Annotated in this window: 90 protein-coding genes, 5 tRNA genes and 3 pseudogenes (1 of these 98 cut by a window edge); 72 read left to right on the top strand and 26 right to left on the bottom strand. The window is 71.3% G+C overall.

All coding sequences use genetic code 11. The features are described 5' to 3' along the window. Positions 1-367 precede the first annotated feature (367 nt). Positions 368-1,957 carry a phosphoglycerate dehydrogenase gene (serA, locus tag ACZ4TV_RS23325; protein WP_468136670.1) on the top strand — a complete coding sequence of 530 codons (1,590 nt, stop codon included), beginning with the start codon at positions 368-370 and terminating at the stop codon, positions 1,955-1,957. A gap of 130 nt (positions 1,958-2,087) precedes the next feature. Here serA and ACZ4TV_RS23320 read toward each other — a convergent pair whose 3' ends face one another. Then, on the bottom strand, positions 2,088-3,644 hold the full coding sequence (locus tag ACZ4TV_RS23320; RefSeq protein WP_468136669.1) for an MFS transporter: 1,557 nt from the start codon (positions 3,642-3,644) through the stop codon (positions 2,088-2,090). An 89-nt stretch (positions 3,645-3,733) separates the two neighbouring features. Here ACZ4TV_RS23320 and ACZ4TV_RS23315 point away from each other — a divergent pair, with 89 nt between their 5' ends. Further along, a complete protein-coding gene (locus tag ACZ4TV_RS23315) occupies positions 3,734-4,312 on the top strand; it encodes a TetR/AcrR family transcriptional regulator (protein ID WP_468136667.1) in 579 nt (192 codons plus the stop codon). A gap of 261 nt (positions 4,313-4,573) precedes the next feature. Here ACZ4TV_RS23315 and ACZ4TV_RS23310 read toward each other — a convergent pair whose 3' ends face one another. Continuing rightward, positions 4,574-5,887 carry a PucR family transcriptional regulator gene (locus tag ACZ4TV_RS23310; protein ID WP_468136666.1) on the bottom strand — a complete coding sequence of 438 codons (1,314 nt, stop codon included), beginning with the start codon at positions 5,885-5,887 and terminating at the stop codon, positions 4,574-4,576. 160 nt (positions 5,888-6,047) lie between these two features. Here ACZ4TV_RS23310 and ACZ4TV_RS23305 point away from each other — a divergent pair, with 160 nt between their 5' ends. Continuing rightward, positions 6,048-6,974, top strand: coding sequence for a proline dehydrogenase family protein (locus tag ACZ4TV_RS23305; protein WP_468136665.1), 927 nt, complete (start codon positions 6,048-6,050; stop codon positions 6,972-6,974). A 31-nt stretch (positions 6,975-7,005) separates the two neighbouring features. After that, positions 7,006-8,637: an L-glutamate gamma-semialdehyde dehydrogenase gene (gene pruA / locus ACZ4TV_RS23300; protein WP_468136664.1), complete on the top strand. Its 1,632-nt coding sequence runs from the start codon at positions 7,006-7,008 to the stop codon at positions 8,635-8,637. Positions 8,638-8,705: 68 nt separating this feature from the next. Here the strand turns inward: pruA and ACZ4TV_RS23295 are convergent, their stop codons facing one another. Continuing rightward, a complete protein-coding gene (locus tag ACZ4TV_RS23295) occupies positions 8,706-9,407 on the bottom strand; it encodes a nitroreductase family protein (protein WP_468136663.1) in 702 nt (233 codons plus the stop codon). A gap of 41 nt (positions 9,408-9,448) precedes the next feature. On the opposite strand from ACZ4TV_RS23295, the gene ACZ4TV_RS23290 reads away from it, so the two are divergent. Further along, complete coding sequence (locus ACZ4TV_RS23290) at positions 9,449-10,030, top strand: GNAT family N-acetyltransferase (RefSeq protein ID WP_468136662.1); 582 nt, start codon at positions 9,449-9,451, stop codon at positions 10,028-10,030. Between the two features lie 6 nt (positions 10,031-10,036). Here ACZ4TV_RS23290 and ACZ4TV_RS23285 read toward each other — a convergent pair whose 3' ends face one another. Together ACZ4TV_RS23285 and ACZ4TV_RS23280 are read right to left on the bottom strand one after the other, a co-directional pair. Continuing rightward, positions 10,037-12,064: a phosphocholine-specific phospholipase C gene (locus ACZ4TV_RS23285; RefSeq protein ID WP_468136661.1), complete on the bottom strand. Its 2,028-nt coding sequence runs from the start codon at positions 12,062-12,064 to the stop codon at positions 10,037-10,039. 119 nt (positions 12,065-12,183) lie between these two features. Continuing rightward, positions 12,184-13,223 (bottom strand): annotated as a pseudogene (locus ACZ4TV_RS23280) (zinc-binding dehydrogenase). Positions 13,224-13,324: 101 nt separating this feature from the next. Between ACZ4TV_RS23280 and ACZ4TV_RS23275 the strand changes: the two are divergent. From ACZ4TV_RS23275 to ACZ4TV_RS23255, 5 genes and pseudogenes are all read left to right on the top strand, one after another. Next, positions 13,325-13,953: pseudogene (locus ACZ4TV_RS23275) on the top strand (LysR family transcriptional regulator). A 260-nt stretch (positions 13,954-14,213) separates the two neighbouring features. Next, entirely contained in the window at positions 14,214-14,342 is a 129-nt protein-coding gene (locus tag ACZ4TV_RS23270) for a hypothetical protein (protein ID WP_468136660.1), read from the top strand. Positions 14,343-14,423: 81 nt separating this feature from the next. Continuing rightward, positions 14,424-15,464, top strand: coding sequence for a 3-isopropylmalate dehydrogenase (locus ACZ4TV_RS23265; RefSeq protein WP_468136659.1), 1,041 nt, complete (start codon positions 14,424-14,426; stop codon positions 15,462-15,464). 226 nt (positions 15,465-15,690) lie between these two features. After that, positions 15,691-16,791 carry a branched-chain amino acid aminotransferase gene (locus tag ACZ4TV_RS23260; RefSeq protein ID WP_468136658.1) on the top strand — a complete coding sequence of 367 codons (1,101 nt, stop codon included), beginning with the start codon at positions 15,691-15,693 and terminating at the stop codon, positions 16,789-16,791. Between the two features lie 66 nt (positions 16,792-16,857). Continuing rightward, entirely contained in the window at positions 16,858-17,172 is a 315-nt protein-coding gene (locus tag ACZ4TV_RS23255) for an antibiotic biosynthesis monooxygenase family protein (RefSeq protein ID WP_468136657.1), read from the top strand. Positions 17,173-17,232: 60 nt separating this feature from the next. Here the strand turns inward: ACZ4TV_RS23255 and ACZ4TV_RS23250 are convergent, their stop codons facing one another. Continuing rightward, positions 17,233-18,660, bottom strand: a complete 1,428-nt coding sequence (locus ACZ4TV_RS23250; protein WP_468136656.1) for a cytosine permease — start codon at positions 18,658-18,660, stop codon at positions 17,233-17,235. Between the two features lie 155 nt (positions 18,661-18,815). On the opposite strand from ACZ4TV_RS23250, the gene ureA reads away from it, so the two are divergent. The 6 genes from ureA (at position 18,816) to ACZ4TV_RS23220 (ending at position 26,363) form a co-directional block, all read left to right on the top strand. Beyond that, positions 18,816-19,568 carry an urease subunit gamma gene (gene ureA, locus ACZ4TV_RS23245; RefSeq protein WP_468136655.1) on the top strand — a complete coding sequence of 251 codons (753 nt, stop codon included), beginning with the start codon at positions 18,816-18,818 and terminating at the stop codon, positions 19,566-19,568. After that, entirely contained in the window at positions 19,565-21,298 is a 1,734-nt protein-coding gene (locus ACZ4TV_RS23240) for an urease subunit alpha (protein WP_468136654.1), read from the top strand. The genes ureA and ACZ4TV_RS23240 overlap by 4 nt, the downstream gene beginning before the upstream one ends. An 18-nt stretch (positions 21,299-21,316) precedes the next feature. Then, positions 21,317-22,351 carry an agmatine deiminase family protein gene (locus tag ACZ4TV_RS23235; protein ID WP_468136653.1) on the top strand — a complete coding sequence of 345 codons (1,035 nt, stop codon included), beginning with the start codon at positions 21,317-21,319 and terminating at the stop codon, positions 22,349-22,351. Positions 22,352-22,380: 29 nt separating this feature from the next. Further along, positions 22,381-23,013, top strand: a complete 633-nt coding sequence (locus ACZ4TV_RS23230; RefSeq protein ID WP_468136652.1) for a TetR/AcrR family transcriptional regulator — start codon at positions 22,381-22,383, stop codon at positions 23,011-23,013. A 321-nt stretch (positions 23,014-23,334) separates the two neighbouring features. Beyond that, positions 23,335-24,963, top strand: coding sequence for a citramalate synthase (cimA, locus tag ACZ4TV_RS23225; RefSeq protein ID WP_468136651.1), 1,629 nt, complete (start codon positions 23,335-23,337; stop codon positions 24,961-24,963). A gap of 56 nt (positions 24,964-25,019) precedes the next feature. Continuing rightward, positions 25,020-26,363 (top strand): hypothetical protein, encoded by a 1,344-nt coding sequence (locus ACZ4TV_RS23220; protein ID WP_468136649.1) that lies wholly within the window; start codon positions 25,020-25,022, stop codon positions 26,361-26,363. Positions 26,364-26,424: 61 nt separating this feature from the next. Here the strand turns inward: ACZ4TV_RS23220 and ACZ4TV_RS23215 are convergent, their stop codons facing one another. Beyond that, complete coding sequence (locus tag ACZ4TV_RS23215) at positions 26,425-27,036, bottom strand: YceI family protein (protein WP_468136647.1); 612 nt, start codon at positions 27,034-27,036, stop codon at positions 26,425-26,427. Positions 27,037-27,307: 271 nt separating this feature from the next. On the opposite strand from ACZ4TV_RS23215, the gene ACZ4TV_RS23210 reads away from it, so the two are divergent. After that, positions 27,308-28,891 carry an acyl-CoA carboxylase subunit beta gene (locus tag ACZ4TV_RS23210; RefSeq protein WP_468136646.1) on the top strand — a complete coding sequence of 528 codons (1,584 nt, stop codon included), beginning with the start codon at positions 27,308-27,310 and terminating at the stop codon, positions 28,889-28,891. A gap of 23 nt (positions 28,892-28,914) precedes the next feature. Beyond that, on the top strand, positions 28,915-29,115 hold the full coding sequence (locus ACZ4TV_RS23205; RefSeq protein WP_468136645.1) for an acyl-CoA carboxylase subunit epsilon: 201 nt from the start codon (positions 28,915-28,917) through the stop codon (positions 29,113-29,115). Between the two features lie 181 nt (positions 29,116-29,296). Here ACZ4TV_RS23205 and ACZ4TV_RS23200 read toward each other — a convergent pair whose 3' ends face one another. From ACZ4TV_RS23200 to ACZ4TV_RS23165, 8 genes are all read right to left on the bottom strand, one after another. After that, the gene (locus ACZ4TV_RS23200) at positions 29,297-29,884 is read right to left on the bottom strand and encodes a GTP-binding protein (RefSeq protein WP_073911148.1); all 588 of its coding nucleotides are present in this window, start codon (positions 29,882-29,884) and stop codon (positions 29,297-29,299) included. After that, positions 29,865-30,419 carry a DUF742 domain-containing protein gene (locus tag ACZ4TV_RS23195; RefSeq protein ID WP_468136644.1) on the bottom strand — a complete coding sequence of 185 codons (555 nt, stop codon included), beginning with the start codon at positions 30,417-30,419 and terminating at the stop codon, positions 29,865-29,867. Before ACZ4TV_RS23195 ends, ACZ4TV_RS23200 begins: the two co-directional genes overlap by 20 nt. A 93-nt stretch (positions 30,420-30,512) precedes the next feature. Further along, positions 30,513-30,926 (bottom strand): roadblock/LC7 domain-containing protein, encoded by a 414-nt coding sequence (locus tag ACZ4TV_RS23190; protein ID WP_030037347.1) that lies wholly within the window; start codon positions 30,924-30,926, stop codon positions 30,513-30,515. A 10-nt stretch (positions 30,927-30,936) separates the two neighbouring features. Then, a complete protein-coding gene (locus ACZ4TV_RS23185) occupies positions 30,937-34,140 on the bottom strand; it encodes a sensor histidine kinase (RefSeq protein ID WP_468136643.1) in 3,204 nt (1,067 codons plus the stop codon). 293 nt (positions 34,141-34,433) lie between these two features. Beyond that, positions 34,434-35,018 (bottom strand): GTP-binding protein, encoded by a 585-nt coding sequence (locus ACZ4TV_RS23180; RefSeq protein WP_266605322.1) that lies wholly within the window; start codon positions 35,016-35,018, stop codon positions 34,434-34,436. Next, on the bottom strand, positions 34,999-35,391 hold the full coding sequence (locus tag ACZ4TV_RS23175) for a DUF742 domain-containing protein (protein ID WP_030037344.1): 393 nt from the start codon (positions 35,389-35,391) through the stop codon (positions 34,999-35,001). The genes ACZ4TV_RS23180 and ACZ4TV_RS23175 overlap by 20 nt, the downstream gene beginning before the upstream one ends. A 152-nt stretch (positions 35,392-35,543) precedes the next feature. After that, positions 35,544-35,957 (bottom strand): roadblock/LC7 domain-containing protein, encoded by a 414-nt coding sequence (locus ACZ4TV_RS23170; RefSeq protein ID WP_030708442.1) that lies wholly within the window; start codon positions 35,955-35,957, stop codon positions 35,544-35,546. A 9-nt stretch (positions 35,958-35,966) separates the two neighbouring features. Then, positions 35,967-39,662, bottom strand: coding sequence for a sensor histidine kinase (locus ACZ4TV_RS23165; protein WP_468136642.1), 3,696 nt, complete (start codon positions 39,660-39,662; stop codon positions 35,967-35,969). A 579-nt stretch (positions 39,663-40,241) separates the two neighbouring features. Between ACZ4TV_RS23165 and ACZ4TV_RS23160 the strand changes: the two genes are divergently transcribed. From ACZ4TV_RS23160 to ACZ4TV_RS23120, 9 genes are all read left to right on the top strand, one after another. Continuing rightward, positions 40,242-40,430, top strand: a complete 189-nt coding sequence (locus ACZ4TV_RS23160) for a hypothetical protein (protein ID WP_468136641.1) — start codon at positions 40,242-40,244, stop codon at positions 40,428-40,430. A 97-nt stretch (positions 40,431-40,527) separates the two neighbouring features. Then, the gene (locus ACZ4TV_RS23155) at positions 40,528-41,334 is read left to right on the top strand and encodes a fumarylacetoacetate hydrolase family protein (RefSeq protein WP_468136640.1); all 807 of its coding nucleotides are present in this window, start codon (positions 40,528-40,530) and stop codon (positions 41,332-41,334) included. Beyond that, positions 41,327-42,802 (top strand): glutamate--tRNA ligase, encoded by a 1,476-nt coding sequence (gltX, locus tag ACZ4TV_RS23150; protein ID WP_468136639.1) that lies wholly within the window; start codon positions 41,327-41,329, stop codon positions 42,800-42,802. The genes ACZ4TV_RS23155 and gltX overlap by 8 nt, the downstream gene beginning before the upstream one ends. A 118-nt stretch (positions 42,803-42,920) precedes the next feature. Continuing rightward, positions 42,921-43,649, top strand: a complete 729-nt coding sequence (locus tag ACZ4TV_RS23145) for an HAD family hydrolase (RefSeq protein ID WP_468136638.1) — start codon at positions 42,921-42,923, stop codon at positions 43,647-43,649. An 85-nt stretch (positions 43,650-43,734) separates the two neighbouring features. Then, positions 43,735-43,806: transfer RNA gene (locus ACZ4TV_RS23140), tRNA-Gln, on the top strand. A gap of 27 nt (positions 43,807-43,833) precedes the next feature. Continuing rightward, a tRNA-Glu gene (locus tag ACZ4TV_RS23135) sits at positions 43,834-43,906 on the top strand. 61 nt (positions 43,907-43,967) lie between these two features. After that, positions 43,968-44,040 (top strand) — tRNA-Glu (locus ACZ4TV_RS23130). Between the two features lie 21 nt (positions 44,041-44,061). Then, positions 44,062-44,133, top strand: a tRNA-Gln gene (locus tag ACZ4TV_RS23125). A 23-nt stretch (positions 44,134-44,156) separates the two neighbouring features. Continuing rightward, positions 44,157-44,229 (top strand) — tRNA-Glu (locus ACZ4TV_RS23120). A gap of 160 nt (positions 44,230-44,389) precedes the next feature. Here the strand turns inward: ACZ4TV_RS23120 and ndgR are convergent. Further along, complete coding sequence (gene ndgR / locus ACZ4TV_RS23115; protein WP_007266782.1) at positions 44,390-45,106, bottom strand: IclR family transcriptional regulator NdgR; 717 nt, start codon at positions 45,104-45,106, stop codon at positions 44,390-44,392. A gap of 184 nt (positions 45,107-45,290) precedes the next feature. Here ndgR and leuC point away from each other — a divergent pair, with 184 nt between their 5' ends. From leuC to ACZ4TV_RS23095, 4 genes are all read left to right on the top strand, one after another. Next, entirely contained in the window at positions 45,291-46,715 is a 1,425-nt protein-coding gene (gene leuC / locus ACZ4TV_RS23110) for a 3-isopropylmalate dehydratase large subunit (RefSeq protein ID WP_468136636.1), read from the top strand. Positions 46,716-46,720: 5 nt separating this feature from the next. After that, complete coding sequence (leuD, locus tag ACZ4TV_RS23105; RefSeq protein ID WP_468136634.1) at positions 46,721-47,314, top strand: 3-isopropylmalate dehydratase small subunit; 594 nt, start codon at positions 46,721-46,723, stop codon at positions 47,312-47,314. Between the two features lie 137 nt (positions 47,315-47,451). Then, positions 47,452-47,679 carry an SCO5555 family protein gene (locus ACZ4TV_RS23100; protein WP_219667952.1) on the top strand — a complete coding sequence of 76 codons (228 nt, stop codon included), beginning with the start codon at positions 47,452-47,454 and terminating at the stop codon, positions 47,677-47,679. A gap of 144 nt (positions 47,680-47,823) precedes the next feature. After that, positions 47,824-48,507 carry an HU family DNA-binding protein gene (locus tag ACZ4TV_RS23095; protein WP_468136633.1) on the top strand — a complete coding sequence of 228 codons (684 nt, stop codon included), beginning with the start codon at positions 47,824-47,826 and terminating at the stop codon, positions 48,505-48,507. Positions 48,508-48,824: 317 nt separating this feature from the next. Here ACZ4TV_RS23095 and cofC read toward each other — a convergent pair. After that, a pseudogene (cofC, locus tag ACZ4TV_RS23090) lies at positions 48,825-49,499 on the bottom strand (2-phospho-L-lactate guanylyltransferase); the annotation flags it as partial. A gap of 166 nt (positions 49,500-49,665) precedes the next feature. Here cofC and ACZ4TV_RS23085 point away from each other — a divergent pair. The 3 genes from ACZ4TV_RS23085 to ACZ4TV_RS23075 are packed head-to-tail and all read left to right on the top strand — an operon-like array spanning position 49,666 to position 52,622. Further along, positions 49,666-50,418 carry a lysophospholipid acyltransferase family protein gene (locus tag ACZ4TV_RS23085; protein ID WP_468136632.1) on the top strand — a complete coding sequence of 251 codons (753 nt, stop codon included), beginning with the start codon at positions 49,666-49,668 and terminating at the stop codon, positions 50,416-50,418. Beyond that, the gene (locus tag ACZ4TV_RS23080) at positions 50,415-51,425 is read left to right on the top strand and encodes an NAD(P)H-dependent glycerol-3-phosphate dehydrogenase (RefSeq protein ID WP_468136630.1); all 1,011 of its coding nucleotides are present in this window, start codon (positions 50,415-50,417) and stop codon (positions 51,423-51,425) included. The genes ACZ4TV_RS23085 and ACZ4TV_RS23080 overlap by 4 nt, the downstream gene beginning before the upstream one ends. A gap of 39 nt (positions 51,426-51,464) precedes the next feature. Next, a complete protein-coding gene (locus ACZ4TV_RS23075) occupies positions 51,465-52,622 on the top strand; it encodes a D-alanine--D-alanine ligase family protein (protein ID WP_468136629.1) in 1,158 nt (385 codons plus the stop codon). A 110-nt stretch (positions 52,623-52,732) separates the two neighbouring features. Here the strand turns inward: ACZ4TV_RS23075 and ACZ4TV_RS23070 are convergent, their stop codons facing one another. Together ACZ4TV_RS23070 and ACZ4TV_RS23065 are read right to left on the bottom strand one after the other, a co-directional pair. Then, positions 52,733-53,239, bottom strand: coding sequence for a DUF3515 family protein (locus ACZ4TV_RS23070; protein ID WP_468136627.1), 507 nt, complete (start codon positions 53,237-53,239; stop codon positions 52,733-52,735). 23 nt (positions 53,240-53,262) lie between these two features. Beyond that, a complete protein-coding gene (locus tag ACZ4TV_RS23065) occupies positions 53,263-53,496 on the bottom strand; it encodes an Lrp/AsnC family transcriptional regulator (protein WP_030028650.1) in 234 nt (77 codons plus the stop codon). Between the two features lie 245 nt (positions 53,497-53,741). Here ACZ4TV_RS23065 and ACZ4TV_RS23060 point away from each other — a divergent pair, with 245 nt between their 5' ends. Then, positions 53,742-54,728 (top strand): thiamine-phosphate kinase, encoded by a 987-nt coding sequence (locus ACZ4TV_RS23060; protein WP_468136626.1) that lies wholly within the window; start codon positions 53,742-53,744, stop codon positions 54,726-54,728. Continuing rightward, on the top strand, positions 54,725-55,525 hold the full coding sequence (gene thiD / locus ACZ4TV_RS23055; protein ID WP_468136625.1) for a bifunctional hydroxymethylpyrimidine kinase/phosphomethylpyrimidine kinase: 801 nt from the start codon (positions 54,725-54,727) through the stop codon (positions 55,523-55,525). The genes ACZ4TV_RS23060 and thiD overlap by 4 nt, the downstream gene beginning before the upstream one ends. Before the next feature lie 125 nt (positions 55,526-55,650). Here the strand turns inward: thiD and rpmB are convergent, their stop codons facing one another. Further along, positions 55,651-55,836: a 50S ribosomal protein L28 gene (rpmB, locus tag ACZ4TV_RS23050; RefSeq protein WP_007266795.1), complete on the bottom strand. Its 186-nt coding sequence runs from the start codon at positions 55,834-55,836 to the stop codon at positions 55,651-55,653. Between the two features lie 241 nt (positions 55,837-56,077). Between rpmB and ACZ4TV_RS23045 the strand changes: the two genes are divergently transcribed. The 9 genes from ACZ4TV_RS23045 (at position 56,078) to mutM (ending at position 65,362) form a co-directional block, all read left to right on the top strand. After that, a complete protein-coding gene (locus tag ACZ4TV_RS23045; RefSeq protein WP_468136624.1) occupies positions 56,078-57,796 on the top strand; it encodes a DAK2 domain-containing protein in 1,719 nt (572 codons plus the stop codon). A 251-nt stretch (positions 57,797-58,047) separates the two neighbouring features. After that, the gene (gene recG / locus ACZ4TV_RS23040) at positions 58,048-60,246 is read left to right on the top strand and encodes an ATP-dependent DNA helicase RecG (RefSeq protein WP_468136623.1); all 2,199 of its coding nucleotides are present in this window, start codon (positions 58,048-58,050) and stop codon (positions 60,244-60,246) included. A 73-nt stretch (positions 60,247-60,319) separates the two neighbouring features. Continuing rightward, entirely contained in the window at positions 60,320-60,898 is a 579-nt protein-coding gene (rsmD, locus tag ACZ4TV_RS23035; protein ID WP_468136621.1) for a 16S rRNA (guanine(966)-N(2))-methyltransferase RsmD, read from the top strand. 14 nt (positions 60,899-60,912) lie between these two features. Beyond that, complete coding sequence (coaD, locus tag ACZ4TV_RS23030; protein ID WP_468136677.1) at positions 60,913-61,392, top strand: pantetheine-phosphate adenylyltransferase; 480 nt, start codon at positions 60,913-60,915, stop codon at positions 61,390-61,392. Between the two features lie 103 nt (positions 61,393-61,495). Then, positions 61,496-62,509 carry an ATP synthase subunit B family protein gene (locus tag ACZ4TV_RS23025; RefSeq protein WP_468136619.1) on the top strand — a complete coding sequence of 338 codons (1,014 nt, stop codon included), beginning with the start codon at positions 61,496-61,498 and terminating at the stop codon, positions 62,507-62,509. 139 nt (positions 62,510-62,648) lie between these two features. Continuing rightward, complete coding sequence (locus ACZ4TV_RS23020; protein ID WP_468136676.1) at positions 62,649-63,299, top strand: YceD family protein; 651 nt, start codon at positions 62,649-62,651, stop codon at positions 63,297-63,299. 2 nt (positions 63,300-63,301) lie between these two features. Continuing rightward, complete coding sequence (rpmF, locus tag ACZ4TV_RS23015) at positions 63,302-63,475, top strand: 50S ribosomal protein L32 (RefSeq protein ID WP_003965982.1); 174 nt, start codon at positions 63,302-63,304, stop codon at positions 63,473-63,475. 19 nt (positions 63,476-63,494) lie between these two features. Further along, positions 63,495-64,340: a ribonuclease III gene (gene rnc / locus ACZ4TV_RS23010; protein WP_468136618.1), complete on the top strand. Its 846-nt coding sequence runs from the start codon at positions 63,495-63,497 to the stop codon at positions 64,338-64,340. A gap of 128 nt (positions 64,341-64,468) precedes the next feature. Next, on the top strand, positions 64,469-65,362 hold the full coding sequence (gene mutM, locus ACZ4TV_RS23005; RefSeq protein WP_468136617.1) for a bifunctional DNA-formamidopyrimidine glycosylase/DNA-(apurinic or apyrimidinic site) lyase: 894 nt from the start codon (positions 64,469-64,471) through the stop codon (positions 65,360-65,362). Here mutM and ACZ4TV_RS23000 read toward each other — a convergent pair. Further along, positions 65,335-65,739: a winged helix-turn-helix transcriptional regulator gene (locus ACZ4TV_RS23000; RefSeq protein ID WP_468136616.1), complete on the bottom strand. Its 405-nt coding sequence runs from the start codon at positions 65,737-65,739 to the stop codon at positions 65,335-65,337. The two genes, mutM and ACZ4TV_RS23000, sit on opposite strands and share 28 nt — an antisense overlap. Positions 65,740-65,866: 127 nt before the next feature. On the opposite strand from ACZ4TV_RS23000, the gene ACZ4TV_RS22995 reads away from it, so the two are divergent. Then, on the top strand, positions 65,867-66,478 hold the full coding sequence (locus ACZ4TV_RS22995; RefSeq protein ID WP_468136615.1) for a flavodoxin family protein: 612 nt from the start codon (positions 65,867-65,869) through the stop codon (positions 66,476-66,478). 30 nt (positions 66,479-66,508) lie between these two features. Here ACZ4TV_RS22995 and ACZ4TV_RS22990 read toward each other — a convergent pair whose 3' ends face one another. Beyond that, positions 66,509-67,411, bottom strand: a complete 903-nt coding sequence (locus tag ACZ4TV_RS22990; RefSeq protein ID WP_468136614.1) for a CAP domain-containing protein — start codon at positions 67,409-67,411, stop codon at positions 66,509-66,511. Positions 67,412-67,548: 137 nt separating this feature from the next. Here ACZ4TV_RS22990 and ACZ4TV_RS22985 point away from each other — a divergent pair, with 137 nt between their 5' ends. The 4 genes from ACZ4TV_RS22985 (at position 67,549) to ACZ4TV_RS22970 (ending at position 73,990) form a co-directional block, all read left to right on the top strand. Further along, positions 67,549-67,830, top strand: a complete 282-nt coding sequence (locus ACZ4TV_RS22985; RefSeq protein ID WP_468136613.1) for an acylphosphatase — start codon at positions 67,549-67,551, stop codon at positions 67,828-67,830. A 348-nt stretch (positions 67,831-68,178) separates the two neighbouring features. Beyond that, entirely contained in the window at positions 68,179-68,394 is a 216-nt protein-coding gene (locus ACZ4TV_RS22980) for a hypothetical protein (protein ID WP_030162422.1), read from the top strand. Positions 68,395-68,575: 181 nt separating this feature from the next. After that, complete coding sequence (locus ACZ4TV_RS22975; protein ID WP_468136612.1) at positions 68,576-72,346, top strand: AAA family ATPase; 3,771 nt, start codon at positions 68,576-68,578, stop codon at positions 72,344-72,346. A 210-nt stretch (positions 72,347-72,556) separates the two neighbouring features. Beyond that, positions 72,557-73,990 (top strand): sugar porter family MFS transporter, encoded by a 1,434-nt coding sequence (locus tag ACZ4TV_RS22970; protein WP_468136610.1) that lies wholly within the window; start codon positions 72,557-72,559, stop codon positions 73,988-73,990. Between the two features lie 40 nt (positions 73,991-74,030). Here the strand turns inward: ACZ4TV_RS22970 and ACZ4TV_RS22965 are convergent, their stop codons facing one another. Continuing rightward, the gene (locus ACZ4TV_RS22965) at positions 74,031-75,017 is read right to left on the bottom strand and encodes an LLM class flavin-dependent oxidoreductase (RefSeq protein ID WP_468136608.1); all 987 of its coding nucleotides are present in this window, start codon (positions 75,015-75,017) and stop codon (positions 74,031-74,033) included. A gap of 63 nt (positions 75,018-75,080) precedes the next feature. Further along, the gene (locus ACZ4TV_RS22960; protein WP_468136607.1) at positions 75,081-75,236 is read right to left on the bottom strand and encodes a hypothetical protein; all 156 of its coding nucleotides are present in this window, start codon (positions 75,234-75,236) and stop codon (positions 75,081-75,083) included. 121 nt (positions 75,237-75,357) lie between these two features. Here ACZ4TV_RS22960 and ftsY point away from each other — a divergent pair, with 121 nt between their 5' ends. Further along, complete coding sequence (gene ftsY / locus ACZ4TV_RS22955; protein WP_468136606.1) at positions 75,358-76,578, top strand: signal recognition particle-docking protein FtsY; 1,221 nt, start codon at positions 75,358-75,360, stop codon at positions 76,576-76,578. Positions 76,579-76,696: 118 nt separating this feature from the next. On the opposite strand, the gene ACZ4TV_RS22950 is transcribed toward ftsY, so the two are convergent. Then, on the bottom strand, positions 76,697-77,365 hold the full coding sequence (locus ACZ4TV_RS22950; RefSeq protein WP_468136605.1) for a bifunctional DNA primase/polymerase: 669 nt from the start codon (positions 77,363-77,365) through the stop codon (positions 76,697-76,699). 461 nt (positions 77,366-77,826) lie between these two features. On the opposite strand from ACZ4TV_RS22950, the gene nsdA reads away from it, so the two are divergent. From nsdA to ftsH, 6 genes are all read left to right on the top strand, one after another. After that, positions 77,827-79,317 carry a transcriptional repressor NsdA gene (nsdA, locus tag ACZ4TV_RS22945; RefSeq protein WP_468136604.1) on the top strand — a complete coding sequence of 497 codons (1,491 nt, stop codon included), beginning with the start codon at positions 77,827-77,829 and terminating at the stop codon, positions 79,315-79,317. 309 nt (positions 79,318-79,626) lie between these two features. Then, entirely contained in the window at positions 79,627-80,970 is a 1,344-nt protein-coding gene (locus tag ACZ4TV_RS22940) for an ammonium transporter (RefSeq protein ID WP_468136603.1), read from the top strand. After that, on the top strand, positions 80,967-81,305 hold the full coding sequence (locus ACZ4TV_RS22935; protein ID WP_326587800.1) for a P-II family nitrogen regulator: 339 nt from the start codon (positions 80,967-80,969) through the stop codon (positions 81,303-81,305). Before ACZ4TV_RS22940 ends, ACZ4TV_RS22935 begins: the two co-directional genes overlap by 4 nt. 52 nt (positions 81,306-81,357) lie before the next feature. Further along, the gene (locus ACZ4TV_RS22930) at positions 81,358-83,784 is read left to right on the top strand and encodes a [protein-PII] uridylyltransferase (RefSeq protein WP_468136602.1); all 2,427 of its coding nucleotides are present in this window, start codon (positions 81,358-81,360) and stop codon (positions 83,782-83,784) included. A 199-nt stretch (positions 83,785-83,983) separates the two neighbouring features. Then, positions 83,984-85,558, top strand: coding sequence for a signal recognition particle protein (gene ffh / locus ACZ4TV_RS22925; protein ID WP_468136601.1), 1,575 nt, complete (start codon positions 83,984-83,986; stop codon positions 85,556-85,558). A gap of 93 nt (positions 85,559-85,651) precedes the next feature. Continuing rightward, positions 85,652-87,625: an ATP-dependent zinc metalloprotease FtsH gene (gene ftsH, locus ACZ4TV_RS22920; protein WP_468136599.1), complete on the top strand. Its 1,974-nt coding sequence runs from the start codon at positions 85,652-85,654 to the stop codon at positions 87,623-87,625. A gap of 10 nt (positions 87,626-87,635) precedes the next feature. On the opposite strand, the gene ACZ4TV_RS22915 is transcribed toward ftsH, so the two are convergent. Continuing rightward, positions 87,636-88,382: a methyltransferase type 11 gene (locus ACZ4TV_RS22915; RefSeq protein WP_468136598.1), complete on the bottom strand. Its 747-nt coding sequence runs from the start codon at positions 88,380-88,382 to the stop codon at positions 87,636-87,638. A 131-nt stretch (positions 88,383-88,513) separates the two neighbouring features. Here ACZ4TV_RS22915 and proS point away from each other — a divergent pair, with 131 nt between their 5' ends. The 15 genes from proS to ACZ4TV_RS22840 form a co-directional block, all read left to right on the top strand. Further along, on the top strand, positions 88,514-89,926 hold the full coding sequence (proS, locus tag ACZ4TV_RS22910; RefSeq protein ID WP_468136597.1) for a proline--tRNA ligase: 1,413 nt from the start codon (positions 88,514-88,516) through the stop codon (positions 89,924-89,926). A gap of 208 nt (positions 89,927-90,134) precedes the next feature. Continuing rightward, a complete protein-coding gene (locus tag ACZ4TV_RS22905) occupies positions 90,135-90,731 on the top strand; it encodes a hypothetical protein (RefSeq protein ID WP_328927878.1) in 597 nt (198 codons plus the stop codon). Positions 90,732-91,033: 302 nt separating this feature from the next. Then, entirely contained in the window at positions 91,034-91,471 is a 438-nt protein-coding gene (gene rpsP / locus ACZ4TV_RS22900) for a 30S ribosomal protein S16 (RefSeq protein WP_073776529.1), read from the top strand. Between the two features lie 2 nt (positions 91,472-91,473). Next, positions 91,474-91,713 (top strand): RNA-binding protein, encoded by a 240-nt coding sequence (locus ACZ4TV_RS22895; RefSeq protein WP_007266827.1) that lies wholly within the window; start codon positions 91,474-91,476, stop codon positions 91,711-91,713. Between the two features lie 182 nt (positions 91,714-91,895). Further along, positions 91,896-92,465 carry a ribosome maturation factor RimM gene (rimM, locus tag ACZ4TV_RS22890; RefSeq protein ID WP_468136596.1) on the top strand — a complete coding sequence of 190 codons (570 nt, stop codon included), beginning with the start codon at positions 91,896-91,898 and terminating at the stop codon, positions 92,463-92,465. Beyond that, positions 92,465-93,286: a tRNA (guanosine(37)-N1)-methyltransferase TrmD gene (trmD, locus tag ACZ4TV_RS22885; protein WP_468136595.1), complete on the top strand. Its 822-nt coding sequence runs from the start codon at positions 92,465-92,467 to the stop codon at positions 93,284-93,286. The genes rimM and trmD overlap by 1 nt, the downstream gene beginning before the upstream one ends. A 133-nt stretch (positions 93,287-93,419) precedes the next feature. Then, entirely contained in the window at positions 93,420-93,770 is a 351-nt protein-coding gene (rplS, locus tag ACZ4TV_RS22880; RefSeq protein WP_468136594.1) for a 50S ribosomal protein L19, read from the top strand. Positions 93,771-93,814: 44 nt separating this feature from the next. Next, positions 93,815-94,552, top strand: coding sequence for a signal peptidase I (lepB, locus tag ACZ4TV_RS22875; RefSeq protein ID WP_468136592.1), 738 nt, complete (start codon positions 93,815-93,817; stop codon positions 94,550-94,552). Next, entirely contained in the window at positions 94,545-95,414 is an 870-nt protein-coding gene (gene lepB / locus ACZ4TV_RS22870; protein WP_468136591.1) for a signal peptidase I, read from the top strand. The genes lepB (ACZ4TV_RS22875) and lepB (ACZ4TV_RS22870) overlap by 8 nt, the downstream gene beginning before the upstream one ends. Before the next feature lie 112 nt (positions 95,415-95,526). Then, positions 95,527-96,420 (top strand): signal peptidase I, encoded by an 894-nt coding sequence (lepB, locus tag ACZ4TV_RS22865; protein WP_468136675.1) that lies wholly within the window; start codon positions 95,527-95,529, stop codon positions 96,418-96,420. A 43-nt stretch (positions 96,421-96,463) separates the two neighbouring features. Continuing rightward, positions 96,464-97,246 (top strand): signal peptidase I, encoded by a 783-nt coding sequence (lepB, locus tag ACZ4TV_RS22860; RefSeq protein ID WP_468136590.1) that lies wholly within the window; start codon positions 96,464-96,466, stop codon positions 97,244-97,246. 22 nt (positions 97,247-97,268) lie between these two features. Further along, positions 97,269-97,784, top strand: coding sequence for an NUDIX hydrolase (locus ACZ4TV_RS22855; RefSeq protein ID WP_468136674.1), 516 nt, complete (start codon positions 97,269-97,271; stop codon positions 97,782-97,784). Positions 97,785-97,839: 55 nt separating this feature from the next. Next, entirely contained in the window at positions 97,840-98,148 is a 309-nt protein-coding gene (locus tag ACZ4TV_RS22850) for a DUF2469 domain-containing protein (RefSeq protein WP_005311352.1), read from the top strand. 109 nt (positions 98,149-98,257) lie between these two features. Beyond that, positions 98,258-98,629, top strand: a complete 372-nt coding sequence (locus ACZ4TV_RS22845; protein WP_468136589.1) for a YraN family protein — start codon at positions 98,258-98,260, stop codon at positions 98,627-98,629. Beyond that, positions 98,629-99,813: the 5' portion of a YifB family Mg chelatase-like AAA ATPase gene (locus ACZ4TV_RS22840; RefSeq protein WP_468136588.1), read on the top strand. Its footprint extends 447 nt past the window's final position; only the first 1,185 of its 1,632 coding nucleotides appear in the window; it begins with the start codon at positions 98,629-98,631; its stop codon lies beyond the right edge, outside the window. The genes ACZ4TV_RS22845 and ACZ4TV_RS22840 overlap by 1 nt, the downstream gene beginning before the upstream one ends.

Genomic DNA, 99,813 nt, shown 5'->3' with positions numbered 1-99,813 from the left:
GGGGGGGGGGGGGGGGGGGGGGGGGGGGGGGGGGGGGGAGGGGGGGGGGGGGGGGTGGGGGGGGGGGGGGGGGCCTCTCCCCCCCCCCCCCCCCGCCGCACATCACCCGGGTGGCCCCGCCCCGCGGCGGCCGCCCGTACGGCCGGCGCGACCGGGAATCCGGCCCGCACGGGCGTGGCTTGTCCAACCCGGCCAACCACGGAAGGGTGATCCTTCCGTACAGGCGGAAATCCGGCCCGTCAGCGCCACTACACTGCTCAACACATACGCGTCAGGCCCACAGTGTCGTGCGTCTTCCACGCGGCTACCCCCTCCACCGCCTGCGGCCGTCGGGACGGCCGTCCGCACTGGACTTGTGAGGACCCACGTGAGCTCGAAACCTGTCGTACTCATCGCCGAAGAGCTGTCGCCCGCGACCGTCGAGGCGCTCGGCCCGGACTTCGAGATCCGGCACTGCAACGGCGCCGACCGCGCCGAGCTGCTGCCCGCGATCGTCGACGTCGACGCGATCCTCGTCCGCTCCGCCACCAAGGTCGACGCCGAGGCGATCGCCGTGGCCAAGAAGCTGCGGGTCGTCGCGCGCGCCGGCGTCGGTCTGGACAACGTCGACGTCTCCGCCGCCACCAAGGCCGGCGTGATGGTCGTCAACGCCCCGACCTCCAACATCGTGACCGCGGCCGAGCTCGCCTGTGGCCTGCTCGTCGCCACGGCCCGCAACATCCCGCAGGCCAACACCGCTCTGAAGAACGGTGAGTGGAAGCGGAACAAGTACACGGGCGTCGAGCTCAGCGAGAAGACCCTCGGCGTCGTCGGCCTCGGCCGCATCGGCGTCCTGGTGGCCCAGCGCATGTCCGCCTTCGGGATGAAGGTCGTCGCGTACGACCCCTACGTACAGCCCGCGCGCGCCGCCCAGATGGGCGTCAAGATGCTGACGCTGGACGAGCTCCTCGAGGTCGCCGACTTCATCACCGTGCACCTGCCCAAGACCCCCGAGACCCTCGGTCTCATCGGGAACGAGGCCTTGCACAAGGTGAAGCCGTCCGTCCGCATCGTCAACGCCGCGCGCGGCGGGATCGTGGACGAGGCCGCGCTGTACTCGGCCATCAAGGAGGGCCGCGTCGCCGGCGCCGGCCTCGACGTGTACGCGAAGGAGCCCTGCACGGACTCCCCGCTCTTCGAGCTCGACCAGGTCGTCTGCACCCCCCACCTCGGCGCGTCCACGGACGAGGCCCAGGAGAAGGCCGGTGTCTCGGTCGCCAAGTCGGTGCGCCTCGCGCTCGCCGGTGAGCTCGTGCCGGACGCGGTCAACGTCCAGGGCGGCGTCATCGCCGAGGACGTCCGTCCCGGTCTGCCGCTCGCCGAGAAGCTCGGCCGCATCTTCACCGCCCTCGCGGGCGAGGTGGCGGTCCGCCTCGACGTCGAGGTCTGCGGCGAGATCACCCAGCACGACGTCAAGGTGCTGGAACTCTCCGCGCTCAAGGGCGTCTTCGAGGACGTCGTCGACGAGACGGTCTCCTACGTCAACGCCCCGCTGTTCGCGCAGGAGCGCGGTGTCGAGGTGCGCCTGACCACCAGCTCGGAGTCCCCGGACCACCGCAACGTGGTGACCGTCCGCGGCACCCTGTCGGACGGCCAGGAGGTCTCGGTCTCCGGCACGCTCGCGGGGCCGAAGCACCTGCAGAAGATCGTCGGCGTCGGCGAGTACGACGTGGACCTGGCGCTCGCCGACTACATGGTCGTGCTGCGCTACACCGACCGCCCCGGCGTGGTCGGCGCGGTCGGCCGCGTCCTCGGCGAGGCCGGTCTGAACATCGCGGGCATGCAGGTCGCGCGCGCGGAGGAGCACGGCGAGGCGCTCGCCGTCCTCACGGTCGACGCCGAGGTACCGGCGAACGTCCTCGCGGACATCGCCGCCGAGATCGGCGCCGCCTCGGCGCGCACGGTCAGCCTCGCCTGAGTCCGCTCGGGCCGCGCCACGGCGGTATAGCGGCATAGCGGTATAGCGACATAGCGGTATAGCGACATGAGGAAGGGCCCGGGGGGTGATCCCCGGGCCCTTCCGCGTTCCACCGGCCCCGCCGCACGGATCAGTTGTACGTCGCCTCGTGGACCAGGATCCCGGCACCGTCGGCCGGCTCCGCCGCGGGCGGGGCAGGAGCTTCGGTCCCCCGCATCAGAGCCGCGGCGACCACGGCCGCCCCGAGCAGCAGCGCCGTGCCGCTCCAGGCCGCGTACTGCATTCCGTGGACGAAGGCCTCCCGGGCCACGGTCAGCACCTGCCCGCCGGCCGCCCCGCCGATCTGCTGGGCGGTGGCCACGGCACCGCCCAGGGTCTCCCGCACGGCGGGCTCGGAATCCTCCAGGTCGCCGCGGTAGACCGCGGTGCCCAGGCTGCCGAGGACCGCCATGCCCAGGGCGCCGCCGAACTCCGCCCCGGTCTCCAGCAGGGAGGCGGCGGAGCCGGCCTTCTCGGCGGGGGCCGAGGCGAGCGCCATGTCGGAGACCAGGGACATCACGGTGACGATGCCCGAGGCCAGTACTCCGGAGCCGGTCAGCAGCAGCCACAGCGAGGCGGTGTCCACCAGGCCGACCAGGGCGAAGCCGGCGGCGGCGAGGACGAACCCGCCGGCGATGACGTAGGCCCGGTCCACCTTCTGGGCCAGGGCGGCCGAGAGGGGGGCCGCGGCGCCGATGACGACCGAGGGGGCGAGGCTCCACAGGGCGGCTTCCAGGGTGCCCATGCCCAGCACCGACTGGAGGTACTGGGTGGTGAAGTAGGCCGAGCCCATCATGGCGAAGGCGGCGACGGTGTTCAGGCCGATGCCCGCCCCGAGGCCGGGGCCGCGGAACAGCGCCCGGCCGACCATGGCGTCGTCACGGGTGCGCTGGCGGCGGACGAAGGCGTATCCGAAGGCCAGGCCGACGGCGAGGCAGAGCAGGTAGAGGGGCTCGAAGCCCTCGGCGGCGATCTCCTTGAGGCCGTAGACGACCGGCAGCACGGCGGCCATGGACAGCGGGACGCTCAGCAGGTCGAAGCGGCCGGGGGCCGGGTCCTTGAACTCGGGGACCAGGACCGGGACCAGGATCAGCAGGAGCAGCATGGCGGGCACGTTGATCAGGAAGACGGAGCCCCAGGAGAAGTGGTTCAGCATCACACCGCTCAGTACCGAGCCGAGTGCGATGCCGCCGGTCATGGCTCCGGACCAGATGGCGATGGCCCGGCCGCGCTGCTGGTCGTCCTGGAAGAGGTTGCGTACGAGGGCCAGCGTGGAGGGCATCAGGGTGGCGCCGCCGATGCCGAGCAGGACGCGGGCCGCGATCAGCATCTCGGCGCTGGTGGCGTAGGCGGCGCCGACCGAGGCGAGGCCGAAGGCGGTGGCGCCGATCAGCAGCAGTTTGCGGCGGCCGATCCGGTCGCCGAGCGAGCCCATCGTGATCAGCAGGCCCGAGAGGGCGAAGGCGTAGCTGTCGAAGATCCAGAGCTGCTGGGTGGCGCTCGGGTCGAGCTGGTCGGTGATGGCCGGGATGGCGAAGTAGAGGACGGAGACGTCCATCGAGACCAGGAGCAGGGGCAGCAGGAGGACGGTGAAGGCGGTCCATTCGCGGCGGCCGGCGCGGGGCGCTGTGGCGGCGGGGTTCGTCATGGGCAGGAACATACAGGCGTATTAAACGGCTGTCTGTGACGAGCGTATGGAACTGGTGTCTGGGACGGCTGTCTTGCTACCGTGTGGCCATGGGACATCGCGAAGATCTGCTCGACGGCGCCAAGAAGTGCCTGGTCGAGAAGGGGTTCGTGCGCACCACCGCGCGCGACATCGTCAGCGCCTCGGGGACGAACCTGGCCTCCATCGGCTACCACTACGGCTCGAAGGACGCCCTGCTCACCCAGGCCTTCATCGGCCTGATGGAGGAGTGGGGTGCGGTCTTCCAGGACGGCCTCGAAGGTGAGGGCGGCTCGCTGGAGCGCTTCCGCGCGCTCTGGGAAGGCGTGCTGGCGCAGCACGAGAAGTCGGGTCCCGTCTGGGCGGCCGGCCTGGAGGTGGCGCTGGGCGGGGACCAGCGGCCCGAGCGTCGGGCCATGCTGGCGGCCTCGCAGGCCGAGGCGCGCCGGGGCCTGATCTCGATGCTGACCGGCACCCCGGAGGACCAGCTCGACGAGCGGGACGTACGCACGCTGGGCACCTTCTACCAGGCGCTGCTGAACGGGCTGATGATCCAGTGGCTGTTCGACCCGGAGTCGGCGGCCACGGCGGAGGAGTTCACCGAGGGCATGCGCCGGGCCGCGGAGGCGATGACACGCTCCCGGGGGTGAGCGGAGCCGCAGCGTCGCTCACACGGTGATGAGGACCTTCGCGCGGGCGTGCGGCCCCTTCGAGGTGGTGAGGAGGGCCATCGGCCCCACCAGACTGCCCCCTTCGGGCCCACCGCCACCGGAGAGCACGAGCGTCCCCCCGGGTGTCTGCGCGCGTCCGCACTCGGCCGGCGAACGGAAGGCCCATGCTGTTCGCGACGGTACGCGACCGGTGCCCGCCCGGGCATCGGGGCAACCCCCAAGTGAGGGCCGGATTTCGGGTCAGGTCAGGCGGACGGCCTTGAGGGCCATGTGGAGCAGCAGGCGGTCCTCGCCCGCGTCCAGGTCGAGGCCGGTCAGCTGCTCCACGCGGCCGAGGCGGTAGTAGAGGGTCTGGCGGTGGACGCCCAGGGCGGCCGCCGCCCGGCCCGCCTGACCGGCGCAGTCAAGGAACACCTCGGCGGTGCGGGCGAGTTCGCGGTGGGCGGGGGCCAGCAGGGCGCGCACCGCCGGATCGTCCACCGGGTCGGCGGCCAGGGCGGCCAGCAGCCGGTACGGGCCGATCGCCGACCAGTGCGCGACCGGGCCGAGCCGGGGCTGCGCGACGGCCGCCCGGGCCGCGGCCACGGCCTGCTCCCAGGCGGCGGGCAGCGCCGCGAGACCCCGGACGGGATCGGCGACTCCGGCGGTCATCCGGTGGGCGGGTCCGGGGTCCCGCGCGGGTCCGGCCTCCCGGGAGCCTCCGGGATCCGGGGCGGCCCCCGCCGCTCCGGCCGTGCCCGCCGTCCCTGCCGTCCCTGCCGTCCCTGCCGTCCCTGCCGTGCCCGCCCGCCCCGGCGCGCCGGGCAGCAGCCGGGCCACCGCCGTCAGGGCCGGGGCCAGCGCGTCCGTCGAGCGCAGCCGGAGCAGTACCGCCAGAGCCAGGTCGCCGGCAGGGCCCGTACCGCCTTCACCCGCGTCACGCCCGCCCCGCCGCGGTACGACGCACACGGCCGCCGCGCCCGGTACCGACGCCGGTGCCTCCCCGGGCCACGGCGCCAGGCAGACCACCGCGTGCAGCCCGTCCCCGCCCGGGCCGAGGGCGACCCGCAGTGCGGCCACCGCCATGTCCTGCTGCCAGCCGCGCCCGGCCGTGAGCACCGCCAGGAACTCCCGCGACAGGTCGGCCCCCGCCTTCGCCTCCTCGGCGAGGAGGACCCCGATCCGCTGGGCCACCTCCATGGCCGCGGCCAGCGCCGCCGGCTCGGGGCCGGGCTTGCCGGGCTCCTGGTCGAGGAGCCATACGTAGCCGTGCACGATGCCCCGGTACCGCACGGGCAGGCAGATCCGCCCCCGGAAGACCCCCGCGTCGGGCGCCGCCGGGATCCGGACGGGTCCGGTGGCGCGGGCGATGCCGAAACCCTCGAACCAGGACCGGACGGCCGCCGTCGACTGGCGCGTCAGGATCGAGCGGGTCCGTACGGGATCCATCGCGAGGTCGTCCTCGCTGTCGTGCGCGCCGAAGGCGATGAGGCGAAAGTCCCGGTTCTCCAGGGTCGCCGGGGCACCGAGCAGCGCCGAGATCTCGTCCACCAGGTCCTGGTAATCGCCCTTCACCCGGACATTCTCCCACCCCGGAGCCGGCTCTTCAGACAGATGTATGAGATCCGGGACACGGATGCGTGACAGCTGTCGATGGCAGAGGATCAAAGCGATCCTTAGGTTTCACGGTGGTTTCACTTGCGCTTTTCTTCTGCCACCCGCTGGAGGTGCCCCCGTGCTGGGTCCCGTGATCCTCGCCGCTTCGCGCAGCGACAAGATGCGTCGTATCGTCTCTGCCGCCCCGGTGACCAAGCCCGTGGTGAATCGATTCATCCCCGGTGAGACGGTCGACGAGGTCATCCCGATCGTCGAGGACCTCACGCGCGGCGGCCTCGAGGTCACCCTCGACGTCGTGGGCGAGGACATCACCACGGTGGAGCAGTCCCACGCCGCCCGGGACGCCTACCTCCAGCTCGTCGAGCGGCTCGCGGAGCTCGACCTCGGCGAGAGGGCCGAGATGTCCGTCAAGCTGTCGATGTTCGGCCAGTCACTGGAGGGCGGCCACGAGCTGGCGCTCGCCAACGTGCGCCCGGTCGTCGAGGCCGCGGCCGCCATCGGCACCACCGTGACGCTCGACGCCGAGGACCACACCACCCTCGACTCGATGTTCGCCATCCACGAGGAGCTGCGCCGGGACTTCCCGCAGACCGGCTGCGTGATCCAGGCGTACCTCTTCCGCACGGAGGCCGACGCCCGCCGCCTGGCCGCCGCCGGCAGCCGCGTCCGGATCGTGAAGGGCGCCTACAAGGAGCCCGCCGAGGTCGCGTACCAGGACAAGGCGGAGATCGACAAGGCGTACGTCCGGATCCTGAAGATCCTGATGGAGGGCGAGGGCTACCCGATGATCGGGTCCCACGACCCGCGTCTGATCGCCATCGGCCAGGAGCTCGCGCGCCAGGCCGGGCGCAAACTGGACGAGTACGAGTTCCAGATGCTGTACGGCATCCGCAGCGAAGAGCACCTGCGGCTCGCCGCCGAAGGGCATCGGATGCGCGTCTACACCGCCTACGGGACGGACTGGTACGGCTACTTCATGCGCCGCCTCGCGGAGAAGCCGGCCAACCTGCTCTTCTTCCTCCGCTCGATGATCACCAAGAACTAGCCAAGAACTAGGTCAAGGAGTTACCAGCCCCATGGATGCTGTGACCCAGGTCCCCGCGCCGGTCAACGAGCCGGTCCACACGTACGCCCCCGGGAGCCCGGAGCGCACGCGGCTCGAAGCGCAGCTCAAGCTGCTGTCCGAGAACCCGATCGAACTTCCCATGACGATCAACGGCGTCAAGCGGATGGGCGGCGGCGAGCGCTTCGACGTGGTCCAGCCGCACGACCACAAGTCGGTGCTCGGCACCTACGCCAACGCCACCGAGGCCGACGCGCAGGAGGCCATCGACGCCGCCCTGGCCGCCGCCCCGGCCTGGCGCTCGATGTCCTTCGACGACCGCGCCGCGATCATCCTGCGCGCCGCCGAGCTGCTGTCCGGGCCGTGGCGCGAGAAGCTCGCCGCCTCCACCATGCTGGGCCAGTCGAAGACCGTGCAGCAGGCGGAGATCGACACCCCGTGCGAGCTCGTCGACTTCTGGCGCTTCAACGTCCACTTCGCCCGCCAGATCCTGGCCGAGCAGCCGGTCGCGAACTCCGCCGGCGTGTGGAACCGCAGCGACCACCGCCCGCTCGAAGGCTTCGTCTACGCGATCACGCCGTTCAACTTCACGGCCATCGCCGGCAACCTGCCGACCGCCCCGGCCCTCATGGGCAACGTGGTCCTGTGGAAGCCGTCCCCGACGCAGACCCACTCCGCGGTCCTCCTGATGGAGCTCCTGGAGGAGGCCGGCCTGCCGAAGGGCGTCATCAACCTGGTGACGGGCGACGGCATCGCGGTGTCGGAAGTGGCCCTGAACCACCCCGAGCTGGCCGGCATCCACTTCACCGGCTCGACCAAGACCTTCCAGTACCTGTGGAAGACGGTCGGCAACAACATCGAGAAGTACAAGTCCTACCCGCGGCTGGTCGGGGAGACCGGCGGCAAGGACTTCGTCGTCGCGCACCCGTCCGCGGACCGCGCGATCCTGAAGACCGCGCTGACCCGCGGCTCCTTCGAGTTCCAGGGCCAGAAGTGCTCGGCGTCCTCCCGCGCCTACATCCCGGCCTCGATCTGGAACGACGGCTTCAAGGAGGCCTTCGCGGCCGAGGTCGACGGCATCACCATGGGTGACGTCCGCGACCTGGGCAACTTCATCGGCGCCGTCATCGACGAGCGCTCGTTCGCGAAGAACAAGGCCGCCATCGACCGGGCGAAGGCCGACCCGACCTGCGAGATCGTCGAGGGCGGCACGTACGACGACTCGGAGGGCTACTTCGTCCGTCCGACCGTCATCGCGTGCACCGACCCGGGGAACGAGGTCTTCACGACCGAGTACTTCGGCCCGATCCTCGCCGTGCACGTCTACGAGGACGCCGATTTCGACGCGATGCTGGCGCAGATGGAGTCCGTCTCGGCGTACGCCCTGACCGGCTCGGTCATCGCGGCGGACCGGTACGCGGCCGCGGACGCGATGGAGAAGCTCCGCTTCGCGGCGGGCAACTTCTACATCAACGACAAGTCCACGGGCGCCGTCGTCGGCCAGCAGCCCTTCGGCGGCGGCCGCGCCTCCGGCACGAACGACAAGGCGGGCGCCGCGACCAACCTGCAGCGCTGGACCTCGACCCGCTCCATCAAGGAGACCCTGGTCGCGCCGACCGAGTACGGCTACCCCCACATGGGCTGACCCTCCGGCCCACTGAACCCCGCCCCCGCCCCGGTACCCCCAAGTCCGGAGCGGGGGCGGTTCCATTCCTAGACCTCGACGAGGACCTGGGTCAGGGATTTGCGGACCAGGGCGGGGACCTCGCAGTCCGGCGACGGGTAGCCGATGGGGATGACGGCGAAGGCCTTCTCGTTCTCGGGGCGGTTCAGGACCTGGCCGAGGAAGCGCATCGGGCTCGGGGTGTGGACGAGGGCCGCCAGGCCGCTCAGGTGGAGGGCGGACAGGAGCATGCCGACCGCGATGCCGACCGACTCGTCGACGTAGTAGTGCTTGCGCTTCGTGCCGTCCGGGCCGAGCCAGTAGCGCTGCTGGAAGACCACGACGAGGGCCGGGGCGTCCGTGAGGTGGGTCTTGACGGCGTCCGTGCCCAGGGGGCGCAGGGCGGCGAGCCATTCCTCGCCGAGGCGGCCGTCGTAGGAGAGCGCCTCCTCCTGCTCGGCGGCGGCGCGGATCCGTGCCCGTACGCCCGGATCCTTGACCAGGACGAAGGTCCACGGCTGCTGGTGGGCGCCGGAGGGGGCGGTCGCGGCGCACGCGACGGCGTCCCGGACCACCTGCTCGGGCACCGGGTCGGGGGAGAAGTGGCGTACGGTCCGCCGCTCGTCCATCCGCGCCCGCAACGCGGCGGAGCGGGCGATGGATTCCTCGCCCGGCATCCGCTCGGGCCGGTAGGGGGCGGGGCGGTACGGCTGGCCGTGGGTCGGGGTCCACTGCTGGGTATCGGACGACATGCAGCGAGTGTGCTGAGGCGGGCGGGGGGATGGCCAGGAACATGCCGGTCGATTCGTGGCGGGGAGACACTGGTTCCATGACCGATACGCGGACACGCCTCGCGCACACCTCTCAGTTGGGCCCCGGGGCGCTGGAGGAGATCCGGGCGATGCTGGACGAGGCCTTCGAAGGGGACTTCTCCGACGAGGACTTCGAGCACGGGCTCGGCGGGATGCACGCCCTGGTGCACGAGGGCGGGGAGCTGGTCGGGCACGGGAGCGTGGTCCAGCGCAGGGTCGTGCACCGGGGCGTGGCCCTGCGCACCGGGTACGTCGAGGCCGTGGCCGTACGGGCCGACCGGCGGCGCAGGGGGATCGGCGGCGCCGTCATGGCGGGCCTGGAAACGGTCATCGGGCGGGCCTACGTGCTCGGCGCGCTGTCGGCGTCGGACGACGGAGCCGGGCTGTACCGCGGCCGTGGCTGGTCCGTGTGGCCCGGCCGGATCGGGGTGCTCTCGCCGGACGGGCCCGTGCGCCTGCGCGAGGAGGAGGGGTCCACGTACGTGTGGACCCCGCCCGGCGGGACCCTCCCGGACACCGCCGGGAGGCTGGACTTCGACTGGCGCAACGGCGACGTGCTGTAGCCGCCGTCAGCCCGAGACGCTCGGCGTGCCCGACTCGATGTGGCCCGTGTAGCGGCGCGACCAGGTGCCGTCGCAGTCGGCCAGGATCGTGAAGTCGTACCAGCCGTTGTGGTAGGCCACGGCGTTGAAGTGGTCCTGCCGCGAGGAGTTCGCCGGGACGGTGTAGGTCCACGGGCCGTCCGTGCGGTAGGCGTTCGCGCGGATCGTGAAGGTGACGGGGGAAGCGGAGGAGTTCTTCATCCTGAAGTAGAGCGCCGTCCTGCCGGTGCCCGGCTCGACCGCGAAGCGGGCCGCCACCTCGATGTCCTTGCCCGGTTTCGACGCGTCGCCGATGAAGCGGCGCAGGAAGCGGTTCGGCCCGTGCATCGAGATGTCGTACTTGCCCGAGCCGTGGCCGAAGCCGATGTTGAAGTAGTCGCTGCCGGCGGCGCCCGGGTCGACCGTGTACTGCCAGGCCGCCGTGTCCCGGTGCTGGTGCGGGTGGATCGAGAAGTGCGCCGCCTGCTTCGCCTCGGCGCCCTGGTTCGTCATCGAGAACCAGGCCAGGATCTTGCCGGCCGCCCCGAACTCGAAACGGTCCAGATTGCCGTTCACCTGGTACGGCAGCGCCCGCGCCGGGCGGGTGCCGGGCTCCTGCGCCGGGAGGGCGTTGTCCTGCGGCACCGGGTTGGGGAGCGGGCCGCAGGTGGACTGGCCGATCACCTCGGCGGTGGACGGGAGGCCCGCGGGGACCCCGTGGACCGGGTGCGCGAAGTCGAAGACGCCGGTCAGGTCGCCGACCACCTTGCGGCGCCACGCGCTGATGTTCGGACAGGTGGCGGGGGTGCCGAGGGCGGCCGTCCACTTCTCCATGAACCGCAGGACCGAGGTGTGGTCGAAGACCTCCGAGCTCACCCAGCCACCGCGGGTCCACGGGGAGATCACGATCATCGGGACGCGGAAGCCGAGCCCGATCGGGGCGCCGTCCAGGTACTCGCCGGGGGTGCCCGGCGAAGCGACGGGCGGCGGCACGTGGTCGAAGAAGCCGTCGTTCTCGTCGTAGTTGAGGAAGAGGACGGTGGAGTCGAAGACCTCCGGGTTCGCGGCGAGCGCCCGGTAGACCAGGTCCACGAAGTGCGCGCCGTCGCCGGGCGGGGCGTAGGGGTGCTCGGAGAAGGCCTCGCTGGCCACGACCCAGGACACCTGGGGGAGGGTGCCCGCGAGGACGTCGGCGCGGATCGCGGCCGCGATGTCGTCCGGGGTGGAGCCGGTGACCCTGGGGACCGAGCCCATGCCCCGGTCCCACAGCGGGTTGCCGGGGACCGCGTCCGTGAACTTCTTGAAGTAGGCGAGCCCGTTGTCCCCGTAGTTGTCCTGGGCGTTCTGGTAGACCTTCCAGCTCATGCCGGCCCGCTGGAGGGCCTCGGCGTAGGTCTCCCAGGTCAGCCCGGACTCGTCGCCGCCGTCCTTGCTGGAGGCATCGATCCTGCCGCTCCACAGGAAGGTCCGGTTCGGGCCGGTCGCGCTGAGGGCGGAGCAGAAGTACGCGTCGCAGATGGTGTAGTGGTCGGCGAGGCCGTAATGGAAGGGGATGTCTCCCCGGTCCAGATAGCCGAGCGTGCGCGTGTTGCCGACGCCGGTGACCCAGTTGTCCATCCGGCCCTTGTTCCAGGCCGCGTGCTGCGAGGTCCAGCTGTGCGGGAGGTCGCCGTTGCACTGGGCCAGGGTCTCGCCGTCCACGCCGCCCGCCGGCGGGGTGGAGCTGAGCTTCCACGGGTACTGGCGGCCGCCCCAGTTGGGCTGGTTGAACATGCCCCAGCCGCCCGGGAGGTTGCCGGCGGCGCGGTCGCCGAACCCGCGCACGCCCTTCAGCCGGCCGAAGTAGTGGTCGAAGCCGCGGTTCTCCTGCATCAGGATCACCACGTGCCGCACGTCGGTGATGGTGCCGGTCGCGGCGGCCGCGGCCGCCGTCGTCGGCAGCGCGGCGGGCAGGGCCGACCCCGCCATCAGCCCGGCGCCGATTCCCACGAAACCTCTGCGGCTGATCGGTGTCACTGGCCCCTCGCCTCCCACTCGAGTGCCCCGTCGGCACATTGACGGCAAGGGTGACGGGGGCCGCCTCAAAGGTCTACATCCGTGCGGCAAGAGTTCGGTGAACTTACCGATGAATGGATTCAGTTGGCGATCCGCACGAGCATCTTGCCCAGATTGTCCCCGCGGAGCATGCCGCGGAAGGCGTCCACCGTGTGATCGAATCCCTGCACAACGGTGGTATCGGTACCGATCCGGCCGCTGCGCAGATGAGGCACCAGGAAGTCCTCCAGCTCGTCCTGCAGATTGGTGTGATCGCGAACCAATACCCCTTCCAGGCGCAGGGATTTGTTGACGACTTCGAAGAGGTTGCGGGGCGCGGCGGGGGACCGGTCGCCGTTGTACGTGGAGACGGCGCCGACCCAGGCGATCCGCCCGTATGCGCGCAGAACGTCGATCGCGCCCGCCAGGTGGTCGCCGCCCACGTTGTCCACGTAGACGTCGATGCCGTCGGGAGCCGCCTTCGCGAGCTGCTCGCCGACCGGCCCGTCGTGGTAGTCGAAGGCCGCGTCGAAGCCGAGCACCTCGGTGAGGTGGCGGACCTTGGCCGCCGGGCCCGCGCTGCCGATGATCCGGCGGGCGCCGAGCAGCCGGGCGATGTGCCCGGCGGCCGTGCCGACCCCGCCCGCGGCGGCGGAGACGAAGAGGTCCTCGCCCGCCCGCAGCGCCGCCGTCCGGGTCAGGGCCGCGTACGCGGTCAGTCCCGTGCCGCCCAGGATGGAGAGGTGCGCCTCGAGCGGGACGCCCTCGTGGGTGCGCACCTTGCGCGTGCCGCGCACGCCGAGGGTGACGAGGGCGTGCGTACGCCAGCCCTCGCGGTGGAAGACCAGGTCGCCCTCGCGCAGCCCCGGATCGCGGGAGGCGATCACCCGGCCCACCGAGCGGCCCTCCAGCGGGGTGTTCAGCTCGAAGCCGTCCTCGCCGCCGTCCATCATCTCGCGGTGCGGGGGCACCTCCCAGCGGTAGCTGGGGGCGGGTCCACCGAGAGCAGCAGGTTCGCCACCAGGGCGGTGCCGGGCGCCGGTTCCGGGACCGGGAAGGAGGTGTAGGCGAAGTCGGTCGCGGCGGGGAAGCCGGTGGGGCGGGCGATCTGGTGGACGGCGTACGCGGTGTTCTCGGTCATGGCCCCGACGCTAGGAAGGAATCCCGCGGCCGGGCAGGGGGTTGCGTTCATGGAAGCCGCGCATCCATGAACGGCGCTCATAGAGCGAGGTGGGGAACCCCGTGGCCGAACTGCTCCCGCAGGAACTGCGGATCCTGGTCGCCGTCGCCGAGACCGGCGGCTTCTCCGCGGCGGCCGCCGCGCTCGGCCTCACCCAGTCGGCCGTCTCGCACTCGGTGCGCGGCAGTGAGGCCAAGATCGGCGCGGTGCTCTTCGAACGGGGGCGGACCGGGGCCTCGCCGACCCGGGCGGGGGAGCGGGCGGTCGGCCACGCCCGCCGGATCCTGCGCCTGTACGAGGTCATGGGCGCGGAGGCGCGCGGCGCGGCCAGCAGGAGGCGTACCGCCTGGTGCACCCGGCCGGGCATCCGGACCCCAGGGCGCTGCCCCTGATGGACTGGGACGAGAACTGCGGCTCCTACACACGTGCCTGGTGGCGGGCCCAGGACTGGATACCGCGGGCGACGGTGACAGCGGAGGACGACGCGATGGTGCTGACCATGGTCGGCCGCGGGCTCGGCATGGCGATCATGCCCGAGCTGTCCCTGCGGGAGGCGACCGAGGCGGTCGACATCACCGATTTGGGGCCCCAGGGGCCGGTGAGGCACGTGGGGTACGTCACCACACCGGAATCAGCCTCGACCCTCGCCGTACGGGCTCTGATCAGGGAACTCCGCTCCGAGAAGGGCTGAACCGGACCCTCGGAACGGAGCTTTCCGAGGGGCTGCTCGTCTCAGATAGTAGGAAGTCCGAGTAATTGCCGAGACATACAGCGGGACCTGCCCTAGCTTTGTAGGAGCCGAACGTCTCGCCGATCGGGCGAATGGCGGTCGAGAGCGCGCGCCCCTGGCAGGCAACCCCTGCGGCGCACTGCTCCCCGCCTCTTCCGGCGCCTTGAAGGAACCCCTCATCCGTGGCTTCGCCACGCCGTGATCTCAAGGAGTCGATCACCATGACCGCAACCACCGCCGTCCGCCGCGTCCGTCACACGTCCGCCTCGGCCGCCGACCGCAAGAACGCCGCCGCGGCCCTCCAGCGGGCCCTCGACCGCCGCGACAACGGCGGGGCGACCGGCCACTGACCAGCGCCCTCCCGGGACATTCTGCGTCCGGATGGTGGACGCGGAATGTCTGAGGGCTGGGACAGGGAGTACGGTTCCGCCATGTCGACCAGCATCAATCTCGCAGTGATCCCCGGTGATGGCATCGGCCAGGAAGTCGTGGCTCAGGGACTCAAAGTCCTTACCGCGGTCCTGCCCCAGGATGTGAAGCTGGAGACCAGGCAATACGATCTCGGCGCGCAGCGCTGGCACCGCACCGGTGAGACCCTCCCGGACGCGGAGCTCGAAGCCCTCAAGCACCACGACGCGATCCTGCTGGGCGCCATCGGCGACCCCTCGGTCCCGTCCGGCGTGCTGGAGCGCGGCCTCCTGCTGAAGCTCCGCTTCGCCTTCGACCACTTCATCAACCTGCGCCCGTCGAAGCTGTTCCCCAACACCGCCACCCCGCTGGCCGGCCGCCCGGACATCGACTTCGTCGTGGTCCGCGAGGGCACCGAGGGCCCGTACACCGGCAACGGCGGCAGCCTGCGCACCGGCACCCCCGCCGAGGTGGCCACCGAGGTCAGCATCAACACCGCGTACGGCGTCGAGCGCGTCGTCCGTGACGCGTACGAGCGGGCCAACTCCCGTCCCCGCAAGAAGCTGACGCTGGTCCACAAGAACAACGTCCTCGTGTACGCGGGCCACATGTGGAAGAACATCTTCGACAAGGTCGGCCAGGAGTACCCCGAGGTCACCACCGACTACCTGCACGTCGACGCCGCGACGATCTTCTTCGTCACCCAGCCCGAGCGCTTCGACGTCATCGTCACGGACAACCTCTTCGGTGACATCCTCACCGACCTGGCCGCCGCCGTGACCGGCGGCATCGGCCTCGCCGCCTCCGGGAACATCAACCCGACCGGCGCCTTCCCGTCCATGTTCGAGCCCGTTCACGGCTCGGCCCCGGACATCGCCGGCACCGGCAAGGCCGATCCGACCGCGACGATCCTCTCCGTCGCCCTGCTGCTGCGTCACCTGGGCTACGAGGCCCAGGCCGTCCGCATCGAGGACGCGGTCTCCGCCGACCTGGCGGAGCGCGACGGAACCTTCCGCTCCACCGACGCGATCGGCGACGCCCTCGCCGCTCGAGTAGCCGGCTGACCCGGCAGCTCCACCTCAGGAAGCCGTCGGGTCACAAATGGGACCTGGCGGCTTTTCCTGTGCGGCCCCGGGTGCCACCATCTCCCCTGGGCCGCTGTCCCCGCTTCTCCGAAGTCCTCGCGCGCGCGATAATCGAACGCGAGGCCGCGGAATGCGGGGAAGCTCGGACGTCCTAGTACGCCGTGAGCGCGGTCCGCCATACACAACCGGTGAAGGACAAGCACTCATGACGACGCCCACGATCGAGCTCAAGCCCTCCTCGAACCCGCTGTCCGACGCGGAGCGCGAGGCGATCCTGGCCAGCCCCGGCTTCGGCCGCCACTTCACCGACCACATGGTGACGATCAAGTGGACCGAGGGCCGCGGCTGGCACGATGCCGAGCTGGTCCCGTACGCGCCGCTCTCGATCGACCCCGCGAACATGACCCTGCACTACGCGCAGACGATCTTCGAGGGTCTCAAGGCCTACCGCCAGCCCGACGGCACCGTGGCCACCTTCCGCCCCGAGGCCAACGCCGCGCGCTTCCAGTCCTCCGCCCGCCGGATGGCGATGCCGGAGCTGCCCACCGAGCTGTTCATCGAGGCCTGCGACGCGCTCATCAAGCAGGACCGCGCCTGGGTGCCGGACTCCGGCGAGGCCTCCCTCTACCTGCGGCCCTTCATGTTCGCCTCCGAGGTCGGCCTCGGCGTCCGCCCGGCCAACGAGTTCCTCTTCATCGTCATCGCCTCGCCCGCCGGCGCGTACTTCCCCGGCGGCGTCAAGCCCGTCTCCGTCTGGCTCTCCGAGGACTACGTCCGCGCGGTCAAGGGCGGCACCGGCGCGGCCAAGACCGGCGGCAACTACGCGGCCTCGCTGGTCGCGCAGGCCCAGGCGGCCTCGCACGGCTGCGACCAGGTGGTCTGGCTCGACGCCGTCGAGCACCGCTGGATCGAGGAGATGGGCGGGATGAACCTGTACTTCGTGTACGGGCAGGAGGACGGCACACAGCGCATCGTCACCCCGGAGCTCACCGGCTCGCTCCTTCCCGGCATCACCCGCGACTCCCTCCTCACCATCGCCCGCGACCTCGGTTACACCGCCGAGGAAGGCCGGATCACCACCGAGGACTGGAAGCGCGACAACGAGAACGGCACCCTGACCGAGGTGTTCGCCTGCGGCACCGCCGCGGTCATCACCCCGGTCGGCTCGGTCAAGTCCGAGCGCGCCAACTGGATCCAGGGCGACGGCGAGCCCGGCCCGGTCACCATGCGCCTGCGCAAGGCCCTCCTGGAGCTCCAGACCGGCCACAGCGCCGACACCCACGGCTGGATGCACCCGCTCGGCTGACGGCCCGGGGTGACCGATCGGTACGGGCCTAACCTGGAGTGGGGGCCCGTACCGAGGTGGTGTGCGATGTCCGAGGCGAGTAACTACTGGGCTTCTGGGAACTGGAAGGTCTCCGAGGGCAAGGAAGACGAGTTCGTCGACCGCTGGACGGCCTTCCTCACATGGACCAAGGAAGCGAACGAGGGCTTCCTCTTCGCCCGCCTGATCCGCGATCTGGGCAATCCGGGCCACTACGTGTCCTTCGCCTCATGGCGCGACGTGGACGCGATGAAGGCCTGGCAGGACAGGCCCGAGTTCGCCGAGCACTTCGGCGGCTGCCGCGCCCTGTGCGAGGACATGCAGGGCGGCGGATTCGCGTTGGCCCGGGCGGTGGACGCGTAGAGCTCCGCACGTACGAAGGGCCCGTCTCGGGAGACGGGCCCTTCATGCGTACGGTCCCGCTCAGGCGGCCGCGGCCGCCGGCTCCTCGGCGGGAACGGCCACGGCCGCCCGGGAGGTACGAGCGGTCAGGGCCGCGTAGAGCAGCCCGCCCGCGAGGCCGGAGAGGACGAAGGAGCAGTCCACGCCCCCGGTGAGGGAGAGCAGCGGGCCCTCGTAGAAGGGGGTGCTCACGGAGAGCAGGCCGATCCCGGCGCCGACCGCCCAGGAGACGGTGGCGCCCGGGTTCCAGCCGGCGCGGTACCAGTACACGCCGCCCACCGAGCGGCGGTTGAAGACCTGGAGGGCGTCGGCGTCGTACTGCCCGCGGCAGCGCACGTAACCGATGAGCGTGATGACGGCCCACGGGGTGCCGATCGCGGTCAGCAGCAGGACGAAGGAGGTCATCGCCGACTGCACGTCCCACGAGAAGGAGCCGATGAAGACGAAGGCGGTGGCGACGACCGCGGCGACCAGGGTGGCCGTGGTGCGGGTGGCCCTGGGGACGATCGCGTCGAGGTCGAGGCCCATGGAGTAGAGCATCAGTCCGGCGTTGCCCACCGAGCCGGCCGCCGCGGCGGCGAGCAGCGGAACCAGGAACCAGAACGGCGCGGCTTCGACCAGCGGCCCGGCGTAGTCGGCGCCGGCCTTGGCGGCGAGCGCGGTGTAGGTGCCGAACAGCTGCGGTACCAGCAGGCCGACGAGCAGGCCGAGACCGGTGGCCCAGAGGACCTTGCGGGAGCTGTGCCTGCGGGGGGAGACGTAGCGGGTGTAGTCGCCGAGCAGGGTGATGAAGGCGACGGGACCGCTCAGACCGGCGGCGACGGCCGCGAGCAGCCAGGTCGGCCAGAAGGAGCCCAGCAGGTACGCGGTGTCCGGCGGGGCGGCGGTGGTGAAGTCGCCGGAGTAGGCGAAGACGCCGACGGCCAGCAGGACGACCATGCCGATCGACAGGACCTTGCTCATGCGCAGCAGCAGCCGGTAGCCGAAGACGGCCGCCACGACGGTGCACGCGGCCAGTACCCCGTACATCACGGCCCGCGAGACGCCGGTGTCCGGGAGCCCGGTGAGCCGGGACAGGACGCCGACCATCACGTCGCCGCCGATCCACAGGGTGAGCGCGGTGTAGCCGAGCGACAGCAGCAGGCCCACCACCGAGCCCACGAGCCGGCCGCGGACGCCGAACTGCGCGCCGCTGGAGGTGGAGAGGTTCGTCGCCGTACGCAGGGAGACGAGCGCCAGCGGCGCGGTGAAGGCGATGCCGACGAGGGTGCCGGTCACGATGGCGGTGACCGAGGGCCACAGGCCCAGTCCGAAGGACGGGGGCAGCCAGCCGAAGACGATCACGCCGAGGCAGAGGTTGGAGCCGAGGAGGATCGAGATCAGGTCACGGGGACCGCTCGTCCGCTCCTCCTCGGGGATGGTGTCGACTCCGCGCTGTTCGATGGGCATGGGGGGACTCCCTTGGCAGGGCGGGGGATGGTCGCGCATGTTTGAGCGACATTCAATGTGACTCAAGCCCTGGTCCCAGGTCAATGATTCCCACCGACGAAATGAAGAGTTAGAGTGATGCTCTAACCCATCGACTCAAGAGGTGGTGGATCGGCGTGCGGCTGACCCCTACGGAGCGCGACCGGCTGCTGCTCCGCAGCGCTGCGGAACTGGCCAGGGCCCGACGGGCCCGGGGCCTGAAGCTCAACGTCCCGGAGGCCACCGCGCTGATCGCGGACACGGTCTGCGAGGCCGCGCGCGACGGCAAGCGGCTGGCGGAGGCCATCGAGGAGGCCCGGAGCGTGCTGGGCCCGGACGATGTCCTGCCGGGCGTCGCGGACGTGGTCACCGAGGTGCACGTGGAGGCCGTCTTCGACGACGGATCCCGCCTCGCGGTGGTCTCGTCCCCCATCCAGGGCGCGGTGTCGCTCGGAGACGACGCCCCGGGCGCGGTCGTCCCCGGCCCCGGCGTCCCCCAGCCGGAGCCCGCCGTGCACCTGCACGTGCGCAACACCGCCGCCGTGCCGGTGAGCGTCACCTCCCACTTCCACTTCTTCGAGGCCAACCCGCGGCTCGACTTCGACCGCGCCGCGGCCTACGGGATGCGGCTGTGCGTGCCGGCGGGCTCGTCCGTACGGTTCGACCCCCACGGCGAGGGCGAGGTCGGCCTCGTGCCCATCGGCGGCGAGCGCGTCGCGATCGGCTTCGCGGGGCTGGTCGACGGCCCCCTGGACGCCCCCGGAGCGAAGGCGCAGGCGCTGGCGAGGGCGGCGGCGTGCGGCTACCTGGGCGCGCAGGCGCCCGGGGCCGACGGCCCGGCCGGCCAGACCCCCGGCACCACCGAGCACGCGGACGGAGACCAGGCGTGAGCAAGAAGACCCCGCACAGCGACCACTGTGCGCCGGGCAGCCGGCACATCGACCCGCACGAGTACGCCTCCGTCTTCGGCCCCCGCGCCGGGGACCGGGTGCGGCTCGGCGACTCCGGGCTCACCGTCCGGGTGGAGTCCGACGCCCAGAAGCCCGGCGACGAGTTCCTCGCCGGCTTCGGCAAGACCGCCCGCGACGGTCTGCACCTGAAGGCCGCGGCCGTCCGCGAGACCTGTGACGTCGTGATCAGCAACGTGCTGGTGATCGACGCCGTGCTGGGCATCCGGAAGGTCTCCATCGGCATCCGCGAGGGCCGCATCCACGCGATCGGCCGGGCCGGCAACCCCGACACCCTCGACGGGGTCGACGTGGTCGTCGGCACGGGGACCTCGATCGTCTCCGGCGAGGGCCTGATCGCCACCGCCGGCGCCGTGGACACCCACGTCCACCTGCTCTCCCCGCGCATCATGGAGGCCTCGCTCGCCGCCGGTGTCACCACGGTCATCGGCCAGGAGTTCGGCCCGGTCTGGGGCGTCGGCGTCAACTCCCCGTGGGCGCTGAAGCACGCCTTCAACGCCTTCGACGCCTGGCCCGTCAACATCGGATTCCTCGCCCGCGGCTCCTCCTCGGACGCCGCGCCCCTCGTCGAGGCGCTGGCCGAGGGCGGGGCCTCCGGTTTCAAGGTCCACGAGGACATGGGCGCCCACACCCGCGCCCTGGACACCGCCCTGCGCGTGGCCGAGGAGTACGACGTACAGGTCGCCCTGCACAGCGACGGCCTGAACGAGTGCCTCTCCGTCGAGGACACCCTGCGGGTCCTGGACGGGCGCACCATCCACGCCTTCCACATCGAGGGCTGCGGCGGCGGCCACGTCCCCAACGTGCTCAAGATGGCGGGCGTGCCGAACGTGATCGGCTCCTCCACCAACCCCACCCTGCCCTTCGGCCGGGACGCCGTCGCCGAGCACTACGGCATGATCGTCTCCGTCCACGACCTCAAGCCCGACCTCCCGGGCGACGCCGCCATGGCCCGCGACCGGATCCGCGCGGGCACCATGGGCGCCGAGGACGTCCTGCACGACCTGGGCGCGATCGGCATCACGTCCTCCGACGCCCAGGGCATGGGCCGCGCGGGGGAGACCATCCGCCGCACCTTCGCCATGGCCGCCAAGATGAAGGGGGAGCTCGGCCCGCTGGCCGGTGACGGCGAGGGCGACGACAACGCCCGCGTCCTGCGCTACATGGCCAAGCTGACCATCAACCCGGCCATCGCCCACGGCCTCGCCCATGAGATCGGATCCATCGAGGTCGGCAAGCTCGCCGACATCGTGCTGTGGCGCCCGCAGTTCTTCGGCGCCAAGCCGCAGCTGGTCCTCAAGTCCGGCTTCCCGGCGTACGGGGTCACCGGCGATCCCAACGCGGCCACCGACACCTGCGAACCGCTGGTCCTCGGCCCGCAGTTCGGCTCGTACGGGGCCACCGCCGCCGACATCTCCGTCGCCTTCGTCTCGGCCGCCGCGGCGGCCCTGGGCAGCGACGAGATGCCCACCCGCCGACGCAGGGTCGCCGTCCGCGGCACCCGTGGGATCGGCCCCGGGGACCTGCTCCTCAACTCCCGGGTGGGCGCGGTCGATGTGGACGCGCGCAGCGGACTCGTCTCCCTCGACGGAGAACCGCTGCGCTCCGAAGCCGCCGAATCGGTCTTCCTCAACCGCCTGTACTTCCTGTAAGAGCTGTAAGGACGCCTCATGACCAAGCCCGCCAACGACGGATTCCGGATGCCGGCCGAGTGGACCCCCCACGAGCGCACCTGGATGGCCTGGCCCAGCCCCAACCCCACCTTCACCAACGAGCAGGAGCTCGCCGAGGCCCGCGAGGCCTGGGGCGCCGTGGCCCGCGCGGTCCGCTCGTACGAGCCGGTGACCATCGTCGTCTCCCCGGGCGACGCGGACAGCGCCCGCGCCATCGTCGGCGACGACATCGAGCTGATCGAGCAGGAGCTCGACGACGCCTGGATGCGCGACATCGGCCCGACGTTCGTCACCAACGACGCCGGTGAGCTCGCCGCCGTCGACTGGACCTTCAACGGCTGGGGCGCCCAGGAGTGGGCCCGCTGGGACCACGACTCGAAGATCGCCCGGCACGTCTCCGACGTGGTCGGCACCCGTACGTTCAGCACCGCGCTCGTCAACGAGGGCGGCGCCATCCACGTCGACGGCGAGGGCACCGTCCTGCTCACCGACACCGTGCAGCTGGGCGAGGGCCGTAACCCCGGCTGGACCCGCCAGGAGGTCGAGGCCGAGATCCACGCCCACCTCGGCACGACCAAGGCGATCTGGCTGCCGTACGGCCTGGCCGGCGACTACGGCACCTACGGCACCCAGGGCCACGTCGACATCGTCGCCGCCTTCGCCCGCCCCGGCGTCGTCATGGTGCACACCCAGCCCGACCCGGCCCACCCGGACCACGAGCGCTGCAAGACCATCGCGGCCATCCTGCGGGCGTCCACCGACGCCCGGGGCCGGCAGCTGGAGGTCGTGGAGATCCCCGCGCCGACCGTGCTGGAGGAGGACGGGGAGTGGGTGGACTACTCCTACATCAACCACTACCTGTGCAACGGCGGTGTCGTGCTGTGCGCCTTCGACGACCCGCGCGACGAAGAGGCCGCCGAGATCTTCCGCGGACTGTTCCCCGAGCGGACCGTGACCCTCGTTGACGCACGTACGATTTTCGCCGGGGGTGGCGGTATCCACTGCATCACCCAGCAGCAGCCGAAGGTCTGACCTTCGGGATCCGGACGAGGAGTGGGCTCATGGCGGCGGGTGGAGTACCGGTACGGGCGGCGCGCAAGAACGCGCCCCCGCGCGAGGACGTACTCGTCGCCGCCATGGCCACGATCGCCGAGCGCGGGCTCGAAGGCCTGACCATGGCCGGTCTGGGCCGCGAGGTCGGCATGAGCAGCGGCCACCTCCTCTACTACTTCCGCAGCAAGGACGAGCTCCTGCTGCAGACCCTGGAGTGGAGCGAGGCGGAACTGGGCGACGAGCGGCGGGCACTGCTGTCCCGCCGCGGTCCGGTGGCCGAGCGCCTGCGGGCGTACGTCGACCTGTACGTGCCCACGCGGGCCCGCGACCCGCACTGGACGCTGTGGCTGGAGGTCTGGAACCGCTCCCAGAACGCCGGCCCCGAGGAACGCGACCGGCAGGCGGCCATCGAGGGGGCCTGGCACCGCGACCTGGTGGCGCTGCTCGCCGAGGGCATCTCGCGCGGGGAGTTCCGTCCGGTGGACGCCGAACGCGTGGCGACCCGCATCCGGGCCCTGCTCGACGGATTCAGCATCCAGCTGGCGGTGGGTCTGCCGACGCTGGACCGGTCAGCCATCCTGACCCACGTCCACGAGTTCCTCACCGAAACCCTCGGCGATTTCAGCCCCGTCGGCGCTTGAGGCGGGCAGGGTGCCCGCATCGTGAGATTCCTGTCCATCCGCGGCGAGCGGTGTGGCAGACTGCCAGCGTGCCTGCTCAGCTCATGATTATCGCCAGCAGCGCGCCGGTCCCCAGTGGCCGCTGAACCGTGGAAGAACTTCGCGGAAGCGGCCACCGTGCCTCGGACCCGCGCGCAGACCTCTCGCTACCCGCGAGAGGTTTTTTCGTTTCCCGGACCATCCCTGCCGGGACCGGGCCGCGCGCGATGATGGGGGCAGTGACGGCGGCCTGCCCCTTTGGCGGGCATCCGGAACCACTCATCCGACAGGAGTCAGATCAGCATGACGACGACACCAGAGGCGGCAACTGTGCTGTCAGGGGGCGTGGACGACAGCTTCCACGTCTTCGACACCACCCTGCGCGACGGCGCCCAGCGTGAGGGCATCAACCTCACCGTCGCCGACAAGCTGACGATCGCCCGGCATCTGGACGACTTCGGAGTGGGCTTCATCGAGGGCGGCTGGCCCGGCGCCAACCCCCGTGACACCGAGTTCTTCGCCCGCGCCCGCGCGGAGATCGACTTCAAGAACGCCCAGCTGGTCGCCTTCGGCGCGACGCGGCGGGCGGGCGGCTCGGCCGCCCAGGACCCGCAGGTGCGGGCCCTGCTGGAGTCCGGCGCCCCGGTGATCACGCTCGTCGCCAAGTCACACGACCGCCACGTCGAGCTCGCCCTGCGCACCACCCTCGACGAGAACCTGGAGATGGTCCGCGACACCGTCTCCTACCTGGTCGGCCAGGGCCGCCGCGTCTTCGTCGACTGCGAGCACTTCTTCGACGGCTACCGGGCCAACGCCGAGTACGCGAAGTCGGTCGTACGCGTCGCCCACGAGGCCGGCGCCGACGTCGTCATCCTCTGCGACACCAACGGCGGCATGCTTCCCGCCCAGGTGACGGCCACCGTCGCGACCGTCCTCGCCGACACCGGCGCCCGGCTGGGCATCCACGCCCAGGACGACACCGGCTGCGCCGTCGCCAACACCCTGGCCGCCGTGGACGCCGGCGCCACCCACGTCCAGTGCACGGCGAACGGCTACGGCGAGCGCGTCGGCAACGCCAACCTCTTCCCCGTCGTCGCCGCCCTGGAGATCAAGTACGGGCGCAAGGTGCTCCCCGAGGGCGCGCTCGCCGAGATGACCCGGATCTCGCACGCCATCGCCGAGGTCGTGAACCTCACCCCGTCCACGCACCAGCCGTACGTCGGCGTCTCCGCCTTCGCGCACAAGGCGGGCCTGCACGCCTCGGCCATCAAGGTCGACCCGGACCTCTACCAGCACATCGACCCCGAGCGGGTCGGCAACACCATGCGGATGCTGGTCTCCGACATGGCCGGCCGCGCCTCCATCGAGCTCAAGGGCAAGGAGCTCGGCGTCGAATTGAACGGGGACCGCGCGCTGATCTCCCGCGTCGTGGAGCGGGTCAAGGAGCGCGAACTCCAGGGCTACACCTACGAGGCGGCCGACGCCTCCTTCGAGCTGCTGCTGCGCGCCGAGGCCGAGGGCCGGGCCCGCAAGTACTTCCGCGTCGAGTCCTGGCGGGCGATCGTCGAGGACCGCCCGGACGGCACCCACGCCAACGAGGCCACGGTCAAGCTGTGGGCCAAGGGCGAGCGGATCGTCGCCACGGCCGAGGGCAACGGCCCGGTCAACGCGCTGGACCGGGCGCTGCGGGTGGCGCTGGAGCGGTTCTACCCACAACTGGCCAAGTTCGAGCTGGTCGACTACAAGGTCCGCATCCTGGAGGGCACGCACGGCACGGAGTCCACGACCCGCGTGCTGATCGCCACGACGGACGGCGTCCGCGAGTGGTCCACGGTCGGCGTGGCCCCGAACGTGATCGCCGCGTCCTGGCAGGCCCTGGAGGACGCGTTCACGTACGGCCTCCTCCACGCGGGCGTGGAACCGGCCGAGTAGTTCGGGCTTATGTCCTGTTTACGCAGGAAAGTACCGGTTCGGGTAGCGTCGTGGATATGAGGACCAGGCTGATATCCGTTCGCTGTGGATCGCTGCTGGCCGGTCTGCTGCTGGCCCTGTCGACGGGCGCCCTGGTGGCCGCGCCGCAGGCGTCCGCCGCCACCGGAGTCGCCGCCGTGGGAGAGGCCCTCAAGGAGGGCCCGGTCTACGTCGACCCCCGAGCCGAGGCGCAGCTGCCCCCGGCCGAGGCGGACGCGCTCGAGCAGAAGATCAAGGACGCCGGGAAGCCGGTGTTCGTCGCCGTGCTGCCGGCCACCGCCGAGTTCCCCGAGGACAAGGTGCTCGGCGCCGTCCGCGCCGAGACCGGCATCACCGGGCTCTACGCGATCCGGCTCGGCGACGGCTTCAACGCCGGAGCCGACCGGGCGGTCATGCCGGGCAACGCCGTCCGCAACCTCACCGAGGCCGTGAAGACCGGTACCCCGGTGGACGCGAGCACCCAGCTCAACCACTTCGTGGACCAGGCCCTGAGCCAGGTCAAGGGCGGCGCCCCCGCCTCCTGGGGCACCACCGGCGCTGACGACGAGGTCCCGGTCGGCGGGCTGATCACCCTCGGCGCGGTGGCCGCGATCGGCGGCGGCGGCGCGTACGCGCTGGTCCGGCGCAACCGGAAGAAGAAGGAAGAGACCCGGCGCGAGGCCATCGAGCGGCTCCGGGTGGTCGTAGACGAGGACATCACGGCCTTCGGCGAGGAGCTGGACCGCCTCGACTTCCACCCCGGCGAACCCGGCGCGGACGACGCCATGCGCAAGGACTACGAGCAGGGGCTCGACTCGTACGAGAAGGCCAAGCAGATCATGGCCTCGGTCCAGTACCCCGAAGAGGTCAAGGGCGCGACCCAGGCCCTGGAGGACGGCCGGTACGCCCTGGCCTGCCTGGACGCGCGCCGCCAGGGGCAGCCGGTGCCCGAGCGCCGCCTTCCCTGCTTCTTCGACCCGCGCCACGGGCCGAGCACCGAGGACGCCACCTGGGCTCCGGCCGGCGGGGCGGCCCGTACCGTGCCCGTCTGTACGGCGGACGCCGTACGGGTGCGCGACGGCCTGGACCCGGCGGTCCGTACGGTCGACACCGCGCAGGGGCCCCGGCCGTACTACGACGCCGGCCCGGCGTACGGGCCCTGGGCGGGCGGCTACTTCGGCGGCGGCATCCTGCCCGGTCTGCTCATGGGCACGATGCTCGGTTCGATGATGTCCAGCCCCGCCTACGCCGCGGACTACGGCGGTGACATGGGCGGCGGCTTCGAGGGCGGGGACGTCTCCGGGGCCGACTTCAACCCGTCGGACTTCGGCGGCGGCGGATTCGACGGGGGCGGAGGCTTCGACGGCGGGGGCGGCTTCTAGCCGCCCCCAGAAGTCCGCAGGTCCGCAGGTCCGCAGGTCCGCAGGTCTGCGGGTCCGCCGGTCAGGCCTGCTTGATGGCCGAGATGTCGAAGGTCAGCTTCACCTTGTCGCTGACCATCACGCCGCCGGCCTCCAGTGCGGCGTTCCACGTCAGGCCCCAGTCGGAGCGCAGGATCTCGGCGGCGCCCTCGAAGCCCACGCGCTCGTTGCCGTAGACGTCCTTGGCGGAACCGGTGAACTCCAGGTCGATCGAGAGCGGTCGCGTGACGTCCTTGATCGTCAGCTCGCCCGTGACGCGGTACCGGTCACCGCCGAGCTGACGCGCCTCGGTGGACCGGAAGGTCATCAGCGGGAAGAGCTCGGCGTCGAAGAAGTCGCTGCCCAGCAGGTGGGCGTCGCGGTCGGCAATGCCGGTGCTGACCGAGGGGATCTTGACATCGATGGAGGCCGTGGAGCGGGCCGGGTCGGCGCCGTCCAGGTGCAGGGTTCCCTCGTGCTCCGCGAAGGTGCCGCGGACGTTGGTGACCATGGCGTGGCGGACGGTGAAGCCGATGCTGCTGTGGGCCGCGTCGATGACGTAGTCGCCGGTGAGGGCGGCGAGCGCCGGGTCCACGTCCAGCGTGGCGACGGCGGCGGTGGGGGTGGTCTGGCTGCGGCGGGTGAAGAGACCCATGGCTTCCTCCTCGGTAGTGTCCTGCTCGGTGGGGCGAGGATGTTGAATCTTCAACGACCTCACGAGAAGGACGCTAGACCCCTTTCGTTCAAATTTCAACATCTAGGCGGAGTGTCAGGCCATTTTGTGAAAATCTCACAAAGGGCGAGGGCTCCATCTGGCGGAGTCCTTACATCCCCCGGTCGTTCTGTGCGGGCCGGACAGCGGAAGACTCCCGAGACTGTGCGGAATGAACGGAGGTTTTTCATCGCGATCTTCGTAAGGTCGGTACATGACCGTTGTGGACCAGACCCCGAGCGAGCCGACGGACGCCCGCGGGCGCGTGGCCGAGCTGCACTCCCTGCGCGAGCAGGCGCGGCGCGGCCCCAGTGACCGCGCGACCGAGACCCAGCACGCCAAGGGCAAGCTGACCGCCCGTGAGCGCATCGCGCTGCTCCTCGACGAAGGTTCCTTCAAGGAGGTCGAACAACTCCGCCGCCACCGCGCGACCGGGTTCGGCCTGGAGTCCAAGAAGCCCTACACCGACGGTGTCATCACCGGCTGGGGCACGGTCGAGGGCCGCACGGTCTTCGTCTACGCGCACGACTTCCGCATCTTCGGCGGCGCCCTGGGCGAGGCCCACGCCACGAAGATCCACAAGATCATGGACATGGCCATCGCGGCCGGTGCCCCGCTGGTCTCCCTGAACGACGGCGCCGGCGCCCGTATCCAGGAGGGCGTCTCCGCCCTCGCCGGCTACGGCGGCATCTTCCAGCGCAACACCAAGGCCTCGGGCGTCATCCCGCAGATCTCGGTCATGCTGGGCCCGTGCGCCGGCGGCGCCGCGTACTCCCCGGCCCTCACGGACTTCGTCTTCATGGTCCGGGACACCTCGCAGATGTTCATCACCGGTCCGGACGTGGTCCGCGCGGTGACGGGCGAGGAGATCACCCAGAACGGCCTCGGCGGCGCCGACGTGCACGCCGAGACCTCGGGCGTCGCGCACTTCGCGTACGACGACGAGGAGACCTGCATCTCCGAGGTCCGCTACCTCATCTCGATGCTGCCCTCCAACAACCGCGAGAACCCGCCCGTCCACGAGACGAGCGACCCGGCGGACCGCCGCAGCGAGGTCCTGCTGGACCTGGTGCCCGCCGACGGCAACCGCCCGTACGACATGCTCAAGGTCATCGAGGAACTCGTCGACGAGGGCGACGTCCTGGAGATCCACGAGCGGTGGGCCCGCAACATCCTCTGCTGCCTGGCACGGATGGACGGCCAGGTCGTCGGCATCGTCGCCAACCAGCCCGGCCACCTCGCCGGCGTCCTGGACATCCACGCCTCCGAGAAGGCCGCGCGCTTCGTCCAGCTCTGCGACGCCTTCAACATCCCGATCATCACGCTGCTGGACGTCCCCGGCTTCCTGCCGGGCGTCGACCAGGAGCACGGCGGCATCATCCGCCACGGCGCCAAGCTGCTGTACGCGTACTGCAACGCCACCGTCCCGCGGATCTCGCTGATCCTGCGCAAGGCCTACGGCGGCGCGTACATCGTCATGGACTCCCAGTCCATCGGCGCCGACCTCACCTACGCCTGGCCCACCAACGAGATCGCCGTGATGGGCGCCGAGGGCGCGGCCAACGTCATCTTCCGCAAGCAGATCGCGGACGCCGAGGACCCCGAGGCCATGCGCGTGCGCATGGTCAAGGAGTACAAGGCCGAACTGATGCACCCGTACTACGCGGCCGAGCGCGGCCTCGTCGACGACGTCATCGACCCGGCCGAGACCCGCGAGGTCCTCGTCAGCGCCCTCGCGATGCTCCGCAACAAGCACGCCGATCTGCCGTCCCGCAAGCACGGCAACCCGCCGCAGTAACCGCGAAGGAGACCTGCCACCCCATGACCCACGCCACCGACACCCTGCTGCGCGTCGAAAAGGGCAACGCCGAGCCCGAGGAGCTGGCCGCGATCACCGCGATCCTGCTCGCCCGCGCCGCCGCCGCACCCGAGGAGACCGCGGTCCGCATGCCGCGCCAGGCCGGCTGGCGCCGCCTGGAGCGCACCCCCGGCTTCCGCGCCCCGCACAGCTGGCAGGGCTGAGTCCCCGAGCGTCCGAAGGCCCCGCACCCGTCCAGGGTGCGGGGCCTTCCGCATACGGTACGCACGCCCCGCGGCCGCCCCTCGCACGCCCGGGGCCGCGCCGTGGACGTCCCAGGGACCCGCCCACGGCGAAGGCCCCCGCGTCGTGTGACACAGGGGCCTTTCGGTGGCGGCAGGGCTGCTACCGCAGGCGGGCCATGAGGGCGTGCTCGACGAGCGTGATGAGCGCGCTCTTGGCGTCCGCGCGGTGGCGGGCGTCGGTGGTGATGATGGGGGCGTCCGGGCCGATCTGCAGGGCCTCGCGGACTTCCTCCGGGGTGTAGGGCTGGTGTCCGTCGAAGCCGTTGAGGGCGATGACGAAGGGCAGGCCGCTGTTCTCGAAGTAGTCGACCGCGGGGAAGCAGTCGGCGAGGCGGCGCGTGTCCACGAGCACGACGGCGCCGATGGCGCCGCGGACCAGGTCGTCCCACATGAACCAGAAGCGGTCCTGGCCCGGCGTACCGAAGAGGTACAGGATCAGGTCCTGGTCGAGGGTGATGCGGCCGAAGTCCATGGCGACGGTGGTGGTCGTCTTGTCACCGGTGTGGGTGAGGTCGTCGATACCGGCCGAGGCGCTGGTCATCACGGCTTCGGTGCGCAGCGGATTGATCTCGGAGACCGCGCCGACGAACGTGGTCTTGCCCACGCCGAAGCCGCCCGCCACCACGATCTTCGCGGAGGTGGTGGAGCGAGCGGGAGCCGCTCCGCCGTTAGAGCTTGCGAAGTCCACTGAGCACCCTTTCGAGCAGTGTCACATCTGGCTGGCCGCCGGCAGACTCGTCGCCGCCGGGCTGATGAATGGCGACAAGGCCCGCCTCCGCCAGGTCGGCGACGAGGATGCGGGCGACACCAAGAGGAATGGAGAGGAGTGCCGAGATCTCCGCGACGGATTTGATCTCCTGGCACAGACGGCAGATGCGCTGGTGCTCGGGCAACTGCCCTTGCAGGCGCGCGGGATCGGCCGTGGTACTGACCAGCGCCTCGATGGCGAGCTGGTAGCGCGGCCGAGTACGGCCGCCGGTCATCGCGTACGGGCGCACCAGCGGGTTGTGGGCCTTCGGAGCCGGCTGCCGCGTGGCGCGCGGAGGCTGCTGCGGGGGCATCTGGGGCTGCTGAGGCTGCTGGGGCTGCCCGTACTGCTGCTGGTAGGGGTTCTGCTCCGGCACGGGCCGGCTGGGCGCGGAGGGGAAGTTGAAGCGGTTCTGGTCGTGCCCACCCTGCGGCTGCTGCGCGCCGCCATAAGGATGTCCTCCGGGTGTTGTCACGTTTCCTCCTCCGACTCCAAGTACGCAGTACTCCCTGTGGAACCGCGCCACCGCACCCTATGGTGCGATGGCGCGAAACGCACTGCCTGTCTGCTAGTTGAGAAGACTGCCCTGCAGTTCGGCGCGCAGGTCCGGGGTGAGGACACTGCCCGCGCGATCCACCAGAAGAGCCATCTCGTAGCCCACGAGGCCGATGTCGCACTCGGGGTGCGCGAGCACCGCGAGAGACGATCCGTCCGAGACGGACATGAGGAAGAGGAATCCCCGGTCCATCTCGACCACGGTCTGGTTGACGGCGCCACCCTCGAAGATGCGGGAAGCTCCGGCGGTCAGCGAGGTCAGTCCGGAGGCCACGGCCGCCAGCTGATCGGCGCGGTCGCGCGGAAATCCGTCGGACATCGCCAGAAGAAGGCCGTCGGCGGAGACCACCACCGTGTGGGACACCCCTGGGGTGTTGTCCACGAAGTTGGTGATCAACCAGTTCAGGTTCTGTGCCGCCTGGCTCATCGGGCTCACACTAACGCTCCTGGTCATAGCTGTTACTTGACTGCTCAGAACCCGCGCTGCGTCCCTGCTGGACACCCCGCCGCAGGTTGCTCAACCTGCCGCGGACGTCCTCCGGTGCGCGGGAGACCTGGGGGCCGCCCTGCGGGGTCGTCTCCGCCGCGCCCTCGACCAGGTTGGCCTTGGGCACCCGCCGAGGGAGACCGGACGGGGTGACCCCGCCCGCCTTCGGCTCACGGAGTTTGGCGGCCTGCTGCCAGCGCTCGTCGTTGCCCGAACGCCAGGCCGTGCCGGCTTCCTTCTCCTCCGGGGCCCGCTCCGGTTCAGCGGGCTGCTGCTGACGCGGCGACCGCTGCTCGAAGAGGGATCCGGTGGACTCCGCTTCCTGCTGTGCCGGCTGCCACTGCTGCTGGCTGCCGCGGCGCGGCAGGCCCGCTCCGGTCATCACGTGACCGGTGTCGGCAGCGGCGCCCGGACGGTCGAAGCCTACGCGGTCCGGGGCCGGTTCGGGGACGGCAGGGGATTCCGATTCGGTCCCGTAATCCTGCTGGTAGGCAGCCGGATACGTGTTCTGCTCGGGCCACTCCGCCTGCCCCGACTGGGCTTCGTAGCCACCGTCGTAGCCAGGAGTGGTCGGCTGCCCGTCCGGATAACCGTCTTCCGTATAGGCGTAGTCCTGCTGCGGGTACGCCTGGTAGCCCTGCTGCGGCTGCGCTGCCCGCGGTGCCTCGTACGAGCCGTCGTAGCCCTGCTCGGGCTGCTGCTCGTAGCCCTGGTACGGCTGGTACCCGTGCTCCGGCTGAGGTTCCGGATAGTCCCGGGTGGCCGGCTCGGCGTACTGCTGCTGTTCCTGCGGGTAACCCACCTGGGCTGCCAGTGCGGCCCGGCGCTCCTGCTGTCCGAGGGACCGGCCCACCGGGTCGAGCGGGAGGCCGTCGGCGCCCTTCTCGTCGTACCGCGAGTCGTCGAAGCCGAGTTCGGCGGCCGTGCGCATCGGGGCGACCTGCTGGGCCTGCTGCTCCGGGATGATCTGGGAGACGGTGAAGTCGTCGTCCGGAATGCCCTCGCCACCGCCACCGTGGGTGATGGCGTCGGGGAGCATGACCAGCGAGGTGGTGCCGGCCGCCTCGCCCGAGGGGCGCAGCTGGACGCGGATGCTGTGGCGGTCCGCCAGCCGGCCGACCACGAACAGACCCATGCGCTGCGAGATCGCGGCGTCCACGGTCGGCGGGTTGGCGAGCTTGTGGTTGATGTCCGCGAAGTCCTCGGCGGTGAGGCCGATGCCCTTGTCGTGGATCTCGACCATCACGCGGCCGTCGGGCAGACGCGTGGCGTTGACGCGGACCTTGGTCTGCGGGGAGGAGAACGTGGTGGCGTTCTCCAGCAGCTCGGCGAGCAGGTGCACGAGGTCGGTCACGGCCTGGCCGTGGATCTCGGCGTCGGAGACGCCCGAGAGCTCGATGCGCTCGTACTGCTCCACCTCGGAGGAGGCGGCGCGCAGCACGTCGACGAGGGGGACCGGCTGGTCCCAGCGGCGGCCCGGCTCCTCACCCGCGAGGATGAGGAGGTTCTCGCCGTTGCGGCGCATACGGGTGGCCAGGTGGTCCAGGCGGAAGAGGTTCTCCAGCTGGTCCGGGTCCGCCTCGTTGTTCTCCAGGTCGGTGATGAGGGTCAGCTGGCCCTCGATCAGCGACTGGTTGCGCATGGAGAGGTTCGTGAAGATCGCGTTGACGTTCCCTCGCAGGAGCGCCTGCTCGGCGGCGAGCCGTACCGCTTCCCGGTGGACCTGGTCGAAGGCGCGGGCGACCTCGCCGATCTCGTCCTGGGAGTCGATCGGGATCGGGTGCACGCGGGTGTCGACCTTGCCCGGGTCGGTGCGCGAGAGCTGGTCGACGAGCATCGGCAGGCGCTGCTCGGCGATGTCGAAGGCGGCGGAGCGCAGGCGGCGCATCGCAGTGCCCATCTGGCGGGCCATCAGGCCGGCCATGATGAAGGCGAGGGACAGGGCCACGACCACGATGGCGCCGTTGGTGATGGCGTCGGTGCGGGCGTCGTCGGAGACCGCGACGGCGTCGTTGACGGCCTTGGCGAGGAGTTCCTTCTCGATCTCGTCGTAGCCGTCGAACTTCGCGGTGGCGGCGGCCTGCCAGTTCAGCGGCGTGGTGCCGTTCTCGGCCAGCTTCTTCTTGTTCTCGCCGCTGGCGATCGCATCGGTCATGCCGACGAGCGGGTTGTTGTTGTTGGGGCCCATGGGCGGGTGTACGAAGCGGACACCGGCCTGTTCGGCCTGACCCTTGGCCGCGGCGAGCTTGGCGGCGCCCTCCTGCGACTTCTTGGCCATGACCTCCTTGAGGCGGTTCACGTCCTCCTCGGTGCCCGCCGCGACGTACTCGCCGATGGCGATTTCCTCGAGGTAGGCGTAGGAGGAGAAGGCGACGAGCTGGGCCTTGCGGATGTTCTCGTCCGTGCTCGGGCGGACCAGCAGGTGGGTGCCGACGGAGCGCTGGAGCGAGTTCGCCGCCTTGGCCAGCTGGATCGCGTAGACCATGCGGCCGTACGAGGTCACGTTGCCGGTGCCGAGGCCGAGTTCGTTGGCGAACTGCATGAGGTAGTGCTGGACCAGCACGTACCCCTCTTCGGTCGGGATGGGGCCGAACGAATTGGGGCCCTTCTTGGGGCTCTCGGCCGCGGCCAGGTACGCCTTCTCGCGGACGTCCTTCAGCTTGGGCTCGTCCGTGCGGAAGAGCTCCAGACGCCGCTCCAGGCCCTGGTTCTTGGGCAGGTCCTTGACGGCCTCGTCGAACTTCTCCTTGGCCGCGGTGGTGACCGCGTAGGCCTTGGTGACCTTCTCGTCCTTGGTCTGGCCGTTCAGGAGCGGCTCGGCGGTGAGGTCACGCTCGTTGAGCAGTGCCTGACTGTATTCCGAGGCGGCCTGGACGACCGTGGCTATCTTCTCGGCGTCCTTGGCCTCGTTCCAGGTCTCGACGGAGCCCTTGACCTGGAAGCCGCCCATGACCAGCCCGACGAGGGCGGGCACGAGCAGGATGGCGTTCAGACGGGTCGGCACACGCCAGTTGCGGGGGGAGAACCTGCTGGTGCTCCCACTGCGCGCGGGCGGCTCCACGGGCACGTCGACGGGCGACGCGGCCGCTCTCGGCGGCGGGGTGAAGTTGCCGCGCGCGGGTTCATCCGCGGGGCTTGCGTTGCTTCGCCTCACTCGACCAACAACCTCTCGGCGGTGCTACTAGCTAGTTCGTTGAATTCCAGCACGGTTAACGGCCGTGTTCCAAACAGTTGGAATCGGCCATTCCAAGAGCCTTATGCCCCACATAATTCGGACATAAAGAGCGTCCTACGGCAAATATGGGGGCAGTTGTGCGCGCAGCGGCACCAACCGAACGCGCCCCGTTGCCAACTGGCGCCAATTCTCTGTCGAAACGTTATGAACGACAGGGGCGGGCCGTGTCGTAGGACACAGCCCGCCCCTCCCACGCGCCAGCTGAAACCGTGTTACTTGAGCCGCGCCATGAGGGCGTGCTCGACGAGCGTGATGAGCGCGCTCTTGGCGTCCGCGCGGTGGCGGGCGTCGGTGGTGATGATGGGGGCGCCGGGGCCGATCTGCAGGGCCTCGCGGACTTCCTCCGGGGTGTACGGCTGGTGTCCCTCGAAGCCGTTGAGGGCCACGACGAAGGGCAGGCCGCTGTTCTCGAAGTAGTCGACCGCGGGGAAGCAGTCGGCGAGACGGCGCGTGTCGACCAGGACGATGGCGCCGATGGCGCCGCGGACCAGGTCGTCCCACATGAACCAGAAGCGGTCCTGGCCCGGCGTACCGAAGAGGTACAGGATCAGGTCCTGGTCGAGGGTGATGCGGCCGAAGTCCATGGCGACGGTGGTGGTCGTCTTGTCACCGGTGTGGGTGAGGTCGTCGATCCCCGCGCTCGCGGACGTCATGACGGCTTCTGTGCGCAGCGGGTTGATCTCGGACACGGCTCCGACGAACGTGGTCTTGCCCACGCCGAAGCCGCCCGCCACCACGATCTTGGCGGAGGTGGTGGAGCGAGCGGGAGCCGCTCCGCTAGATGTTCCGAAGGCCACTGAGCACCCTTTCGAGCAGCGTTACATCCGGCGTGCCGCCGGCCTCTCCATTGCCCGGCTGGTGGATGGCCACCATTCCGGCCTCCGCCAGGTCGGCGACGAGGATCCGGGCGACACCGAGCGGCATCGACAGCAGTGCGGAGACCTCCGCGACCGACTTGACCTCGCGGCACAGGGTGCAGATGCGCTGGTGCTCCGGGAGCAGGCCGGACAGGTGCATCGGATCGGCGGTGGTGCTGACCAGCGCCTCGATGGCGAGCTGGTAGCGCGGCCGGGTCCGGCCGCCGGTCATCGCGTACGGACGCACCAGCGGCTGGTCGCCTTCCGAGTACGAGTCTCCGTACGCATCGGGATAGGCGGGGGGCGGGGTCATTGATCCTCCGGGCTGGACAGCAGTGGTCAGCGTGCCGTCTGACGGGGCGGCCGGTGGGGGGAACGGTATGACGGCCTGGCGGGGGTACTGGATTCCGGGGGCGGGGCCCCGGTCTCCCGGCCGGTAGTACCGTCCGGCCGGGAGAGGGGAAGTCAGCCGAGCAGGCTTCCCTGCAGTTCGGCGCGCAGGTCCGGGGTGAGGACACTGCCCGCGCGATCCACCAGAAGAGCCATCTCGTAGCCCACGAGGCCGATGTCGCACTCGGGGTGCGCCAGTACGGCCAGCGAGGATCCGTCCGAGACGGACATGAGGAAGAGGAATCCCCGGTCCATCTCGACCACGGTCTGGTTGACGGCGCCGCCCTCGAAGATGCGGGAGGCTCCGGCGGTCAGCGAGGTCAGTCCGGAGGCCACGGCCGCCAGCTGATCGGCGCGGTCGCGGGGGAATCCTTCGGACATCGCCAGAAGGAGTCCGTCGGCGGAGACCACCACGGTGTGGGACACCCCTGGGGTGTTGTCCACGAAGTTGGTGATCAACCAGTTCAGGTTCTGTGCCGCCTGGCTCATCGAACTCAACTATCGCTCCTGCTGGTATGTGGGGTCGATGTGGTAACTGCCGGTCGCCGGGCCGCTGTTGCCTGCCTGACGGCCTTGCTGGATACCGCGTCGGAGGTTGGTCAGACGGCCGCGGACGTCGTCGGGCGCCCGCGAGACCTGCGGACCCGCCTGTGCCTCGGCCTGCTGCTGCGCGGTGCCGGCCACGAGGTTCGCCCGTGGGACCCGGCGGGGCAGCCCCGAGGTCGTGATGCCGCCGGCGGCGGGCTGACGCACGCGCTCGGCCTGCCGCATCAGTTCGTCGTTCGGCGAGGACCGCCAGCTGACCGTCGGCGTGCTGCCGGTCGCCGTGGAGGCGGACTCGGCCGCCTGCTCCTGGCCACGCTGCTGCGCGGCCGTGGCAGCGGACTGCTGCGGCTGCTGGCCCGTCTGGGGCATCGCCGCGCCCGGTCCCTGCGCCGGGGGCTGCTGCCCCTCCTCGCGGAACCAGTTCGACTCCAGCGTGTCGAAGATCGGGCTGCGGCCGAGGTCGGAACTCCGGGCCGGGGGCAGCGCCTCCGGCCGGTGAGCCTGCGGCAGTCGCGGGGTCTCGGGACGCGCTGGCGGTACGGGTGCGTACGCGCCGCCGGGCTGCGGAGCCTGCGGCTGCATGTGCTGCGGCTGCGGCTGCTGCGGGGCCTGCGGCTGCTGCGGGGCCTGGGGCTGGCGGGCGAAACCGCCGCCGACCCCGGGGCCGCCGGGACGCTGGGGCTGACCGGTGGACGGGTAGGCGGCCGGGCGCTCGAACTGTCCGGTGGCGGACGGGTTCACGGGGCCCCGTACGTCCGGACGCTCGAACTGTCCGGTCGTGCTGTTGCCGCCGTCCGCCTGGGGCATCGGGGCGTTGAAGTCCGGGCGGGCGAACTCGGCCGTCGAGCCGGGGCCCGAGAGCTCGTCGTGGCCGCGGGCCTGGTCGGCGCCCCAGCTGGTGGTCTGCGGGCCGGGAAGCTCCGGACGGGGGGCGCCACCGCGCGGCGGCAGCTGCGGCCGGGGGCCGTTCGAAGCCGGTGCCGCGGGAGCGGCCGGCTGCTGGGGCTGCTGCTGCTGCGGCCGCTCGAAGCCGTTGCCCTGCGGGTATCCGGACGGACCGGAAGCCGGACGGGCCTGCGGGCCGCCGCTGGGCCCGGCACCGGCGACCGGGCCGCGGGCCGGCAGCGGCGCACCGGCGCCGAAGGCACCCTGGCCCTGCCCCGCGGTGGTCGGACCCTGCTGCGGACGGGCACCGGGAGCACCGGGGCCGCCCTGCTGCGGGGGCCGCCCGCCCTGCCCGCCCTGCGGACGCTGCTCGCCGGCGGCGCCGTCGCGCCCCGGCAGGGCGGCACGCTGGCCGCCCGCGGAGACCTGACCGCGCTGCGGGGCCGCGCCCACGGACGGACGAGCGCCGGGGCCGGCCACGGAAGCCTGCGCACCGGGAGCGCCCTGAGCGCCACTGGGGCCGCCCTGACCACCCTGACCACCCTGGCCCGCCGTCGGAGCCGGCTTCTTGCCGCCCTGGGCGACGTCCACCGGCAGCATGACGAGGGCCGTCGTACCGCCCGAGTCGGAGGGGCGCAGCTGGATGCGGATGCCGTGTCGCAGGGACAGGCGGCCGACCACGAACAGGCCCATGCGGCGGGAGACGGAGACGTCCACGGTCGGCGGCGACGCGAGTCGCTCGTTGATCGCGGCGAGGTCCTCGGGGGAGAGGCCGATACCGGTGTCGTGGATCTCGACGAGCACGCGGCCGTCGGGCAGCGCGTGACCGGTGACCTTGACCTTGGTCTGCGGGGAGGAGAACGAGGTGGCGTTCTCCAGCAGCTCGGCGAGCACGTGCACGAGGTCGTTGACGACGCGGCCGGCGACATCGGTGCCGGGCACGGAGGCCAGCTCGACGCGCTCGTACTGCTCCACCTCGGAGGCGGCGGCACGGAGCACGTCGACGAGCGGGACCGGGCGCGTCCACCGGCGGCCCGGCTCCTCGCCCGCGAGGACGAGGAGGTTCTCGCCGTTACGGCGCATACGGGTCGCGAGGTGGTCGAGCTTGAAGAGCGAGGACAGCTGGTCCGGGTCGGCCTCGCGCGACTCCAGTTCGGAGATCAGCGAGAGCTGACGCTGGATGAGGCCCTGCGAGCGGCGCGAGAGGTTGGTGAACATCGCGTTGACGTTGCCTCGCAGGAGGGCCTGCTCGGCGGCGAGGCGGACGGCCTCGCGGTGCACGTCGTCGAAGGCCGCGGCCACCTGGCCGATCTCGTCGCGGGTGTGCACACCGACCGACTCCACGGACGTGTCCACGTCCTGCGGGTCGGACTCGGACAGCTGCTTGACGAGCTCCGGCAGGCGGTCCTGCGCCACGCGCGTCGCGGTGTCCTGCAGGCGGCGCAGCGAGCGGATCATCGAGCGGGCCATGACGAAGGCGCCGACGAGGGAGACACCGAGGACGAGGAGGATCAGGGCACCGTTGATGATGGCGTCCTGCTGGGCCTCGTTCTTCAGCTCGCGGGCCTTCTGCTCCATCTCCTCGAGCAGGGTCAGCTCGATGACCTTCATCGCCGTGAGCTTGGTGCCGTCGGCGTCGTACCAGTCGAGCCAGGACCGGTTCTTCTCCCGGAGGAACGCGTCCGGGCTGGCCAGCACGCGCTTCGCGTAGTGGTCGGCGCTGGAGATCTCCGAGTTGCTGTCGCCGAGGCCCGAGAGGAGCTCCTCGGTCTTGCCCTGGTAGACGAGCTCGAAGGTCGTCTTCGCCTGCGTCTCGCCCTTCTGCGCGGAGAGGGCGTACAGCCGGTCGTTCTCCTTCAGCTCACCCTGCCTCTCCGGGGTTTCGGGGAGCGAGGCGGCGATGATCGCGCGCTGGATGGAGGCGTACTCCTTGGCGGCGGAGAACGCCGCCAGGGCACGCGTACGCTTGATCATCTCCGGGTTGGAGGTGGCCTGCGCCATGTCCTGCGAGAGCGAGAGCAGCGAGACGATCATCGCGTTGTACTCGCTGACGGTCTGCTGGGCGCCGTTCACGTACGCCTTGGTGCGGACCGTTTCGATGTTGGTGAGCTGGCGGCCGATCTGCAGGACGTTGTTGCGGATCGACTTGAGGGTGTCGTCCCTCTCGCCCGTGTTGTCGACCTTGTCGGTCGCGGCGGTGAAGGCCTTGAGGGCGGTGTCGGTCGTCTGACGGACGCCGTCGACCGTGCTGGTGCTCTTGCCCTTGGAGAGCGAGAGCGGACCCGCGGACAGGTCGCGCTCCTCCTGGAGCGCGGCAGCCAGGTTGGTGGCCTGCCTGGTCATCGTCGTCAGCAGCTGCATGTGCTCCAGCTGCGCGATGTCGTTGAGCGAGTCATTGATACGGAAGCCACCGAGCGTGGTGGCGGCGACGACCGGCAGGGTCAGCAGCGACACCAGGCGCGTGCTGATGCGCCAGTTCTGCATGGCGAGACGGGAACCGGGCCCACTGGGGGCCTTCGGTATCGCCGCGTCCTGCTCGGCCGGCCCGGCCTTGGGCTTGGCGGACCTGCCTCGGCCCTTCGCCTTCACCGTGGCCGAGGAGTCGGGGCGTGCGCCTTCGACAGCCGGCCCGCGGTTCTGGGCGTGCTGGGGCGAGGAGCCACGGTCGGTCCCGCCGCGCGGCTCCTGCTCCGCCGCAGCTTCCCCTCGGCCCTGGCGGGCCTGGGGAGACCCCATTCCATCCCTCTTGAATCGTCCCTGCACTAGCGTCGCAACCTCTGGACCAGGCGTCCCGCCGGGCGACCGGTGGGACGGTGTCGAGTCGTGGGGCACGTGCGGCCCCATGGTGGTCGTCGGTGACCGGCGCGTCTCCCTCTCCTTGCCACCGCGCTCGGCGCTGAGTCGCGCCACCTGCGCGCCGGCTGATTCCCGCGGCGGTCCCGCGAATTCCAGCACAGTGCAGGATCTCCAACAAGGTGCGAGTGCCGGCCCGGAGCGTCGGTTACGGCTCGTGAGAAACCGACTACGCGATGTGTGACCGCATTCGGTAGAAACCGGACTTACGTCACCCAAACAGCGTGGCTGTCAAGGTGTCCCAGTCGCGATGATCAGGAGCGGAATGGCTCATTCAGTGACGCAATGTCCGTTTAGGGCGGTGGAATTGACTGTCCATTATGCCGGTAATGCCGGGTCGCGGGTGAGCAAACTCACACAGCCGTGGCCATTACTTCCTGGTTCCGTGGGGGATTCAGATGTTTAGCCTTGCCCCTTAAAGGGTTGGCGCCAGGGTTGGTGCACGCAACAGCCGACACTCACAGATCGAACCGAGGACCCCGAACTCCGATGAAGACGACGATGATGTTCCGCAACATAGCCAACCCCCGCCGCACGACCCTCGCGCACCTCAAGGACGCCGAGGACCTGCAGGCGGCCCCGGCCACTCCGGAGCACTCCGTCGAGCTGCCCACGCAGACCGCCAACCCCCGGCGCACGGTCCTGATGGACGCGCCGGTCGCCGCCGCCGCGCAGTAGCCACCCCGCAGAGGAACGTGAAGCGTCGCTGCCCGCCGCGTTAGCCTGGGGTCCGCAGACTCCAGCCAGCGGAAATACAGAGGGGCAGACGCAACACGTGCGCATCGCCAGGTTCTCGATCGACGGCAATGTCGCCTTCGGCGCGGTCGAGGGCGACGCCGCCCCCGGCGCCGAAGGGGAGCTCGTCCTCGACATCATCAAGGGCATCCCCTTCGCGGACTTCGAGCTCTCGGGCACGAAGGTCCCGCTCAGCAAGGTCCGGCTGCTGCCGCCCGTGCTCCCGAACAAGGTCGTGGCCATCGGCCGCAACTACGCGGAGCACGCGGCGGAGCTCGGCAACGCCATCGTCGACGATCAAGGCCGCCCGGAAGCCCCCATCACCTTCTTCAAGCCCTCCACCTCGGTGGTCGGCCCGGGCGACCCGATCACGTACCCCTCCTTCTCCCAGGACCTCCACCACGAGGCCGAGCTCGCCGTGGTCATCGGCCGCATGTGCCGCGAGGTCCCCAGGGAGCGCGTCAAGGACGTCATCCTCGGCTACACCTGCGCCAACGACGTCACCGCGCGCGACGTCCAGCAGCGGGAGAAGCAGTGGGCCCGGGCCAAGGGCTTCGACAGCGCCTGCCCCCTCGGCCCCTGGATCGAGACCGACCTGGACCCGAGCGACCTGACCATCCAGTGCACGGTCAACGGCGAACAGCGCCAGCTCGGCCGCACCAGCGACATGGTCCGCCCCATCGAGGACCTGATCGTCCACATCACCGAGGCCATGACGCTGCTCCCGGGCGACGTCATCCTCACGGGGACCCCGGCCGGAGTCGGCCCCCTCAACGTCGGCGACGAGGTCGCCGTCACCATCGAAGGCATCGGCACTCTCACCAACAAGGTGATCAAGCGTGGCTAACGCGAACGTCCGCGTACGTTTCTGTCCCTCCCCGACCGGCAACCCCCACGTGGGCCTGGTCCGGACCGCCCTCTTCAACTGGGCGTTCGCCCGCCACCACGGCGGTACGTTCGTCTTCCGTATCGAGGACACCGACGCGGCCCGCGACTCCGAGGAGTCGTACGAGCAGCTGCTCGACTCGCTGCGCTGGCTCGGCTTCACCTGGGACGAGGGCCCCGAGGTCGGCGGCCCCCACGCCCCGTACCGCCAGTCCGAGCGCATGGACATCTACGCGGACGTCGCCCAGCGCCTGCGTGACGGCGGCTACGCCTACGACTGCTACTGCACGACCGAGGAGCTGGACGCCCGCCGCGCCGCCGCCCGCGCCGCCGGCAAGCCCTCCGGCTACGACGGCCACTGCCGCGAGCTGACCCAGGTGCAGCTGGAGGCCTACCAGGGCGAGCACCGCCCCTCGATCGTCCGCTTCCGGATGCCCGACGAGCCGATCACCTTCACCGACCTGGTGCGCGGCGAGCTGACCTTCACCCCGGAGAACGTGCCGGACTTCGGCATCCTGCGGGCCAACGGCGCGCCGCTCTACACGCTGGTCAACCCGGTGGACGACGCGCTGATGCAGATCACGCACGTGCTGCGCGGCGAGGACCTGCTGTCCTCCACCCCCCGCCAGATCGCGCTCTACAAGGCGCTGATGGAGCTGGGCATCGCCACGGACGTCCCGCAGTTCGGCCACCTGCCGTACGTGATGGGCGAGGGCAACAAGAAGCTCTCCAAGCGCGACCCGGAATCCTCGCTCAACCTGTACCGCGAGCGCGGTTTCCTCCCCGAGGGCCTGCTGAACTACCTCTCGCTCCTCGGCTGGTCCTTCTCCAAGGACCAGGACGTCTTCTCGATCGAGGAGATGGTGTCGAAGTTCGACATCGACGGTGTCAACGCCAACCCGGCGCGCTTCGACCTGAAGAAGGCCGAGGCGATCAACGCCGACCACATCCGCATGCTGGACCCGAAGGCCTTCGCGGACGCCTGCGCCCCGTGGCTCCGGGCGCCGCACGCCAACTGGGCGCCCGAGGACTTCGACGCCGAGGCCTGGGAGCGCATCGCCCCGTACGCCCAGACCCGCGTCACCGTCCTGTCGGACATCACGGCCAACGTCGACTTCCTCTTCCGGAAGGAGCCGGTGGAGGACCAGGCCTCGTGGGACAAGGCGATGAAGGGCGAGCCGGCCGCGCTGCTGACCACGGCGCGCGAGAACCTGTCGACCGCCGACTGGTCGGACCCCGAGTCCCTCAAGCAGGCGGTCCTGACCGCCGGCGAGGCCCACGGCCTCAAGCTCGGCAAGGCCCAGGCCCCGGTCCGCGTGGCCGTCACCGGCCGCACGGTCGGCCTGCCGCTCTTCGAGTCCCTGGAGATCCTGGGCAAGGAGCGCTCGCTGGCCCGCATCGACGCGGCCCTGGCCAAGCTCGGCGCCTGACCCGTACCCCCTGAAGGGGCGGCTGCCGGACCTCCGGCCGCCGCCCCTTCGGCGTTCCGGCACCGGCGGGCCCCGGAAACAACTCCACGCACGCCGGCGCGGGCATAGGCTCGGCCACATGCCGATCCGTGCCGTGCTGTGGGACATCGACGACACCCTGTTCGACTACACGGGGGCCGATGCCGCCGGGCTCGCGCGGCAACTGGAGGACCAGCAGCTCACCGAGCGGTACGGGAGCCCCGCGCAGGCGCTCGCGCTGTGGCGGGAGATCACCGCCCGGCACTGGGCGCGCTTCGCCGCCGGCGAGGGCACCTTCCAGGGGCAGCGCCAGGACCGGGTGCGGGAGTTCCTCGGGCTGCCCGGGATGACCGCGGACGAGGCCGACGCCTGGTTCGACCAGTACGTCGCGCACTACAAGGCGGCCTGGACCGTCTTTCCCGACGTGGTGCCCGCACTCGACGCCCTCGCGGCCGACTACCGGCACGGGGTGCTCTCGAACTCCTCCACCGCCAACCAGGACCCCAAGCTGCGCCACCTCGGGCTGCGCGAGCGTTTCGAGGTGCTGGTCTGCGCCGTCGAACTCGGAGTCAGCAAGCCCGAGGCGGCGGCCTTCGCGGCGGCGTGCGGGGCGCTCGGGCTGCCGCCGGGCGAGGTGGCGTACGTGGGGGACCAGCCCGAGATCGACGCCCGCGGGGCCCGTGACGCCGGGCTGCTGGCCATCTGGCTCGACCGCGACGGCGGCCGCGGGCCGGGGCCGGACGGCGCACACCGGATCGAGGGGCTTGACCAGCTACCGGAGCTGCTGGCCCTGGATACCCGTTTTGGAGCACGGTCAGCCATCCGGTAATGTTCTTTCTGCGCCGCCGGAGCGGGCCGAAAGGCCGGACGGAGGCGACACCCGAAGAAAAACCCCTCAAGGGGTTGACTTTTGGTGGGGTATGGTGTAATTGGCAACACGAGGGTTTCTGGTTCCCTTATTCTAGGTTCGAGTCCTGGTACCCCAGCGCAGTGCAGCAGTAACGCAGTGCTTTGCCCCCGTTGTGTAGCGGCCTAGCACGCCGCCCTCTCAAGGCGGTAGCGCCGGTTCGAATCCGGTCGGGGGTACAGATCCTTCCCGCGAGGTCTCCTGGGTCGCACCCGGACGTCTTGACGCAGGATCGCTAGGGCCCCCGTTGTGTAGCGGCCTAGCACGCCGCCCTCTCAAGGCGGTAGCGCCGGTTCGAATCCGGTCGGGGGTACTGGTCTGGTCTAGACCACTTTGGGCTATAGTGTAATTGGCAACACGAGGGTTTCTGGTTCCCTTATTCTAGGTTCGAGTCCTGGTAGCCCAGCGCAGTAACAGCAGCACCAGCTAGCCCCCGTTGTGTAGCGGCCTAGCACGCCGCCCTCTCAAGGCGGTAGCGCCGGTTCGAATCCGGTCGGGGGTACGCATCGAAGAGGCCCTCCGCATTCATCGCGGAGGGCCTCTTCGTGTTCCCCTGGCGTGGAGACAAGTACGGGCCCGGAGGCGCGCGTTCGGACGTGTGCGGCGTCGTGCGCGCCCCCGGGCCCGGGGGACGGATGGGGGCCTTTCGGGCCGGAGGGTGCTCAGCCGGAGCGGCGCAGGGCCTCCGTGAGGCGGGCGGCCGCGTCGATGACGGCCTGCGCGTGCATCCGGCCCGGGTGGCGGGTCAGCCGCTCGATCGGCCCGGAGACCGACACGGAGGCCACCACGCGGTTCGACGGCCCGCGCACCGGCGCCGAGACGGAGGCCACGCCGGGCTCCCGCTCGCCGATCGACTGCGCCCAGCCGCGGCGCCGTACGCCCGAGAGCGCCGTCGCCGTGAAGCGCGCGCCCTGCAGGCCGCGGTGGAGCCGCTCGGGCTCCTCCCAGGCCATCAGGATCTGCGCGGCCGAGCCGGCCTTCATCGGGAGCGTCGAGCCCACCGGGACGGTGTCCCGAAGGCCCGAGAGCCGCTCCGCGGCCGCCACGCAGATGCGCATGTCTCCCTGACGGCGGTAGAGCTGCGCGCTCTCGCCCGTCACGTCACGGAGGTGGGTGAGTACAGGTCCCGCCGTGGCCAGCAGGCGGTCCTCGCCGGCCGCGGCGGCGAGCTCCGCCAGCCGCGGGCCGAGGATGAACCGGCCCTGCATGTCCCTCGCCACCATCCGGTGGTGTTCCAGTGCCACGGCAAGGCGATGTGCCGTGGGTCGTGCGAGCCCTGTCGCCGCGACCAGCCCGGCGAGGGTGGCCGGACCGGACTCCAGTGCGCTCAATACCAGAGCTGCCTTGTCGAGAACGCCGACGCCGCTAGAGTTGTCCATGAAACGATATTCGCGTCTCACACTGTGAAACGCAAGTTCAATTTTTCCAAGAACCAGCGAGTCTGTATGTGCGGGTCCACGAACCACTGGGTCCGAGCCGTCGTCCGGGACGTGGGGTACGGGCGATCAGGCGCACAAGATCTCTATGAAGCGCCGGCACAACCGGCCGGCCGGAGGGAAAGCGATGGGTAGGACACTCGCGGAGAAGGTCTGGGACGACCATGTCGTCCGGCGCGCCGAAGGCGAGCCCGACCTCCTCTTCATCGATCTGCACCTGCTGCACGAGGTGACCAGCCCGCAGGCTTTCGAGGGCCTGCGCCAGGCCGGCCGCAAGGTCCGGCGCCTCGACCTCACCATCGCGACCGAGGACCACAACACCCCCACCCTCGACATCGACAAGCCGATCGCGGACCCGGTCTCCCGGGCCCAGCTGGAGACGCTGCGGAAGAACTGCGGCGAGTTCGGCGTCCGCCTGCACTCGCTGGGCGACGTCGAGCAGGGCGTCGTCCACGTCGTGGGACCGCAGCTGGGTCTGACCCAGCCCGGCACCACCGTGGTCTGCGGTGACTCGCACACCTCCACGCACGGCGCCTTCGGCGCGCTGGCCTTCGGCATCGGCACGAGCCAGGTCGAGCACGTGCTGGCCACCCAGACGCTGCCGCTGGCCCGCCCGAAGACGATGGCGATCACCGTCACCGGCGCGCTGGCCGAGGGCGTCACCGCGAAGGACCTGATCCTGGCGATCATCGCCAGGATCGGCACCGGCGGTGGCCAGGGCTACATCCTGGAGTACCGCGGCGAGGCCATCGAGCAGCTCTCGATGGAAGCCCGCATGACCATCTGCAACATGTCGATCGAGGCCGGCGCCCGCGCGGGCATGATCGCCCCCGACCAGACCACCTTCGACTACCTGCGGGGCCGCGACCACGCCCCCGCGGGCGAGGACTGGGACGCGGCGGTTGAGTACTGGAAGACCCTGCGCACCGACGACGACGCGGTCTTCGACGCGGAGGTCGTCATCGACGGCACCGCGCTGGCCCCGTTCGTCACCTGGGGCACCAACCCGGGCCAGGGCGCGCCGCTGTCGGCCAACGTCCCCGACCCGGCTTCGTACGAGGACGCTTCGGAGCGCCTGGCCGCCGAAAAGGCCCTGGAATACATGGGGTTGACCGCCGGACAGCCGCTGCGCGACATCAAGGTCGACACCGTCTTCGTAGGTTCCTGCACCAACGGCCGCATCGAGGACCTGCGCGCCGTCGCGGGGATCATCGAGGGCCGCAAAGTCGCCGACGGGGTACGGATGCTGGTCGTCCCGGGCTCGGTGCGCGTCGCCCTGCAGGCCGTGGAAGAGGGCCTGGACAAGGTCTTCAAGGAGGCCGGCGCCGAGTGGCGGCACGCGGGCTGTTCGATGTGCCTGGGCATGAACCCGGACCAACTGGCGCCCGGCGAGCGCTCCGCGTCCACCTCCAACCGCAACTTCGAGGGCCGGCAGGGCAAGGGCGGGCGTACCCACCTGGTCTCCCCGCAGGTGGCCGCCGCCACCGCGGTGCTGGGCCATCTGGCCTCGCCCGCCGACCTGTCCGACGCCCACGCGACCGCCGGAGTCTGAGAACCATGGAAGCCTTCACCACCCACACCGGCCGGGCCGTCCCGCTGCGCCGCAGCAACGTCGACACCGACCAGATCATCCCGGCCCACTGGCTGAAGAAGATCACCCGCGACGGATTCGAGGACGGGCTCTTCGAGGCCTGGCGCAAGGACCCGGAGTTCGTCACGAACCGCCCCGAGCGCGCCGGCGCGACCGTGCTGGTCGCCGGCCCCGACTTCGGCACCGGTTCCTCGCGCGAGCACGCCGTCTGGGCCCTGCAGAACTTCGGCTTCAAGACGGTCATCTCCTCCCGCTTCGCCGACATCTTCCGCGGGAACTCGCTGAAGAACGGCCTGCTGACCGTCGTGCTCCCGCAGGAGACCGTCGAGCAGCTGTGGAAGCTGACGGAGGCCGACCCCACCGCCGAGATCACGGTCGACCTGGTCGACCGCCAGGTGCGAGCGGAAGGCGTCGTCGCGGAGTTCGAGCTCGACGACAACGCCCGCTGGCGTCTGCTGGAGGGCCTGGACGACATCTCGCTCACCCTTCAGAACGAAGCGGACATCGCTGCGTACGAAAGCGCCCGCCCGGCCTTCAAGCCGCGCACGATTCAGTCGTGATTCCTGCCTGATCAGCGCTTATTCACCCTCGGGTGATCACATCGACAACACTGTGCCCCCCGCCCTCCGGCGGGGGGCACAGGCGTTTGTTGAGGCCCCGTGAGGCGACAACTCGCCCCAGATGGCACAATCTGTGCATGGAACGCGACAGTCAACTCGAGCTCTACGAACTCGTCGCGGACCGGTTGAAAGAAGCACACGCAAGGGTGCGCTCACTGCAAGTCCCGGAGGGCGTAAGGATGGCGCTGTCCCGGAAGCTGTTGGTCGTCACGGCTGCGGCGAAGCATGATCTCGCCGATGCGGCAAGGCGCCTGGACAGGTTGATGAAGGACCTCGACGAGGGTCGATTCCCTGAAGGCGACTGATGCGAAGGAACTCCGTAACGGCCTACAGCGTTGCGGCACTAGGGTGATTAGCCCGTTTCGTGTTTGATTTGCGGTATATATCCGCCTAACGTGCGAAATAAGCTTGAACACATTCGTTCTGGCGAAGTCTCCGAAGGGGAAGACGTGAACAAGGCGCAGCTCGTAGAAGCGATTGCCGACAAGCTGGGCGGCCGCCAGCAGGCCGCGGATGCTGTCGACGCGGTACTGGACGCCATCGTCCGCGCTACCGTCGCGGGCGACCGGGTCTCGGTCACGGGCTTCGGCTCGTTCGAGAAGGTCGACCGTCCGGCCCGTTACGCCCGCAACCCGCAGACGGGAGAGCGCGTCCGGGTCAAGAAGACCTCGGTGCCCCGATTCCGCGCCGGCCAGGGCTTCAAGGACCTGGTCAGCGGCACCAAGAAGCTCCCCAAGGGCGGCGAGGTGTCCGTGAAGAAGGCACCCAAGGGCAGCCTTTCCGGCCCGCCCCCCACCATCGCGAAGGCCGCCGGCAAGAGGGCGGCCGTGAAGAAGACCGCGGCGAAGACCACCGCCGCGAAGACCACGGCGGCGAAGAAGACCACCGCCAAGAAGGCCGCCCCGGCGAAGAAGGCCACGGCGAAGACCACCGCGGCCAAGAAGACCACCGCCGCGGCCGCCACGAAGGCCGCCGCCAAGAAGGCCACCCCGGCCAAGAAGACGACGGCGACCGCCAAGAAGACCGCTAAGACCGCGCCGGCCGCCAAGAAGGCCACGGCGACGAAGGCGCCCGCCAAGAAGACGACGACGCGCAAGGCCACCGCGAAGAAGACCACCGCCCGCGGGAAGTAGGGGCACGAGTCACACACGCCGGGCCGGCTTCCCCCTCGTGGGGAGGCCGGCCCGCGGTGCGTCCGGCGCGGCCGCGGACCGCTGCCGGCCGCGGCGCCGGCAGGTCGGTGTCAGAAGGTCTGCAGCGTGATCAGGGTGATCCGCAGGCCGGGGCCCTCGCCGTCCGTCTCGATCCGGACCCGCTGCCCGGGCCGCAGCAGCCGCAGGCCGCCCGCGTCGAAGGCCGCGGCCTCGAAGGGCACCGGTGTGCCGTCGTCCAGCAGCACACTGCCGCTGCGGGTCTGGGAGTCGTACGTGTACGCGGTCGCCTGCATACCGGCACTGTATCGGGCCGTGTGGCGCCCCACACCGAGGGCGAGCGCCGTCCGCAGATCCGCCGCGGTGTCCACGTCCCGGCGCACGCTGTCGACGTCCGCCAGGGCGATTTCCACCGCCCCCGAGGCCGAATGCCTGGCCCGGGACGGCCCGCCGAAGGAAGGGGCCAATTCCACGTCCGGCGCAGCGGAAAGCAAGGTCGTCCCGATTCCGGCCGCATCCGCCAGGAATGCCCGCGGAAATACCGAGGCGTTTTCGAGCACGCGTAGCAATTCCGGAGGCCGCAGCGCCGGTAGATCGGCGTTCATCGCGGCCACCGCGGCGCCGGGCCGCCCCGACCGCACCGCCCGCGCCCCGTGGGCCAGCGCCGCGTTGAGCCCGGCCGCCGGGGCGTCCGGGACGATCCGCGCCCCCAGCCGCGCCAGTGCCGCACCGGCCTCGGCGTCGTCCGTGACGACCACCACATCCGTGACCGCCGCGCAGGCCAGGGCCCCTGCGACGGTGTCCTTCGCGAAGGCCAGCGCGAGCCCCGGGCGCGAGGCGCCCACGGCCGCCGCGAGACGGCTCTTGGCCACCGCCAGGGGCTTCAGCGGGACCACCAGACTCCAGACGGCGTTCGTGGCCGACCCCTCCCCTCCGGTGCGCTCCGGCACGTGCGCGGGCCCCGGTCCGATCATGGCCGGGTCACGTGTCGGCCCATTGTCACCTCCGCCCGGGCAGCCCGGGAGTCCGGTGGTGTGAGCGGGGCGTACGGTGTTCTCGACAGAGACCGGGCCTGGGGCCACACTTGTCCGGCCGACGAGGTGCCCAGGCCGTGCACCGGTCCTAGAGGAAGGTGTCCGAGTGTCCCGCCGCAGAATCGGCTTCTGGTACCGCCTGGCGGCGGTCATCGCAAAACCGCCGCTGGTAGTGCTCTTCAAGCGGGACTGGCGGGGAATGGAGAACATTCCGGCCGAGGGCGGATTTATCACCGCCGTCAATCACAACTCGTATCTGGACCCGCTCTCCTACGCGCACTTCCAGTACAACACCGGCCGCGTACCCAGATTGCTCGCGAAGGCCGCCCTCTTCAAGGTCCCCATTGTCGGGTCGATCTTGCGCGGCTCCGGGCAGATCCCCGTCTACCGGGAGAGCACCAACGCCCTGGACGCATTCCGGGCCGCGGTGGACGCCATCGAGCGCGGCGAATGCGTGGCCTTCTACCCGGAAGGCACCCTCACCCGCGACCCCGACATGTGGCCGATGGCCGGCAAGACCGGCGCCGCCCGGGTCGCGCTGATCACCAAGGCGCCCGTCATTCCGGTGGCCCAGTGGGGAGCGAACCTCGCGATGCCGCCGTACGCCAAGGAGAACAAGGTCCGGCTCTTCCCCCGCAAGACCCTCCAGGTCCTCGCCGGGCCGCCGGTGGACCTCTCCGCCTTCTACGACCGGGAACCGACCCCGGACGTGCTCAAGGAGGTCACCGAGGTCATCATGGCGGCCATCACCGAGCTGCTGGAGGAGGTGCGGGGAGAGACCGCGCCCGAGCAGCCGTACGACCATCGCAACGCCAGGGCGGAACAGCGGCGCAAGGCCGCAGGGGAGGGCAAGAAGTGACACGTCCCGTGAAGGCGACCGTCTTCGGAACAGGCTCCTGGGGCACGGCCTTCGCCATCGTGCTCGCCGACGCCGGCTGCGAGGTGACCCTCTGGGGCCGCCGCCAGGAGGTGGTCGACGCCATCAACACCGGCCGGACCAACCCGGACTACTTCCCGGACGTCGAACTCCCCGCGAACATCCGGGCCACCACCGACCCGGCCCTGGCCGCGGCCGGCGCCGACTTCACCGTCCTCGCCGTCCCCTCCCAGACCCTGCGCGGCAACCTCGCCGCCTGGGCGCCCCTGCTGGCTCCCGACACGGTGCTGGTCTCCCTCATGAAGGGCATCGAACTCGGCACCGCCAAGCGGATGAGCGAGGTCATCGAGGAGGTGGCCAAGGTCCCCGCCGAGCGCATCGCCGTGGTCACCGGCCCCAACCTGGCCGCCGAGATCGCCGCCCGCCAGCCCGCCGCCTCGGTCGTCGCCTGCGTGGACGAGGCCGTGGCCCAGCGCCTCCAGGCCGCCTGCCACACCCCGTACTTCCGCCCGTACACGAGCACCGACGTCATCGGCTGCGAGCTCGGCGGCGCCGTCAAGAACGTCATCGGCCTGGCCGTCGGCATCGCGGACGGGATGGGCCTGGGCGACAACACCAAGGGCTCGCTCATCACCCGCGGCCTCGCCGAAGCGACCCGGCTGGGCGTGGCGATGGGCGCCGACCCGCTCACCTTCTCCGGCCTCGCGGGCCTCGGCGACCTGGTCGCCACCTGCTCCTCGCCGCTCTCCCGGAACCACACCTTCGGCACCAACCTCGGCCGAGGGATGACCCTGGAGGAGACCATCGCGGTCACCAAGCAGACCGCCGAGGGCGTCAAGTCCTGCCAGTCGGTGGCCGATCTGGCCCGCCGGCACGGGGTGGACATGCCCATCACCGACACCGTCGTGGACATCGTCCACCACGGCAAGCCGACCCTGGTCGCACTGAAAGAACTGATGGGACGCAGCGCCAAGCCGGAACGTCGCTGACTCCTTTCCGCACGCCCGAGCGGGTACTCTCGTGGCGATATGAGCAGCGAGAACCTCCCCCAGACCCCTGAGCAGCAGGGCCGCAAGCCCCGCGTGGCCGTCGTGTTCGGCGGCCGCAGCTCGGAACACGCCATCTCGGTCGTCACGGCAGGCGCCGTGCTGCGCTCCATCGACCGGTCCAAGTACGAGGTGCTGCCCATCGGCATCACCACGGACGGCCGATGGGCGCTGACCGCCGACGAGCCCGCGCGGATGGCCATCGCCGACCGCAAGCTCCCGAGCGTCGAGGAGCTCGCCGACTCCGAGGACGGCGCCGTCGTGCTCTCGGTCGACCCCGCCAGCCGCCAGGTCGTCTACACCGAGCCGGGCGCCGTTCCCAAGGCCCTGGGCGAGGTCGACGTCGTCTTCCCCGTGCTGCACGGCCCGTACGGCGAGGACGGCACCCTGCAGGGGCTCCTGGAGCTCTCCGGCATCCCGTACGTCGGCTCGGGCGTCCTCGCCTCGGCCGTCGGCCAGGACAAGGACTACATGAAGCGGGTGTTCACCTCCTTCGGGCTGCGCGTCGGCCCGTACGTGACCGTCCGCCCCCGCGAGTGGGAAACCGACCAGGACGCCGCCCGCGCGAAGATCCTGGACTTCGCCGCCGAGCACGGCTGGCCGCTGTTCATCAAGCCCGCCCGGGCCGGCTCCTCCATCGGCATCACCAAGGTCGACGACGCCTCCGGCCTGGACGCCGCCGTCAAGGAGGCCCGGCGCCACGACCCGAAGATCATCGTGGAGGCGCTGCTGCGCGGCCGCGAGATCGAGTGCGGGGTCCTGGAGTTCGAGGACGGGCCGCGCGCGAGCGTGCCCGCCGAGATCCCGCCGGTCTCCAGCCACGACTTCTACGACTTCGAGGCGAAGTACATCGACTCCGCCTCCGGGATCGTGCCCGCCCCGCTCACCCCGGAGCAGACCGCCGAGGTGCAGCGGCTCGCGATCGAGGCCTTCGAGGCCGCGTCCTGCGAGGGCCTGGTGCGCGCCGACTTCTTCCTCACGGAGGACGGCACCTTCGTCATCAACGAGATCAACACGATGCCGGGGTTCACGCCGATCTCCATGTACCCGCTGATGTGGCAGAAGTCGGGCGTCGAGTACCCGCAGCTGGTGGACCGCCTGATCCAGGCCGCCCTGCGCCGCTCCACCGGGCTGCGCTGACCGGGGACCCGTACAGCCGACCGCCCGCCGCCCGTCCTCACCAGCACGGCCGTCGGGCGGCGGTGTGTCCCGGTCCGGTGTGCGCGGTGCCCGGTGACCCGTGACCGGTCTCAGTAGGAAGAGATGCCTTCGGGCACGGTGGCGGCGATCGCCGCGGACAGACCGACCAGCATGCCCGCATCCGTGGCATGCTCCTTGTCGACCCGGACCTCCGTGTACGCCAGCCGCAGACCAGTGGTGAACCGGAAGCCGCCACCGTCACCGTCACCGTCGCCGAGCTTCTCCAGCAGCCAGGCCACTCCGTTCACATGGACGCCGTCCTGCTTCGGATCGGCCATCGTGGGGGGCTTGGCGATACCGCACCGCAGTACGATCGCCGAGCCGCCCCACGCAGCGGTCAGATCGGACTCCGGTTCGGTCGTGGTCCGCGCCAGGCCGGCCACCGTCTCGGGGAGCTTCTCGTGCAGTGCTGCACAGAGCCCCGCGACGTCGGCGGGCGGCGTGGGCGGAGGGTCCACCCGGGCCTCGGAACCACCCGGGGAGCACGCCGCCAGGACCATCGCGGCGGGCACGGCAGACAGGGCGCGGACACGGAGGGGCCGGCGGTGGAGGGACATCACCGGCCAAGAGTAGACGGGGGCTACAGATGGACCACCGGGCAGGTCAAGGTGCGGGTGATCCCCTCCACCTGCTGGACCTTGGCGACCACCATGCGGCCGAGTTCGTCCACGGTGTCGGCCTGGGCGCGCACGATCACGTCGTACGGACCCGTCACGTCCTCGGCCTGGATCACCCCCGGGATCTGGCCGATGGACTCGGCGACGAACGACGCCTTGCCCACTTCGGTCTGGATAAGGATGTACGCCTGTACCACGGAACCTCCAGGGCGGCCACGAGGATCATTTCCCCTAACCTTCGGGTGGACCGAACAAGATCGAACGGGCCGGGGGAAGAAGGGACGCCACGGTACCGCGTCGCCGTGCGCCGCGGGGAGACCTGCGGGCCCGGCGCCACGCACAGCGGGGCGTACGGAGAGCAGAAGTTGACGTATCTGTTGACGGTACCCAGAGCTGTGACGGCTCGCGACCGCAAGCGGACTGGGCAAGAAGGGGCACAGCGATGAAGGGCACTGTGGGCGAGCTGGGGGAGTTCGGGCTGATCAGGGAGCTCACCTCACGGCTCACCACCACCCCGGCGGTCCGGCTCGGACCGGGGGACGACGCCGCGGTGGTGTCGGCTCCCGACCGGCGGGTCGTGGCGAGCACCGACATCCTGCTGGAAGGCCGGCACTTCCGGCGCGACTGGTCCACGGCCTACGACGTCGGCCGCAAGGCCGCCGCGCAGAACCTCGCCGACATCGCCGCCATGGGCGCGGTGCCGACCGCGCTGCTGCTCGGTCTCGTCGTCCCGGCCGAACTCCCGGTCACCTGGCCCACGGAGCTGATGGACGGGATCCGCGACGAGTGTCAGGTCGCCGGCGCGGCCGTGGTCGGCGGGGACGTCGTCCGCGGGGACGTCATCACCGTCGCCATCACCGCACTCGGCGACCTGCGCAACCACGAGCCCGTGCTGCGCTCCGGTGCCCAGCCCGGCGACGTCGTCGCCGTCACCGGCTGGCTGGGCTGGTCCGCGGCCGGTTTCGCCGTGCTCTCGCGCGGCTTCCGCTCCCCGCGGGCCTTCGTGGAGGCGCACCGGCGCCCCGAGCCGCCGTACCACGCGGGCCCCGCGGCCGCCGGACTCGGCGCCACCGCCATGACCGACGTCAGCGACGGCCTGATCGCCGACCTCGGGCACATCGCCGAGGCCAGCAAGGTACGGATCGACCTGCGCTCGGCGGCCGTCGACATCCCGACCCAGATGCACGACATCGGGCAGGCCGTCGGGGTGGATCCGCTGCAGTGGGTGCTCACCGGGGGAGAGGACCACGCGATCGTGGCGACCTTCCCGCCCGACGTGAAGCTGCCCGCCCGCTGGAAGGTCATCGGCGAGGTGCTGAACCGCTCCGCGCTGCCCCAGGTGACCGTGGACGGGGCGCCCTGGACCAGCACCGGCGGCTGGGACCACTTCGGGGCCGACCCGGGCGCCCAGGACGGCCCGTCGTCGTGAGTGCCGCTCCGCCGCTGTGCCTGACCGTCGCCGGATCCGACTCCGGCGGCGGCGCGGGCATCCAGGCCGACCTCAAGACCATGCTGGCGCTCGGCGTCCACGGCATGAGCGTGGTGACCGCCGTGACCGCGCAGAACTCGCTCGGGGTACGGGGAGCCTGGGAGCTGCCCGCCGAGGCCGTCACGGCCCAGTACCGGGCCGTCGTGGACGACATCGGCGTACAGGCCGTGAAGACCGGGATGCTCTCCTCCGCCGTCCTGGTGGAGACGGTGGCGGCGCTGCTGGCCGCCACCCCGGTGCCGGCCGTCGTGGACCCCGTCGGGGTCTCCAAGCACGGGGACGCGCTGCTCGCCGCCTCGGCGCTGGACGCCGTGCGCGAGGAGCTGCTGCCGCGGGCCACCGTGGCCACGCCCAACCTGGACGAGGTGGCCCAGCTCACCGGGGTGGTGGTGGAGAGCGAGGACGACATGCGGCGGGCCGCCGACGCGATCCTCGGCTACGGGCCGCGCTGGGCGCTGATCAAGGGCGGACACCTCGCGGCGCACGGCGACGAGGCGGTGGACCTGCTCACCGACGGAACCGAGGAGCGGTGGCTGCGCGCTCCGCGCCACCCCAACCGGCACACCCACGGCACCGGCTGCACGCTCGCCAGCGCGATAGCGGCGGGCCTGGCCAAGGGCCTGGCCGTCCCCGAGGCCGTCACGGCCGCCAAGGAGTACGTCACGGGCGCCATCGCCGCCGGCTTCGCGCTCGGCGGGGGCATCGGCCCGGTGGATCACGCCTGGCGCTGGCGCTGAGCTCTACCGGGTCGGGCCGGGCCACCGTGCCCGGACGGCCCCCGGAAAGGCAGAAGACCGGTTCACCAGAGGTGAACCGGTCTTCCTTTTGGCAACCGGAAAGGGCTGCGCTACGACGTGAGGCGTCAGCGCGAGACCTTGCCGGCCTTGATGCACGAGGTGCAGGCGTTGAGGCGCTTCGGCGTCCCATTGACCACGGCACGGACGCGCTGGATGTTCGGGTTCCAGCGACGCGAGGTGCGGCGGTGCGAGTGGGAGATGTTGTTGCCGAAGCTCGGCCCCTTGGCGCAAACGTCGCAGTTGGCAGCCACAGGTCACTCCAAAGACTTCAGATGCACTTACAGTGAAACCGGCGCACCGGAATCAGGGATCTGAAGCGGTTTGCCGGGGGAATGGCCCGACTCTCATCGGGCAACCGGAGCAGCATACAACGACTGCGTCCGTCCAAGAAAACTACCATGACCGCCCCCGCTCCCTCCCCGGGGGCCGGACGCCCGCGCGGTCCTTCGTTACCCTGCGGTGAACCCTGGCCCGCACAAGGAGGAACACCCGGTGCCGCACGAGCCGCAGCCGCAGGCCCCTGACGAGCTCGACGCCGAAGCGGTGCGCACCTGGAGCTCGCTGGCGCTGGCCGCACTGGGCCGGGCCCGCGAGGACATCGACGCGATCAACGTCTATCCGGTCGCCGACGCGGACACCGGCACCAACCTCTACCTCACCGCCCAATCGGCCGACCGCGCGCTGGACGACGCCTTCGCGAAGACGGCCGAGGGCGCGGCGCAGACCTCACAGACCTCACAGACCTCGCTGGCCCAGGCCGTACGGGCCTGGGCGCACGGAGCACTCGTAGGGGCCCGGGGGAACTCGGGGACGATCCTGGCGCAGCTGCTGCGCGGAGTGGCCGACGTACTCGGCGGCGACGCCGAGGAGCGGGGGCCGCAGGAGCGCGGGCCGGAGCAGCACGGGCCCGAGCAGCACCGCCCCGGCACGCTGCTGGCCCGGGCGCTGACACGGGCCGCCGAGGAGGCCTACGCCGCCGTCGCGCACCCGGTGGAGGGCACCATGCTCACCGTCGCCGGCGCCGCCGCGCGGGCCGCCGAGGCGGCGGCCGGGGCCGCCGCCGGGACCGCGGCCGACGTGGCCCGGGCCGCCTACGACGCCGCCCGCGCCGCTCTGGCCGAGACCCCCGGCCAGCTCGCCGTGCTGGGCCGGGCCGGGGTGGTCGACGCCGGGGGCTGCGGGCTGGTCGCCGTACTCGGCGCCCTGTGGCAGGCGCTCTCCGGGCAGCAGCCGGCCGCCGAACCGGTGCGCGGCCGGGCGGTGCCCGTGCCGCAGCCGGCGGACCCCTGCGAGCAGCAGGACGACGGGCCCGCGTACGAGGTGATCTACCTCCTGGAGGCCTCCGAAGCGGCGGTCGGGGAGCTGCGCGAACGGCTCGACGGACTCGGTGACTCGCTGGTGGTGGTCGGCGGCGACGGGCTGTGGAACGTCCACGTCCACGTCGACGACCCGGGCGCGGCCGTGGAGGCCGGGGTGGTCGCCGGGCGGCCGTACCGGATCCGGATCACGCACTTCGGGGACGAACGGCGCCGGGCGCGGGGCGAGCGCGCCCAGCGGGCCGTGGTCGCCCTGGTCCCCGGCGAGGGACTGGCCGGGCTGTGCGGGGAGGCGGGAGCGACCACCGTGCTCGTGCGCCCCGGGGAGGTCCCGGCCGTCGCCGAGCTGGTCGACGCCATCCGCCGTGCGCACGCCCGCGAGGTGGTGCTCCTGCCGGGCGGCGCCGAACTGCGCGCCGTCGCGGGCGCGGCGGCCGAACAGGCCCGCGCCGACGGCGTACGGGTCGCCGTCATCCCCACGCGCTCCGCGGTCCAGGGCCTGGCCGCCCTCGCCGTGCACGACCCGGACGGCAGCTTCGACGAGGACGTGGTCGCCATGACGGCGGCGGCCGGCGCCACCCGCTACGGGGAACTGGCCGTCGCCGAACGGCAGTCCTTCACCTCGGCCGGCATCTGCCAGGCCGGCGACGTGCTCGGCCTCATCGACGGCGACGTGGCCGTGATCGGCTCGGGCCTGACGGAGACCGCCGAGGCCGTCCTGGAACGGATGCTGGGCTCCGGCGGCGAGCTCGTCACCCTGGTCCTGGGCCCCGACGTGCCGGACTCCGTGGCCGAGCGCCTGGAGGCGTACGTACAGCACGGCCACCTAGCGGTGGACACCGTCACCTACCGGGGCGGGCGGTACTCGGCGCCGCTCCTCATCGGGGTGGAGTAAGCGGCCCGGCCGGGGCAAGAATCCCCGGCCGGCGTTCTGCGGTTACCGCTTCCACACCACCTCGGTCGCACGCTTCATTCAGCGGCATGGTGTGCAGTGACTCCGCCACCACGGGGGTGGCTTCTCACTCGACCCCAAAGGCCTCGTGACGGTCAAGCCCTGACCGCCGCCCGAAGGGCAGGACATAGACAGTAGTGCGGCCGATCGGTCTGGTGCCGTCACGAGCCCGGTTTTCACTCGCAGGGGGGAAGATGGACCACGTGCCCGCGCTCGACGAAGACCTCAAGAAGACGCTCGGTCCCGCCACCGCCAAGGTGCTGGCCGAGCAGCTCGGCCTGCACACGGCCCTGGACCTGCTCCACCACTACCCGCGGCGGTACGCCGAGCGCGGTGAGCTGACCTCGCTGGCCGAGCTCGCCGACCAGATCGACGAGCACGTGACCGTCGTCGCGCAGGTCGCCGACGCCCGCGTCCTGACCTTCAACGGCGGCCGCGGCAAGCGTCTGGAGGTGACCATCACCGACGGCAGCGGCCGGCTCCAGCTGGTCTTCTTCGGCGCCGGCGTCCACAAGCCGCACAAGGACCTGCTGCCCGGCAGCCGCGCGATGTTCGCCGGCAAGGTCTCGATGTTCAACCACAAGCTCCAGCTGGCGCACCCCGCGTACGAGCCCCTCGGCACGCAGGCCGCGGAGAGCGATGCGGCGGCCGCCTTCGCCAACCAGCTCATCCCGATCTACCCGGCCTGCAAGCAGCTGGAGTCCTGGAAGATCGCCAAGTGCGTGGACGCGGTGCTGCCCAGCGTCGGGGAGGCCGTGGACCCGCTGCCCGCGTCCCTGCGCGAGGGCCGCGGGCTGGTCCCGCTCACCGAGGCCCTGCTGAAGGTCCACCGGCCGGCCACCAAGGCCGACATCGACGACGCCCGCCAGCGCCTGAAGTGGGACGAGGCCTTCGTCCTCCAGGTCGCCCTGGCCCGCCGCCGCCACGCCGACTCCCAGCTCCCGGCCGTCCCCCGCCGTCCCGTCCCCGGCGGCCTGCTCGACTCCTTCGACGCCAAGCTGCCCTTCACCCTCACCGAGGGCCAGCGAGCCGTCTCGAAGGAGATCTTCGACGACCTGGCCACCAGCCACCCCATGCACCGCCTCCTCCAGGGAGAGGTCGGCAGTGGCAAGACGCTGGTGGCGCTGCGGGCGATGCTCGCCGTCGTGGACTCGGGCGGGCAGGCCGCGATGCTGGCGCCCACCGAGGTGCTCGCCCAGCAGCATCACCGCTCCATCGTCGAGATGATGGGCGAACTGGCCGAGGGGGGAATGCTCGGCGGCTCCGACCTGGGAACCAAGGTGGTGCTGCTCACCGGCTCGATGGGGGTGCCCGCGCGCCGGCAGGCGCTGCTCGACCTGGTCACCGGTGAGGCCGGGATCGTGATCGGCACGCACGCGCTGATCGAGGACAAGGTGCAGTTCCACGACCTGGGCCTGGTGGTCGTGGACGAGCAGCACCGTTTCGGAGTCGAGCAGCGCGACGCGCTCAGGTCCAAGGGGAAGCAGCCCCCGCACCTGCTGGTGATGACCGCGACCCCGATCCCGCGCACCGTCGCCATGACCGTCTTCGGCGACCTGGAGACCTCCGTCCTCGACCAGCTGCCGGCCGGACGTTCGCCGATCGCCACGCACGTGGTGCCCGCCAAGGACAAGCCGCACTTCCTCACCCGGGCCTGGGAGCGGGTCCGCGAGGAGGTGGAGAACGGCCACCAGGCGTACGTGGTGTGTCCGCGGATCGGCGACGCGGAGGACGACCCCAAGAAGAAGAAGCCCTCGGCCGAGGACGAGGCCGAGAAGCGGCCGCCGCTGGCCGTGCTGGACATCGCCGAGCAGCTCACCCGCGGTCCGCTGGCCGGGCTGTCGGTGGAGGTGCTGCACGGCCGAATGGACCCGGCCGACAAGGACGACGTCATGCGGCGCTTCACCGCGGGCGAGGTCAAGGTGCTGGTCGCCACCACCGTCATCGAAGTCGGGGTGAACGTCCCGAACTCCACCGTCATGGTGATCATGGACGCCGACCGGTTCGGCGTCTCGCAGCTGCACCAGCTGCGCGGCCGCGTCGGCCGCGGCACGGCGCCCGGCCTGTGCCTGCTGGTCAGCGAGATGCACGAGGCGAGTCCCGCCCGGGCCCGGCTGGCCGCCGTCGCCGCCACCCTCGACGGCTTCGAACTCTCCCGGATCGACCTGGAGCAGCGCCGCGAGGGCGACGTACTGGGCCAGGCGCAGTCCGGGGTGCGCTCCTCGCTGCGCATGCTCGCCGTCATCGAGGACGAGGAGGTCATCGCCCAGGCCCGCGAGGAGGCCACCCGCGTCGTCGCCGAGGATCCCGCGCTGGAGCGGCTGCCGGGCCTGCGGACCGCGCTGGACGCCCTGCTCGACACCGAGCGCGAGCAGTACCTGGAGAAGGGCTGAGCGGCACGACCTATCGTTGGAGTGCCGCGGCGCCGCCGTGACACCCCCCTACCGCCGTACCGAAGGACCCCAGATGACCCGCGTGATCGCCGGCAGCGCCGGCGGGCGACGGCTGGCCGTGCCCCCCGGCACCGGCACCCGGCCGACCTCGGACCGGATGCGCGAAGGCCTCTTCTCCACCTGGGAGTCGCTGCACGGCGTCGAAGGGGCCCGCGTGCTCGACCTCTACGCGGGCTCGGGCGCCGTCGGCCTGGAGGCCCTCTCGCGCGGCGCGGAGCTCGCCCTGCTGGTCGAGAGCGACCCCAAGGCGGCCAAGTCCATCCGGGACAACATCAAGGCGGTGGGCCTGCCCGGCGCCGAGTTCCGGCCCGGCAAGGCCGAGCAGATCGTGGGGGCCGTGGCGGGCGGGGACCCGTACGACATCGTCTTCCTGGACCCGCCGTACGCCGTCACGCACGACGATCTTCGGGAGATCCTCCTCACACTCCGGTCCAATGGCTGGCTCACGGACGATGCGCTCGTCACCGTGGAGCGCAGCACCAGGAGCGGCGCCTTCCCGTGGCCCGAGGGCTTCGAGCCGCTCCGGTCGCGCAAGTACGGCGAGGGCACCCTGTGGTACGGCCGCGCCACCTCCACCAGCGAAGACTCATGAACGAGGGAGTTCAGTTGCGCCGCGCCGTCTGTCCGGGATCCTTCGATCCCATCACCAACGGACACCTCGACATCATCGGACGCGCCTCCAGGCTGTACGACGTCGTGCACGTCGCCGTGATGATCAACCAGTCGAAGCAGGGGCTGTTCACCGTCGAGGAGCGGATCGAGCTGATCCGCGAGGCGACGGCCGACTACGGCAACATCGAGGTCGAGTCCTTCCACGGGCTGCTCGTCGACTTCTGCAAGCAGCGGGACATCCCGGCCATCGTCAAGGGGCTGCGCGCGGTCAGCGACTTCGACTACGAGCTCCAGATGGCCCAGATGAACATGGGGCTGTCGGGCGTCGAAACGCTGTTCGTGCCGACCAACCCCACCTACAGCTTCCTGTCCTCCTCGCTGGTCAAGGAGGTCGCGGCCTGGGGCGGCGACGTCGCCCACCTGCTGCCGGCGCACGTGCACACGGCGCTGATGGAGCGGCTGCGCAACCGCTGACCGCCTGACGGGCCATCAGGCGGTGTCCGGCGCCCGCCCGGTGGCCTTACAGTCGTCCCGTCCGTCTCAGGAACCGCCTGAGGCCGAGAGAGTGCGAGCCCCCATGGACGTGCAGAAGAAGCTCGACGAGATCGTCGCGGCCGTCGGCGGCGCCCGGTCCATGCCCATGTCGGCCTCCTGCGTGATCAACCGCGCCGAGCTGCTCGCCCAGCTCGAAGAGGTGCGCAGCGCACTCCCCGGCTCGCTCGCGCAGGCCCAGGAGCTCATCGGCGGCCGGGAGCAGATGGTCGAGGAGGCCCGCCGGGAGGCGGAGCGGATCATCGAATCCGCCCACAACCAGCGCGGTTCGCTGATCTCCGACACCGAGATCGCGCGGCGCTCCCAGGCCGAGGCGGACCGGATCCTGGAGGAGGCCCGCCGGGAGGCCGAGGAGATCCGGGCCGAGGCCGACGACTACGTCGACAGCAAGCTGGCGAACTTCGAGGTCGTGCTGACCAAGACCATCGGTTCGGTGGACCGGGGCCGGGAGAAGCTGCTGGGACGCGGCCCCGGCCTGGACGAGCACGGGTACCCGGACGAGGAGGCGCCCGAGCGCAGCCACGATCCTGAGACGCAGCGGCAGCAGGCGGACGCGTACGTGGACACCAAGCTGGCGACCTTCGAGGCGGTCCTCTCCAAGACCCTGGAGGCCGTGGGGCGCGGCCGCCAGAAGCTGCTCGGCCGGGTCCCGTCGGACGACCTGGGCGTGCACATGGCCGCCCAGGACGCGGCGGGCGCGCAGCAGTCCCGCTCCGGGAGCGACGCCGACTTCCTCGCGGGCCTGGCGGAGCCCCAGCCGGTGCACGCGCCGATCCCGGCGCAGCCCGAGCCGGTGTACGACACGTACTCCTACCAGCAGCAGCCCCAGCAGCAGGACGGCTACGCCTACCAGGCCCACCAGGACGCCTACGCGGGGTACCAGCAGCAGCCCGACCCGTACGCGGGCTACCAGCAGCCGGACCCGTACGCGCCCTACCAGGAGCCGCAAGGGCAGCAGCCATCGCTCGACGAGACCAGTTTCTTCGACACGAGCATGATCAATCTGGATCAGCTGCGCCAGTACGAACAGGGGCGCTAGCCCGGATTGGGCGCAGAGCGCGGTGCCGGGTATCCTGGCTGTTCGGTCGCGCCTATGCACCGCGATCCGTGCTGCCCTTAGGGGCGGCTGAAAAGCCGCATTCTTTGATCTTCAGCGATCCGTGAAAGCAGGAACAGCCCTGAACACCCGCCTCGACCACCGCAACCCCCTCGTGTTCGACACGCACGAGCTGGGTCGGCGTCCTGGTGCCATGCAGCGGCTGTCCCGTGAGATCGCGGCACCGGCGGACCTCGGTCTCGCCGGCGTCATCGGAGTGCCGGAAGGCAGCCCGGTGAAGCTCAAGCTCCGCCTGGAGTCGGTCATGGAAGGGGTGCTTGTCACAGGCACCGCCCGTGCGTCGGCCGTGGGGGAGTGCGTAAGGTGTCTGGAGTCCGTGGAGCGCGAGCTCAAGGCGGATTTCCAGGAGATGTTCTCGTACCCTGACGCCGACGACCGGAGCCGCTCCAAGGCGGAACCGGCCGACGACGCCGAGGACGACGAGGACACGCTCTTCCTCGAGGACGGTTTGTTCGACCTCGAACCCGTGCTGCGTGACGTGGTGGTGCTCGCACTGCCGCTGCAGCCGGTGTGCCGGGAGGACTGTCTCGGACTGTGCCCCGATTGCGGGCTCAGCCTGAACGACGACCCGGACCACCACCATGACGCCGTCGACATCCGGTGGGCGGCATTGCAGGAACTCGTCGTGACCGATCAGGACGACGAGAAGGACAACATGAGCGGCACTGCATCTGACGACGTTCAGAGCGCCGCCGAGAAGCAGGAGAAGTAGCCGTGGCTGTTCCGAAGCGGAAGATGTCGCGCAGCAACACGCGCCACCGCCGGTCGCAGTGGAAGGCTGCGGTCCCCACCCTGGTTTCGTGCGAGCGTTGCCAGGAGCCGAAGCTCCAGCACATTGCGTGCCCGAGCTGCGGCACCTACAACAAGCGCCAGGTCCTCGAGGTCTGAGCGGCTGGTGAGAGGCGCAATGTCTGAGCTGTCCAACGCTGAGAAGCAGGCAGACAGTAACAACGCGGCCTCGTCCCACACGCTTCTGGAAGGGCGGCTCGGGTATCAACTCGAGTCCGCCCTTCTGGTGCGTGCACTGACCCACCGCTCGTACGCGTACGAGAACGGCGGTCTGCCCACCAACGAACGGCTGGAGTTCCTCGGGGACTCCGTGCTGGGCCTGGTGGTCACGGACACGCTGTACACGACCCACCCCGATCTCCCCGAAGGCCAGCTGGCCAAGCTTCGGGCCGCGGTGGTCAACTCGCGCGCACTGGCGGAGGTCGGGCGCGGCCTCGAACTCGGCTCCTTCATCCGGCTCGGCCGGGGCGAAGAGGGCACGGGCGGCCGGGACAAGGCCTCCATCCTCGCCGACACCCTTGAAGCGGTGATCGGCGCGGTCTACCTCGATCAGGGCCTCGACGCGGCCTCGGAGCTGGTTCACCGGCTCTTCGACCCGCTCATCGAGAAGTCCTCGAACCTCGGGGCCGGCCTGGACTGGAAGACCAGTCTCCAGGAGCTCACGGCGGCCGAAGGTCTTGGCGTACCGGAATACCTGGTCACCGAGACCGGACCGGACCACGAGAAGACCTTCACTGCTGCCGCTCGCGTCGGTGGTGTCTCGTACGGCACCGGCACCGGCCGCAGCAAGAAGGAAGCGGAACAGCAGGCCGCGGAGTCCGCATGGCGCGGAATCCGCGCCGCGGCGGACGAGCGGATCGCGGCGGCTGCCGTGGCCGCCGCCGCTCCGGCCGAGGTCCCGGCTCCGGCCGGGGGCGAGGACGGCGGGGTGCCGACGCCCGCCGAGCCGGCGCCGGACGCCTGACCCTTCCTTCGGGTCCTTCGGGATTCACCCCGCCCGTCCCTGCCTCGCAGGGGCGGGCGGTTCCGTTTCCGGGGCGGCCGGTACGCTCGCCTGGAGCGCCCAGATCCTCGTCCCACCGGAGGTGCACCGTGCCCGAGCTGCCCGAAGTCGAAGTCGTGCGACGGGGGCTGGAGCGCTGGGTGGCCGGGCGGACCGTCGAGGCCGTCGAGGTCCTGCACCCGCGGGCCGTACGGCGCCATCCGGGCGGCGGGGCCGACTTCGCGGCGCGGCTGCGCGGGGAGACGATCGGGGTGCCGCGCCGGCGCGGAAAGTACCTGTGGCTGCCGCTGGAGGGGCGGGACCTGTCCGTGCTCGGGCACCTCGGCATGAGCGGGCAGCTGCTCGTGCGGCCGCAGGACGCCCCCGACGAGAAGCACCTGCGGATCCGGGTGCGGTTCACTGATTCCGACAGCGGCTCCGCTGCGGGCGCCGCCGGGACGGAGCTGCGCTTCGTGGACCAGCGGACCTTCGGCGGCCTCTCGTTGCACGACGCTGTCGCCGACAGCGCGGAGGGGCTGCCCGACGTCATCGCGCACATCGCGCGGGACCCCTTGGACCCGCTGTTCGACGAGGTGGCGTACCACCTCGCACTGCGCGCCAAGCGGACCACGGTCAAGCGGGCGCTGCTGGACCAGTCCCTGATCAGTGGTGTGGGCAACATCTACGCGGACGAGGCGCTGTGGCGCGCGAAGCTGCACTACGAGCGCCCCACCGCCCATCTCACGCGCCCCCGGAGCGCGGAACTCCTCGGCCATGTCCGGGACGTCTTGAACGCCGCCCTCGCCGTCGGAGGCACCAGCTTCGACAGCCTGTACGTCAACGTGAACGGGGAGTCGGGATACTTCGACCGCTCGCTCGACGCCTACGGGCGCGAGGACGAGCCCTGCCGGCGCTGCGGTACGCCGATGCGCCGCCGCCCGTGGATGAACAGGTCGAGCTACTTCTGCCCGCGCTGTCAGCGACCGCCGCGCGTCCCGTCGTAGGACTCCCGGGCGCTCAGCACCGCGGGCATGTTCCCTTCCAGACAGTGGATGAGCGCGAGCAGCCGGTCCGCGACCTCGACGCCCAGCGGGGTCAGCTCGTAGTCGACGCGGGGCGGGTTCGTCGGCTGCGCCTCGCGGTTGACGATGCCGTCGCGCTCCAGCGCGTGCAGGGTCTGGGAGAGCATCTTCTCGCTCACGCCCTCCACCCGGCGGCGCAGTTCGTTGAAGCGGCACGGGCCTTCGCGCAGGGCGCCCACGGTGAGACTGCCCCAGCGGCCGGTGACGTGTTCCAGCGTCTCCCGGGACGGGCAGGCGCGCGCGAACACATCGAACGGTGCCTCGGGCGCGGCGGCTTCGGTGCGGGCTGCGGTCTCCATGGGGAAAGCGTACTCCCGTGCAGCGCTAACCGGCAGGTTGCGCTTTCGAAAAGTTAGTGCTTTTCTCTTTCTCGTCGCACCACGCCCCGTGCTGCGGCGAGAGCCTTTTCCGAGGGAGAGATCAGCCTTGTCCGGTATCACGCACGCCCCCGTCGTCTCGATCGCCTACCACTCCGGCTACGGCCACACCGCCGTTGTCGCCGAGGCCGTCCGCAACGGCGCGGTGGACGCCGGGGCGACCGTCCACCTGATCAAGGTCGATGAGATCGACGAGGCGCAGTGGGAACTGCTCGACGCGTCCGACGCGATCGTCTTCGGCTCCCCGACCTACATGGGCACCGCCTCCGGTGCCTTCCACGCCTTCGCCGAGGCCACCTCGAAGCGCTGGTTCGGCGACGTCTGGCAGGACAAGGTGGCCGCCGGCTTCACGAACTCCGGGTCCAAGAGCGGCGACAAACTGCACACCCTGCAGTACTTCCAGACGCTGGCCGCGCAGCACGGCATGAGCTGGATCAACCTGGGTCTGAAGCCGGGCTGGAACTCCAGCACGGGCTCCGAGAACGACCTCAACCGCCTCGGGTTCTTCTCCGGCGCCGCCGCCCAGTCCAACTCGGACGAGGGTGCGGACGCCGTCCACAAGGCCGACATCGCGACCGCCGAGCACCTGGGCCGCCGTGTCGCCGAGCAGACGCGCGTCGTCGTCGCGGGACGTGCGGCCCTGGCCGCCGCGGCCGTCTGAGCCGCCGCTTCCACGTGGGTGGCGGCGGTCCTAGAAGCCGAAGTCCTGGGTCCACCAGGGGCCGCCGGCGGCGAAGTGGGCGCCGACGCCGAGGGTGCGGAACTCGCAGTTGAGGATGTTCGCCTTGTGGCCCGGGCTGTTCATCCAGGCCTTCATCACGGCCTCGGCGTCGCCCTGGCCGCGGGCTATGTTCTCGCCGCCGAGGCCCGAGATGCCTGCCTGGGTGGCGCGGTCCCAGGGGGAGTCCCCGTCGGGGTCGTTGTGGCTGAAGAAGCCGCGGGTGGCCATGTCCTTGCTGAAGGCTCCGGCCAGCGCCGCGAGCGGCGGATTGGCCCGGACCGGACGGCACCCGGCCTGCGCGCGCTCCTGGTTCACCAGGGCGACCACGGCGGCCTCCTCCGCGGAGTGGCCGTCCGTGACCGGCGGAGCCGCGGGGGCGACCGGCTTCGGCGGGGCCGGCTTCGAGGGGGCCGGGGCCGGGTTCGTCCGCGGGGCCTTGGTGGAGGGGGCGGGCTTGGCCGGTGGCGCGGCACTCGGGGAGGCGCTGGGCGAGGGGGACGCGGAGGCGCTCGGCGAGGGGGACGCGGAGGGCGTCGGCGAGGCCGACGGGGAGGGGGAGGCCGACGGGCTCGCGGACGCGGCGCCCTCGCCGGTACCCGAGGAGGCGCGGCCGGACAGGCTGGCGAGGCCGTCCCGCCGCGGCAGCGTGTCGTCGGGGCCGGACGGGACCTTGGCCTTGGCCGCCGTCGGGGCGGCGGTATCCGTACCGCTGACACCCACATAGGGGAAGGAGCCGCCGACCGGCACCATGCCGGTGGTGACGGCTGCCGTGCCGAGGGCCACGGCCACCGAGACGCCCAGCAGGCCGTTACGCAGGGCGGTGCCGCGCTTGCCGCCGCGGCGCGGCGCGGCTTGGAGTCGGTGGCGTCCCATCGGTGGCTTGCCTTCCTTGCCGGATCAAGATCGTCCTTTACGCACCCAAATGGGTGAGCTCATTGGTGCGCGACTGTACGCCATGGGGCCAGGGGGGCGATGTGCCCCGAAAGTGTTTGCCCGGTTAGCGTTCACGCATGAATGAAGAGGTCCGTCTGACCGCCTGGGTGCGCGGCCGTGTGCAGGGAGTGGGGTTCCGCTGGTTCACCAGGGAGAACGCCCTGGAGATCGGCGGGGTCGTCGGCTTCGCGCTCAACCTCGACGACGGGCGAGTACAGGTGGTGGCCGAAGGTCAACGTGAGAATTGCCACCGGCTGCTCGACTGGCTGCGCTCCTGCGACACGCCCGGCCGGGTGGACGGGGTGACAGAGATCTGGGGGACACCGCGCGGTGGCTACGACGGGTTCGGGATGCGGTGACCGATCGACTGATCATGCACTCATCACACACCCGACCGTCCGCACATGGTCGGAACTGCGCATTCTCCGCCGAGACGTTGCCGACGGGCGTGATTCGTGGAAGGCTCGGAGATGAGGATGATCTCCACGCCCGTTGCGAGGGCCGGGGTGCCCGCCGATACGGGGCGTGATCGTGTTGACCGTCAAACTTTTTGGTGAGACGCTGGAAGCCCCGCGCACCTGAGCTGTTTGGCAGTGTTGGCAGTAGTAAGCGCAGTGACTGTCAGTCGCTGCCGGACATCCGCGGGTGCGATTCCCTCACGACCCACACCGCTTCGGTCGGTCACTCAGTGTGGAGGACCATCCATCATGGCAAAGGCGCTTCTCGGTTACGTCGGCGGTTCCGATCCGCGACTCCTCGCCGAGATGCGACGGCTTCAGCAGCGCGTCCAGGACCTCGAGTCCGAGCTCGTACGGATTCAGTCTGAAAATGACGCGCTGAACGCGGCCGCCGCTCAGCACGGAGACTCGCTGCTGGACCGCATCGACATCGACGTACCCCAGGCGGAGCCTGCGCTCACCTGATCCGCGCTCACCTCGTCGCTCGAATCCAGCCCCGAATGATTTGCAAGGGACGCCCCGGCGTCCCTTCTTTCTTTGCTGCGCCACAGGCCACAGGGCCAGGTGGGGGGCATGATTCCTTGACGTCAGTTGTGCCCTGCACCTTCATGGGTGAAACCGAACGTGAAAGGTAGAGTCCGGCGGCGTGCACCTCAAGTCCCTGACCCTGCGTGGCTTCAAATCGTTTGCTTCCGCCACCACCCTGCGCTTCGAACCCGGCATCACGTGTGTCGTGGGTCCGAACGGCTCGGGCAAGTCCAACGTGGTGGACGCGCTGTCCTGGGTCATGGGGGAACAGGGCGCCAAGTCCCTGCGCGGCGGGAAGATGGAGGACGTCATCTTCGCCGGCACCACCGGGCGTCCGCCGCTCGGGCGCGCCGAGGTGTCGCTGACGATCGACAACTCCGACGGCGCGCTGCCCATCGACTACGCCGAAGTCACCATCACCCGGATCATGTTCCGCGGCGGCAGCAGCGAGTACCAGATCAACGGTGACACCTGCCGCCTGCTGGACATCCAGGAGCTGCTCTCCGACTCCGGCATCGGCCGCGAGATGCACGTCATCGTCGGACAGGGCCAGCTGGACTCCGTACTGCACGCCGATCCCATGGGGCGCCGCGCCTTCATCGAGGAGGCGGCCGGCGTACTGAAGCACCGCAAGCGGAAAGAGAAGGCGCTGCGGAAGCTGGACGCGATGCAGGCCAATCTCGCGCGCGTGCAGGACCTCAACGACGAGCTGCGACGCCAGCTCAAGCCCCTGGGACGGCAGGCGGCCGTCGCGCGGCGGGCGGCCGTGATCCAGGCGGACCTGCGCGACGCGCGGCTGCGGCTGCTCGCCGACGACCTGGTCACGCTGCGGCGGGCGCTCGACGCGGAGATCGCGGACGAGGCGGCGCTGAAGGAGCGCAAGGAGGCCGCCGAGGCCCAGCTCGCGGACGCGCTGCGGCGCGAGGCGGAGCTGGAGGAGGCGGTACGGGAGCTCGCGCCGAGGCTGCAGCGGGCACAGCAGACCTGGTACGAGCTGTCGCAGCTCGCCGAACGGGTACGGGGGACCGCCTCCCTGGCGGACGCACGGGTCAAGAGCGCGACGGCCCCGGCGGAGGAGGAGCGGCGCGGTCGCGACCCGGAGGAGATGGAGAGGGAGGCCGCGAGGATCCGCGAGCAGGAGGCGGAACTGACGGCGGCCCTGGAGGCGGCCTCGCGGGCGCTGGAGGACACGGCCGAGCACCGGGCGGAGCTGGAGCGCGCGCTGGCCGAGGAGGAACGGCGGCTGCGGGACGCGGCGCGGGCCATCGCCGACCGCCGGGAGGGGCTGGCCCGGCTGACCGGGCGGCTCGGCGCGGCCCGCTCCCGGGCGGGGGCGGCCCAGGCCGAGATCGACCGGCTCGTCGCGGCGCGGGACGAGGCGGAGTCCCGGGCCGCTGCCGCGCAGGCGGAGTACGAGGCCCTCGCCGAGGAGGTCGGCGGGCTCGACGACCCGTCGGTGGACGCGGACCACGAGGCCGCGCGGGCGGAGCTGAAGGCGGCGGAGGCGGGGTTGTCCGCGGCGCGGGACGCCCTGGCCGGGGCGGAGCGTTCGAGGGCGGCGGTGTCGGCGCGGCGGGACGCGCTGGCGCTGGGGCTGCGCCGCAAGGACGGTACGGGGGCGCTGCTCGCGGCGCGCGAGCGGCTGGCCGGGCTGCTGGGGCCGGCGGCGGAGCGGCTGTCGGTGACCCCGGGGTACGAGGCCGCCGTGGCCGCCGCGCTGGGCTCGGCGGCGGACGCGCTGGCGGTGGCCTCCCCGGGAGCGGCGGCCGAGGCGATCCGCCACCTCCGCGACGCGGACGCCGGCCGCGCCACGCTCCTGATCACCCCGACGACACCGGCCCTCCCGGGCCAGGGCCCGGGCCCCGACCCGGGCCCCGGTGCGCCTTCCCGAAACCGGGCTCTGCCCGGACCCGCGCCTCAAGGGCACGATCCAGCCCCGCCGGCGTTTGAGGCGCGGGGTCTGGGGCGGAGCCCCAGCAGCGGACCCGTGGGCGGACCCGTGGGCGGACCCGCAGGCGAAGCCGCCACCGGGCTTGCCACAGGCGTGCCCACAGGCGTGCCCGCAGGCGTGCCCGCAGGCGTGCCCGCAGGCGTGCCCGCCGGGGGGCTCGTCGGCGGGGACCCCGAAGTGCGGCGGGCCGTGGGGTGGGTGCTGCGGGACCACTTCGTGGTCGGGACCCTCGACGAGGCCGAGGCGCTCGTCGCGCAGCGGCCCGACGCGGTGGCCGTGACCCTTGAGGGGGACGTGCTCGGGGCGCACCTCGCGCACGGCGGCTCCGCTGGGGCGCCCAGCCTGATCGAGGTGCAGGCCGCCGTCGACGAGGCAGCGGCGGAGCTGGCCCGGCTGGGCGTGCGGTGCGGGGAGCTGGGCGAGGCACAGGCGACCGCCCAGGCCCGTCGGCAGGACGCGGCTGCCCTGGTCGAGGAGCTCGCCGAGCGGCGGCGCGCCGCGGAGCAGGCCCGGGCCGGGGTCGCGCAGCAGCTCGGGCGGCTCGCCGGGCAGGCGAAGGGGGCCGCCGGCGAAGCCGAGCGGTGCGCCGCCGCCGCAGCCAAGGCCCAGGACGCGCTGGAGCGGGCGCTGGCCGAGGTGGAGGAGTGCGCGGAGAGGCTCGCGACCGCCGAGGAGATGCCGGTGGAGGACGAGCCGGACAGCTCCCGGCGGGACCGGCTCGCGGCCGACGGGGCCAACGCCCGGCAGACCGAGATGGAGGCCCGGCTGCAGCTCAGGACCCATGAGGAGCGGGTCAAGGCACTGGCCGGACGGGCGGACTCCCTGGACCGCGCGGCCAGGGCGGAACGCGAGGCCCGGGCCCGCGCCGAGCGGCGCCGGGCGCGGCTGCGGCACGAGGCGGAGGTGGCCCGGGCCGTGGCCGACGGGTCACGACAGCTCCTCGCGCACGTGGAGGTCTCGCTCCGCAGGGCCGACGAGGAGCGCGTGGCGGCCGAACAGGTCAAGGGCCTGCGCGAGCGGGAGCTCGGCGAGGCGAGGAACCGCGGGCGCGACCTGAAGGGGGAGCTCGACAAGCTCACCGACTCCGTCCACCGCGGCGAGGTCCTCGGCGCCGAGCAGCGGCTGCGCATCGAGGCACTGGAGGCCAAGGCGCTGGAGGAGTTCGGCATGGAGGCCGCCGGGCTCGTCGCCGAGTACGGCCCCGACCAGCCGGTTCCCCCGTCCCCGCCCGCCGAGGGCGAGACGCTGCCCGAGGACCCGGAGCACCCGCGCAACCGGCCGGGCCCCTTCGTCCGGGCCCGGCAGGAGAAGCGGCTCAAGGCGGCGGAACGCGCCTACCAGCAGCTCGGCAAGGTCAACCCGCTCGCGCTGGAGGAGTTCGCGGCGCTGGAGGAGCGCCACCAGTTCCTCAGCGAGCAGCTCGAGGATCTCCGTAAGACCCGTGCCGATCTCCTTCAAGTGGTGAAGGAGGTCGACGAGCGCGTCGAGCAGGTCTTCACCGAGGCGTACCGGGACACGGCCAGGGAGTTCGAGGGGGTGTTCTCGCGGCTGTTCCCCGGCGGCGAGGGCCGGCTGATCCTGACCGATCCCGACAACATGCTCGCCACGGGCGTCGACGTCGAGGCCCGCCCGCCGGGCAAGAAGGTCAAGCGGCTGTCGCTGCTGTCCGGCGGCGAGCGCTCGCTGACCGCCGTGGCCCTGCTGGTGTCCATCTTCAAGGCGCGCCCCAGCCCCTTCTACGTGATGGACGAGGTCGAGGCCGCGCTCGACGACACCAACCTGCAGCGGCTGATCCGGATCATGGAGGAGCTCCAGGAGAGCTCGCAGCTGATCGTCATCACGCACCAGAAGCGGACGATGGAGGTCGCCGACGCGCTCTACGGCGTCTCGATGCAGGGGGACGGGGTCTCCAAGGTCATCAGTCAGCGGCTCCGCTGACCCGCCCCACCCGACCGACCCGACCGGCCATCCCTCGCTTCAAGAGGTGAAATCACTACCTCCAGTCCTGGCGCTCGTGCACTTCACCCCCGCGTATTGACTTCAGGAAATGAACGCATAGGCTCGCTCCGCTGTCTCCCGCCTTCGGGTGGTGCCCGATCTTGAACTGTGCGCCACTGTAAGGACGGACAAACCCCCACGGAGCACACCTTGACCAGCAGCACAGCGAAGGCCGCCGCGGCAGCCCACGGCCGGGCGGCCCACCCCGACCACCTCGGCCACGTCATCTTCATCACCGCGGCCGCGGCGATGGGCGGCTTCCTCTTCGGATACGACAGCTCCGTGATCAACGGCGCCGTCGTGGCCATCCGCGACCGGTTCGAGATCGGTTCCGCGGCACTCGCCCAGGTGATCGCGGCCGCGCTGATCGGCTGCGCGTTCGGCGCGGCCACCGCCGGCCGCCTAGCCGACCGGATCGGCCGCATCCGCTGCATGCAGATCGCGGCCCTCCTGTTCACCGCGAGCGCCATCGGCTCGGCCCTCCCCTTCGCCCTCTGGGATCTGGCCATGTGGCGGGTCATCGGCGGCTTCGGCATCGGCATGGCCTCCGTCATCGGCCCCGCCTACATCGCCGAGGTGTCCCCGGCCGCCTACCGCGGCCGCCTCGCCTCCTTCCAGCAGGCCGCCATCGTCATCGGCATCGCCATCTCCCAGCTCGTCAACTGGGGCATCCTGAACCTCGCCGACGGCGACCAGCGCGGCAAGCTCGCCGGCCTGGAGGCCTGGCAGTGGATGCTCGGCGTCATGGTCGTCCCCGCCGCGCTCTACGGGCTGATGTCCTTCGTCATCCCGGAGTCCCCGCGCTTCCTGATCTCCGTAGGCCGCACCGAGCAGGCCAAGCAGGTGCTGCGCGACGTGGAGGGTTCGGCGGTCGACCTCGACGCGCGCGTCGCCGAGATCGACCTGGCCATGCGCTCCGAGCACAAGTCCACCTTCCGGGACCTGCTCGGCGGCCGCTTCGGCCTGCTGCCCATCGTCTGGATCGGCATCGGCCTCTCGCTCTTCCAGCAGCTCGTCGGCATCAACGTGATCTTCTACTACAGCTCCTCGCTGTGGCAGTCCGTCGGCATCGACCCGACCAGCTCGTTCCTGTACTCCTTCACCACGTCGATCATCAACATCGTCGGAACGGTGATCGCGATGATCTTCGTCGACCGGATCGGCCGCAAGCCGCTCGCGCTCATCGGCTCGGTCGGCATGGCGCTCTCCCTGGGCCTCTGCGCCTGGGCGTTCTCCTACAAGGAGGACATCGCCGGCACCATCTCGATGCCCAGCGCCCAGGGCACGGTGGCGCTGATCGCCGCACACGCCTTCGTGCTCTTCTTCGCCCTGTCCTGGGGCGTGGTGGTCTGGGTGCTGCTCGGCGAGATGTTCCCCAACCGCATCCGGGCCGCCGCCCTCGGTCTCGCCGCCGCGGCCCAGTGGGTCGCCAACTGGGTCATCACCGTCTCGTTCCCGACGCTCTCGGACTGGAACCTGTCCGGCGCGTACGTGATCTACACGGGCTTCGCCCTGCTCTCGGTCCCGTTCATCCTCAAGTGGGTGCCGGAGACCAAGGGCAAGGCGCTGGAGGAGATGGGGTAACCACCCCCGCCAACACCCCTCTCCTCGATACTGCCCCGGCTCAGTCCCTGAGCCGGGGCAGTACCTGTTCGCACAGCAGGTGCAGGCTGCGCCAGCCCTCGTCCAGCGGCATCCCGCCGCACAGCGGGTGCAGGACCAGGTTCCCCGCCTCGCCCGCGCCCCGGCCGTACGCGACCGCCTCGTCCGGGGTGAGGATCCGGTACACGCCCTCCGCGCGCAGCTCCGCCACCGAGCGCGCGGCCGACCGTACGGCGCTGCGGATGTCCTTGGACTGCCAGGAGGCGTACATGCCCGCCTCGTGCAGGAAGCGCTCACCGTGCTCGGCCCAGACCCGGTCCGGGTCCTCCGCGATGTGCAGCAGCGGGGTCTCGGCCGCCGGCATCATGCAGAAGCCCTCCGTGCCGTACTCCGCGAGCCGCGCCTGGTAGTACGCCTCCAGCTCCGGCAGGTGCGCGCTGGGGAAGAAGGGCAGCCCGAGCCGGGCCGCGCGGCGGGCCGCCGCCTCGGAGCTGCCGCCGACCAGGAGCAGCGGGTGCGGCCGGGTGAACGGCGTCGGGGTGACCCGTACCGTGCGGCCGCGGAACTCGAAGGGCTCGCCGGTCCACGCCTTCAGCAGGGTCTCCAGCAGCTCGTCCTGGAGCCGGCCGCGCCGGCCCCACTCCACGCCGTGCTGCTCGTACTCCTCGGGCCGGTAGCCGATGCCCGCGACGGTGACCAGGCGGCCACCGCTCAGCAGGTCGAGGACGGCGATGTCCTCGGCCACCTTCAGCGGGTCGTACAGCGGGCCGATGATCGCCGAGACGGTGACGGCGATCCGGCGGGTGGCGCCGAAGACCGCGCCCGCGAAGGCGAAGGGGGAGGGCAGCCAGTTGTTGCCGGTGCCGTGGTGCTCCTCGGTCTGGATGGTGTCGATGCCGCGGTCGTCCGCGTACCGGGCCATCTCCAGTGCCGCCTTGTAGCGGGCGGAGAGGGACTCGGGGGTGCCGTTCGGGTCGACGAGATTGAACCGGGCCACGGTGATGGGCATGGAGGAGTCCCCCTTCGCCGGATGTGGGTGGGCGGGCGAAGGGGGACGTTAGCTGACGTAGCGTCAGTTGGACAGGGATCCGGCGGGCGAGGACGCGGGCTGCCCGGCCGCCGCGGGGGCCGGCTCCACGGGCGCCGTGCGCGGCAGTGCGGCGTACGGCAGCGGGAGGCCGCGATACGACCGCTCGGCCGAGCCCGCTCCGCCATGCTCGCGCGCCATGGTGATCAGCTCGTGCTCGGTGGCGCAGACCGCCGCTCGGCCGCCTTGCGGAGACTTACGTCCTGGTGTGAACGTCCAAGGTCCGAGGTCCGGGCCGGCCGTGGCCGATACTGGGGGGGTTATGGACATCCTCATCCTTGCTGTAGTCATCGCCCTGGTCGCGGTCGGCGTGATCAGCGGGCTCGTGGTCAGCAGCCGCAAGAAGAAGCAGCTGCCGCCCCGGGCGCCGTCGAGTACGCCGACCATCACTGCCCCGCCTGCCGAACCGCAGGTGGGGGAGGACGCCGTAGAGACGGCGGAAGAGCCGCGCCGCACGATCGAGGAGGTCGTGCTCCCGGAGGCCACGGCGCCCGTCGAGGCGCCGGCCGCCGAGACGCCCGTCGTGGACGCGGTCCCGGCCGCGCCCGCGATCGAGGTGCCCGAGCCCACCGCCGGCCGCCTGGTCCGGCTGCGCGCCCGCCTCGCCCGGTCGCAGAACTCCCTCGGCAAGGGGCTGCTCACGCTGCTCTCCCGGGAGCACCTCGACGAGGACACCTGGGAGGAGGTCGAGGAGACCCTCCTCGTCGCCGACGTCGGTGTCGTGCCGACCCAGGAGCTCGTCGACCGGCTCCGCGAGCGGGTCAAGGTGCTCGGCACCCGCACCCCGGCGGACCTGCGCGCCCTGCTCAAGGAGGAGCTGCTGACCCTGCTCGGCGACTTCGACCGCACGGTGAAGACCGAGAGCGGCGAGGACACCCCGGGCGTGATCATGGTCGTCGGCGTCAACGGCACCGGCAAGACCACCACCACCGGCAAGCTCGCCCGGGTGCTCGTGGCCGACGGCCGCAGCGTGGTGCTCGGCGCGGCCGACACCTTCCGCGCCGCCGCCGCCGACCAGCTCCAGACCTGGGGCGAGCGCGTCGGCGCCCGTACCGTGCGCGGCCCCGAGGGCGGCGACCCGGCCTCGATCGCCTACGACGCGGTCAAGGAGGGCATCGTCGAGGGCGCCGACGTGGTGCTCATCGACACCGCCGGCCGCCTGCACACCAAGACCGGCCTCATGGACGAGCTCGGCAAGGTCAAGCGCGTCGTGGAGAAGCACGGCCCGCTGGACGAGATCCTGCTGGTCCTCGACGCCACCACCGGGCAGAACGGCCTGACCCAGGCCCGCGTCTTCGCGGAGGTCGTGGACATCACCGGCATCGTGCTGACCAAGCTCGACGGCACGGCCAAGGGCGGCATCGTCGTCGCCGTCCAGCGCGAACTGGGCGTCCCGGTCAAGCTCGTCGGCCTCGGCGAGGGTCCGGACGACCTGGCTCCCTTCGAGCCGGAGGCGTTCGTGGACGCCCTGATCGGCGACTGAGCGCAGCTTCTCCGCACGCCAGTGCCCCCGCGTTCCGACCGGAACGCGGGGGCACTGTTCATATCGGCCCTTCTCCTCTTCTCGCGCCGGACCCCCTGCACAGCTGTCGCCGGGCCGCCTACCGCCGGAAGCGGTGGCAGAGGTAGGCGAGGGTGCCCAGCAGCAGCCGGGCCTGCGGCGGGCCCCCGGCGGAGTCGAACGCGGGCGGCCGCAGCCAGCCCACCTGGCCGAGCCCGGCCCGGTCGGAGGGCGGGGCCGTGACGAAGGCCCCCTCGCCCAGGGCCCGCAGGTCGAGGTCGGCGTCGTCCCAGCCCAGCCGGTACAGCAGCTGCGGCAGCTCGGCCGCCGCGCCCGGCGCCACGAAGAACTGCGCCCGGCCGTCCGCGGTGACGATGACCGGGCCGAGCGGCAGGCCCATCCGCTCCAGCCGCACCAGCGCCCGCCGCCCGGCCTCCTCGGAGACCTCGATGACGTCGAAGGCGCGGCCCACGGGGAGCAGTACTGCGGCGCCCGGGTACTCGCCCCAGGCCTCGGTGACCTCGTCCAGCGTGGCCCCTGCCGGGACCGTGGGGGCGAGGGGCAGGGGGTGCGCCCCCGGCGAGGTGCACTTCGTGTCCCCGCACGAGCAGTCGCGGGCGGGCGCCGCGGCGCGGGCGCCGGGCACCACGTCCCAGCCCCACAGGCCGGTGTACTCCGCCACCGCCGTGCACTCCGAGGTCCGGCCACGGCGCCGGGTGCCGGAACGGAACTCCTTGGTGCTGCGGCTGCCGCCGATCGTGAAGCCCATGCCCATGCCCCCTCCAACGGGTCGGACGCTCCGGTGGTTACGAAGCCGGTGGTGACGGCGCCGGTCGTGACGGCGCCGGCGGATCCGCTGCCGGCGATCCGCCGCGGGGTGCCCTGCGCCGCATCCCCGGACTCCGTCCGGGACCGACCCGCGGGCGCACTCCTCGCCGCGCGCGCCCCGAGCGCACTCCAGTCCAACCGATCCGTTTCACCTTGGTGTCAAGTGAATCGCGCCTGGCCGGTGGCGAGTTCATTCGAAGGGGTGGCGAATGGTGGCGTTTCTGGAATCGGCCTCGCCGCAGGGGTGATCGTAGGATTACTTTCGGTACACGAAACCGAAGGCGGGCCCGTCCGTGGGTATGCCGGAGGCAATGCGTGAAGGACTGGTGAAGGTCCGTGGCGGCGCCCGGCGCCCGCGCCAGGGTTTCGTGTGGAAGATGCTGAACGGATGGGGGCGTTCCAGTGAGCGGCAACGGCGCAAGCGGAACGATCGAGGACGCTGCTGCGCGCAATGACCAGCTGACCTCGTGGTTCGTCCGCAGCGGCTGGTCCAAGGGCGAGCTCGCCCGTCAGGTCAACCGCCGGGCCCGTCAGATGGGCGCCCACCACATCAGCACGGACACCTCCCGGGTGCGCCGCTGGCTCGACGGCGAACAGCCCCGCGAGCCCGTGCCGCGCATCCTGTCCGAGCTGTTCTCCGAGCGCTTCGGCTCCGTCGTCGCCATCGAGCAGCTCGGCCTGCGCACCGCCCACCAGACGCCCTCCGTCTCCGGAGTCGACCTGCCCTGGGCCGGTCCGCAGACCGTCGAGCTGCTCGGCGAGTTCTCCCGCAGCGACCTGATGCTGGCCCGCCGCGGCTTCCTCGGGACCTCGCTCGCCCTCTCCGCCGGCCCCGCCCTCATCGAGCCCATGCAGCGCTGGCTCGTCCCGGTCCCGGCCGCCGACCCGGGACCGCGGGAGGCGGGGCCGACGGGCGCCCTCGGCGGCCACCGCCCGCCCCGGCTCTCCGAACCGGAGCTCGACCTCCTCGACGCCACCACCGTCATGTTCCGCCAGTGGGACGCCCAGTGCGGGGGCGGCCTGCGCCGCAAGGCCGTGGTGGGCCAGCTCCACGAGGTCACCGACCTGCTCCAGGAGAACCACCCGGCCCCGGTCATGAAGCGGCTCTTCAAGGTCGCCGCGGAACTGGCCGAACTGGCCGGCTGGATGAGCTACGACATCGGACTGCACCCCACCGCGCAGAAGTACTTCGTGCTCGCGCTGCACGCGGCCAAGGAGGGCGGGGACAAGCCGCTCGGCTCCTACATCCTCTCCAGCATGAGCCGCCAGATGATCCACCTGGGCCGCCCCGAGGACGCCCTGGAACTGATCCACCTCGCGCAGTACGGCAGCCGCGACTGCGCCGGCCCGCGCACCCAGGCCATGCTGTATGCGATGGAGGCCCGCGCGTACGCCAACATGGGCCAGCCCAGCCGCTGCAAGCGGGCCGTGCGGATGGCCGAGGACACCTTCGGCGACGTCGGCTTCGCGGGCGAGCCCGAGCCCGACTGGATCCGCTTCTTCTCCGAGGCCGAGCTGAACGGCGAGAACTCCCACTCGTACCGGGACCTGGCCTACGTCGCCGGGCGCAGCCCCACCTACGCCTCCCTCGCCGAACCCGTCATGGAACGGGCCGTCGAGCTCTTCGAGAAGGACGAGGAGCACCAGCGCTCCTATGCCCTCAACCTGATCGGCATGGCCACCGTCCACCTGCTCCAGCGCGAACCCGAGCAGGCCGCGGTCCTCGTCGGCCGGGCCCTGGACGTGGCGGGAAAGGTGCGGTCCGAACGGGTGAACACCCGGCTGCGCAAGACCGTCGACGCCGCCGCCCGTGAGTACGGCGACGTCGCCGAGATCGTCCGGCTCACCGACCACCTCGCCTCGCGCCTCCCCGAGGCGGCGGAGGCCGTCTGAACGGCCCGTGCGGCCGCCCCCGGACCCGGCCGCGGCAGTCACCCGTGAAGCCCGATCAGGCTCCCCCAGCCAGGACGTCAGGGCACCGCCGCGGCCGGTTTTGATCACCGGTCCGTTCATGGACGCGTAACACGCCCGACCTCTTCGTCACGGGCACGAAACACCCAGCGGCGCCGCCGGAAACCGGCCTGCGCGAATCTCATGGCCAATAACCGGCCAGTCCAGCCACCCCACCGGCCGGACCCCTTACCGCCGCTCAGGTTTTCACGATCGCCCGCACGCGAACGTACCGACGACGAGGAGACGCCGATGGCATCAGCCATCACGACCCTCGCGGCAGACGCCCCGACGCTGTCTGCCGCGAACACCGGGTTCATGCTCATCTGCTCCGCCCTGGTCATGCTGATGACCCCGGGTCTCGCCTTCTTCTACGGAGGCATGGTCCGCGTCAAGAGCAGCCTCAACATGCTGATGATGAGCTTCATCAGCCTCGGGATCGTCACGATCCTCTGGGTGCTCTACGGCTTCAGCCTCGCCTTCGGCACCGATTCCGGCTCCCTCATCGGCTGGAACTCCGACTACGTGGGCCTCAGCGGCATCGGGATCACCGAGCTGTGGGACGGCTACACCATCCCGGTCTACGTCTTCGCCGTCTTCCAGCTGATGTTCGCGGTGATCACCCCGGCCCTGATCAGCGGCGCCCTCGCCGACCGCGTGAAGTTCAGCGCCTGGGCCCTCTTCACCGCCCTGTGGGTCACCGTCGTCTACTTCCCCGTCGCCCACTGGGTCTGGGGCGCCGGCGGCTGGCTCTTCGAGCTCGGCGTCATCGACTTCGCGGGCGGCACCGCCGTCCACATCAACGCCGGCGCCGCCGCCCTCGGCGTGATCCTCGTCATCGGCAAGCGCGTCGGCTTCAAGAAGGACCCGATGCGCCCGCACAGCCTCCCCCTGGTGATGCTCGGCGCCGGTCTCCTCTGGTTCGGCTGGTTCGGCTTCAACGCGGGCTCCTGGCTCGGCAACGACGACGGCGTCGGCGCCGTGATGTTCCTCAACACCCAGGTCGCCACCGCCGCCGCCATGCTCGCCTGGCTGGGCTACGAGAAGCTGCGCCACGGCTCCTTCACCACCCTCGGCGCCGCCTCCGGCGCGGTCGCCGGCCTCGTCGCCATCACCCCCGCCGGCGGTGCGGTCAGCCCGCTCGGCGCGATCGCCGTCGGCGCCATCGCCGGCCTGCTGTGCGCGATGGCGGTGGGCCTCAAGTACAGGTTCGGCTTCGACGACTCCCTCGACGTGGTCGGCGTCCACCTCGTCGGCGGCGTCGTCGGCTCCCTGCTCGTCGGCCTCTTCGCCACCGGCGGCGTCCAGTCCGACGTGGCCGGCCTCTTCTACGGCGGCGGCCTGGAACAGCTCGGCAAGCAGGCCATCGGAGTCTTCTCCGTCCTCGCCTACTCTCTGGTGGCGTCCGCGCTGCTCGCCTTCCTCCTCGACAAGACGATCGGGATGCGGGTCAGCGAGGACGACGAGGTCGCCGGCATCGACCAGATCGAGCACGCCGAGACCGCCTACGACTTCAGCGGAGCCGGCGGCGGAGCCGCCTCGCGGAACACCGCCGTCCCCACCCCCTCCGCCGCGAGCAAGAAGGTTGACGCATGAAGCTGATCACCGCGATCGTCAAGCCGCACAAGCTGGACGAGATCAAGGAAGCCCTCCAGGCCTTCGGAGTACAGGGACTCACGGTCACCGAGGCCAGCGGCTACGGCCGCCAGCGCGGCCACACCGAGGTCTACCGCGGCGCCGAGTACCAGGTCGACCTCGTACCCAAGATCCGCATCGAGGTGCTGGTCGAGGACTCCGACGCCGAGGAACTGATCCGGGTGATCGTGAGCGCGGCGGCCACCGGCAAGATCGGTGACGGCAAGGTGTGGAGCGTCCCCGTGGACTCGGTCGTACGGGTCCGCACCGGCGAGCGCGGCGCTGACGCGCTGTAGGGCCTGCCCGGCCTGATCGACCGTACTGGCGCTAACTGACGGGAGCTCCTGGGTGACGAGCGTCGAAGAGACCACGGACCACACGGCCGACTCGGGACCCAGCGGATACGCCGCGGCCCGGCTGCGACTCCTCCAGGAGGAGTCGCGGTCCGGGCCCTCGCGGCGTTCCGCCCTGGCCGGGCTGACCGACGAATGGCTGAACGCCCTGTTCACGACCGCCGTACGGGAGACGGGCGTCCGCGGCGCCACCCTGGTGGCCGTCGGCGGCTACGGCAGGGCCGAACTCTCCCCGCGCAGCGACCTCGACCTGGTGCTGCTGCACGACGGCAAGGCGGAGCCGCGGGCACTGAGCGCCCTGGCCGATCGCCTCTGGTACCCGGTGTGGGACCTCGGCCTCGCCCTCGACCACTCGGTACGGACCCCCGGCGAGGCCCGCAAGACAGCCGCCGAGGACCTGAAGGCGCACCTCGGCCTGCTCGACGCCCGCACGGTCGCCGGTGACGCCGGGCTCCTCGCCGGCCTGCGCACCTCCGTCCTGGCCGACTGGCGCAACCAGGCGGCCAAACGGCTCCCGCAACTGCACTCCCTGTGCCGCGAACGCGCCGAGCGGGCCGGGGAGCTCCGCTTCCTGCTCGAACCCGACCTCAAGGAGGCCCGCGGCGGGCTCCGGGACGTCACCGCGCTGCGGGCGGTCGCGGCGTCCTGGCTGGCCGACGCCCCGCGCGAGGGCCTCGCCGACGCCCGGCGGCGGCTCCTGGACGCACGGGACGCCCTGCACCTGGTGACCGGCCGGGCCACCGACCGGCTCTCCCTCCAGGAACAGGACCAGGTCGCGGCGCAGCTCGGGCTGCTCGACGCGGACGCGCTGCTGCGCGAGGTGTACGAGGCCGCGGGGGTCGTCGCGTACGCCGCCGACGTGACCTGGCGGGAGGTGGGGCGCGTGCTGCGGGCCCGCGCCGCCCGGCCGAGGCTGCGCGGGCTGCTGGGCACGCGGGCCGCGCAGGCGGCCGCGCGGGCACCCCTGGCCGAGGGGGTGGTGGAGTCCGACGGCGAGGCCGTACTGGCGCTGGCCGCGCGCCCGGACCGCGATCCGGTACTGGCCTTGCGGTTCGCCGCGGCCGCCGCGCAGGCGGGTCTTCCCGTATCGCTGCACGCCGTACGCAGGCTCGTGGTCCAGGGGAAACCGCTGCCGGTGCCCTGGCCGGCCGAGGCGCGGGAGCAGCTGCTGACCCTGCTGGGGGCGGGGGAGCCGACGGTGGCCGTGTGGGAGGCCCTGGAGGCGGAAGGCCTGATCACGCGGCTGCTCCCCGACTGGGAGCGGGTGCGGTGCCGCCCGCAGCGCAATCCCGTCCACACCTGGACGGTGGACCGGCACCTCATCGAGACGGCGGTCCGGGCCTCGGCCCTCACCCGCCGGGTCGGCCGCCCCGACCTGCTGCTGATGGCCGCGCTCCTGCACGACATCGGCAAGGGCTGGCCGGGCGACCACTCGGTGGCCGGCGAGACCATCGCCCGCGACGTCGCGGCACGCGTCGGCTTCGACGCGCAGGACGTCGCCGTGCTGGGGACGCTCGTACGGCACCACCTGCTGCTGATCGACACCGCGACCCGGCGCGACCTGGAGGACCCGGCCACGGTCCGCTCGGTCGCCGAGGCCGTCGGCTCGGTGGGCACGCTGGAGATCCTGCACGCCCTGACGGAGGCGGACGCCCTGGCCACCGGGCCGGCGGCGTGGAGCGCATGGCGGGGATCGCTCGTGGCGGACCTCGTCGCGCGGGTCGCCGCCGTACTGCGCGGGACGGCCCCGGCCGCCCGGGAACCGGAGATCCCGACCACGGAGCAGGAACGCCTCGCGGTGGAGGCCCTGCGCACCGGCGAGCCGGTGCTGGCGCTCCACGCCCGCCAGGAGGAGGACGCGGTCGGCGTGGAACTCGTCGTGGCGGTCCCCGACCAGCCGGGGGTCCTGCCGGCGGTGGCCGGGGTGCTGGCCCTGCACCGGCTCACCGTACGGGCGGCGGATCTGCGCTCCACGGAGCTCCCGGACCAGCTGGGCGAGGTCCTGGTGCTGCGGTGGCGGGTGGCGGCGGAGTACGGCGCGCTGCCGGAGGCCGCCCGGCTCCGTACCGACCTGATCCGCGCGCTGGACGGCTCGCTGGACGTGCCGGCGAAGCTGGCGGACCGCGAGGCGGCGTACCCGCGGCGGCGGGGCGTGGTTCCGCCGCCGCCCCGGGTCACGGTGGTCCCGGACGTCTCCTCGCTGGCCACGGTCCTGGAGGTCCGCGCCCCGGACGCGGTGGGACTGCTGCACCGGATCGGGCGGGCGCTGGAGGCGGGCGGGGTGCGGGTGCGTAGCGCGCACGTCTCGACGCTGGGCGCGAACGCGGTGGACACCGTGTACGTAGTGGACGCGGACGGCAAACCCCTGTCCCCCGGTGGCGGGGCGGCCTTGGCCGGGTCCGTGCAGGCCGCCCTGTCGTAACCTGCGGCGCCGTTGCCGGGGGCTCTGCCCCCGGACCCCCGCGCCTCAAACGCCGGCGAGGCTATTTTTTAGCCCCGCCGGCGATGGAGGCGCGGGTCCGGGCAGGGACCGGGATCGGACCGCCGGGTCCACCACGCGGCCCGGCCCGATACCCTGGGGGTCGACCACAACGCCCCCGACCCGAGGAATCGCGACCACCGTGTTCGATACGCTCTCCGACCGCTTGGCGAATACCTTCAAGGGCCTGCGCGGCAAAGGCCGGCTGTCCGAGGCTGACATCGACGCGGCGGCCCGGGAAATCCGTATCGCGCTCCTCGAGGCCGACGTCGCCCTCCCCGTCGTCCGCTCCTTCATCGCGAACGTCAAGGAGAGGGCCCGCGGCGAGGAGGTCAGCAAGGCGCTGAATCCCGGCCAGCAGGTCCTCAAGATCGTCAATGACGAGCTCGTCACGATCCTCGGCGGCGAGACCCGGCGGCTGCGCTTCGCCAAGACCGCCCCCACCGTGATCATGCTGGCCGGTCTCCAGGGTGCCGGTAAGACGACCCTCGCCGGAAAGCTCGGCCTCTGGCTGAAGGGGCAGGGCCACGCCCCGCTCCTGGTGGCGTGCGACCTCCAGCGCCCCAACGCCGTCAACCAGCTGAGCGTCGTCGCCGAGCGCGCGGGCGTGGCCGTGTACGCGCCCCAGCCCGGCAACGGCGCCGGAGACCCGGTCCAGGTCGCGAAGGACTCCATCGAGTACGCGCGGACCAAGCAGTACGACATCGTCATCGTCGACACCGCCGGCCGCCTCGGCATCGACGCCGAGCTGATGCAGCAGGCCGCGGACATCCGCGACGCCGTCAGCCCCGACGAGATCCTCTTCGTCGTCGACGCCATGATCGGCCAGGACGCGGTCAACACCGCCGAGGCCTTCCGCGACGGCGTCGGCTTCGACGGCGTCGTCCTCTCCAAGCTCGACGGTGACGCCCGGGGCGGTGCCGCGCTCTCCATCGCGCACGTCACCGGCAAGCAGATCATGTTCGCCTCGAACGGCGAGAAGCTCGACGAGTTCGACGCGTTCCACCCCGACCGCATGGCGGGCCGGATCCTCGACATGGGTGACATGCTCACCCTCATCGAGCAGGCCGAGAAGACCTTCTCGCAGGCCGAGGCCGAGAAGATGGCGGCCAAGCTCGCCAAGGGCCCCAAGGAGTTCACGCTCGACGACTTCCTGGCCCAGATGGAGCAGGTCCGCAAGATGGGCTCCATCTCCAAGCTGCTCGGCATGCTGCCCGGCATGGGGCAGATCAAGGACCAGATCAACAACATCGACGAGCGCGACGTCGACCGCACCGCCGCGATCATCAAGTCGATGACGCCGGCCGAGCGCCAGGACCCGACGATCATCAACGGCTCGCGCCGTGCCCGTATCGCCAAGGGCTCCGGCACCGAGGTCAGCGCCGTCAAGTCGCTCGTCGAGCGCTTCTTCGACGCCCGCAAGATGATGTCCCGCATGGCGCAGGGCGGCGGCATGCCCGGGATGCCCGGCATCCCCGGGATGGGCGGCGGCCCCGGCCGGCAGAAGAAGCAGATCAAGCAGGCCAAGGGCAAGCGCAAGAGCGGCAACCCGATGAAGCGCAAGGAAGAGGAGGCCGCAGCCGCGGCCCGCCGCGAGCAGGGCCCGCAGGCGATCGAGCCCGCGGCCGGCGGCAGCCCCTTCGGGCTTCCCGCGGGCGGCGGCCAGCCGGGGCAGGAATTCGACCTTCCGGACGAGTTCAAGAAGTTCATGAAGTAGGACGTACGCGGAGAGGCGCGCGTGGGCCCCGGCTGTGTTCACACAGCCGGGGCCCTTCCGTCTCTGCGGGGGCAATGGGCGGGTTTGTCGCTTATGGTCGGCCGGGAGGATGGCAGAAGGAGGCGCCCCGTGCCCAACCCCACCCCCGTACCTCCCCGCGACCGTGCCGATACGCCCTGGCGCTCGGAAGGCGCACCGCCCACGCCTCCGCCGAAGAAGCGGATGCCGGGCGGCTGGCGGGGGCTGATCCTCACCGCCCTGATCGTCTACCTGATCACCAACCTGGTGCTGTCCTTCTTCAACGAGGGCGACGAGCCGACGATCTCGTACACCGAGTTCAGCAAGCAGGTCGCGAACGGCAACGTCTCGAAGATCTACTCCAAGGGCGACGCCATCCAGGGTGAGCTGAAGGCCAAGCAGCCGCTGCCCGACGGCGGCAAGGGCGACTACACCAAGTTCATCAGCCAGCGGCCGGCCTTCGCCGACGACGACCTGTGGGCCGAGCTCACCAAGCAGAACGTGAACGTGACGGCCTCCCCGGTCGTGGAGCAGCGCAGCTTCCTGGCCAATCTGCTGCTCTCCCTCGCCCCGATGCTGCTGCTGGTCCTCCTGTGGGTCTTCATCGCCCGCCGCATGAGCACGGGGCTGGGCGGCATGGGCGGGCTGGGTCGCAAGGCCCCGCCCAAACCGGTGGAGCTGGATACGGGCGCCAAACGCACCACCTTCGAGGACGTCGCCGGGATCGACGAGGTCGAGGGGGAACTCAACGACGTCGTCGACTTCCTCAAGAATCCGCAGCAGTACCGGAGCATGGGCGCCCGGATGCCCGGCGGGGTCCTGCTCTCCGGCCCGCCCGGCACCGGCAAGACCCTGCTCGCGCGGGCGGTCGCCGGCGAGGCCGGGGTGCCGTTCTTCTCGGCCTCCGCCTCCGAGTTCATCGAGATGATCGTCGGCGTCGGCGCCTCCCGTGTGCGCGAGCTGTTCACCGAGGCGCGCAAGGTGGCCCCCGCGATCATCTTCATCGATGAGATCGACACCATCGGGCGGGTACGGGGCGGCGGCGCGGCCATGGGCGGCCACGACGAACGCGAGCAGACCCTGAACCAGATCCTGACCGAGATGGACGGCTTCTCGGGCTCGGAGGGCGTCGTCGTCCTGGCCGCCACCAACCGGGCGGACGTCCTGGACCCGGCGCTGACCCGCCCCGGCCGCTTCGACCGCACGGTGGTCGTCTCCCCGCCCGACCGGGGCGGCCGCGAGGCCATCCTGCGCATCCACACCCGGGACATCCCGCTCGCCCCGGACGTCGACCTGGCCCAGGTGGCCCGTACCACCCCCGGCATGACCGGAGCCGAGCTCGCCAACCTGGCCAACGAGGCCGCGCTGCTCGCCGTCAAGCGCCAGCAGAAAGAGGTCACCCAGTCCGACCTGTCGGACGCCCTGGAGAAGGTCCAGCTCGGGGCGGAGCGTTCACTTGTGATGCCGTTGGAGGAGCGCCGCCGTACGGCCTACCACGAGAGCGGCCACGCCCTGCTGGGCATGCTCCAGCCGGGCGCCGACCCCGTCCGCAAGATCACGATCGTCCCCCGAGGCCGCGCGCTCGGCGTCACCCTCTCGACGCCGGACGCGGACCGGTACGCGTACACGGAGGAGTACCTGCGGGGCCGGATCATCGGCGCTCTCGGCGGAATGGCGGCCGAGCACATCGTCTACGACGTGATCACCACGGGCGCGGAGAACGACCTCGAACAGGTCACCAACATCGTCCGCGGCATGGTCGGCCGCTGGGGCATGAGCGAACGCATCGGCAAGCTCACCGCCATCCCGTCCGACGGACAGGGCCCCTACGGCCTGTCCGCCGCCCCCGCCACCCTCGACGCGGTGGACCACGAGATGCGGCGGATCGTGGACGAGTGCTACGTCGATGCCTGCCGCCTGCTGCGCGAGCACCGCGCGCAGCTGGACGCCCTGGCGGAGGCCCTCCTCGCCGCCGAGACCCTGGACGAAGCGGCCGCCTACGCCGCGGCGGGCATCCCCCGGCTGACGAAGGCGCACGACACCGACTGACACTTGGCCGTCAGGCCACCCGGGCGATCACGTACCGGAAGATGTTCGGCAGCCACACGGCGCCGTCGGACCGCTCGAACGGGTGAAGCGCCTCGGCCAGCTCCTTCTCCGCCAGCGCCTGGTCGGCCAGCGCCTGATCGGCCATCCCGCAGGGCGCGGCGTCCGCCGCCCCCGAGGGGCCGGTGCCCGCGACGGGGTAGAGCCCGGTCGACAGCAGTCCGCGTACCGCGCTGTCCACGTCCGCGTATCCGAACGGGCAGAACACCCGGCCCGACCCGTCCGGCCGCAGCCCCGCCCGCTCGACGAGCGCGTCCAGGTCCCGGGGCGAGGGCCCGCCGCCCAGCACCGCGGGCACGGTGCAGCGCTCCGCCGGACCCCAGTCGGCCAGCACAACGGTCCCGCCGCGCCGGACCGCGGGCACGGCCGAGGAAAGGACCGCCGGGTCCGGCGAGAAGGCCAGCAGGGCGTCGTACGGGCAGGACGCCGGCGGTGGCGCCGGCGGAGCCGCCAGCACCTCCAGCAGCCGCTCACGGGCCAGCGCCCGCCGGGCCGGATCCGCCTCCACGCCCGTGGCCACGGCTCCCCGCCCGGCCGCCAGCAGCAGCGGCAGGCCGGCCCCGCAGCCGAGGCCGAGCAGCCGGTCACCCGGGCCGACCTCCAGCCGGTCGTAAACGGCCTCGTACAGCGGTACCAGCATCCGTTCCTGGATCTCAGCCCAGTCCCGGGCGACGAGCGTCGCCGTCGGCGTCGGTGTCATCGAAAGAGCGCTCCTGATTCCATGTCGCCCCCTTGCCCCCGTTGCCAGAGAACTCCCCATTCGCCCCCGCGTCCAGAGGAGCGCGCCACCCGATTCACGCATCGCGTGCCCGGCGCCGTACGATTCGCGGCATGGCAAAGGCACCCGTTCTCACCCCGCAGGCGGAGGATTTCCCCCGCTGGTACCAGGATCTGATCAACAAGGCCGAGCTGGCCGACAATGGTCCGGTCCGCGGCACCATGGTCATCCGACCGTACGGCTACGGCCTGTGGGAGCGGATGCAGCAGGAGATGGACGCGCGCATCAAGGACGCGGGCGCCCAGAACGCGTACTTCCCGCTGTTCATCCCGCAGTCGTACCTGACGAGGGAAGCCGAGCACGTCGAGGGCTTCGCCCCCGAGCTCGCGGTCGTCACGCACGGCGGCGGCAAGGAGCTGGAAGAGCCGGTCGTCGTCCGGCCCACGTCCGAGACGATCATCAACGACTACTTCTCCAAGTGGGTCCAGAGCTACCGCGACCTGCCGCTGCTGATCAACCAGTGGGCCAACGTGGTCCGCTGGGAAATGCGCCCGCGCGTGTTCCTCCGTACGAGCGAGTTCCTCTGGCAGGAGGGCCACACGGCCCACGCCACCTACGAGGACGCCCGCGACTACGCCGCCCGGATCCACCGCGACGTGTACGGCGACTTCATGACGAACGTGCTCGGCATCGACGTCGTGCTCGGGCGCAAGACCGCCAAGGAGCGCTTCGCCGGCGCCATCAACACCCTGACCCTCGAGGGCATGATGGGCGACGGCAAGGCCCTGCAGTTGGGCACGAGCCACGAGCTCGGCACCAACTTCGCCAAGGCCTTCAACACCCAGTACCTGTCCAAGGAAGGCAAGCAGGAGCTGGTCTGGCAGACCTCGTGGGGCGTCTCGACCCGCATGGTCGGCGGCCTGATCATGTCCCACGGCGACGACAACGGCCTGCGGGTCCCGCCGCGCCTCGCGCACGTCCAGGTCGTCGTCATGGCGATCAAGGGTGACGAGGCCGTCGCGAAGGTGCGCGAGCTCGGCGCCCAGCTCAAGGCCGCCGGCATCCGCGTGCAGGTCGACGACCGCGTCGACACCCCCTTCGGCCGCCGCGCCGTGGACTGGGAGCTCAAGGGCGTACCGGTCCGCATCGAGATCGGCCCCCGCGACCTGGAGGCCGGCACCGCGATGCTGGCCCGCCGGATCCCGGGCGGGAAGACCCCGGTGCAGATCGACGCGCTCGCCGACCTGCTGCCCAAGGTGCTGGACGAGGACCAGGCGCAGCTGCTGCGCGAGTCCCGCGAGCGCCGTGAGGCCCGTACGTCCGACGTCTCGACCATCGAGGAGGCCGCCGAGGCCGCCGTCGCCGGTGGCTGGGCGCGGATCCCGTGGGCGGACCTCGGCCCGGAGGGCGAGGCGAAGCTGGCCGAGCAGGCCGTCTCCGTGCGTTGCCTGATCGCCGAGGACGGTTCGGTCCCCGAGGCGGACGACGCCCCCGGTACCCTCGCGATCGTCGCGCGCTCGTACTGATCGAGCCGGTCGGCTCCTGTGCCCCGGCGTGCGGCTCGTGCCGCGCGCCGGGGCTGATGTGTGTCAGTCGTCGTTACGTACCGACTCCTCCTGAGATCGGCGCACCCGTCCTCGTCAGGACGCATGAGACTGAACTGACTGGTACGTGCAAAAAATTTGGAATGGCCCGGAATCGGAACACCCGGGCACCTCGGCTCGTTGTCACGACGTGAGCACGACACCACCTGTTCTCGCCGCAGAGCTGGCGCAGGCGTGGGCCGACATTCAGCGGTACCACCCCGAGCTGCCTGACCTTGCCGCGCCCGAGTCCCTGATCGGAGAGTCCTCGTCCGCCTGCGGCGCCGAGCTCTCCTTCGAGCGACTGCTGCACGAGGCAGTCCACGGCATCGCGGCCGCCCGCGGGGTCCGCGACACCTCGCGTGCCGGCCGTTACCACAACCGCAGATTCCTCGCGATCGCCGAGGAGATGGGGCTGGACCACTCCGAAGAGCCGCACGCCAGCAGCGGCTTCTCACTGGTCACGCTCAATCCGGAGGCGAAGCGGCGCTACCGCCCCACCATGGAGCGACTGCAGCGCGCCCTGAAGGCGCACACGGCCGCCACGGCCGCCGACACCAAGCGCAGCTTCCGCGGACCGGCCGCCCGGCACGGCTCCTCCGGCGGCGGCGTACGCGTCAAGGCGGTCTGTGACTGCGGGCGCAACGTGCGGGTCGTCCCCTCCGTGCTCGCCCAGGCGCCCATCGTGTGCGGAGGCTGCATGAAGCCCTTCCGCATCCCCGAGGTGGCCATCGCGGCGGCTTCCTGACCCGCCCACCCCCGGCGGCGACGGGCCGCGCCCGGGCGCAGCCATGAGCGTGGCCGGCCGCGCCCACGCGGGCGACGGGGGACGTGGGGACACGGGCCCGGCCTCAGGTAGACGGACCTCGGACGGACCTCCCCGCCCGGCTGAGCGCGCCGCTGGCGTATGGCACAATGGCTAGCTGTACTCGACAGTCGCATAGGACCCCTCTCTCCTCCGGCTGACGCGTCCATCGGGCACCCGAGTACCGCAACCCCACGTGGCATCTCATGTGCCCAACCACGTCAAGTTCAGGAGACACCACTCCAGTGGCAGTCAAGATCAAGCTCAAGCGCCTCGGCAAGATTCGCCAGCCGCACTACCGCATCGTCGTCGCCGACGCCCGCACCCGCCGGGATGGTCGCGCGATCGAGGAGATCGGTATCTACCACCCGACCTACAACCCGTCGCGCATCGAGGTCAACGCCGAGCGTGCGCAGTACTGGCTGTCCGTCGGCGCCCAGCCCACCGAGGCTGTGCTCGCCATCCTGAAGCTGACCGGTGACTGGCAGGCCCACAAGGGTCTCCCCGCCCCCGCGCCGCTCCTGCAGCCGGAGACGAAGGAGAGCAAGCGTCGCTCCTTCGACGAGTTCGCCAAGGCCCTCGAGGGCATCGGCGAGGGCAAGGGCGAGGCCATCACGCAGAAGAAGAAGGCCGACAAGAAGGCGGACGAGGCTGAGGCCGCCGCCGAGTCGACCGAGGCCTGAGCATGCTCGAGGAGGCTCTTGAGCACCTCGTAAAGGGCATTGTGGACAACCCCGACGATGTGCAGGTCGCCTCGCGCAACCTGCGCCGCGGGCAGGTGCTCGAGGTCCGGGTCCACCCCGACGACCTCGGCAAGGTGATCGGCCGCAACGGCCGCACCGCACGTGCTCTGCGTACCGTCGTGGGCGCCATCGGCGGCCGGGGGATCCGCGTCGACCTCGTCGACGTGGACCAGGTCCGCTGAAACTGCGTCCATTGCAAGAGTGATTCACCGGCACGGGCCGGGGAGGGCGTTGGTCGCCCGCCCCGGCCCGAGTCGTTTGTGCCCACGGGCAAGCGCAACCATTGATTGAGAAACCACGACGGAGAGGAACCACCTCCGCGAGAGCGGCGGCGGTTTAGCCGCAAAAAGGGGCGAGACACACAGTGGAGCTGGTAGTCGCGCGGATCGGCCGCGCCCACGGGATCAAGGGTGAGGTCACCGTCGAGGTGCGGACGGACGAGCCGGAGCTGCGGCTCAGCCCCGGTGCCGTACTGCGGACCGAACCGGCGTCGGCGGGACCGCTGACCATCGAGACGGGCCGGGTGCACAGCGGGAGGCTGCTCCTGCGCTTCGCGGGCGTCAAGGACCGCACCGCCGCCGAGGCGCTGCGCAACATCCTGCTGATCGCGGACGTGGACCCGACGGAGCTGCCGGAGGAGCCCGACGAGTACTACGACCACCAGCTGATGGACTTGGACGTGGTCCTCGCCGACGGCACCGAGATCGGCCGGATCACCGAGATCTCCCACCTGCCCTCGCAGGACCTCTTCATCGTCGAGCGGCCGGACGGCTCCGAGGTGATGATCCCCTTCGTCGAGGAGATCGTCGCCGAGATCGACCTGGAGGAGCAGCGCTGCGTCATCACCCCGCCGCCCGGGCTGATCGACGAGCGCGAGGCGATCATCGACTCGGCCCGTGACGAGGACGCCAAGGGCTCCGGGGAAGAAGCCTGATGCGTCTCGACGTCGTCACGATCTTCCCCGAGTACCTGGAGCCGCTGAACGTCTCGCTCGTCGGCAAGGCGCGCGCCCGCGGGCAGCTCGACGTGCACGTCCACGACCTGCGGGACTGGACGTACGACCGGCACAACACGGTCGACGACACCCCGTACGGCGGCGGTCCCGGCATGGTCATGAAGACCGAGCCGTGGGGCGAAGCCCTGGACGCGGCGCTGGCCGACGGCTACGAGGCGGGCGCGCACGGCCCCGTCATGGTCGTCCCCACCCCCAGCGGCCGCCCCTTCACCCAGGAACTGGCCGTCGAGCTCTCCGAGCGGCCCTGGCTGATCTTCACGCCGGCCCGCTACGAGGGCATCGACCGCCGGGTCATGGACGAGTACGCCACGCGCATGCCGGTGTACGAGGTCTCCATCGGCGACTACGTCCTGGCGGGCGGCGAGGCGGCCGTCCTGGTCGTCACCGAGGCCGTGGCCCGACTGCTGCCCGGGGTGCTCGGCAACGCCGAATCGCACCGCGACGACTCCTTCGCGCCCGGCGAGATGGCGAACCTGCTGGAGGGGCCCGTCTACACCAAGCCCCCCGTGTGGCGCGGCCGGGACATCCCCGAGGTCCTGCTCAGCGGCCACCACGGGAAGATCGCCCGCTGGCGCCGGGACGAGGCCTTCCGGCGGACCGCGCAGCACCGTCCCGACCTCATCGAGCGCTGCGAGGCCTCCGCCTTCGACAAGAAGGACCGGGAGATCCTCTCCCTCCTGGGCTGGAAACCGTCCGAGGACGGCCGATTTTGGCGCAGGCCGCAGGCCGTGGAAGAATAGGCGGCTGCTGTGTGCTCGCGGGCGCCCCTGCCACAGGGGGACCGTCGTCCGCCGAGTGTCACGGCTCCCGAATTCTCTACGGAAACCCGCACCGGCGACCTGTGGCGTCGTGCGAAGAAAGCAGACGAACAACATGTCTCACCTGCTCGATGGCATCAACGCCGCCGCGCTCCGCTCGGACGTCCCGGCCTTCCGCCCGGGTGACACGATCAACGTGCACGTCCGCGTGATCGAGGGCAACCGCTCCCGTATCCAGCAGTTCAAGGGTGTCGTCATCCGCCGCCAGGGCGCCGGCGTCTCCGAGACCTTCACCGTTCGCAAGGTCTCCTTCAGCGTCGGCGTGGAGCGTACCTTCCCGGTCCACTCCCCGATCTTCGAGAAGATCGAGCTCGTCACCCGTGGTGACGTGCGCCGCGCCAAGCTGTACTACCTCCGTGAGCTCCGCGGCAAGGCCGCGAAGATCAAGGAGAAGCGCGACAAGTAAGGTCGCCTCCGGGGTCCGGGGGCGGCCGGATAGGCTCGCCCCCGATGGACACCGAAGCACCTCACACGCAGCGCGGCCACTCTTCCCCCGGCAAGGGGGAAGGGCGGCCGCGTTTTGTGTTCCCCCGGACCGGCCGGCCCGCCTCCGGGCGACCGCTGACCTGGCGCAGGGCCGGAGCGCTCGGTGTGATCTGCACCGTCTTCCTGCTGCTGTTCAGCAATTTCGTGATCCAGCCCTTCCTCATCCCGAGCCGCTCCATGGAGCCGACGCTCCAGGTCGGGGACCGGGTCCTGGTCAACAAGCTGGCGTACCGATTCGGCGACCAGCCGCGCCGCGGGGACCTGGTGGTCTTCGACGGCACGGGCTCCTTCGTACGGGAACGCCCCGACGGCAACCCGGTCGGCGGGCTGCTGCACGGCGCGGCCTCGGCGCTCGGGCTCGCGGAGCCGTCCGACACCGACTTCGTGAAGCGGGTCGTGGGCGTCGGCGGTGACGACGTGGTGTGCTGCGACGCCGGCGGACGGGTCGCGGTCAACGGCGTACCGCTGGACGAGCCGTACCTGTATCCCGGCGACGCCCCCTCGACGGTGCCCTTCCGGATCGTCGTACCCCTGGGGACCCTGTGGGTGATGGGCGATCATCGTTCCCAGTCCCGGGACTCGCGGGACCACCTGGGGGAACCGGGCGGGGGGATGGTGCCGGTGGAGATGGTGATCGGGCGGGCCGACTGGATCGGCTGGCCGGTCTCGCGCTGGGGCTCCGTCGGCGGCGGCCATGGGTAGCCGGGGTCGGCCGCGGGGCGGACGGGAGCGGGAGCCCGAACCGGAGCCGGAACCCGTCGCGGTGGCGGAGCCGGTCGCGGTGGTGGAGGGCGGCCGGGCCGAACGGCGCCGGCTGGCGCGCAAGGTGCGGCGGCGCCGTCGCACGCGCCGGGCGGGCGAACTGCCGCTGCTGGTGGTGGTGGCGCTGTGCATAGCCCTGCTCCTCAAGACCTTCCTGGTCCAGGCCTTCTTCATCCCGTCGGGCTCGATGGAGCAGACCATCCGGATCGGCGACCGGGTCCTCGTGGACAAGCTGACCCCCTGGTTCGGCTCCAAGGTCGAGCGCGGCGACGTCGTCGTCTTCAAGGACCCCGGCGGCTGGCTCACGGGCGAGGTGGCCCGGCCGGCCCCGGACCCGATCGGGGTCAAGCAGATCAAGCAGACCCTGACCTTCATCGGCCTGCTGCCCTCGGCCGACGAACAGGACCTGATCAAGCGCGTCATCGGCGTCGGCGGCGACACGGTGAAGTGCTGCGACAGCAGGGGCCGGGTCAGCGTCAACGGCTCGCCGCTCGACGAGCCGTACGTGAGCCCGGGCAACGCCCCCTCGGAGATCCCCTTCGAGGTGGAGGTGCCGGCGGGCCGGCTCTTCGTGATGGGCGACCACCGGGCGAATTCGGCCGACTCCCGCTACCACCTCGACGAGGCCTTCCAGGGCACCATCGCCGAGACCGGGGTCGTGGGGGAGGCCGTCGTGATCGCCTGGCCCTTCGGCCACTGGACCAGGCTCGACACGCCCGCGACCTTCCGGATGGTGCCCGATCAGGCGCGTCGCGAGGCACGCGGGCCTCGTCGGCGCCGTCGGGGCACGCCGTTCGCATAGTGTGTCCTGGGTCTCCCGCGCCTTAGGGAACTCCCGCTCGTTAGGGGAGGGGAGGGCCCGTGTCCGATCCGACGCGGGCGGCGATCGCGAGTGAGGAGTGGATGTGGGGGATGTGGCGGTAGGCGCACGATCCGGACGCGACGAAGGCGAGGAGCGGCCGGACGATGCCGTCGAGCGCGAGGCCGACGAGGACGGCGGTACCGCGGCGCGCCCGCACCGTTCGTTCTGGAAGGAGCTTCCGCTCCTCATCGGCATCGCCCTGCTGTTGTCCCTGCTGATCAAGACATTCCTGCTCCAGGCGTTCTCGATCCCGTCCGACTCGATGCAGAACACCCTCCAGCGCGGGGACCGGGTCCTGGTGGACAAGCTCACCCCGTGGTTCGGCTCCGAGCCGGAGCGCGGCGAGGTCGTGGTCTTCCACGACCCCGCGGACTGGCTCTCGGGGCAGCCCACCCCCGAACTGAACTTCGCGCAGAAGGCCCTCAACTGGATCGGCCTGATGCCGTCGGAGAAGGACCTGATCAAGCGGACCATCGCCATCGGCGGGGACACGGTCGAGTGCAAGAAGGGCGGGCCGGTCGTCGTCAACGGCAAGGCGCTGGACGAGCCGTACATCTTCCCCGGCAACACCGCCTGCGACGACGCCCCCTTCGGGCCGCTCACCGTGCCCAAGGGCAAGATCTGGGTGATGGGCGACCACCGGCAGAACTCCCAGGACTCCCGCTACCACATGCAGGACTCCACCCAGGGCTTCGTGCCGGTGGACAAGGTCGTCGGGCGGGCCGTCGTGGTCGCGTGGCCGGTCACCCGTTGGTCCACCCTGCCGATCCCGGACACCTTCGACCAGCCGGGCATCGGCAACCAGGCCGCGGCGACCGCGCTCGGCCTCGGGGCCTCCGGGCTGGCGCCGGTCGGGCTGGGCCCGGCCGCGCTGGGGCTCGCGGGCGCGGTGCCGCTCGTCATGTGGCGCCGCCGGAAGCTGACCAGCGGTCGTACCGCCGGGTAGGGTGCCGCCCAGGTCGACGATCCCGAGGTGTGGGGGCGCTGGAATGGGCGGAACACAAGCGATACGCAGTGGCAAGGACGGCCACGGCGGTCTCGGCAACGTGCTGTCGGGACTCGCCGTGGCCATCGGCTTCGCCCTTTTCCTCGGCGGCTTCGTGTGGGGGGCTCTCGTTTACCAGCCCTACACGGTGCCGACCGACTCCATGATGCCGACGGTGCGGCCCGGGGACCGGCTGCTGGCGCAGCGCGTCGGGGGCGGGGAGGTGCGCCGCGGGGACGTGGTCATCTTTACTGATTCCATGTGGAGCGATTCGCCCATGGTCAAGCGGGTCGTCGGCGTCGGCGGCGACACCGTGAAGTGCTGCGGCGCGGGCGGCGAGCTGACCGTGAACGGCACCCCGCTGGACGAGCCGTACGCCGACACCACCGGGCCCGATCCCGGTCTGGCCATGCCGCCGGGACAGGCCCCGGCCCCCGGGACCCCCTTCGAGGTGACGGTCCCCGAGGGGAACCTCTTCCTGCTGGGCGACCGGCGGGCGGCCTCGCTGGACTCCCGGGCGCACCTCCGGGAGGCCGGGCAGGGGACCGTGCCCCGGGCGGCCGTCACCGCCCGCGTCGACGCCGTGGTCTGGCCCTCCGTGACGATGCTGGAGCGGCCGGGGACGTACGCCGCCCTGCCCGGCGGAATCTCGCGGCCCGGGCCGCTGCGGCTCCAGGCCGTGGCGGTCGTGGCCGGGGCGGCCCTCGTCGTGCTGGGGGCCGCGTACGGGCCTCTCGTACGGGTCCTGGGTCGCGGGCGGCGGCGGGAGCGGGCCGGTGTCCGCTGACCCGGCCGAGGGCCACGGCCATGTGTGCGGCCCCGGCGACGGCCAGGTCCCCGGCCCCGGTCACCGGCAGGTTTCGCGGGTGATCCTGCTGGATCCGGCGGACCGGATCCTGCTGCTGCACGGCTTCGAGCCGGCCGACCCCTCGGACGACTGGTGGTTCACCCCGGGCGGCGGACTGGAGGGGACGGAGAGCCGGGAGCAGGCGGCACTGCGCGAGCTGGCGGAGGAGACGGGGATCACAGAGGTGGAGCTGGGGCCGGTGCTGTGGCACCGCTACTGCTCCTTCCCCTTCGACGGGCGGCGCTGGGAGCAGGACGAGTGGTACTTCCTCGCCCGTACCACCCAGACCGCGACCGCGATGGGCGGGCTCACCGAGCTGGAGCGGCGCAGCGTCACCGGAGCCAGGTGGTGGACCTCCGAGGAACTTCTCGCGGCCCATGAGACGGTGTACCCGACCAGACTCGCCGAGCTGCTCCGTACGCTGCTCGACGACGGTCCTCCGGGTGCGCCGGTGGTCCTGGCCCCGGAAATCGTTTAGGGGCGCAGGGGCCTGGCGCACAATAGGGGGACGCACGGCTGAAGGGGAACATGCCATGAGTGCCGAGGACCTCGAAAAGTACGAGACCGAGATGGAGCTGAAGCTCTATCGGGAGTACCGCGACGTCGTCGGGCTGTTCAAGTATGTGATCGAGACCGAACGCCGTTTCTACCTCACCAACGACTACGAGATGCAGGTGCACTCGGTCCAGGGGGAGGTGTTCTTCGAGGTCTCGATGGCCGACGCCTGGGTCTGGGACATGTACCGGCCGGCCCGCTTCGTGAAGCAGGTGCGCGTGCTGACCTTCAAGGACGTGAACATCGAGGAGCTCAACAAGAGCGACCTCGAACTGCCCGGCAGCTGACCCTCCTCACCCGGGAGGGTGACGGGGTTGTCCACAACGGCCGGGTTGTCCACCAAGATCCACACGGTGGGCGGGGACGCGGGACCCTCGGTGCCGGAGGTGGTGCCGGATGAACGCGAAGGGCGTGGCACAGCAGGCATTGGGGCGGTACGGCGAGGAGCTCGCGGCGCGGCGGCTGACCGAGGCCGGGATGACCGTGATCGCGCGGAACTGGCGGTGCCGCAGCGGGGAGATCGACATCGTCGCCCGGGACGGGGACGCCCTCGTCATGTGCGAGGTCAAGACCCGCCGGGAGGGCGAGTTCGAGCATCCCATGGCCGCCGTGCGGCCCGCGAAGGCCGAGCGCTTACGCCGGCTCGCCGGGCGCTGGCTCGCCGACCACGGCGGACCACCCCCGGGCGGGGTGCGCATCGACCTCGTCGGAGTCCTGCTGCCGCGGCGCGGTGCGCCCCTGGTGGAACACGTCAGGGGGGTGGCCTGATGGGGTTCGCGCGAGCCTGTTCGGTGGCCCTGGTGGGCGTCGACGGCGTGGTGGTCGAGGTCCAGGCCGACCTGGAGCCCGGGGTCGCCGCCTTCACCCTGGTGGGCCTGCCGGACAAGACCCTGGTCGAGAGCCGGGACCGGGTGCGTGCGGCCGTGGTCAATTCGGGGGCGGCCTGGCCGCAGAAGAAGCTCACGGTCGGGCTCAGCCCGGCCTCCGTACCGAAATCCGGCGCCGGATTCGATCTGGCCGTCGCGGCGGCGGTGCTGGGGGCCGCCGAGGTGGTCGACCCGGGGGCGATCGCCGATCTCGTCCTGATCGGGGAGCTGGGGCTGGACGGCCGGGTGCGTCCGGTCCGGGGGATCCTGCCGGCGGTCCTCGCCGCGGCGGAGGCCGGATACCGGCAGGTGGTGGTGCCGCAGCAGTGCGCCGCCGAGGCCGCGCTGGTGCCGGACGTCTCGGTGCTCGGCGTGCGCAGCCTGCGCCAGCTGATCGCGGTCCTGACCGACGGGGTGGTACCCGAGGAAGAACCACCCGACCCGCCGGGCCGCCCCGACCCGATACTGGCCGGACTGCTCGTCCCGGGGGCCGGGCTGGGCACCGGCCTCGCCCCGGGCCGCGCCCGCGGGGACAGCGCGGACTTCCCCGACCTCGCCGACGTGGCCGGTCAGCACACGGCGCGCCGCGCCCTGGAGGTGGCGGCCGCCGGAGGGCACCACCTCTTCCTCAGCGGACCTCCCGGCGCGGGCAAGACGATGCTGGCGGAGCGGCTCCCCTGGATCCTGCCGCCGCTCACTCGCCAGGATTCCGTGGAGGTCACCGCCGTCCACTCGGTCGCGGGAATCCTTCCGCCCGGCGAACCGCTGGTCTCCAGGCCGCCCTACTGCGCGCCGCACCATTCCGCCACCATGCAGTCCCTGGTGGGCGGCGGGACCGGGATCCCCCGGCCGGGAGCGGTCTCCCTGGCGCACCGCGGCGTGCTCTTCCTCGACGAGGCCGCGGAGTTCCACAGCAGGGCACTGGACGCGCTGCGGCAGCCCCTCGAATCGGGGCACGTGGTCATCGCCCGCGCCGCCGGAGTGGTGCGGCTGCCCGCCAGGTTCCTGATGGTGCTCGCCGCGAATCCATGCCCGTGCGGACGTCACACGCTGCACGGGGCCGGGTGCGAATGCCCGCCCTCGGTG

It is taken from the genome of Streptomyces sp. NPDC028910 (genome assembly GCF_055564955.1).
Note: the sequence above shows the minus strand (reverse complement) of the source record. Positions and strands in the feature narration are given on the sequence as shown.

What these genes read in the sequence shown, in the direction of transcription:
- ACZ4TV_RS23320 (WP_468136669.1), bottom strand. Translation starts at nt 3,644, where the DNA reads ATGACGAACCCCGCCGCCACAGCGCCCCGCGCCGGCCGCCGCGAATGG.
- ACZ4TV_RS23315 (WP_468136667.1), top strand. Translation starts at nt 3,734, where the DNA reads ATGGGACATCGCGAAGATCTGCTCGACGGCGCCAAGAAGTGCCTGGTC.
- pruA (WP_468136664.1), top strand. Translation starts at nt 7,006, where the DNA reads ATGGATGCTGTGACCCAGGTCCCCGCGCCGGTCAACGAGCCGGTCCAC.
- ACZ4TV_RS23295 (WP_468136663.1), bottom strand. Translation starts at nt 9,407, where the DNA reads ATGTCGTCCGATACCCAGCAGTGGACCCCGACCCACGGCCAGCCGTAC.
- ACZ4TV_RS23290 (WP_468136662.1), top strand. Translation starts at nt 9,449, where the DNA reads ATGCCGGTCGATTCGTGGCGGGGAGACACTGGTTCCATGACCGATACG.
- ACZ4TV_RS23270 (WP_468136660.1), top strand. Translation starts at nt 14,214, where the DNA reads ATGACCGCAACCACCGCCGTCCGCCGCGTCCGTCACACGTCCGCCTCG.
- ACZ4TV_RS23265 (WP_468136659.1), top strand. Translation starts at nt 14,424, where the DNA reads ATGTCGACCAGCATCAATCTCGCAGTGATCCCCGGTGATGGCATCGGC.
- ACZ4TV_RS23260 (WP_468136658.1), top strand. Translation starts at nt 15,691, where the DNA reads ATGACGACGCCCACGATCGAGCTCAAGCCCTCCTCGAACCCGCTGTCC.
- ACZ4TV_RS23255 (WP_468136657.1), top strand. Translation starts at nt 16,858, where the DNA reads ATGTCCGAGGCGAGTAACTACTGGGCTTCTGGGAACTGGAAGGTCTCC.
- ACZ4TV_RS23250 (WP_468136656.1), bottom strand. Translation starts at nt 18,660, where the DNA reads ATGCCCATCGAACAGCGCGGAGTCGACACCATCCCCGAGGAGGAGCGG.
- ACZ4TV_RS23235 (WP_468136653.1), top strand. Translation starts at nt 21,317, where the DNA reads ATGACCAAGCCCGCCAACGACGGATTCCGGATGCCGGCCGAGTGGACC.
- ACZ4TV_RS23230 (WP_468136652.1), top strand. Translation starts at nt 22,381, where the DNA reads ATGGCGGCGGGTGGAGTACCGGTACGGGCGGCGCGCAAGAACGCGCCC.
- cimA (WP_468136651.1), top strand. Translation starts at nt 23,335, where the DNA reads ATGACGACGACACCAGAGGCGGCAACTGTGCTGTCAGGGGGCGTGGAC.
- ACZ4TV_RS23220 (WP_468136649.1), top strand. Translation starts at nt 25,020, where the DNA reads ATGAGGACCAGGCTGATATCCGTTCGCTGTGGATCGCTGCTGGCCGGT.
- ACZ4TV_RS23215 (WP_468136647.1), bottom strand. Translation starts at nt 27,036, where the DNA reads ATGGGTCTCTTCACCCGCCGCAGCCAGACCACCCCCACCGCCGCCGTC.
- ACZ4TV_RS23210 (WP_468136646.1), top strand. Translation starts at nt 27,308, where the DNA reads ATGACCGTTGTGGACCAGACCCCGAGCGAGCCGACGGACGCCCGCGGG.
- ACZ4TV_RS23205 (WP_468136645.1), top strand. Translation starts at nt 28,915, where the DNA reads ATGACCCACGCCACCGACACCCTGCTGCGCGTCGAAAAGGGCAACGCC.
- ACZ4TV_RS23190 (WP_030037347.1), bottom strand. Translation starts at nt 30,926, where the DNA reads ATGAGCCAGGCGGCACAGAACCTGAACTGGTTGATCACCAACTTCGTG.
- ACZ4TV_RS23175 (WP_030037344.1), bottom strand. Translation starts at nt 35,391, where the DNA reads ATGACCCCGCCCCCCGCCTATCCCGATGCGTACGGAGACTCGTACTCG.
- ACZ4TV_RS23170 (WP_030708442.1), bottom strand. Translation starts at nt 35,957, where the DNA reads ATGAGCCAGGCGGCACAGAACCTGAACTGGTTGATCACCAACTTCGTG.
- ACZ4TV_RS23160 (WP_468136641.1), top strand. Translation starts at nt 40,242, where the DNA reads ATGAAGACGACGATGATGTTCCGCAACATAGCCAACCCCCGCCGCACG.
- ACZ4TV_RS23145 (WP_468136638.1), top strand. Translation starts at nt 42,921, where the DNA reads ATGCCGATCCGTGCCGTGCTGTGGGACATCGACGACACCCTGTTCGAC.
- ndgR (WP_007266782.1), bottom strand. Translation starts at nt 45,106, where the DNA reads ATGGACAACTCTAGCGGCGTCGGCGTTCTCGACAAGGCAGCTCTGGTA.
- leuC (WP_468136636.1), top strand. Translation starts at nt 45,291, where the DNA reads ATGGGTAGGACACTCGCGGAGAAGGTCTGGGACGACCATGTCGTCCGG.
- leuD (WP_468136634.1), top strand. Translation starts at nt 46,721, where the DNA reads ATGGAAGCCTTCACCACCCACACCGGCCGGGCCGTCCCGCTGCGCCGC.
- ACZ4TV_RS23100 (WP_219667952.1), top strand. Translation starts at nt 47,452, where the DNA reads ATGGAACGCGACAGTCAACTCGAGCTCTACGAACTCGTCGCGGACCGG.
- ACZ4TV_RS23075 (WP_468136629.1), top strand. Translation starts at nt 51,465, where the DNA reads ATGAGCAGCGAGAACCTCCCCCAGACCCCTGAGCAGCAGGGCCGCAAG.
- ACZ4TV_RS23070 (WP_468136627.1), bottom strand. Translation starts at nt 53,239, where the DNA reads ATGTCCCTCCACCGCCGGCCCCTCCGTGTCCGCGCCCTGTCTGCCGTG.
- ACZ4TV_RS23060 (WP_468136626.1), top strand. Translation starts at nt 53,742, where the DNA reads ATGAAGGGCACTGTGGGCGAGCTGGGGGAGTTCGGGCTGATCAGGGAG.
- recG (WP_468136623.1), top strand. Translation starts at nt 58,048, where the DNA reads ATGGACCACGTGCCCGCGCTCGACGAAGACCTCAAGAAGACGCTCGGT.
- rsmD (WP_468136621.1), top strand. Translation starts at nt 60,320, where the DNA reads ATGACCCGCGTGATCGCCGGCAGCGCCGGCGGGCGACGGCTGGCCGTG.
- ACZ4TV_RS23025 (WP_468136619.1), top strand. Translation starts at nt 61,496, where the DNA reads ATGGACGTGCAGAAGAAGCTCGACGAGATCGTCGCGGCCGTCGGCGGC.
- rnc (WP_468136618.1), top strand. Translation starts at nt 63,495, where the DNA reads ATGTCTGAGCTGTCCAACGCTGAGAAGCAGGCAGACAGTAACAACGCG.
- ACZ4TV_RS23000 (WP_468136616.1), bottom strand. Translation starts at nt 65,739, where the DNA reads ATGGAGACCGCAGCCCGCACCGAAGCCGCCGCGCCCGAGGCACCGTTC.
- ACZ4TV_RS22990 (WP_468136614.1), bottom strand. Translation starts at nt 67,411, where the DNA reads ATGGGACGCCACCGACTCCAAGCCGCGCCGCGCCGCGGCGGCAAGCGC.
- ACZ4TV_RS22985 (WP_468136613.1), top strand. Translation starts at nt 67,549, where the DNA reads ATGAATGAAGAGGTCCGTCTGACCGCCTGGGTGCGCGGCCGTGTGCAG.
- ACZ4TV_RS22980 (WP_030162422.1), top strand. Translation starts at nt 68,179, where the DNA reads ATGGCAAAGGCGCTTCTCGGTTACGTCGGCGGTTCCGATCCGCGACTC.
- ACZ4TV_RS22965 (WP_468136608.1), bottom strand. Translation starts at nt 75,017, where the DNA reads ATGCCCATCACCGTGGCCCGGTTCAATCTCGTCGACCCGAACGGCACC.
- ACZ4TV_RS22960 (WP_468136607.1), bottom strand. Translation starts at nt 75,236, where the DNA reads ATGGCGCGCGAGCATGGCGGAGCGGGCTCGGCCGAGCGGTCGTATCGC.
- ftsY (WP_468136606.1), top strand. Translation starts at nt 75,358, where the DNA reads ATGGACATCCTCATCCTTGCTGTAGTCATCGCCCTGGTCGCGGTCGGC.
- ACZ4TV_RS22950 (WP_468136605.1), bottom strand. Translation starts at nt 77,365, where the DNA reads ATGGGCTTCACGATCGGCGGCAGCCGCAGCACCAAGGAGTTCCGTTCC.
- ACZ4TV_RS22940 (WP_468136603.1), top strand. Translation starts at nt 79,627, where the DNA reads ATGGCATCAGCCATCACGACCCTCGCGGCAGACGCCCCGACGCTGTCT.
- ACZ4TV_RS22935 (WP_326587800.1), top strand. Translation starts at nt 80,967, where the DNA reads ATGAAGCTGATCACCGCGATCGTCAAGCCGCACAAGCTGGACGAGATC.
- ftsH (WP_468136599.1), top strand. Translation starts at nt 85,652, where the DNA reads ATGGTCGGCCGGGAGGATGGCAGAAGGAGGCGCCCCGTGCCCAACCCC.
- ACZ4TV_RS22915 (WP_468136598.1), bottom strand. Translation starts at nt 88,382, where the DNA reads ATGACACCGACGCCGACGGCGACGCTCGTCGCCCGGGACTGGGCTGAG.
- proS (WP_468136597.1), top strand. Translation starts at nt 88,514, where the DNA reads ATGGCAAAGGCACCCGTTCTCACCCCGCAGGCGGAGGATTTCCCCCGC.
- ACZ4TV_RS22895 (WP_007266827.1), top strand. Translation starts at nt 91,474, where the DNA reads ATGCTCGAGGAGGCTCTTGAGCACCTCGTAAAGGGCATTGTGGACAAC.
- trmD (WP_468136595.1), top strand. Translation starts at nt 92,465, where the DNA reads ATGCGTCTCGACGTCGTCACGATCTTCCCCGAGTACCTGGAGCCGCTG.
- rplS (WP_468136594.1), top strand. Translation starts at nt 93,420, where the DNA reads ATGTCTCACCTGCTCGATGGCATCAACGCCGCCGCGCTCCGCTCGGAC.
- lepB (WP_468136592.1), top strand. Translation starts at nt 93,815, where the DNA reads ATGGACACCGAAGCACCTCACACGCAGCGCGGCCACTCTTCCCCCGGC.
- lepB (WP_468136591.1), top strand. Translation starts at nt 94,545, where the DNA reads ATGGGTAGCCGGGGTCGGCCGCGGGGCGGACGGGAGCGGGAGCCCGAA.
- lepB (WP_468136590.1), top strand. Translation starts at nt 96,464, where the DNA reads ATGGGCGGAACACAAGCGATACGCAGTGGCAAGGACGGCCACGGCGGT.
- ACZ4TV_RS22850 (WP_005311352.1), top strand. Translation starts at nt 97,840, where the DNA reads ATGAGTGCCGAGGACCTCGAAAAGTACGAGACCGAGATGGAGCTGAAG.
- ACZ4TV_RS22845 (WP_468136589.1), top strand. Translation starts at nt 98,258, where the DNA reads ATGAACGCGAAGGGCGTGGCACAGCAGGCATTGGGGCGGTACGGCGAG.